We start from the raw sequence: 112511 nt of genomic DNA, 5'->3' as shown, positions 1-112511 counted from the left end.
GGCAGGCAGGCGGCGATGGATTCGAGATGCAGATGCTGCTCCAGCATATCGGCCAGTCGCTCGATATCCTGCTCACGCAGCGCCGGGTAGTCGAAGAAAGCCGGTGCCGACAGGCCGGCCCAGGCCAGCAACGCGCGGCAGGCCTCCGGATGATCGAACAGACCGTGCAAATAACTGCCGAGGATCTGACCATCCTCCGACAGCGCGCCGTCATGCCCGTCGACGAGTGCGACGGCCGGGCGCGCGAGGGCGGGGCCGCGCGACACGCCCATATGGATCTCGTAGCCGCTGACTTCGGCCGCGTCCAGTGCCAGCCGTCCCGTCACGCGGGTCAGCCGCTTGGCGGGGGTCAATTCGGTTTCCATGTCGAGCAGCCCCAGTCCGGCGCTGCTGCCGGAGGCGCTCTCCAGACCGAGCGGATCGTGCAACTGTCGTCCCAGCATCTGGAAACCGCCGCAGATGCCGATGACTTTCCCGCCGTAGCGCAAATGGCGGGCAAGGACCGCCTCCCAGCCGTTCGCACGCAAGAAGTCGAGGTCGCGACGCACATTTTTACTGCCCGGCAGCACAATCAGATCGGACGCGGGAATCGGCTGCCCGGGTCCGACCAGGGTCAGCTCGACTTGCGGATGCAAGCGCAGCGCATCGAAATCGGTATGATTGCTGATGCGCGGAAACACCGGCGCCACCACCCGCAATCGCGCCGCGTCCGCGAGCCGCTGCTCGCGGTTGAGGCTGTCTTCGGCTTCGATATGCAAGCCCTGCAGATAGGGCAGCACGCCCAACACCGGCTTTCCGGTTTCCCGCTCCAGCCAGTCCAGTCCCGATTGCAGCAGGCCGATGTCGCCGCGAAAGCGATTGATGACGAAGCCGACGACCCGCCGCCGCTCCGACTCGCTGAGCAAGGCCAATGTGCCGACCAGATGCGCAAACACCCCGCCGCGGTCGATATCGGCCACCAGGATCACCGGACAGTCGACCGCTTCGGCGAAGCCCATATTGGCGATGTCGCCGGCGCGCAGATTGATTTCCGCCGGACTTCCGGCGCCCTCCACGACCACGCAGTCGTACCGTTCGGCCAGCCGGCCGTGCGAGGCGAGCACCGCACGCATCGCCTCCGGCTTGTAATCGTGATAGACACCGGCATCCATATTGCCGATGGCCCGCCCCTGGATGATGACTTGTGCGCCGATATCGCTATTTGGCTTGAGCAGAACGGGGTTCATATCGCTGTGCGCCTCCAGGCCGCAGGCCAGCGCCTGCACGGCCTGCGAACGCCCGATCTCGCCGCCGTCGACAGTGACGGCGCTGTTGAGCGCCATATTCTGCGGCTTGAACGGGGCGACGTGCACGCCGCGGCGGGCCAGCAGGCGGCATAGCCCGGTCGCCAGCGTGCTCTTGCCGGCATCCGAAGTCGTGCCCTGGATCATGATGGTTTTGGCTGTCATGCTTACGCTCCAAACTTGCGATCGGCGGCTTTATAATGCCGTTCCGGCCGAACGGCGCGCCCGGACCCGCTCCGTCGCGCTTGGCCGCCATTATATGAGGAGCATGCGGTGAGCCCCACCCTTTTTCGTTTCAGCCGCGCAGGCGCGCACGCGGTACGGCACCATGCTTGACCACGGCGGAGGCGTCCTGGCGGCGGCACGCCGGTACGGCATCGCCGTCGAAGACTGGCTCGATCTGTCGACCGGGCTCAATCCGCAAGGGTGGCCGGTCGCGGGCCCCGGCCCCGCCGACTGGCAGCGCCTGCCGCAAGAAGACGATGGCCTGGAGAGCGCCGCCGCCGGCTATTACGGAAGCGATATCCTGCTGCCGGTCGCGGGATCGCAGGCGGCGATCCAGGCCCTGCCCGGACTGCGTCCGCCCGGCGTCGTCGGCATGCTGGCCACCAGCTACGCCGAGCATGCGCGAGCCTGGCAACGTCATGGCCACCGGGTCGAAACGCTGGAGCCCGATGCACTGGAAGCGGCATTGCCGCGGCTGGACGCGCTGGTCCTGTGCACGCCGAACAACCCGACCGGCTGGCGGCCGGATGCGGCACGGCTCGCCCTCTGGCGCGAGCAGCTGACCGTGCACGGGGGCTGGCTGCTCCTCGACGAGGCCTTCATGGACGGTTTGCCGCAGCACAGCCAGATCGCGCACACCGGTCGTCCCGGCCTGATCGTACTGCGTTCGATCGGCAAATTTTTCGGACTGGCCGGCGCCCGCGTCGGTTTCGTTTTTGCCTGGCGCGAGTTATTGGACGCCCTGCGCGAAGAACTCGGGCCGTGGACCCTGTCCGGCCCGGCACGCGCGGTCGCCCGTGCCGCCCTGCTCGACACCGCCTGGCAGGACGCCACCCGCACGCGCCTGCAACGGGACAGCGCGCGACTGGGCGCCCTGCTCGCCGGACACGGCCTTGCCCCGCGCGGCGGCACCGATCTGTTTCAGTGGCTGCCTCATCCGCAGTCGCTCGCCCTGCACGATTTCTTCGCGCGTCGCGGCATTCTGTGCCGGCATTTCCCGCAATCGGGCAGCCTGCGCTTCGGCCACCCGCCCGACGAGAACGGCTGGCAGCGGCTAGCACACGCACTGGCCGAATGGCGGCCAGATGAGCGGGATTCCCATTACGCCCACGTTCACGTATGATCGGATGCTGAAAACGATGGTGCCCTTCACAGGGTGAAACGGGAACGCGGTGCGATGCCGCGGCTGCCCCCGCAACTGTAAGTGACGAGTCGGCGCGACAACACCACTGGGAATACCCGGGAAGGTAGCGCCAGGCCTTGACGCACGAGCCAGGAGACCGGCCATCGTTCTTTGTCGACGTGAGTTGAAAACCGGACGGGGTGCGCCGGGGGACAACGAAGGCTCCCTCACGGGCGTGCCCTTCCTCGCTCGCGGCGATGTTTCCAGCAAGGGACACTCATGTCGCTGCCGCCTTCAGCCGTTTCCGTCTTTCGCGCCCCGGCGCTACTGTTGCTCGCGCTCGGCGCCGCCAATCTGACGATCTGGAGCGTTGCGCTCGCCGCCTTCGCCGGTCAGCCCGCCCTGCAGGCCACCGCCCTGCTCGCCTATCTGTTCGGGCTGCGCCACGCCGTCGATGCCGACCATATCGCCGCCATCGACAACACCGTGCGCAAACTGATGCAGGAAGGCCGGCGTCCGTTCGCGACCGGTTTTTTCTTCTCGGCCGGGCACTCGACCATCGTACTCCTCGCGGTCGGCGTCATCGTATCGGCCACCAGCGCCTTGCAGAGCCGCTTCGCTTCGTTTCGCGATATCGGCGGCGCGATAGGCACCGGGGTGTCGGCACTGTTTCTGCTTACCATCGCCTTCATCAATCTGGGGGTGCTCAAATCGGTGTGGCAGCAGTTTCGCCGCGTCCGGCGCGGCGAAACGATCAGCGACGAACAGCTCGATTTGCTGCTTGGCAACCGCGGCCTGCTCGCGCGCCTGCTGCGCCCGCTTTTCAGACTGGTGAGCAAGAGCTGGCATATGTTCCCGATCGGTTTTCTCTTCGGCCTCGGCTTCGATACCGCCACCGAAATCGGGCTGTTTTCGCTGGCGGCCTCGCATAGCGCCGACGTCTCGCTGTGGCACATCCTGCTGTTTCCGCTGTTGTTTGCCGCCGGCATGTCGCTGATCGATACGCTCGACAGCATGCTGATGGTCGGAGCCTACGGCTGGGCCTTCGTCCATCCGCTGCGCAAACTCTGGTACAACCTGACCATCACCCTGGTGTCGGTGCTGGCCGCACTGGCCATCGGCTCGCTCGAAGCGCTCGGCCTGATCGTCGACCACTTGCACTTGAGCGGCGGCGGATGGGATGCCGTCATCGCGCTCAACGAGTCGCTCGCCCATTTCGGCTACGCCGTCATCGCACTATTCGCACTAAGCTGGCTGCTGTCCGCCGCCATCTACAAACTGAAGCGATTCGACACTCGCGGCGGCACTCCGCACGCCTGAACGATGCCGTCCGCCGCCCCCACACGAGCCACGATGAGACTTCACGACAAACATGTACTGATGTGCACCGGCCCGCGTTGCACAGCCGACGGCCAGCAAGCCGAGACGGTGTTCCTGGCATTGGGACAGGCGATAGACGCCTGTCCCGGCCTGCGCGTAAAACGCACGCGCAGCCGCTGCTTCGCCGTGTGCAAGCAGGGCCCGGTCATGGTGGTCTACCCTGAAGGCGTGTGGTACCGCCAGGTGGACATCGATGCCGCTCGCCGCATCGTCGACGAGCACCTGCTGCAGGGCCGCCCGGTCGAGGCGCTGATCTTCCATCGCCTGGGCCAGGGCGATGTCGACGGGGAGACGAAGGCGTGAGTCGACCCTTGCCGGGCATCGCCCTGTTCAGCCATGCCGCCACCGATCTGAGTACGCTGGCGCGCGCGCGCGCCGCCTTGCCGCCCGACTTCGGCCCGGTCATCGGCATCAATTTGCAGACGATAGCCGATGCGGATGCCATGGAGCGCCTATGCGCGGACGATCTGACCGGCGTCGGCGTACTCGTGGTCCGCCTGCTGGGCCGGCACAGTTCGGTTCCCGGTTTCGACGCACTGCTGAGGGATGCCGCCCGTCGGCAGCGCGCGCTGATCGTCGTCAGCGGTACAGGCGAACCCGACCCCGAACTGGCGGCGCTCTCCAGCGTTCCGCCCCAGTTGCAGCATGACGTCACCGCCTATCTGCAGGCTGGCGGCGGCGCGAACTTGGCCGCCTTGCTGCGTTGCCTGGCCGACCGGCTGCTGATGACGGGCTTCGGTTACCCGCCGCCGCAGGCTTTGCCCGAGCACGGCATCTACCACCCCGAGCTGCCGACGCCGTGCACCCTGGCCGATTGGTCGCTCCATGCCAACCCGGACTGGCCGACGGTCGGCATCGCCTTCTATCGTGCACACTGGCTCAGCGGCAACACCCACTTCATCGACCAGTTGATCGACAGCCTGGCCCGACGCCAACTCAATGCGCTGCCGGTATTCACCGCCTCGCTGCGCCGTCCGGGCGAAGACGGGCATGCCGCCGCCCTGGACCTGTTCGCCGATGCCATCGACGTACTGATCAACACCACCGCGTTTGCGATGGGAGACATCAAGCCCGATGGCCCGACGCAGGCTGCCTGGTCGGTGAGCGAGCTCGAACGATGCGGCTGGCCGGTGATACAGGCGATGACCAGCAGCATGACCTCCGCGCAATGGCGGCAATCGGAAAGGGGGCTCAACCCGCTCGATACCGCGATGAATGTCGCCTTGCCGGAATTCGACGGCCGCATCATCAGCGTGCCGATCTCGTTTCGCCACGCCGACGACGCCAGTCTCTACGCCCCGCTGCCCGACCGCGTGGAACGCGTGGCCGGTCTTGCCGCGCGCCTGGTCAGGCTGCGTCGCACGCCGCGCGCCGACAAGCGCATCGCGTTCATTTTCACCAATTCCAGCAGCAAGGCCTCGCAGATCGGCAATGCGGTCGGGCTCGACTCGCCCGCCTCGCTGCTCGCCGTGTTACACGCGATGCAGGCCCAGGGCTATGCCATCGACGGTCTGCCGGAGAGTAGCGATGCACTGATCCACGCGTTGATAGACCGCGGGGCCTACGATCAAGCTTATTTGCGCGCCGACCAGCTCGAGCGCGCGATCGCCACCGTACCGGCCGCGCGCTATGCCGAATGGTTTTCCCAATTACCGCACGCCACGCGCGCAAAAATGCAGGAGCGCTGGGGCGAAGCCCCCGGCAACGCCTATGTCCACGACGGCAAGCTGGTATTCGCCGGCCTGAGCTACGGCAATGCCTTTGTCGCGTTGCAGCCGCCGCGCGGTTATGGCATGGATCCGGATGCGATCTACCACACCCCGGACCTGGCGCCGACGCACCACTACTACGCGCTCTATCGCTGGCTGCGCGACGAATGGCAGGCCGACGCCATCGTCCATGTCGGCAAGCACGGAACGCTGGAATGGCTGCCCGGCAAGGGCGTGGGACTATCCGACACCTGCTTTCCCGACGCCCTGCTCGGCGATATGCCGCTTTTTTATCCCTTTATCCTCAATGATCCCGGTGAGGGCGCACAGGCCAAGCGCAGGGCGCATGCCGTAGTCATCGACCACTTGACGCCGCCGATGACGACCGCCGACACCTACGGCCCGCTCGCACAGCTCACGCAGTTGGTCGACGAGTATTACCAGGTAGAAATGCTGGACCCGGCCAAGCTGCCGCTGCTTCAGCAGCAGATATGGGATCTGATCAAGGAGGCGCGGCTCGACACCGATCTGGCTGCCATGCGCGGGCACGACCATCACGATCCCGCCCGTGCGCCCGCCAGGGGCGGCTATCGGGTGCACGCGGCTCGCAATGAGCGTATGCGGCCGGCGGCGGTCGGCTACCGCAAGGCGGAGAGGCTCCACGATCACGCTCACGGTCATGAGCACGCACACGAGTGGGATGCGACACCGGGCGCGGACGGCGTTCCGCTGACGCTCTCAAAGATGGAAGGCGTCGATATCGCCCACCTGGTCGAGGACATCGATGGCTATCTATGCGAGTTGGGGGCGGCACAGATTCGAGACGGCCTGCACATTCTGGGACGCGTGCCGGAGGGCGATGCACAGATCGACATGCTCTGCGCCCTGCTGCGCCTGCCCAACCTCGATGTCCCCTCGCTGCCGGCGGCGGTAAGCGCTGCGCTAGGCGGCTCGCTCGATGCATGGCAGCACGACAAGGGCAAGCGTCTCGATGTCGTGCCGTCGGCGCTCGCCGCGCATTGCCCGCCTCCGCTGGTCACACGCGCCGATGCGCTCGACGCCGTCGCCGCCGTCTGTCGCCGCCTTGTCTGTGCGCTCGCGGACCGCGGCTTCGCCCCGACGGCACCACCCGCGGCACTGGCGGCCGTTCTGCCCGGCATGAACGATGCCGCCATCCTCAGCGCGCTGGACTTCGCATGCACCGGGCTGGTGCCGCGCCTCGCACGCACCCGCGACGAGATCGGCAACCTGCTGCTAGGACTCGACGGCGGCTACGTGCCGGCCGGCCCGAGCGGAGCTCCGACGCGCGGCATGGCGCACATCCTGCCGACCGGGCGCAATTTCTATTCGGTCGACCCGCGCTGCTTGCCGTCGCAAGCGGCCTGGCGTATCGGCAGCGCTCTCGCGCACGAAGTGATCGCCCGCCACCGCCATGAAACCGGCCGCGACCCGGAGTCGGTCAGCATCAGCGTCTGGGGCACCAGTGCGATGCGCACCCACGGCGACGATATCGCGCAGATTCTGGCGCTTATCGGCGCGCGGCCACGCTGGCAGCCCGAAAACCGCGGCGTATGCGGCATCGAGGTCATCCCGCTGGCCGAGCTCGGCCACCCGCGCATCGATGTGACGGTGCGCATCAGCGGCTTTTTCCGCGACGCCTTCCCGCACCTGATCGACTTGCTCGATCAGGCCGTCCATGCCGTTGCGCACCTGGACGAACCGCCGGAACAGAACTATCTGCGCAAGCATTATCTGGCCGACCTCGCACGCTCCGCGGCCGACACCCTGCCAGCAGCCGAGGCCGAGGCACGCGCGCTGTACCGGGTCTTCGGCTCCAAACCCGGCACCTATGGAGCCGGCATCCTGCCGCTGATCAACGAGCAGAACTGGAGCGACGATGCCGACTTCGCGACGGCGTATATCAATTGGGGCGGCTACGCCTACTCGCGTGCGGTCTCCGGCGTCGACGCGCGCGACGATTTCCGCCATCGCCTGTCCGGGGTCGAAGTCGCCTTGCACAACCAGGACAACCGCGAACACGATATCTTCGATAGCGACGACTACCTGCAATACCACGGCGGAATGATCGCCACTATCCGCAGTCTGACCGGGCGTCAGCCGCGCCATTATTTCGGCGACAGCCATGACCCCGAGGCACCGGCCGTACGTGGACTCAAGGAAGAAGTCCTGCGCGTGTTCCGCTCGCGCGTCGCCAACCCGAAATGGCTGGCCGGCATCCGCCAGCACGGCTACAAGGGCTGCCTCGAGCTGACCGCCACCGTCGATTATCTGTTCGGCTACGACGCAACCGCGCATGTGGTGGACGACTGGGTGTACCGGCAACTGGCGGAAACCTATGCGCTGGCGCCCGACATGCAGGCCTTTTTCGCCGCGAGCAACCCCTGGGCGCTCAACGCCATCACCGAACGCCTGCTCGAAGCGGCGCAGCGTCAACTGTGGGCCGAACCCGATGCGGCGATACTGGCCGCGCTTCGCGAGCTGTATCTGAAGAGCGAGAGCTGGCTGGAAGCGCGCGGCGACATGCCGCCGCGTGGAGTACAAACATCATGAGACAGAACTACCCGTTTGCCGCCATCGTCGGTCAGGACGATCTGAAGCGCGCGCTGCTGCTGTGCGCGATCGACCCCAGCCTCGGCGGACTGTTGATCCGCGGCGACAAGGGCTGCGCCAAGAGCACCGCCGCGCGCGGCCTGAGCGATGTCCTGCCCCCGATACGGCGCGTTCCCGGCTGTGCCTTCAACTGCGCGCCGGAAGCGCCGCTGGCCGAATGCCCGATCTGCCGCGGCGGCGATGCGCACGCTGTCAGCGCGCCGGTGCCCTTTGTCAACCTGCCGCTTGGCGCCGGCGAAGACCGCGTGCTCGGCAGCCTCGATATCGGACGCGCGCTGAAGGATGGGCGAACGGCATTTCAGCCGGGCTTGCTGGCCAGCGCCCATCGCGGCTTGCTGTATATCGACGAAGTCAATCTGCTGCCCGACCATCTGGTCGATGCGCTGCTCGACGTCGCAGCCATGGGGCAGAATCGGGTCGAACGCGACGGACTGGCGATCAGCCACCCGGCTCGCCTCACCTTGCTCGGCACCATGAACCCGGAAGAAGGAGAGCTGCGGCCGCAACTGCTTGACCGCTTCGGTATGATGGTCGAGGTCAGCGCCCCGCGCGATCCGCATGAGCGCAGCGAGGTCGTCCGCCGCCGTCTCGCCTTCGAATCCGATCCCTCCGCCTTCTCCGCGCACTGGAGCGAACACACCGCCGCCCTGCGCGAGCGCATCGTCGCCGCGCGCTCGCGGCTGAGCGCGGTCCGCCTGTCCGACGCGCTCTTCCATTTCATCAGCCAGTTGTGCTGCGAATTCGATGTCGCCAGCCTGCGCGCCGACATCGTCATGAACAAGGTCGCGCGCGCCATCGCCGCGCTGGCCGAGCGCGACGCGGTCGAGGCCGGCGACGTGCGCGATGCCGCCTTGCTGGTGCTCCCGCATCGCCGGCGGCGCAAGCCGTTCGAGCAGGGCGGCCTGGACCGCGAACGCCTGGAACACATGACGCGCGAAGCCGCGGCGCCCCCTCCTGCAGGCCGGCCGGAGAGGCAGGATGCCGCCCCGACCGACGGCGGGACGCAGGCGGGAGACGACGGCGAGCCCGCTGACGCCAGCGAAAGCGGGCAGCCGCGCGAACAGGTTTTTGCCGCAGCCGATGCCGCCGACGGAGCACGCCTCGACGTCGCCGCCCTGAGCGCGCACGAGGCGTCCGGCCGCCGGGGGCAGACCGACAAGGCCCGCCGCGGCTACGCGGTGGGGGCGCTTGCTTCGCCCAGCCCCGGGAAGCTCGCACTGGGTGCGACCCTGCGCCATGCCGTGCGGCGCGACCCCTCCGCGTTCGCCGTCACCCGCGCCGATCTGCACGACACCGTGCTCTCCGGTCGCCAGGGCACGCTGCTCCTGCTGCTGGTCGACGCCTCCGGCTCGATGGGAGCGAAACGCAGGATGGAAGCGGTCAAGGCAAGTGTGCTCGGCCTGCTGCAGGATGCCTATATCCGCCGCGACCAGGTTGCAGTGATCTGTTTTCGCGGCGACTCGGCCGAGCTGGTGCTCGCACCGACGCGGCACGCGGAGCAGGCCGAACGCGCACTGAGCGAGCTGCCCACCGGCGGACGCACGCCGCTCGCCCATGCGCTGCAACTCGCAGCCGAAACCCTTGCGCGGCGCGAGAAGGAACTGACCCCGCTCTTGGTCGTCCTCAGCGACGGCCGCGCCAATATCGCACTGACGGAAGACGGGAACCCATGGCGCGAGTCGCTGGAACAGGCCGCGCAGTTGGCCGCTGGCGGCACCCCGGCACTGGTTCTCGACACCGAACAGGATTTTGTCCGCCTCGGACGCGCACGCGAGCTCGCGCACGCGCTCGAAGCCGATTATCTGCCGCTGGACCGTTTCAGCAGCGAACAACTGACGCTGACCTTGCGCGAGCGGCTGAAACGCTGAGTGCTCGCTGCCCACGCCAACCAGACCAAGGACTTTTCATGATCATCTGTATCGGCGCCGGACCCGGCGATGCCGCTTACCTGCCGCAACGGTCGGCGCAACGGCTGCAGGAAGCCGACGTCATTGCCGGCTTCGATGCGGTGCTGGACGTTGTCTCCCCCCTGATTCCCGCCGCCGCCACCGTGATCAGGATGGGCTACCGCGATCAGGTCGCACAACTCGATGAAGTGGCGCGCCTGCACCACAATGGTCTTCGTTGCGTGGTGGTCTTCATGGGCGATATCCATTTCAGCGGCTTCCAGTATCTGGAGCGGGTCGAACGCGCCTGCGGCCACCCGGTGGAAACCATGCCCGGCATCTCGTCGGCCCAGGTTCTGGCCTCGCGCGCCAAAGTCTGCTTCGACGAGACGACCTTTATCACCTTCCATCGCCGCGGCGATCTGAGCCCGTTCAAACGGCATCTGGTGCACGTACTGCAAGACGGACGCAACGCCATCGTGATTCCCTGCCCGTGGGATGCGGCGCGTTCCTTCATGCCCTGCCATATCGCCGCCTATCTGCTGGAGAACGGCATTCCGCCCCAGCATCCGACCGAAGTCTGGGAAAACCTGACCCGGCGCGAGGCGGAATGGCATGGCACGCTGGCCGAATGCGCGGACAAAGTCTTTTCCGACATGAGCATCATGCTGATCCGCACGCTGCAGCCGATGGCGAGCCAGATCGAAGCGGCGGGGACGGTATGAGCGACGGCTACAGCATCGTACTGGCCGGCCACGGCAGTCGCGATCCGGATGGCATCGCCGAATTCATGCGCCTGGTCGAGTTGCTGCGCGAACGGGCGGGCGGCCGCCCCGTGTACCATGCCTTCCTGGAGTTCGCCACGCCGACACTGGATCGCGCCGTCGCCGACGCCATCGCCGACGGCGCGCAACGCATCGTGATCGTACCGGGCGTGCTGCTTGCGGCAACCCACGCCAAGAACGACATGCCGAGCGAGCTCGCAGCGCTGAAGGCGGCCCACCCCGCGATAGACTTTCACTTCGGCGCGGCGCTCGACCTGCACCCGAGCCTGCTCGAGCTATGCCGCCAGCGCCTGATCGAAGCCGAAGCCGCTGCCCCGACCACGCGCGCGCGCGGCGATAGCTGCCTGCTCGTCGTCGGACGCGGCACGTCCGACCCGGACGCCAATTCGGATATCAACAAACTCGCGCGGCTGCTGGAAGAAGGCATGGGCTTCGGGGCCTCATTCGTCGGCTATTCCGGCACCGCGCGCCCGGCCGTTTCCGATGCGCTGGAAGCCGTGGCCCGCCTCGGCTTCCAGCGCATCGTGGTGCTGCCCTACTTCCTGTTCGACGGCGTTCTGGTCAAACGCATCCATGCCGCCGCCGATGCGCTCGCCGCGCGCCACCCCGATATCGAAGTCCTGCATGCCGGCCACCTGGGCGCGCACCCGCTGCTGGCCAGGGTTTTTCTCGAACGTGCGGCGGAGGGCGTGTCCGGACGCGCGAGCATGAATTGCGCGCTATGCAAATACCGCGTGCAGATCATCGGTTTCGAAGAACAGGTCGGCGCACCGCAAGTCGCACACCACGGCCGGGTGCGGGGCCTCGCCGGCCGCGGACCGGTCGCGCCGCCGGTCCAGGACTGGCCTCCCTATGTTCCGCACCCGATCGAAGCCGAAAGCATGCGCATCATCGATGCCGGCCGCGACTGGTCGACGGTACCCTCCGATCAACAGATCGTACTGAAGCGTCTCGTGCACACCAGCGGCGACTTCGACATCATCGACGATATGTTTTTTTCGCCGGGCGCCGTCGAGACCGGCATGCGCGCCTTGCTGCGCTGCCGGCGCGTGGTGACCGACGTCACCATGGTACAGACCGGGCTCAAGCGCGCCGTGCTCGAGCAGCTTGGCGTGGACGTCTGGTGCGGCGTGCACGACGCCGAGACCCATGTCATGGCCGAGGCGCACGGCATCACGCGCTCGGCCGCCGGCATCCGCCGGGCGTGGCAAAAATTCGGCAACGATGTGGTGGTCGCCATCGGCGACGCCCCAACCGCGATCATGGAGTTGGTGAGTCTGGTGCGCGAACACGGCTGGCGCCCGCAATTGGTCGTCGGGCTGCCTGTCGGGTTCGTCGGCACCCGCGAAAGCAAGGAGGCGCTCGCCCGGCTGTTGCAGGTGCCGCGCATCACCAATCGCGGCACGCGCGGCGGTTCGCCGTGGGCGGCTTCGGCAATCAACGCCCTGATGATAGCCGCCATCGCTCACGTACACCGCCAGACGAGCACACCATGAACCCGGACGGCCGCCAGCGCTTCGACCTTGATCTCCCGGCGCCCAACGGCCTGCGCCGCGGACGCACGACGGGCAGCTGCGCGACCGCGGCGGTCAAGGCCGCCCTGCTGTTGCTGCTGCGCGGCGAGACGGTCAGCGAGGTCGACGTCAGCCTGCCCGACCCCGGCCTTTATCTGCGGATTCCGGTCGCACGCGTCGAGCGCCTGGCCGACGGCATGGTACGCGCCGAAGTCATCAAGGATGGCGGCGACGATCCCGACAGCACCCACGCAGCCACCCTGTTCGCCGAGATCGCCCCCAATCACAGCGGCGAAGCGCGCTTTATCGCCGCCGCCGGCGTCGGCGTGGTCACCCGGCCCGGCTTGCGCATCGCGCCGGGCGAGGCCGCCATCAATCCGGTCCCGCGCGCGATGATGCGGCAAGCGGTGGCGGAAGTCCTGGCCGGCGCTCCCGATCCCGGTTTCGACCTGGCGATAGGCTGCGTCGACGGCGCGCGCATTGCCAGGCGGACGTTCAACCCCATGCTAGGCATCATCGGCGGCATCTCCATCCTCGGCACCAGCGGCATCGTCGAGCCGATGTCGCTGGCGGCCTGGATCGCGTCGATCGAGGTCTATATCCGCGTCGCGCTGGGAGAGAATCCCGACGCCATCGCCTTCACCCCGGGCAAGATCGGCCGCGGTTACGCCGCGGAAACCCTTGCGCTGCCGGCCTCGCAAGTAGTGCAGATCGCCAATTTCGTCGGCGCCTCGCTCGACCATCTCGATGCGATATTGCAGGAAAAGCGGGCCCGGCTCGCGACGTTGTGGGTACTCGGCCACCCCGGAAAAATCGCCAAAGTGCTGGATGCGGTATGGGATACCCACTCCAGCAAAAGCGCCATGGCCATGGGCAGCGTTGCCGCCGTGGCCGCCGATTTCGGCCTGCCCGTCGCACTGAGGGCAGAAATAGAGAAAGCCAATACCGTGGAAAATATTGTGGACATCGTGCGCGCCGACCCGCGCGCACGCGCCTTCTGGTGCGAAATCGAAGACCGGGTCGCCGCGCTGATGCAGCGGCGGCTCACCCGCGTCGACCGCGTGGCGGTACGGCTGTTCAGCATGGATGGCACGCCGCTCGGTGCGGCGGCCGGCGCGGCATGAGCGCGCCCGGACGTTTTACCGGCATCGGCGTCGGTCCCGGACCGGCCGGCCTGATCCCGGTCGCCGCGGTCGAGGCACTGAACCGCGCCGACGTGATCTTTCTGCCGCGCGCGCGCTCGAGCGCGGTTTCGGTCGCGCGCTTGTGCCTGGCGGGGATCCCCCTCCGGCCGCAGGCCTTGCGCGAGATCGAATTCGACATGGAGACGGACCGCGACGCGCTGGCCGCGAATTACGGCAGGATGGCGGATGCCGTCGCCGCCGAAGTCGATGCCGGCCGCCACGTCGTCTACCTGACGCTAGGCGATTCGATGACCTACTCGACCTACGGTTATCTGCTGTCGGCCCTGCGCGCGCGCCGACCCGATATCGAGGCATGCACACTGCCCGGCGTCACCAGCTTCGCCGCGACCGCCGCAGCGCTGTCATGGCCGCTGGGCGAAGGCAAGGAGCGCATCCTGATCCTGCCCTGCCCGGACGACACCGCCGCGCTGCGCGCCGACATCGAAAGCCACGATATCGTGGTACTGATGAAAATAGGCCCGCGCTTGCCGGCCGTGCTCGCACTGCTGGCAGAAATGGATATCGCACGGCACTGCGCGTTTGCGCGCCGCATCGGTTTGCCGGGCGAAGTACTATGCGACGATGTGGCGCAACTCGACGCCGACTCGGCCAGCGGTTACCTGGCCACCCTGCTGATTCGCCGCCAGGCACGTGTGGAGCGCCCCTTATGAAAGTCTATTTTATCGGCGCCGGTCCCGGTGCCGCCGATCTGATCACACTGCGCGGCAGCCGCCTGCTGGGCCAGGTCTCCATCGTGTTATACGCGGGTTCGCTGGTGCCGCGCGACATGCTGCAGCATTGCCGCGCCGACGCCGAACTGCTGGACACCGCCGAGATGTCGCTCGACGAGCAGGAGGCCTGCTACCGCCGCGCGCGCGATCAAGATCGCGACGTGGCCCGCCTGCACTCGGGCGATCCTTCCATTTACGGTGCCACCGCCGAGCAGATGCGGCGTCTGGAGAAGTTGGGCATCGCGTATGAAGTCGTGCCCGGCGTATCGTCGTTCACCGCCGCCGCCGCCGCACTGGGCAGCGAACTGACGCGGCCGGAAGTCTCGCAATCTATCGTGCTGACCCGCGTATCGGGGCGGGCCTCGGCCGTGCCCGAGCTCGAGTCGGTCGCGCGCTTCGCCGAGCATCGCGCGACCATGTGCCTCTTTTTATCCGGTCAACACCTGAAACAGACGGTCGCCGACCTGCTCTTGCACTACCCCGCCGACACGCCGGTGGCGCTCGTACGGCGAGCGAGCTGGCCGGATCAGAGTGTGCACCGCAGCACCCTGGGCACTCTGCTGAGCGAAGTCAAAACCCGCGACTGGCTGCTGACGACCTTGCTGCTGGTCGGCGCGGCGCTATCGCAGGCAGAGGGGGTTGAATCCAGCCTGTACGCCGCGGGCTTCACCCATATTTTCCGCGATGGCAACGACCGGAAAACGCCGCGCGCGAGCCGCGGCAAGGCAAAAACATGAAGGACGGTGCGATCTGGATGGTCCGGCCCGAGGCGCAGGCATTGGGCGAACGCCTGGCCGCCGCGCTCGATGCCGACTGTGTCTATCCGTGGCGGGATGCCGGGCTGCCGCCGCGCGAGCAATTCCGCCGCCTGTTTCCGCGGTACCGCCGCTGGGTGCTGCTGATGGCCAGCGGCATCGCCGTGCGCTATCTGGACGGACTTGCGCGCGACAAGCACAGCGACCCGGCCGTCGTTGTCATGGACGAGGCGGCCCGCTTCGCCGTGCCGCTCTTATCCGGGCATGAAGGCGGCGCCAACGCGCTCGCTTATGCGCTCTCCCGCCTGACCGGCGCCGTCCCGGCAATCACCACCGCCAGCGAGGCCTTGCGACCGTTGACCTTGGGCATAGGCTGCCGGCGAGGCAAGTCGGTCGGGGCCATTGAAGCCGCCGTCGCGTACGCGCTCGCCGGTCGGCCGCTGAGCGCGGTGCGCGAAGTCGCCACCCTGGACGTCAAGGCCGACGAGGCCGGCCTGCTCGAGTTCTGCCGTCGGCATGAGCTGCCGCTGCGCGTGTTCGCCCGCGCCGATGTCGCCGCCCGCGCCTGGGTCGGACAGCCCTCGGACTGGGTGCGGCAAAACGTCGGCGTCGATGGCGTGTGCGAGCCGTGCGCGCTGATCGCCAGCCCGCGCGGGCGACTGATCGTCGGCAAGACCACGCTCGACGGCGTCGCCGTCGCCGTCGTTGCCGACACCGAAGCAAACGGTTCACCGCCGGGCGTCGCCGACGCGCGCCCGCAAACAGAAAGCGATATTTGATGAGCGGCAAACTTTACCTGGTCTCGGTCGGGCCCGGCAGCATGGAACTGATCCCTCCGCGCGTGCATGCCGCGCTGGAAGCAAGCGACGTCATCGTCGCCTACGAGCTGTACCTGACCTGGATACGACCCTGGATCGCGGGCAAGGACGTCCGCACGCTGCCGCTGACGCAGGAGCGCGAGCGCGCACAGCTGGCGCTGGAGCAGGCACGGCAGGGACGCAGCGTCGCCCTGGTTTCCAGCGGCGATATCGGCATCTACGCGATGGCCACGCTCGCCTTCGAAGACATGCGCGAGGACGACGTGTTCGAGGTGGAGCTGATTCCCGGCATCACCTCGGCCAACGCCTGCGCCTCGCTGCTGGGGGCGCCGCTGTCGCACGACTTCGCCACGCTATCGCTTTCCGACCTGCTGTGTCCGTGGGAATGGATAGAAACCCGGGCCCGCCACATCGCCGCGGCCGATCTGGCGGCGGTGTTTTACAATGTGCAGAGTCGGCAGCGCCAGGAGGGCGTCTACCGCATTATCGACATCATGCTCGAGCACAAGCGGCCGGGCACCCTGTGCGGCATCGTGCACAACGCCTATCGCGAGGGGCAGACGGTGGAAATCGTCACGCTCGACGCGCTGCGCGCGCGGCGCTTCGACATGCTGACCACGCTGGTGATAGGCAACCGTTTCACCCGCCGCAAACGCGGTTGGATCTATACCCCGCGCGGCTACGGCAACTGGGATGAGACCCCCGACAGCGTCCGCTCCGACACCCTGCCTGCGCAGGCGACCTGGGTGTTTTCCGGCACCGGCGACGGAAACGCGCTCGCGCGCGCGATCGCGGCCGACGGGCCGGTGGTGCTGTCCAGCGCCAGCGACTATGGCGCCGAAGCCGCACGTCGCGCGTGCCCGGGCGCGACGGTGATTGCCGGCCGTCTGGGCGTGGAACGCCGGCGCGAACTGCTGCGCGAGAGCGGCGCGCGTGCCATCGTCGATGCCACCCATCCCTATGCCGCCGACATGTCGCGCCAATTGATCCAGCTGGCGCACGAACTGGCCCTGCCTTATATGCGCTACGAGCGCCCCGACGCCGCGGACGCGCATCCGGCCCTGCACTGCGCCACAGTGCAGCAGGCGGCGGCGCTGGCGATGGCGCATGGACGGCGGATTTTTCTCGCGACCGGATCGCGTGATCTCGAGTCGTTTCTGCACGCGGACGGTGCCGCCGCGCACGAATGGTTTTTGCGGCTGGCGCCCGATCCGCAGCATTTGCAGCGCGCCGTCGACCTCGGATTGCCGCGCGCACATCTGTGCGCAATGCAGGGACCGTTCTCGCAGAACAGCAACGAGACCCTGTGGCGCGACTGGGGCATAGACTGCGTGGTGACCAAGCAATCGGGCGACGCCGGAGGCTATCGTGCCAAGGCCGCCGCCGCGGCCGCGCTCGGGATTCCCCTGATCGTCCTCGACAGGCCACGGCTCGACTATCCGCAACGGGTCAACGACTTCGCCGCCGTGAGCGCCTGGCTCGGCACGATGAAGGGAGAAACGGCATGAGCGGGGCCCGCCTTCCTGTGACCATCGTCACCGGCTTTCTCGGCGCCGGCAAGACCACCTTGCTCGCACGCCTGATCGCCGACAGCCCGCGGCGGCGTCTGGCCCTGCTCGTCAACGAGTTCGGCGAAGTCTCGATCGACGGCGCGCTGCTACGCGAACACGGCGCGGATGGCCGGGTCGAGATCCACGACCTCGCGCACGGACTGATCGCCTACGGCGACGACGAAGCCTTCGAGCCCACGCTGCAAGCCTTGTGGGAGCGGCGCGCGCTGATCGACCATGTCCTGATCGAAACCTCGGGACTCGCGCTGCCGACCGCCGTCATGGAAAGGCTGCAGGGCGAGGCGCTGGCCTCCCGCTTCATCCTTGACGCCACCTTGAGCGTGGTCGATACGCCGCTGCTGCTGGCCGGCAGCTTCGACGCGAACGATAGCAGCGCGGCAGGAGCAATCGCCAGCCTGTTCCGGCAGCAGCTCGCCAACGCCGACATCGTGATTCTCAACAAAATCGACGCCCTCGACGACGAGGCCCTGTTGCGCGCAGAAGCCCGGGTGCGCGCGTTGGCGCCGGCCGTCCGTTTCATAGAACCCGCGCACACGGCGCGTCTCGATCCGAGGTTGACGCTCGGGCTGCACCTGCACGAAGCCTCCGCCGGCGGGCCGCGCCATTTCGCCCCGGCCTCCCTGCGCCCGCTCGCCGACCAGGGCGCCTTCGACGGCCACAGCCACGGCGGAATGAATGCGCACAGCCACGGACTGGCCACGCACAAGCATTTTCACGAACACGATCCGGGCTGGCAGTCCTTCGTCGTCAAAAGCGCCGATGCCCAGGATCTCGACACCCTGCGGCGCGCCGTCGCATCGCTCGCGCAAGAACAGGCGATACTGCGCGTGAAAGGCTTCGCCCGCGGCGAAGCCGGCCGCATCGTGATCCAGGCCGTACGCGGTCGGGTCGACGCGCGCCTGGACGCGGCGCTGCCGCCGCGGCTCGCGCAATTGATCGTCATCGGCTACCACCCGAACCGGCCGCGGCTGGTCGCCGAACTCAGCCGCCTCACCGCAACCCGCTGGCGCTGACGTGCGCGCCCCTTCTCGAGAATCCGATGAAAACCGACCCCGACAGCCATCAGCGCATGAGTGAACGCCGCAAAGCCGGCTTCGACAAGAAAAAAGCCGCCGCCAGCGCCGAAAAAGGCCTGCTCATCGTGCACACCGGCAACGGCAAGGGCAAGAGCAGCGCCGCCTTCGGCATGGGCTTGCGCATCGTCGGCCACGGCTTGCGCCTGGGCGTGGTGCAATTCATCAAGGGCGCACTGCATACCGCCGAGCGCGACCTGTTCGGCGGCTATGCCAACTGCGACTTCCGCACCGTCGGCGACGGCTACACCTGGGACACGCAGAATCGGGCCGCCGACATCGCGGCGGCGCGCAAGGGCTGGGATGAAGCCTGCCGCATGCTGGCCAGCGACGACTACCATATGGTGATTCTGGACGAGCTCAATATCGTGCTCAAATACGACTACCTGCCGCTGGACGAAGTGCTGGCCGCCTTCGCCGCCCGTCCCGCACGCCAGCATGTGGTCTGCACCGGCCGCAACGCGCCCGCCGCCCTGATCGACGTCGCCGACCTCGTCACCGAGATGCGCCTGGTCAAACATCCGTTTCGCGAGCAGGGCATCAAGGCGCAACGCGGGGTCGAATACTGATGCCGGGCCCCGTTCGCCACTGCCCGGCGCTGTTTCTGAGCGCGCCGGCCTCGCATCAGGGCAAGACCACTCTCAGTGCCGGCCTGGCCCGCTACCATCGCACGCTCGGACGGAGCGTACATGCGTTCAAGACCGGCCCCGATTTTCTCGACCCCGCCGTTCTGGAACGCGCAAGCGGTCATCCCGTGCACTCGCTCGACCTGTGGATGACAGGGGAGGACGATTGCCGGCGGCGGCTCTACCAGGCCGCAGCCGATGCCGACCTGATCCTGATAGAAGGCAGCATGGGACTGTTCGACGGCACGCCGTCGAGCGCCGACCTCGCCGCCGCCTGCGGCGTGCCGGTAGTCGCACTGATCGATGCCTCCGGCATGGCGCAGACCTTCGGCGCCATCGCGCACGGACTGGCCAGTTTCCGACCCGGCCTGCCCTTCCACGGCGTCCTCGCCAACCGCGTCGCCAGCCCGCGCCACGCCGCCATGCTCGGCGCGAGCCTGCCGGCCTCGCCACGCTACCTCGGCGCCGTCATGCGTACCGATGCGATGGCACTGCCCGAGCGCCACCTCGGGCTCGTGCAGGCACAAGAAATCGACGATCTGGAAGCCCGGATAGAACTCGCCGCCGCCGCCATCGCCGCCACCGGGCTGAGCGAGCTGCCGCCGGCCGTCGCCTTTGCTCCACCGCCCGCCGCCGAGCCGTGCGCCCCTCTGCTGGCCGGACGGCGCATTGCCGTCGCGCGCGATCGCGCGTTTTCCTTCCTCTATCCGGCCAATCTCGAATGCCTGGCCGCGCTCGGCGCCGAACTCGCCTTTTTCTCGCCGCTGGCGGACGAAGCGCCGCCGCCCTGCGACGCGCTCTACCTGCCGGGCGGCTACCCCGAACTCCATCTGGAGAGGCTGGCACAGGCGGGACGCACCCGCGCCGCGCTCGGCGCCCATGTCGCCGCCGGCCGGGCGGTGTACGCGGAATGCGGCGGCATGCTGTATCTGCTGGACCATCTGAGCGATGCGAGCGGCCACGGCGCGGCGATGCTCGGACTGTTACCCGGTCATGCGACCCTGCGCCAGCGGCTGGCCGGGCTCGGGCTGCAAGCGCTGACCCTGGATGGCGCCACCCTGCGCGGGCACACTTTCCATTATTCGGAACTGGAAACAACACTCGCGCCTTACGCGCAGACCATGCGCGCGGACGGCTGCGCGGCGGGCGAGGCGGTGTGGCGGCACGGCAGCATCCTGGCCAGCTATCTGCATGCCTATTTTCCATCCAATCCGGCCGCCGCCGCCGCGCTGTTTCTCGCGCGCTAGCCGCTGGCGCGGAGGCGGTCAATCGATGATCTCGGCAAGCAGCAGGATCTGCGCGAGCAAAGCGCCGATGGCGCCCCATACGCTTGAATCCGCCCGGAAGCGTTCTCCCGCTCAGGGATGAAACAGAGCAGACTCTCCGATCAGCCCCTGCAAGCGCTCGAGATCGGATACGGCCGGATGGAGGGCCGCGGCCGCATCCCTGGCCGCACCGGCCGGGGCGGAAGGCGATACGCCGCTCCAGGCATCGGGATCGTAGGCATCCGGATCGCAATAGTAGCTGATCTTCCCGGGCCGGGCCGGCGCTTCGGCATCCGCGCACGCCGAGCCGCCCGCCAGGCACGGCAGGCCTTCGTCTTCCCAGGTAGGCCAGGTGGACGACGCCTCTTCGCGCAACGACCGGACAAGGGAGAACCGGGGCAACAGGCGCGTTTCGTTCATCGTGATCTCCTCTCCCGTAACGACAGCCGCTACGCCCGCACCATGCGGGCGGCGGCGCTTGCATCAGACCCGGGATCGAAAATAAACGTTTCACCCCGCCACGGCCATGGCTTGCGACACAATCAGAAAAATCCGGTACACCTCACCACCGTGCCGGATCCGTCCCCAGCGCCGATGCCGGCCGTTCCCAGTACAGCGGTGAAGCAGAGACGGTGAGCGGGGCGACGAGACGCCGGGCCGGCCCCCATGCCGTCGCCTCGCCCCCCGGGCAGACATCGTCCGGCGTTTCGGGTGCCAGGGCCGGTGCGCCGGGCGCGCCGGCCGGCAGCGTCAGCAGCAACTGCGCCATGCGCGCGAGCGAAGTGCGCCACATACTGCCGGTCCCCGCACGGCGACGCAGGTCGAGCCCGCGCAGCACCGCCGCCGCCAGTACATAGCCGCAGGCGTGGTCGAGCGCCTGCACCGGCAAGGGCGTCGGACGCTCGCGCCCGAACGCCCGCATACCGGTCTCGGCGATGCCCGAACTCATCTGCACCAGGCTGTCGAAGCCGCGCCGCTCGCGCCACGGTCCGCTCCAGCCATAGGCGTCGAGCGAAACATCGATCAACCCGGGCCGCAGCCTCCGCCGGCGCTCGGCCCCGAGGCCGAGCGCCTCGAGCGCATCGCTGCGGTAGCCATGCACCAGCACGTCGGCCCGGCTCAGCAGGCGTTCGAACGTTTCGCGTCCGGCGCGGGATTTCAGATCGAGACGTGCGCAGCGCTTGCCGAGCGTCATCTCCTGCTCGGTGCCCGGTTCGTCCCATAGCAGAGGATCGATGCGCAGGACATCGGCTCCATAACCGGCCAGAAAGCGCGTCGCAACCGGCCCGGCGATGATGCGAGTCAGATCGAGTACCCGGATAGCGCGCAGTGGGCGCGCCCGCGCGATCTCGCATGGCGCGGCGGCTCCCTCCTCCCCCACCGCATAGTGCAGCAAAGGCTCGGCAGCAACGGCACGGCCTTGCGCATGGGCCAGCCACGCCTCGGACGAACGCATGCGCGCGGCACAAGCGCCGTGGGCGACAAGCGCGGCCTCCAGTTCCTCCGCGTCCTGGCGCGCGACCGCGCGCGCCACGTCTTCGCGTCCGGCACGATCGCCAAGACCGAGCACGGCCAAGACGGCGGCACGATGATGCGGGGCATTGGTATGCAAGCGGATCCAGCCATCGGCGCTTTCATAGTCGCCGGCGAGAGGGTCCCATGCCGGCGCCATCGACCAGCCCTGCGGACGAAGCGAGGAAGCGAACCAGAGCGAAGCCAGCCGCCGGTCGACGACAACCCTCGCCGCTGCGGCGCCACCGGCTGCCGCATACTCGGACAAGGCCAGCCCGGCGGCGGCGATGGAGGAACAGGCCAGGTCGGTGGTCGCCAATGCGGACGGCAAGGCACCCCGGCCGCTCTGCATGCAGAGCCCCAGCCGTGCGGGGGCACCTTGCAAGGCGCTCCATATTTCGTTCAGCCCATACGGCAGGCCGGACGCGCCTTGCGTTATCGATTCGATCATGGGAGCTCTCCTGTGGCGGGGTTCAGGCTTGAGCATAAGTGCATTGATTTAACAGTCAATATTGATTAACTTGATCAACATACGCCGGGAACACTGCCATGCCGTCCTTCCTCGATTCAGCACAAGCCGCCGAGCGGCTCGGTATCTCGCTCCAGACCCTGTACGCCTATGTCAGCCGCGGCCTGATCCGCCCCCATAGTGTCGATGCCGGCACGCGTAAAAGCCGCTATCTGGAAGACGACGTCGAGCGTCTGTCCAGGCGGAACCGCCGCAGCCGCAAACCGAAAGAGGCCGCGCGCGCCGCACTGGATTGGGGGATGCCGGTGCTGGAGTCGGCGATCACCCTGATAGAAAGCGGTCGACTCTATTACCGCGGCATCGATGCCTGCCAGCTCGCACGCCAGCACAGCGTCGAGCAGGTCGCCGCCCTACTGTGGCAATTCCCGGAAGCGACGGCCTTTACAGACCGCGATCCGGCACTGCCGACCGCGATGGTGCCGGATCGGGCCGCAAGGCATTGCGAGCACCGCTTGCTGCCCCTGTTCGCGCTTGCCAGCGACGACGCCGCGACCGCCATCTGGCAGACGGCACCGCAGCGCACGGCCGAAGGCTGCGCGAGCTTGCTGCGCGTGTTGGCCGCCTGCCTGCTCGGCGCGACGCCGCGCACGACGCCGATTCATCGCCAGTGCGCGCAAGCCTGGCAGTTGGACGAGACGGGGGCCGACCTGGTGCGCATGGCCCTGGTGCTGTGCGCCGACCACGAGCTCAACGCGTCCAGTTTTACCGCGCGTTGCGTGGCGTCGACCGGTGCCAGCGTGCGCTCGGCGGTCATCGCCGGGCTGGCCGCGCTCAGCGGAGGACGCCACGGCGGCACGACCGCACGGGTCGAAGCGCTCTGGGACGAGACGGGCGCCGATCCCGCGCGGCGACTCCGGGCACGTCTCGCGCGCGGCGAGGATCTGCCCGGTTTCGGCCATCCGCTCTACCCGGGCGGCGATGTACGCGCCAGCATGCTGCTCGAACGCATCCTGCCCGCGCACGACAGCTGGCGCAGCCTCGCCGCCGCCGCCGGGGAGCTGACCGGGCAGCCGCCGTCCCTGGACTTCGCACTCGTCGCACTGCGCCGCCACCTGGGCCTGCCGCCCGGTTCGGCCTTCGGGCTGTTCGCGCTCGGACGCGCGAGCGGCTGGATCGCGCATGCGCTGGAACAACGTGGCAGCGCCACGCCGATACGGCCACGCGCGGCGTATACCGGCGCAAGACCGGTCTGAGCCTGCAGAAAGGCGGGATGGATAGACAAAAAAAACCGACATTGCCGATGTTCGGGTGTAAGAAATCGTAACGTGCTACGACTAATGGATGGGAACGCCGATTCTGTTTGACAGTCGAAGCGATGATGCCCCCCCACAGAGCCGTGCGGCCCGTCCGCCGGAGCAACGATTTCGCCCCCTACCCCGAATGCGGAGCCTGGCCATGCTGATCAAGAAACCCGACGCCATCCGTCCCTCCGAGCTCACCCCGGAACCGGTCTATCTGAACCGGCGCCAGTTCATGCTAGGCTCGGCCGGCGTGCTGCTGTCCGCCGAAGCGCTGGCCGCCAGCCCCTTTTCCACCCGGGAGAAGGAAAACAGCTGGCAGGAGATCACCCACTACAACAACTACTATGAATTCGGCACCGACAAGAGCGACCCCGGCGAAAACGCCGGTTCATTGAAAGTCCGCCCCTGGCAGATCGCGGTGGACGGCGAGGTGGCCCATCCGCGCCACTACGGTATCGAGGAGTTGCTGCGCTTCGCGCAAGAGGAGCGCATCTATCGACTGCGCTGCGTGGAGGGATGGAGCATGGTGATCCCGTGGACCGGCTTTCCGCTCGCCAGTCTGCTCAAACAGGTACAGCCGACTGCCCGCGCACGCTATGTCGCCTTCGAAACCTTGCTGCGCCCGTCCGAAATGCCGGGGCAACGCGAACATACGCTGGCCTGGCCCTATCGCGAAGGGCTGCGCATCGATGAGGCGATGAACCCGCTCACGCTGCTGGCCACCGGCCTGTACGGCAAGCCGCTACCCAATCAGAACGGCGCCCCCATCCGTCTGGTGGTCCCGTGGAAGTACGGCTTCAAGAGCATCAAGTCCATCGTACGCATCCACCTGATGGAGACCCTGCCCGCCACCAGCTGGAACCTGGCCAATCCGGCCGAGTACGGCTTCTACTCCAATGTCAATCCGGCGGTGGACCATCCGCGCTGGAGCCAGGCGACGGAGCGCCGCATCGGCGAATTCTTCAAACGCCCGACGCTGCCGTTCAATGGCTACGCCGAGCAGGTGGCTGCGCTGTATCGCGGCATGGATCTGCGCAAGAATTACTGAGAACTCCATGACCCCCTCGATCCGACCGGGGCTGACGCCCTCTTCCCACATTACCGGGTTCAAGCGCGCCGTCTTCGCATTGTGCCTGCTTCCGCTCGCGCGTGCGCTGTGGCTGGCCGCCAGCGGCGACGCCATCAACCCGATCGAATTTCTGACCCGCTCCACCGGAACCTGGACCCTCAGCTGGCTGCTGCTCACCCTTGCCATCACGCCGCTGCGCACGCTGACCGGCCTGAGCATTCTGATCCGGCTGCGTCGCATGCTGGGCTTGTTCGCCTTTTTCTACGGCGTTCTGCACCTGACCTTGTACCTGTGGCTGGACAAATTCTTCGACTGGCCCGCCATCGGCCACGACATCGTCAAACGACCGTTCATCACCATGGGCATGGCGGCCTGGCTGCTGATGCTGCCGCTGGCCGTCACCTCGACCCAAGGCTGGATCAAGCGGCTCAAGCGGCGCTGGGGTCTGTTGCACCGCCTGATCTATCCGCTGACCGTCATGGCCGTCGTCCACTATTTCTGGCTGGTGAAGAAAGACCTGACCCAGCCGCTGATCTACGGCACGGTCCTGGCCGTGCTGCTGCTGTGGCGGGTCGCGCGCCGCGTTGCAACGCGGGCGCGGCCGGCGCCGCTTACGGCTTCAGATGGCGGTCGAGGAACGCGATGATGGTCTGCATCACCGGCGGCTGGATCCAGTACTCTCCGCCGTGCGCGGCGCCCTTGACGACGTAGCGGGTCGCATCCACCCCCAGGCCGCGCAGGGCGACAAACAGCCGCTCCGTCTGGCGCGGCGAAACCAGCGTATCGTGATCGCCGTGCATGAGCAGGAAAGGCGCTGCGGTCTTGCTGACATAAGCGACAGGATTAGCCGCCTCGGCACGCGCCGGATCGCTCGATATCGCACCGCCGGTGCCAAGCACGGCCGGACCGTTCACCCACATCGCTTCCGGGGCGGAGGGCGAGCGATGCTGCGCCTGAACCGCTTCGGAAAAGCCTTCGCCGACCCGGTTCAGATCGGACAAGCCGTACAGATCGACGGCGGCTTGCACGGCGCTGCTCTGGTCCAGGTGCTCGCCTTGATCGAAGCGCCTATCGCCATTGCTGACCCCCGCGAAAGCGGACAAATAGCCGCCGGCGGATTCGCCAAGCACGCCGATATGGCCGGCATCGATGCCAAACCGGGCCGCATTGGCGCGCAGAAAGCGTATCGCCGACTTCACATCGATCAGCGGCGCCGGAAACATGGCGGTCGGCGCAACCCGATACTCGATGCTCGCGACGACATACCCGGCCTGGGCCAGATCCAGACGCTGCTGGATATAACTGTCCTTGTTGGCATTGACGAAACCGCCGCCAGTGATGAACACCACCGCCGGCAGCGGTTTCGCCGCCGTCGGCTTCAGCACATCCATGCGCAGCGCGACATTGTCGTAGCCGCGCATGGACGGCTGCGCAAACACGACATTCGAGATCAGCTTGACCGGCGTGCGGGTCAACGTCACCGTCAGCTCGCGGCTGTCCGGAGCCGCCGCCTGCGCCGCACCGCCGAGGGCCGCGCCGATGGCGACGAGGGAGGCGAGGTATCCGAGTTTCATCATTTTCATCGCCTCCTCAGGATGCCATCCGGTCGGGAAAACCCGCCGGCAAGCGATCCGGCGCGCAGGCGATGACATCGTCACGATCGGGGCCGCAGTCCTCGATAAAGGTGATGGTGGCGAATTCGTCTATCACCTCCTTCGGATAGGTCGGGCCCGCATCGCGGTACTCGCGCATCAGGTCGAGGTGCTCGTTCTGATAGCACACGGTTTTTTTCGGGTCGGCAAACACCCAGCGCGGGAAAAAAATCACGCCATGCAATTCCTTGCGCAGCAGATTGACGGTCAAACTGACCGTCGTTCCGGTCGGCTCATCCCAGGAAATCTTGAATACCTGCTCGCCGACCGCACGGATGTGGGCCTGCTGGTCGGTCACCCAGCGACCGCCAACGATGCCGCTATGGATGCGGTAGTCGAAGCGCTCGCCATTCTTGACATAGATCTCGTACTGCCAACCATTATCGTAGGTGTAAACCAGATGTTTGCCGATGAAGGACTTCAACTCGGCGCTGTGATCCTGCTGTGACATACCGTTCTCCATACTGGGTGGGCTTGCCGCTCGGCGGCACATGCCAGTAAGATACGACGAAGCAATTACAATTGATAAGCGCAAAAAAATGCGCAAACCGATCGGAAAATCGAATCGATGTCCCCCCTGCCACGCACCTCGCTCGAGCAATGGCTGGTGTTGCAAACCATCGTCGACACCGGCGGCTTTCATCAGGCGGCCGAGACGCTGCATCGCAGCCAGTCGTCCGTCAGCTATGCCGTCGCGCGCTTGCAGGAAAGGCTGGACCTCCAGCTATTACAGGTCGACGGGCGCAAAGCCGCGCTCACGCCGATCGGACGGGCGTTGCTGGAGGACGCCAGGCCTCTGATCAATGAACTGGCAACCCTGGAGCTGCGGGCGCAGGCCTTGAAGCAGGGCGCAGAAGCCCAGATACGGCTGGCCGTGGACAGCCTCTACCCCAAGGCAGCCCTGTTTGCGGCGCTCGCCCGCTTTGCGCAGGCGTTTCCGCATACCCGCGTGGGGCTGACCGAAGTCGTGCGCCTGACACCGCAGCGCAGCGCCGCCGACCTCTATATCGCGATGCAGGGCCTGGCCGGCGGCGAGCGGCTGATGGAGGCCGAGTTGCTGGCTGTCGCGCAACGCGATCATCCGCTGCATCGCAGCCGCAAGGCGACGCTTGGCGCGAGCGATCTCGCCCACCACCTGCAAGTGAGATTGGAAAGTCATGCCCAGCCGGCGCGCGACAGCGCCCCGGCCGCGCAGCAGACCTGGACCGTGAATTCGGTCGAAGCCGCGGTCGAAGCGATTCGCAGCGGCCTGTGCTTCGGTTGGCTGCCGCGCCAGGCGATCGCAGCGGCTCTGGCGACTGGCGAGTTGCTCGCCCTGCCGCTCGGCAGCGGCCGGGTGCGGATGATCCCGCTCAACCTGATCTACGCCGATTACGAGCGCGCGGGCCCCGCCACCCATGCCCTTGCGCGCATTCTGCGCGAGCGGGACAATACCTGATACGGCGACGCGCCGATTCCGCCCGGACGGGCGGACTGCTATGCTGCAAACATCACCGCAATGCTTCCGCATGGCGGTCCGCGAAAGGAAGAAAGGGTATGAGCCAGGCGCCAGCCTTGTTGGCAATTGCCGTGGGGGCGACCTTGGGGGCATGGTTGCGCTGGGGACTGAGCCTGCTGCTCAATCCGGTTTTTCCTACCGTTCCGCTCGGGACGCTGGCCTCCAACCTGCTCGGCGGCTACCTGGTCGGCATGGCCGTCGTGTTCTTCAACCAGAGCTCCGGGCTGCCGCCCGAGCTGCGTCTGCTCGCGATCACCGGTTTTCTCGGCGGGCTGACCACCTTTTCCACGTTTTCCGCGGAAGTGGTGGGTTTGCTCGCGCGACAACAGTATTTATGGGCGCTGGGCACGGCGAGCGTGCACCTGTTCGGATCCCTGACAATGACGGCGCTCGGCATGGCAACGGTCTCCTGGCTGACGACATCGCGCTTTTAGCCACGACCGCACGCGCCGTACACGGGAGGAACTGAGAAATGAACGAAGCACAAGGTCCGGCCGCGGCACATGGCGTCTTTCTGCGCTTTTTCGTGCAGGAAAAACAGCGCGTTCACGGTGTGCTGGTTTACGACTGGCTGCTGGATACCGCCAGGCAGATGGACATTCGCGGCGGCTCGGCACTGCGCGTGATCGCCGGCTATGGTCGCCACCGCATCCTGCATGAGAGCCATTTCATCGAATTGCAGGGCGAATTGCCGATCGAAGTCGACTTCATCGCCAGCGAAGAGGAAGCGCAACACCTGCTGACACGGGTGAAAGCGGAACAGCTATCGCTGTTCTACGTCAAGATTCCGGCCGAATTCGGCATCGCCTGAAGCCGATAAAACCGGCTCAGGCCGTGCTCGCGCGCGCCGGGCGATGGATGCGCAGGACACTGACGGCCGCGATCAGACACAAGGCGCCGGACAGCATCGTCGCAAGCGTATAGCTGCCGAGACTGTTGCGCAGCAAGCCGGCGCCGAGTGCGGCAGCAGCGGCCCCCAACTGATGGCCGGCGACCACCCAGCCGAACACGACCGGCGCGTCCTGGCGGCCGTAGCAATCGGTCGTCAGCCGCACCGTCGGCGGCACCGTCGCCACCCAGTCCATTCCGTAGAACACGGTAAACAGCGGCAGCCCGAAGAATTCAAAACCGAAAGCATAGGGCAGATAGATCAAGGACAAACCGCGCAAGCCGTAATACCAGAACAGCAGACGCCGCGCATCATAGCGATCCGACAGCCAGCCCGACGCCGTCGTTCCGAGCAGATCGAACAAGCCCATCGCCGCCAGAATGCCGGCCCCGCGCACCGGCGTCAGCCCGTAGTCGCCGCACATGGCGATGAAGTGGGTCCCGATATAGCCATTGGTGCTTGCGCCGCACACAAAAAAGCTGAAAAACAATAGCCAGAAGTCACGCGTGCGCGCCGCACGGCGCAAGGCGCCGAACGCGATCGCGATCGGGCTGTGGCGGGAAGGCGTGACGACCTCGATCGCCGCAGGGTCGCCGTAGGCAGCCAGACCGACCGCTGCCGGCCTCTCGGGCAACAAGCACCAGACCAGCGGCACCACCAGAGCCAGCGCGAACGCAACCGTCCCCGCCACGGGGCGCCAGCCATAATGCTCGGTGATCGCAGCCAGCAGCGGCAGAAACACCAGTTGGCCGGTCGCGGAGCTGGCGGTCAACACGCCCATGGCCAAGCCGCGGTGCGCGATAAACCAGCGATTGACCACGGTCGCCCCCAGCGTCATTGCCGTGGCGCCGGTTGCACAGCCGACCACGCCCCCCCACAGCAGCTGCAGCTGCCACTGCGAGCGCATCGCGGCGGAGGCGCCGACAGCGAGAGCCAGCACCGACAACGAAACCAGCACCGTCCGCCGTAGGCCGAAGCGCTGCATCGCGGCGGCGGCAAACGGCCCCATCAGCCCGAACAAGGCCAGATTGATCGCCAGCGCCAGTGAAATCGCACCGCGGCTCCAGCCGAATTCGCGCTCCAACGGCACCATCATGACGCTGGGAGCCCCCCGCGTGCCGGCGGTGACGAGCATCACCACAAAGGTGACGCCCAGTACGATCCAGCCGTAATGAAAACGGCCCCGGGCCCAACGCGCCATGACAGACACCATGCGTGTGCTCCTGCGAAGCGGAATCAAAACAAATACTTCGCAACAGTATTTACCTTCGCACCCGGAATTTGTCCAGCCGCCTCCCATCTGCCGGCAAGAGATCACGACCCGGCAAATAGAAAACAGACATGATCGAATGCAAAAAACGCATTAAATTTTCGCTTGTTTGATGCAACGCACAAACTGCAGACGCCGCTCGCGTTAGTCTGATAGCAATCGGCTGCACGCCTACGCCCGTGACCGCCGTCATTTCTCGATCTTGGAAGGAGTTTTGCAATGAGTCAGTGGGCCGTTTATCTGCTTAGGGACGGACGCTACGCCAGCGTCGGTGACAAATTCGTCGAACAGGGCGCCGACAACGCCGTATTCGAACTACGTTTCGCTTCGGAAGGGATCGCCATGGAGGTCGCCAAGGCCCACATCGGCCACGATGCCGCTTTTGTGCGCCGTGCCGACGGCAGCCTGTACTCGACCAGGGACACGCCCTGGAAAGAAGCCGTCGTCCAGCAACTGGCCTGAGCCTGAGCGACGACTCGCGCGCCGCCCTCCCGGGCGGCGCATTTTTTTGGCGCAAGTCTAGCAATCGGCGCTGAACACCACCCGATTGCGCCCCTGCTGCTTGGCCTGATACAAGGCACTGTCGGCCCGCTTCAACAGCGAAGTCGGGGTGTCGCAGGCGCTGGCCACTGCGCCGCCGATACTGATCGTGACCGACACATCGCCCTCCCCGGTAGCGACCACCTTCGCTTCGACCTCGCTGCGCACTCTTTCCGCCACCGCTTGCGCCTGATGGATACCGGCATCGGGCAGCAAAATCGCGAACTCCTCCCCGCCTATGCGCGCCAGGTCGTCGCCAGGCCTCAGTCCGCCGCGCATCACTCCAGCCAGCACTTGCAAAGTGACATCCCCGGCGACATGGCCGTAGTTGTCGTTGACATGCTTGAAGTAATCGATGTCGAGATAGAGCAGGGTCAGCGGCTGCCCTTCGCGCTGGGCGACGGCCAGGGTTCTTTCGACCATGTCGATGAAATGGCGCCGGTTATACAGGCCGGTCAGGGGATCGGTGATGGACAGCCTCTCCAGTGATTCGCGGGTGGCTTCCAGATCGATCGTACGCTGACTCAACAACGCCATGCTCGCCGTTTTCTCGCGCACCACGTCGGCCAGTCTCGACTCGCGCCGGTGCAGGCGCTGCAGCAAGCGCCAGACGGCTGCCAGCGCCAGCAGTTCGAACACGATGAAAGCGGCGACCCCGCCACGAATCAGCAGCGCCGTACGTTCTGTCGCCGCCAGTATCTCGGCCAGCGGGGTGCTGACCGTAACGACAACCGAGTAGCGTTCTAAAGTAGCATAGCTAACCAGCTTGCGACGTCCATCCATCGGCGAGATCATCTGGATGAAAACGCCGTGACGGACAGAATTGAGCCGCTCGCCTGACGGCGCCAGGTCGGAGCGATGGCCGATGGCCGCGCCGGAGCCGGAGTCGGGCCAGCGGCCGAGCACGGTTCCGTCCACGCGTGTCAGCGTCACGACATCGCCGTGCCCCGGTTCGACCTGGCCGACGAAGCGCGACAGGGATTCCATATCCAGCACCGCGCAGGCCAGCGCAATGCCCTCATGCCGGTTCTCCAGCCGACGGATCAGCGGCAGTCCCCACCTGCCGGTGAGACGACTTCTGATCGGCACGCCGAAGAATAGCGTCCCGGGAGCGGACGCCAGCCCCAGCCTGAAATACTCGCGATCGCGGACATTCACCCGGGGCGGATGCTCCGGGTAAGGGTAGAAGTAGACACCGCCGTCGACATCGATCAGCCGCAGCGCAATCATGCCGTCGCTGACCAGACGCAGGCGCGAACTGATGCCGGCAATCATCGCATCCTGCAGCGGCGACTCGCTCCCGCTGCGTCCGATCGATTGATCGATGCTGCCAAGCGCCAGTTCGATGCTGCGGCCGACGCCATCGACCTTCGACTCAACCGAGCTGAGCAGCCGCGACTGGTCCGCCGCCGCACTCACCATCGCCTGCGAACGGCTCTGGGCAATCCAGGTTTCGCCGGCAAACAGGGCGGCGCAGGCCAGAGTCAAGGCCAGGACCGGGACCAGCCAGCCCGGATCGCGCAACTTTTCCCTCCAGAAAAGCATGCTCCGCCACCTTATCTGCCTTCTTTCTTACAGCCTAGCATTCCGGATGCACGCGCGCCTGCGGCCTTGCGTCGTACGAACTGCGCTGGATCAATGCACGCCGGATTGCTCCGAATAATAGCTGCGCTTGTTTTCGTACATCAGCAGGTCGGCACGCTGGAGGGCGGCCTCCAGACGTTCGCCGACATGGCAGGTGGCGACGCCGAGCGACAGGCTCAACACCTGCCCCGAATAAAACTGATTATTGATCTCCACCAGCTTATGGATGCGCTCGACCATCAAGGCTCCATCGCGTTCGTCGCCGCCCGGCAGCAAGACGGCAAATTCATCGCCGCCGATGCGCGCCGCGCGCGCGGTCGGATCGATCGCTTCGGTCAGGACTTCGCCCGCACGGCGCAGCAGGCTGTCGCCGGCCGCATGGCCGAGCTGGTCGTTGGCATCCTTGAGCCCGTTGAGATCGAGCACAATCACAGTGACCGGAAACGGTCCTTTGCGCTCAAGCCGGTTGAGCTCATCGACATAATAAGATCGGTTATACAACTTGGTCAGCACATCGTGCTTGCCAAGAAATTCGAGGTAGGCCTCGGCCTTCTTGCGTGCCGTGATATCGACCAGCGCGACGAGCACCAGCTCCCAGCTGTGCTCGAAGCCCGGCAGCACGGAGAACTGCAGATGCACATGCAGCTTGTCTCCATCGAGCGAATAGTTCGTGATTTCGCGCTGGTAAAACAGCTTGCCCTGCCACAGATCGATCAATTCTTCCTTGAACGACTGCCGCATGTCGTCGCGGAAAATACCGGGCAAACAACGCAGCAAGGTCGCCTTGTCCGGCGCGCAATACATTTCGAGCGTCAGCCGGTTGACGTCGACGACGCGGACCTCCTGCAGGCAGCGCTCGACGAATTCGGGGTGGACGTCCAGGAACACGCGCAAATCTTCGATGCCGCGGGCGCGGATGTCATCCAGCAGGCGCTTGACCGAGCTGAAATCTTCCACCCACAGCGAAACCGGAGAAAACTCGAACAGCCCGCGCGCCGACGCTTCGCTGATGGCGAGACGCCGCCGCGCGGCCTCGCGCTCGGTCACATCCTCGATAGACACCAGCACCCGCTCCCAACTGTCTTCGTAGCCGGGCAGGATGGTGCCCGCCAACTGGATGTCGAGCCGACGTCCGGACAGGGTGTAATTGACGGTATTGCTGGCAAAACGGGTACCGCCGTTCCACAACTCGACCAATTCATCGACATGGGCCGCCAGCATGTCGTCGCGGAAAATGCGCGTCAACCCCTGTTCCAATGCGGCCTGATCGGCCGCTTCGTATAACTCCAGCGTCTTGCGGTTGACCTTGACCAGACGCAGGGTTTGCGAGCACTGCGCAATCCGTTCCGGCATCTCGCGCAAGCTGGCGCGCAAGTCGGTCACGCCTTCGGCGCGCCAGGCGTCGAACAAGCGCTTCAAACCGCTGTAATCCTCCAGCCACAGCGACACCGGGGCCAGTTCGAACATGGAGGCATCAATGTTCTGTTCGGAAGATAAAGGGGTGGCACTCGCTTGAATTGAAGTCATGGGCTGGCGATTTCTGGTTGGCACTCGCGCTAGTGTATGATTTTTTACCCAGTTGCGTCATGCGCATCCATTCATCACCCCGAGCTAAGCCATGTCCACAGCCTCTCCCAGCAACGCGACGCCTGCGCGTTCCATGACCTGCCGCCAATGCGGCGCCCCCTTCCGTTGCGGCGAAGGCGGCAAGAACGGCGCCTGCTGGTGCGCCGACCTTCCTGCGGTGGCAATGCCGCTGCCCGGTGGCGACTGCGTGTGCCCGGCCTGTCTCGCGGCGCAACTCGCAAAATCCGTACCCTGCGGCAAATAAAGCTGGGCGGCCATTTGCATCTGTAAGGGGTGACAGCTACAAAAAGATAAGACTAACAACAATATCAGTTAAAAGAAGGGGGTATTGCATGACGGGGACATCTCAGCACCCGTGGAGCCGTGGCCGCCTGGCGCTAGCCCTGGTGGTCGATGTTCTCCTCGCGGCTGGCGCCTACGCCTACGACAGCCTGCAATGGCCGGCGCTCGCGCTCGCCATCCTGCTGCTCGCCTCGGCCCCATGGTGGCTGGCGGCGCGGCTCGAACCCCAAAACGACGCCGGCGTGCCCGCAGCCGAGCCTGTCGCCGACCTCTGGCGGCCCTATGCCGATCTGACGGCCCAAGTGCTGCCCCTATGGCGTGGGCACACCTCTCTCGGCAACGAACAGATCACCGAGGCGATAGGCGAACTGGCGACCCGCTTCAGCGCGATGGGCGGCTCGCTGCAGCATGCGCTGGGCAAGCAGGACCTGAATGTCGCAGACCGCGAGGGACTGACGCGGACCGAGGACAGCCTGCGCGATATTCTGGAGCAGCTCAAGCAGGCCATCTCCCAACGCGACGCGCTGCAGAAAAACATCAGCGAGCTCAAGCAATACAGCAACGAACTGCAGGGCATGGCCGACGCCGTCTCGTATATCGCAGGCCAGACGAATCTGCTGGCGCTCAACGCCGCCATCGAAGCCGCCCGCGCCGGCGAGGCAGGCCGCGGCTTCGCCGTGGTCGCCGACGAAGTGCGCAAGCTGTCGCAGCAGTCGGATAGCACGGGCAAACAGATAGGCGGCAAGATCAATGCCATGGTCGGCGCGCTGGAGCGAACCATTTCACAGTCGCAGCATGTGACCGGCGAAGAGAAAGAACTGACCGAGCGCATCTCCCTTGCGGTCAATCAGGTCATCGATACCTACCGCCAGTTCACCGCCACGCTGGACCAGAATCACACCGAGGTCAGTGCCGCAAGCCAGCAGATACTGCAGGAAATCCAGCAGATTCTGGTCAGCCTCCAGTTTCAGGACCGCGTCAGCCAGATCCTCGGCCATGTGCTCGCCGATATGCAGAAACTGGAATCCTCGCTCGAGCGGGCACTGGGCGGAGAGCCCCCCCCGCCACCCGACGTCGGCGCCTGGCTTGCCGCCCTCAAGAAGACCTATACCACGCAGGAGCAACATTCCGTACACCACGGGACCGGGGGCAAGATCGAGCCCGCGGCCGACGATGTCACATTTTTCTGAACGGGCGAGTCATCATGGCCAAAACCATACTCATCATCGACGACTCAATCAGCTTGCGGCAGGTCGTCAAAATGGCACTCAGCGGCGCCGGCTACGATGTCATCGAAGCCGGCAACGGACAGGAAGCGCTGAAGCTGCTGGACGGTCGTAAAATCCACCTCATCGTATCCGACGTCAATATGCCGGTCATGGATGGCATCAGCTTTGTGAAGGAAGCCAAGCTGTTGCCGAATTACAAGTTCACCCCGGTGATCATGCTGACCACCGAGGCCGGCGACGAGATGAAAAAGCAGGGCCAGGCCGCCGGCGCCAAAGCCTGGGTGGTCAAGCCCTTCCAGCCGCCGGCGCTGTTGACGGCCGTTTCCAAGCTGATCTTACCGTAGGCGGGAGAAACGCCATGAGCCACCTCGTCACCGTGTCGGGCGAAGCCACCATCTTCCAGGCCGCCGACTTGCACCGCACCCTTCTCGATGCCCTGGCGCAGGAAGAGGCGCTGCGGGTCGACTTGTCGCAGATCACCGAATTCGACTGTTCCGCGGCACAGATACTGATCTGGCTGACGCGCGAGGGCGCGCGTCTCGGTCGTCCGGTCAGCCTGCTCTCCCCCGGCGAGCCCGTGCGCGAGCTGCTCGCCCTGATCGGACTCGATGCCGAGCTTACCTTCGAGGAGACCGCGCAATGACACTGGATATGGAACTGGCGCTGCAAACCTTTTTCGAAGAGTCGAACGAGCTGCTGAGCGATATGGAGCGCATTCTGCTCGATGTGGAAATGGACGCCACCACGCCGGAGCAGCTCAATGCCCTGTTCCGCGCCATGCACACGATCAAGGGCTCGGCCGGACTGTTCGCGCTCGACGATGTCGTCCGTTTCACTCACCAGGTGGAAAACGCGCTCGACCATCTGCGCGACGGCAGCCTGCAACTGGACGAAGAACTGGCCGGACTGTTGCTGCGCTGCCACGACCACGTCAAGACGCTGCTCGACGCCCTGGCGGCCAAGGAGGCCCTGCCGGTGGATGCCGGCCTGCCGCTGCTGGAAGAACTGTCGGCCCGTCTCAATCACGGCGCCGCGCCTCAGCCCTCGGCCGAACCGGCCCCGGCCGAGGCGGCCGCCCCCTCCCCGGCCGAAGCCCGCGCCTCGGCCTGGCTGATTTCCCTGCGCCTGGGACCGGACGTCTTGCGCAACGGCATGGACCCGGCGTCGTTCATCCGCTATCTGCACACGATGGGACGCATCGAACGGATCGAAGCGATCAGCGTCAAGCTGCCGGCCGGTGCCGCATTCGACCCGGAAAGCAACTATCTGCGCCTGGAGCTGATCTTTGCCGGCGAGGTCGAAATCGGCGCCCTGTGGGATGCGTTCGAATTCGCACGCGAAGACAGCCGCATTCATATCTGGCCGCTGGACGAAGCGCCGGCGCACCTGGCCGAGCTGTCGGGCGAGGTGGACGCCGCCGAAGCGGCTGCGCTGCAAGCGGTATGGCAGCGTTTCGGGCTGCCTGATGCGACGGCGCCTGCCATCGAGGCCGTGGCGGCCCCCGCCGCCGTCGAAACCGCAGCGGCGGTCACGCCGCGCGCCGAGAGCGGCAAGGCCGTGCACGCCGAGGCACGCCAGCCGAAACCGCCGGAGAGCAAGTTCATCAAAGTCGAGGCCGGCAAGCTCGACAGTCTGATCAATCTGATCGGCGAGCTGGTCATCGCCGGCGCCGCCGCCAACCTGATGGCGCGCCGCGCCGATCAGACCCCGCTGGTCGAAGCCACGCTGGCCATTTCCAGCCTGATCGAACAGATCCGCGCCGGCACCCTGTCGATGCGCATGATACAGATCGGCGAGATTTTCAACCGCTTCCCGCGCGTGGTGCGCGATGTCTCGCGCGAACTGGGCAAGGACATCCAGCTCACCATTTCCGGCGCCGACACCGAGCTGGACAAATCCATGGTCGACAAGCTCGGCGACCCGTTGATGCACATCGTGCGCAACGCCATCGACCATGGCATCGAGGACACCGCGCAGCGGCGGGCGGCAGGCAAACCGGACACGGGAACGATCTGGCTGAATGCCTACCACGAGTCGGGCAGCGTGGTCATCGAGGTGGCCGACGACGGCGGCGGCCTGCGCCGCGACCGCATCCTGGCCAAGGCGGTGGAACGCAATCTGGTGCCGGCCGACGCCACGCTCAGCGATCAGGAGATTTTCAAACTGATCTTCGAACCCGGTTTCTCCACCGCCGAGCAGGTGACCAATCTGTCCGGTCGCGGCGTCGGCATGGATGTCGTGCGCAAGAGCATCGAACAACTGCGCGGCTCGGTCGACATCGACTCCGAACCGCAGCTGGGTTCCACCTTCCGCATCCGGCTGCCGTTGACGCTGGCCATCATCGACGGTTTTCTGGTGCAGAACGGCGACGCCACCTTCGTGGTGCCGCTGGAAGCGGTGATCGAATGTATCGAACTGCCGCCCGCCCAGCAGCAGGAGGGCACCCACGACTGCCTCAACTTGCGCGGCGAGATTCTGCCGCTGCTGCACCTGTCCACCTTCTTCGAGCTGGGCGCCGCCCCGGGCAAGCGCCAGAACGTGGTCGTGGTCCGTTTCGGCGACAGCAAGGCCGGCCTGGTGGTCGACGAACTGCTCGGCGAATACCAGACCGTGATCAAGCCGCTGGGCAGCCTGTTCCGCCACCTGAAAGCCATCAGCGGCTCGACCATTCTCGGCACCGGCGAAGTGGCGCTGATACTGGATATTCCGTCGTTGATCCATTACGCGACGCGCAAGGAAAGCGAACGCTATTCGCCGGACGGCGAGGCGGGCAGACGCAGCCGCACGGGCAGCCCAAGCTGAGTCCCCGGATCGGAACCAAGGAGAAGCGAGATGGGCGCACTCAATTTGCGCAAGCACGATCAGGAACCGGTAGCCGAAGCCGTGGCCGAGATCGGTCAATACCTGACCTTCCAGCTGGCCGGCGAGACCTTCGCCATCGGCATCCTGGCGATCAAGGAAATACTGGAATACGTCCCGCTGACCCAGGTGCCGCTGATGCCGGACTTCATCCGCGGCGTGATGAACCTGCGCGGCGCGGTGGTACCGGTCATCGACCTGGCCCTGCGCTTCGGCCACGCGCCGACCGAGGCCGGGCGCCGCACCTGCATCGTCATCATCGAAATCGAACTCGAAGGACAGCAGCGCCATATCGGCATCCTGGTGGATGCCGTGCACGAGGTGCTGGCCATCGCGGATAGCGACATCGAGCCGCCGCCGCAGTTGGGCGGCGGCATCCGCGTCGACTTCATCGCCGGCATGGCCCGTGTCGACGACCGCTTCGTCGTGCTACTGCATGTGGACAAGGTATTGTCGGCGACGGAAATCAGTCTGCTGGCAGAGCAGGGGGAAATCGCGCTGGAAGCATCGACAGACGCACCGCAGGACCAAAACAAGTTAGCCGATACGATATCAGGGAGAACACAATGAGCACCAACGACAAAGGCATGAGCGTCGCCATGCGGCTGGGCCTGGCCTTCGCCAGCCTGATCGCCTTCCTCGCCATCACCGTGGGGGTCGCGCTGAACGGTTTCAGTAGCATCAACAACGAGCTGCACGACATCACCAAGATCAATAATGTCGAGTCGCGCATGGCGGCCGATCTGCAAGACGCCGTGCAGCAGGTCCGCGTCGCCTACCGCACCGTGATCATCGTGACCACGCCGAACGAGATCGCCGACGCGATGGCCAAGTACAGCGATGCCAAGCGCATTTATCTCGACCGCGAAAAAGCACTGAACGACATGCTGCAGTCGCAGCCGGGGACATCGACCGCGGAAAAGGACTTGATCGCGCAGACCATGAGCCAACGCCCGACCGCCTTCGCCTATGCCGACCAGGCGACCTCGCTTGGCGCTCAGAACAAGAACGACGAAGCCAAGGATGTGATGAACAAGCAGGCCAACCCGGCGATGGGCAAGCTGCTCGAGACCATCCACTCCTTGTCGCTGCTGGAAAACAAGCTCAGCGAGCAGGCCGCCGCGGATGCGCAACAGACCTATGCCTCGGCGCGTAATATGATGATCGCGCTGGCTGTTGGCGCCATCGTCGTCGCCACACTGATCGCGGTGCTGATCACGCGCAACCTGACCCGCACGCTGGGCGGCGAGCCCCACTATGTAGCGGCGGTGATGCGCGAGCTGGCCGGCGGCAATCTGATGGTCAACGTCGCCTTGCGCAACGGCGACACCAGCAGCGTCGTCGCCGCCATCGCGGCCACGGTCGACAAGCTGCGCGCCATCATCGGCGAGGTCAAGAGCGGCGCCGACAATCTGTCGTCGGCCTCGCAGGAACTGAGCGCCACCTCGCAATCGCTGGCGCAGGGGGCCAGCGAGTCGGCCGCCGGCATCGAGGAAACCTCGTCCTCGATCGAGGAAATCTCGTCCTCGATCAACCAGACCAACGATAATGCCAAGGTCACCGAGACCATCGCCAGCAAAGCCTCGCGCGAAGCTGCCGACGGCGGCGAGTCGGTGCGCCAGACGGTTGCCGCGATGCGTCAGATCGCCAACAAGATCGGCATCGTCGACGATATCGCCTACCAGACCAATCTGCTGGCGCTCAACGCCGCCATCGAAGCCGCCCGCGCCGGCGAGCACGGCAAGGGCTTTGCCGTGGTCGCCGCCGAAGTGCGCAAGCTGGCCGAGCGCAGCCAGATCGCGGCCCAGGAGATCGGCGAAGTCGCCACCAGCAGCGTGTCGCTGGCCGAACGCGCCGGACAGTTGCTCGAAGAGATCGTGCGCTCCAGTTCGCGCACCTCGGACCTGGTGCAGGAAATCGCCGCCGCCTCCAATGAACAGGCGGTCGGTGTCGGCCAGGTCAATTCCGCGGTGCAACAGCTGAACACGACCACCCAGCAGAATGCGTCGGCCAGCGAGGAACTCGCATCCACCGCCGAAGAGATGAGCAGCCAGGCTGAAAACCTGCAGGATCTGATGAACTTCTTCCGCCTGGAAGAAGGGGCAGGACGGCGCCGGCCGATGGCCCCGCCGCTCGCGCGCAGCACGCGCGGCAAGCGCCCCGCGCCAGGCGATGCCGCGGCGGACGAGTCCGATTTCGTTCGCTTCTGAACAGGAGAAGGCCATGAGCGCGCCCAACCGCGACACTGCGCCCGCCGCCGAGGCGGCGGGCGATACCGGCCAGTATCTGACCTTTCAGCTGGCCGGCGACACGTTCGCCATCGGCATCCTGGCGATCAAGGAGATTCTCGAGTACGTGCCGCTGACCCAGGTGCCGCTGATGCCGAACTTCATCCGCGGCGTGATGAACCTGCGCGGCGCGGTCGTGCCGGTCATCGACCTCGCGCGCCGCTTCGGCCGCGCCGCCACCCCGATCGGTCGCCGCACCGGCATCGTCATCATCGAAGTCACGTACGAAGAGCAACAGTTGTATATCGGCGTACTGGTCGATGCGGTACATGAAGTCCTGGCCATCCCCAGCAGCGACATCGAACCGCCGCCGCAGTTCGGCGGCAAGATCCGCGCCGACTTCATCGCCGGCATGGCCAAGGTCGACACGCGTTTCGTCATGCTGCTGCATGTCGAACGCGCGCTGTCGGTGGATGAAATGACGCAGTTGACCGACCTTCAAGCCGACAGCACACTCGATATGCGGCTGGAAATCGACTAGGAGCGCGGCATGCTCAGCGATGCGACTTTCCAGCGCTACAGCGCCTGGATGAAAGAACGCACGGGCGTCACGCTGCCCCCGTGCAAAAAGCCGCTCGTGCAGCAACGCCTGCACAAGCGGCTGATAGCACGGGGCGTCACGACGCTGGAGGGCTATTTCCGCCTGTTGCAGGCGGCGGAAGAGGACGAAGAGCGAACCATCGCCATCGATCTGCTGACCACGCACGAGACCTATTTTTTTCGCGAAGCCAAGCATTTCGACTGGCTCAAGCAGCGGCTGCGCGAGTGGCCGCGCGAGCAGCCGTTCCGCTTGTGGAGCGCGGCGTCCTCGACCGGCGAAGAGGTGTGGAGCCTGGCCATGCAGCTGGCGGATGCACGCGGCGTCGATGGCGACTGGCAGCTGCTCGGCAGCGACGTCAGCAGCCATGCGCTGGACAAGGCAAAAAACGCGCATTACAGCATGCAGCGCAGCGAGGGGATTCCGCCGGAGTTTCTGCGCCGCTACTGCCTGAAAGGCACCGGTCACCATCAGGGCACCTTGCTGGTCGACCGTTCGCTGCGCGCGCGCGTGCAATTCGCCCAGATCAACCTCGACCAGACGCTGCCTGCCATCGGCCCCTTCGATGTCGTCTTCTTGCGCAATGTACTGATCTATTTCAACAACGACACCAAGTCGGCCGTGGTGCAACGGGTCATGACGCGCATCGCGAAAGGCGGCTGGCTGGTGGTCAGCCATTCGGAAAGCCTGCACGGTCTGTCTTTGCCGCTGACCCTGGAGGCGCCGGGCATTTACCGGAAGCCGGGATGACACTACTCGTGCGAGAAGACGTGTTCCTGCGTCCGGGGGAATGGCACTTCGGTGACGCACCGGAACGGATACGGACCCTGCTCGGTTCCTGCGTCTCCATCACCTTGTGGCATCCACGGCTCAAGGTCGGCGGCATGTGCCACTACCTGCTGGCGACGCGCAGCGAGACCGACGGCGCCCTGTCGGGACGTTATGCGGATGAAGCGATGCTATTGCTGTTGCGCGCCATGCTGGCCACAGGAAGGCCGATCAAGGAGTTTCACGCCAAACTGATAGGCGGTGCCGCGGTGCTGCCAACCATCGAACGCAATCTGCCGGTGCACGACGTGCCGGGCCGCAATATCGATGCGGCACGCACGCTTGCGCGCCAGCTGGGACTGAATGTACAAGCCGAAGACGTGGGCGGGACCAGCGCACGGCTGGTCATGTTCGATATCGATAGCGGCGACGTGTGGGTCAGACAGACACAGGTCAGCGACATCAGCACCGAACCGGAAATCAGGAGAGAAAAGCGATGAGCATCAAACTGATGATAGTCGATGATTCGGCCGTCGTGCGGCAGGTTCTGGCGCAGGTGTTCGCCACGGTGCCCGATGTCAAGGTCATGGACACGGCGACCGACCCCATCATGGCCATGGACAAGATGAAGAAACAATGGCCCGATGTTCTGGTGCTCGATGTGGAGATGCCGCGCATGGACGGCATCACCTTTCTCAAGCAATTGATGCAGACGCACCCCACTCCGGTCGTGATCTGCTCATCGTTGACGCAGAAAGGCGCCGATATCAGCATGCAGGCGATGGCGGCGGGCGCCGTCGAGGTCATTGCCAAACCGCAGTCCGGCGTCAAGCAGTTTCTCGAGGAAAACGGCAATATGCTGGTCAGCGCGGTGCGTGCCGCCGCATGCGCACGCATGAGCCGCGTGCGCACGATGGCGCCGACGCCGCTGGAAGCGCGTCCGAAACTGTCCGCCGACGCCATCCTGACCGCACCGACCGGCGGCGGCATGTTCCAGACCACCGAGCGCATCGTCGCCATCGGCACCTCGACCGGCGGGACGCAGGCGCTGGAAGTGGTGCTGACCGCCCTGCCGCGCACCAGCCCCGGGCTCGCCATCGTGCAGCATATGCCGGAAAAATTCACGGCCTCTTTCGCCGAGCGCCTGAATCGCCTCAGCGAGATCGAAGTCAAGGAAGCCAGCAATGGCGACCGGATTCTTCCGGGACGTGCCTTGATCGCGCCTGGCGGTAAACATATGATGATAAAGAGAAGCGGTGCGTTTTATCATGTCGAAGTCGTGGACGGTCCGCTGGTCAGCCGCCACAAGCCATCGGTCGACGTGTTGTTCCGTTCCGCGGCGAAGTTCGCCGGTCGCAACTGTCTGGGCATCATCATGACCGGCATGGGCGACGACGGCGCCAAGGGCTTGCTTGAAATGCACGACGCCGGGGCACGCACCATCGCCCAGGACGAGGATAGCTGCGTCGTATTCGGCATGCCCAAGGAAGCCATCAAGCTGGGCGCCGCCGATGAGGTGCTACCGCTGGATAATCTGTCGCGGGCCATTTGCCGCTGAGCCGGGAACCGACATGCCCCCGTTTGCGATCGCAGACATTCTGATCGTCGAAGACAGCCTGCTGCACAGCCAGCTGGCCGCCTCGCTGTGCCTCGAACTCGGCGCGAGCGAGGTCCGCGAGGCGCGCGATGGGCAAGCCGGACTGGAGCGCATGCGCGAACGACTGCCCGAGCTGCTGCTGCTCGATCTGGAAATGCCGCGCCTCGACGGCGTGCAAGTCCTGCAGCATATGGCGCGGGACAATCTGCGCGTACCCGTGATCGTCACCTCGGGCAAGGACTATATGCTGATTTCGGCGGTCGAGCAGATGGGGCGCGAACTGGGCCTCCCCATTCTCGGCGGCCTGAAAAAACCGCTGCGCAAGCAGGACCTGGTCGATCTGCTGCGCCGGCGTTGGGGACACGATGCACTGAGCGCTCAAGCGGAAGACCTGTGCTCGGACACCGAGATCCGCCTGGCGCTGGACAGCGGTCAGATCATTCCCTACTACCAGCCCAAGGTGACCCTGGACAACGGCCGGCTCAAGGGAGCGGAGATGCTGGCGCGCTGGAACCATCCCGACAAGGGCATCATCCCGCCGTCCCGCTTCATTCCGGTCATGGAGGCCTGCGGCTGGGTGACCGAGCTGACGCTGCTGATGCTGGAACAGGGCCTGAAGCAATGGCAGGAATGGGCACGGCACGGCATCCGGATTCCGCTGTCGGTCAATCTGTCGGCGCTGTCGCTCAAGGGCGACACCCTGGTGCCCGAGATCGAAGCACGGCTGCGCGCGAGCCGTGTCCCCGCGCGTTACACCATCTTCGAAATCACGGAAACGGCAGTGGCCGACAATCTGGCCGAAGCGATAGGCATCGCCGCCCGCCTGCGGCTGTCCGGTTTCGGCCTATCCATCGATGATTTCGGCACCGGCTTCGCCACCTTGCAGCAGCTCACGCGATTCCCGTTCACCGAATTGAAAATCGACCAATCGCTGGTCACCTCGGTCTGCGAGAAGCCCCACCTCGAAGTCATTCTCAACAGCATCATCGAGCTCGCACAGCGCATGCAACTGTCGACGGTGGCCGAAGGAATAGAAACGGTTGCCGACCTCGAATTCATGGGAATGCGCGGCTGCAGCATGGGCCAGGGCTACCATATTGCACGACCGATGGACGCCCCCCGCTTCGGCGACTGGGTCAAGCAGCACCTTGCCGCCATACAGCCCGCCCAACCGCGCTGACCCTGCCTTTTTCCACACTACGCGCACCCGCCAGGCAAAGCATGCCACCGACAGTCAAGGCTGACCTCGCCGAGCGCGCTACAGTCCTGTCGATACTGCTGACGCCTGTTCGATCCAGCAGCGATAGCATTAAGACATGACACATCACAAGACATATAAAAGGAGTTGCGCATGCACTACGCTCGTTTATCCCTGCTCACCCTCGCATTGCTCTCAATCGGCTTCGGCAGCGCTCACGCGGCGCCGTTCGCGACCGACGCCGCAGCCGATGCGCAAGCCGCGACCTGGGTCAGGCAGATGACGCTGGACGAAAAAATCCAGCTCGTGCACGGTGCCGGCATGGGGGTTTCCCCGGTCGGAGGCGCCAGTTATATCCCGGGCATCCCCCGCCTCGGCATTCCGGCCCTGGCCAGCGCCGACTCCGCCGGTGGCGTGGGCGGCCTGAACGTACCGGACAGCAAGGCAACGCAGTTCCCGGCCCCGCTGGCGCTGGCCGCGAGCTGGAACCCCGAACTCGCGCACGCCTACGGCAGACAGATTGCTCTGGAACTGCGCGCTCTCGGCTTCGGCGAAGGGTTGGGCGGCGGCATCGATCTGGCGCGCGAGCCGCGCAATGGCCGCACCTTCGAGTATATGGGCGAGGATCCGGTGCTGGCCGGCCTGCTGTCGGCCGCACGCACGCGCGGCACGCAGGAACAGAATGTGATCGCCACGGTCAAGCACTTCGCCGCCAACGATCAGGAGACCAAACGCTTCACGTCCAACTCCATCATCGATGAACGCACCCTGCGCGAACTGTCGCTTCTACCGTTCGAAATCGCGGTCAAGGACGGCGGCGTCGGCAATGTGATGTGTTCCTACAATCTGCTGAACGGCATCAAGGCCTGCCAGAATCCCTATCTGCTGACCGATACGCTGAAAAACGAGTGGGGCTTCAAGGGGACCGTCCAGTCCGACTGGATCGCCGCGGTCAATGACACGGTGCCGGCGGTGATGGCCGGACTCGACGAGGAAGAACCGGGCTCGTCCGACGATAATGCCGTCATCTACGGTGTACACAGCCATTTCAACCAATGGTTGAAAGCGGCGGTACAAAGCGGCCAGGTACCGATGAGCCGTCTCGACGATATGGTGGCGCGCAAGCTGCGCACCCTGGTCAAATTCGGCATCGTGGCCAACCCGCCCAAGGCCGGCGGCACGATCGACGTCAGCGCCGCCCGCGCGCTCGCGCAGAAGGTCGCCGAACAATCGATGGTTCTGCTGAAGAACCATCAGGCCGCGTTGCCGCTCGACCCGGGCGCGGCCCAGACTATCGTCTTGATCGGCGGGCATGCCGACGTGGGCGTAATGGCTGGCGGCGGCTCCGGCGGCTCCGGCGTCCAGTCGAGTGGAGCCGCACCGTCAGCGAACAACCCGGTCGCCTGCCTCGAGCCCAAGTCCAGCATCGGCGACATGCATATGATGACCGGCTGCGCCACCTACTTCACTTCGTCGCCGCTGGCCGCGTTCAAAGCCCGTGCCCCCAAGGCGAACATCAGCTACGTTGACGGCCACGATGCCGCCGCCGCCGCGAACGCCGCCGCCAAAGCCGATGTCGCCATCGTATTCGCGACGCAATGGACGAGCGAAGACATGGACCTGCCCTCGCTCGCGCTGCCGAACGCCAAAACCGACCCCGCCAATCAGTCCTATGACCAGGAAGCCCTGATCCGGGCGGTCGCCGCCAAGAGCAAACGCACGATCGTGGTATTGGAAAACGGTAGTGCTGTCACCATGCCGTGGCTGACTCAGGTATCCGCCGTCCTCGATGCCTGGTACCCGGGCATGGAAGGCGGACCGGCGCTGGCCCGGGTGCTGTTCGGCGACGTCAATCCCTCGGGCAAGTTGCCGCTGACCTTCCCCAAGGCCGAGACCGACCTGCCGCAGAAGCAGATTTCGACCACCTCGCTCGACGTGGTATACAAGGAAGGCCTGCAAATGGGCTATCGCTGGTACGACGCCCGGAAAATCGAACCGCTGTTCGCCTTTGGCTACGGTCTGTCCTACACCCGCTTCGCCTACTCCGGCATCAAGAGCCATACCGACGCCCAGGGCAGGGTGACGGTGTCGTTCACGCTCAAGAACACGGGTGATCGTGCCGGCGCCGAAGTCGCTCAGGTTTATGCCGCCCTGCCCGCCTCCGCCGGCGAACCGCCCAAGCGGCTGGTGGGCTGGAAGAAAGTGGAACTGGCGGCCGGCCTGGCGCAACGCATCGATATCGATATCGCGCCGCAGCGGCTGGCGATCTGGAATGTCCACACGCATCAGTGGCAATTGCCGGCCGGTCGCTACGGTTTCGAAGTCGGCGGCTCCTCGCGCGCGGTGGAACCGCTGCTGACCGAAACCCGCCTCACGGGTTCGATGCTGTAAGCCTTGCGCGGGCGGCGGCTGGCCGCCCGCACCTCTCCCGCCTCCCCCGGCAACACCGATCCTGCAGCCTTTTCTGAATCTCCGGCAGGGACTCTCTGCTTCTACTGCTGCCCCATGGCGACCCGGTTCCGATTCCCGTATCAATGAAAGCCCCCCTCTTTCGATAACAGAGAAAGGATATCCCCGTGGACCGAACCGACCCGCAGTTCGCCTGTTGGCACCCCGCACAAGGACTCTCCCGCTTGCGCGACACTTTCGAGCAACGGGGTCTCGTCCTGCTCCAGGGCATCGCAAGCCCCGCCGAATTCATCGGACAACTTGGCCAGATGGGGAGCGTGTACCATCGGCAGGACGAGGACCGACCCGGCCTGTCGCATATACGCCCCGACCGGAGCATCATGGCCCGCTATCACTTCGACCCCGAGCAGACCGCGCTGGAGCCGCACACCGACCGTTGCGCGCTCGCCCACCCTCCGCGCATGCTGGCCATCTGGGTAGAGCGTCAGTCCCGGATAGGCGGCACGTCGCTCTTTGTCGATGGAGAGGCGCTGTATGCCGACGTGGCGGTCCATTGCCCCGATATCATGTCCACGCTCTGCCGACCCGGGGCCATCGTCTATAAATCCGACGACGGGGACTTTGTCGAGAGCAGCATTTTCAGCTTGGCCGGCGGCCGGTTTTCCATCCGCTTCAAGCTGGACAAGATGGTATACCTGGCCCCCGATCTGGCTGCCGTCCTGCCCCGCTTTCAGGAAACCATACGCACCAGCGCCCTGAACCTGCGGATCGCGTCGCACGAAGGGTATCTGATCGACAATCTCCGCTGGTTGCACGGCAGGACGGCATTCATGGGCGAGCGCTCGGCCTGGCGGCTGCTGATAGAAGAGCTTGCGGGTTAGCGACCACAGCGCAGCTCAGCGACCGTGCAGAGCCCGGAAGCGCTGGGGCGACTCGCCCCACTGCGCGCGGAAAAACCGCGACAGCGAGCTTTGCGACAGAAAACCGAGCCGGTCGCTGATATCGACGATCGCATAGTCGGTTTCCAGCAGCAGACGCTTGGCCTCCGCTGCCCGCACCCGTGTCCACAGCGACACGAAGGTGCAATCTTCCTCTTTCAGCCGCCGCAGCAGGGTCCAGCGCGACATGGCGAAATGCTCGCATACATCCGCCAGCGCGCGCGCACAGTCGCCGCCGTTCGGCGTGGCGCGCATGCGCGTCTCCAGCACCGCCTCCACCTGCTGCATGAAGCTGCGCCGCGCGGCCAACTGCCCCCGCGCTTCGGACAGACATTCGCGAAAATAGCGTTCGGCCAGCGGATTGTGTCTGCGGTAAGGCGCATCCAGCGCATCGGATACACAGAGCAGTCGGTTATGCGGCTGCCCGAAGCGGATGCCGACGCCGAAACGCTCCTCCAGCTCCGATACCGCGATGCCGAGCCCGCCCTGGAGATCCAGCTGAATATCGGCGGCGGCGCCATCGAGCAGATGGCGCAGAATCAGACGCACGATGTTGAAATTACCGAACGCACTGGCGGACGAGCGCCCGAGTCCGGCTTCGTTGACATAGTCGAGCACGATCCGGCCCGGCCCCTGCGTCAGGCGCACGAAATCGACTTCGCCAAGCAGGCAGCGGTTTTCCACATAGGCGTTCACGCCCTGCCGCGGCGTGGCGCAGTTCGACCATAGCGCGGTCAGCGCGGGAAAATTGGCATACAGCGCATCGAGGGCGAGGGGAAAATCGTCGATATCCAGCGGCAGACGTTCGCACAAATTCAGGATGCGCAGGTGTTTGTCGCCCGACAGGCGACCGTCGCCGTTGTACAGGTCGGCGGCGGTGATGCCGGTCAGGCTGAGAAAATCGGCTTCGCTCATCCCTGCGCCAAGAGCCCGGCGCATGAACAAGGGCAGCAACTCGACCGAAACGGTCTTGTAACGGATTCCGTCCGGCATGGGCAGGGTCAGCACGCGGCACCTCATGATGACAAGCTCCGCGCCCGGTCGGGCGCGATCAAGAGCTGCATTATAAATGCCGGGCGCGGCAAGAGGGCTGCCGGATATCAAACGGCGGCGCTGCGCCGATCAGCTCACCGGACAGGCATTGCGGCTGCGATAGTCGACGACCTTGAGCCGACCCGCGACGATCCCGTCGCGCGCGGCATTGATACGCGCCTCCATCTCCGGGGTGATCAGCGCGCGGTTATGCGCGTCGAGAGCCCAGTCGACGCCGCCTTCTTTCAAACCGAATGAAGTCGCCCCCGCCTTCCACCCTTTCTCTTTACCCGATTTCATCGCCGCATAGACCGCGTTGTCCACCCGCTTGACCATCGAGGTCAGCACGGTTCCCGGATACAAGCCGTTCTGATTGCTGTCGACGCCAATGGCTAACTTGCCCGAATCCCTCGCCTGCTGCAGGACCCCGAGCGTAGTGAGGTTGGCCGCCGAAAAAATAACATCGGCACCGCGGTCAAACTGACTGCGCGCCAGCTCGGCACCTCGGGCAGGGTCGCTGAACCCGATCTGGGTGTCCCACGCCATGTTCTGTATTACTCTGATTTTTCCGTCTACAAAGCGAGCACCCTGGACATAACCGCAAGCGAAGGAGCGGATCAGCGGCAATCCCATGCCGCCGATAAACCCAACGCTACCGCTACGGCTCTTCATGGCGGCGGCCATGCCGACCAGAAATGCCCCTTCCTGCTCGCGGAACAGGACACTTGCTACATTAGCCCCGCGTGCCGCCGCATCGATCATGACAAAGCGAGTGCGCGGAAACTCGCGCGCCACGATTTCCACCGCCGGGGTGAAAGAGACCCCGACGGCGATTACCATGTCGGCCCGTCGCGCCATCGCCCGTAGACTCTGCTCCTTCTGCGTGTCATTGGTGGTCTGGACTTCCAGATAGCGTGCCGCGAAGTCTTTCTTGAAGCGCTCCGCCCCGACAAACGCCATCTCGTTGAAGCCCTTGTCGTATTTATTTCCCCCGTACACCAAAGCCGGCAGAAACTCTCGTGCACTGACGGGTGCCGCCAGCAGTATCGCCAACAGGACGCCTGCGGCGCCGCTCGGTTTGTTCATCATCGTCGATCCGACCCTATGCGAATGCGTTGGACACAGCACCGAACGGGGCGCCCCATGCGCTATCCCTGTCTTCGGCCAAGAAAGGCTAGGGCAGCGCAAGCGCCGCCGCCAGCTTACGCGGATCGGGTGGGGTCAGCCGTTCCACTCTGCCTTGACGGCCTGGCCGCTGTTTCTTAGCTTGATCAAAGTCTCCAATTTTAGATAACCAAACGATGACAACTGTTATGGGTACGACCGAAAGCCGCGCGAATCGTTATGCCGTCGTTATTGGCGATGCGAATCTGGACATCACGGGCACACCTGACGTAGCGATGCGTTCACGCATGCCCCACCCCGGCTCGATACGCACCAAGCCCGGCGGCTGCGCCCGTAATGTGGCGGAGAATCTGGCCCGCCTCGGCTGCGACACCCGCCTTGTCAGCGTCTTCGGCGATGATGCCGACGGTCGCGAATTGATGGCAGTCACCCTTCTGACGGGGGTCGACCTTTCCCCATCGCGGATCATCACCGCGACCCCCACCGCGAACTGCCTGCTCGTTTATGACGGTGATGGCGAAATTTTCTGCACCGTCGGCGACGTATCCATCGTCAGCCAGATCACCCCCGAGCGCCTACAGGAGCACAGCGCACTGTTGCAAGATGCCGCCCTGATCGTAGTCAATACCGTGCTCCCCGCAGCGACGCTAGCCTACCTGTGCGAGCACTACGGCGATCGCCCGCTCTTTGTCGATACCATTGATGCCCTTCTGGCCGACCGCATCCGCCCGTGGCTGGCGCGCGTACACACGCTCAAGCCCAACCGTGCGGAAGCGAGCCAGCTGTCGGGGCTGCCGTTCGGCTCGCGCGAGGACGCCGCTCCCGTCGCCGCGTGGTTCCACCGCGCCGGCGTCGCGCACGTGGTATTGAGCCTGGGCGAATACGGCCTCTACTACAGCAACGGCGCGGATGCCGGCTGGATGACACCGCCGCAGGTCACGATCGCCAACACCACCGGGGCCGGCGACGCGCTGATGGCCGGACTCGCCTACGGCTGGCTGCAAGGGCTGCCTTTCGTCGAGACCACGCGTTTCGCCCTCGGCTGCGCGGCGCTGACCTTGACCTGCGACGACAACACGCACCCCGCCCTGTCGGCGCAGGCCGTCGGCAGACTGCTGCAAGAAGGCGCTCCGCCGTCGGCGCGGACGGACGTCCGCCTCGACGCCGCACGCCCCTAGCCGGCGATGTCGCGCTCCAGCACCGGCCAGCGCCCCTGGTTGGCGACGATGAGGTCATCGAGGATAGCGCGGGCGACATCGGCCGATGGCACGGTCCGGTTCAGCGTCAGCGCCTGCAAGGCCTTGGAGTAAGAGTTTTCCAGCGCGGCTTCGACTGTCAGTTGCTCGTAAGCGTTCTGCTGGACCATCAGTGCGCGCTGAAAGTGCGGCACCTCGCCGACGGCAAACGCTTCGACGCCGTGCGTGGAGACCAGGCCGTGGACTTCGACGATAGCCTCATCGGGCACGCCCTTGACCGCGCCGCGATTGGGGACATTGACCGTCGTGCGCAACGGCGCGCCGCCCAGCAGCGCCCGGACATGGTCGACGATGAAATCGCCATGCACGCCGCGGGCGAGATCGCTGTCGGCGACCGAGCCGGCCGCGACACAGCGGTCGCACTCGGCAAATACCGTTTTCTCGCGCGTATCCATGACCCGGTTCGCGCGGGTGTAGTCCGGGCGGCTCTCCGCCACCATCTCTTCGCCGAAGAAGTAATACTGCAGATACGTGTTGGGAATGAATTCTGGAAAATATCCCAGTGTCTTGCTCAAACGCTCGAAGGTTGGAATCCAGTCGGCATTGACATGCTCGTCCTCGAACAGCTTGAGCTTTTCGCCGCCGAGCAGGCGCGCGCGCAGCCCCGGCAACACATCGCGGCCGTCGCGCGCCCAGATATGGCGCCACCACCCGAAGTGATTGAGTCCGACATAGTCGAAAGCGAGATCGGCATGTTCCACGCCCAGCGTCATCGCCAGCAGGCGCTCGATCACGATGGGCATATCGCAGATGAACAGACACTTCAGATCCGGAAATTCGCGCCGCCACAGCTCGGCCAGGATGGCTGCCGGATTCGAGTAGTTGAGCACCCAGGCATCAGGCGCGTAGCGGCGCAGATCGCGTCCGATCTCGATCATGTCGGGAATCGAGCGCAGGGCGAAGGCAAAACCGCCGGGGCCGCAGGTCTCCTGTCCGACGACGCCGTGACGCAATGGAATCTGCTCGTCCAGCGCCCGCATCGGCAGACCGCCGGAGCGGATCTGGGCGAACAGAAAGTCCATGCCGCTGAACGCCTGCTCGCGATCCGTGGTCACGACCACTTCCACCTCGGGGGCATGAGCGGCCAGCAGCAGCCGGACGAAACCGCCCATGCGAGCGACGCGCTCGGCGTCGCAGTCGAGCAGCACCAGCTTGCGCAGAGGCAGGACGTCATGCGCGTCGAGTATCGATTTGACGATGCCGGGGGTATAGGTCGAGCCGCCGCCGATGATGGTCAGGTGGTAGGTTTTCATTATCGCTCCTGGTTTATGACTGAGTTTTGTTCACGTAAACAGCCTAGTCCTGACGATAGGCATTGAACAAACGCACAGAGCAGGGCTATGGTTGAGTAAATTTCATCCATAGCCCACACCATGGCATTCTCCGATTTCACCAGCCTGTATTTTTTCGAGCGTGTCGCACGCTGCCTGAGTTTCAAGCTGGCCGCCGAGGAGATGCACCTCACGCAAAGCGCGCTCTCGCACCGCGTGCGTACGCTGGAAACGCGCCTCGGCTTCGTGCTGTTTACCCGCCAGACGCGGCGCATCGAATTGACGGCGGAAGGCGAACGCCTGTTTCTGCTATTGAACCGGAACCTCGCCGCCATCGGCGACGAGATCGAGGATATCCGTTTCAATGCCCTGCGCGGCACCCTAGGCGTGGGCTGCACCCCGACCTTTGCCCAGCACTGGCTCGCGCCTCGCCTGCCGTCGTTCAACCGGCGCTATCCGGATCTGAGCCTGCAGTTGCGCTCCAAGGGCAGCCGCGTCGATTTCAACCTGTACCCGAGCGATGTCTGGATCGATTATGGCGACGGCCATTATCCGGGCCTGTCCGTCACGCCTCTGCTCGATGAGGTATTGCTGCCGGTGTGCAGCCCCGACTATGCACGGCATATGGGGCTGTGCGATGCGCCGGAGGCCTTGTTCGACTGTCTGCTGCTGCATGATGTGGAATCGATAGAACAGAACGATTACCGGTGGGAATGGCGCAGTTGGTGCGCGGCGGCGGGCCTGGGCAGCCCTGAACACTGCCGCGAGTATAGTTTCACGCATTACGACGCGGCGATCATCGCCGCCCGCGCGGGACTCGGGGTCGCAATGGGGCGCTATCAACTGGCGCGGCCGCTGCTGGACAGCGGCGAGCTGACGGCGCCGTTCGACGCCGTCTACGACCCCGGACTCGCCTACTATCTGGTCGCGCGCAAAGACAGGATAGAGCAGCCGCGCGCCCGCGCGTTCCTATCCTGGCTCATGGACGAGATTGCAGGCTGAGCATCAGATCATCTCCAGCGCGCGCTTGCGCGCGGGAGGCGCGAACTGGCTATCGAGCTGCGCCAGTTCCTCGTCGGACAGGACAAGGCTCCCGGCCTCGTAATTCAAGCGCAGATGCGCGATCTTCGATGTCTGCGGGATGGCGATGGCGTCCGGCCGGCGCAGGACCCAGGCCAGTGCCACCTGCCAGTGGCTGACACCGCGTTGCGCGGCGATCGCGGCGATCGCGCCGCCGTTTGCGACCCGCCCCTGTTCGATCGGGCTATAGGCCATCAGCGGAACATCGTGCGCACGCATCCACGGCAGCAGGTCGAACTCGGGGCCGCGCCGGGTCAGGTTGTACAGCACCTGATTGACCGCGCAGCGGTCTCCACCCGGCAAGGCAAACAATTCTTCCATATCGTCGGTATCGAAGTTGCTGACGCCCCAGTAGCGGATCTTGCCGGCAGCGCGCAAGTCTTCGAAGCCGGCGATGGTTTCGGCCAGCGGTTCACGCCCGCGCCAATGCAGCAGGTAGAGGTCGAGCCGGTCGGTGCGAAGGCGACGCAGGCTCTGCTCGCATGCATGCTGCACGCCGCGGCGGCTCGCATTGTGCGGGTAGACCTTGCTGACCAGGAACACCCGCTCGCGCAGGCCGGACAGGGCCTCGCCCAAAAACTGTTCAGTCAGACCCTCGCCATACATCTCGGCAGTATCGATCAGCGTCGTGCCCAGTTCGACGCCAAGCCGTACGGTCGCGATTTCATCGCGTCGATGTGCGGGGATTTCCCCCATCGACCAGCTCCCCATGCCCAGTGCGGGAACCCGCTCGCCCCCCGGCAACGTCACGGTACGCATGCTCGCCCTCCTCTATCGATCTCCACTAGAGTATACGGCATGCATCACGGCGCCGGTCGCCAGGCTGACGATCAGAGCGCAGCCAGGCCATGGTGCCCGGCAAATGTCACCCCGCCCGGAATGAGGCCGGGGCGAGCGCGCCGAGCAGAGCGCAACAATGCGGGACGAGGCCATGCGCGGGCCCGGATCACGTCTTTCGCGACCTGACGACACGAACCGGCGCGGGAGCAAGCCCACCCCGCCCGCGCATCATGGCGCGATCGGGGTGGTATCCAGTTCGACCCGGCCATCCACGACCCGGACCGGGAAGCGTCCGACGCAGCCTTCGTCCGGCTCGAGCGCCCTCCCCTCTTCCAACCCTAATTGCATGCCGTGCAGCGGACAGCTCACCTTGTGCCCGCTCACGATGCCCTGTGACAGCGGCCCGCCCTTGTGCGGACAGCGATCGGCAAGAGCGAATACCCTGTCATCCGCACAGCGGAACACGGCGATATCGACTTCGCCCTCGCGTTTGACCACGCGTGAGCCGCGCAGGGGAATTTCATCCAGACGGCAAATCGCTTGCCAGTGCATCATAACGTCTCCTGTGTACGGTGCCGGCCGACGGGCAGCGGCGTGAACTCCTGGCGCAGAGCCGCATCGTCGACCCGGGCGCGCCACGGGTCCGGCACGCCATCGAGCGCAAAATGCAGGCGCCGCGCCAGCGCGTCGCGCTGTTCGGCGTCGTCGACGACCTGCGCCTTGATATAGTCGAGTCCGACACGCTCGATGAAGTGGACGGTACGTTCGAGATAGAATGCCTCTTCGCGGTACAGCTGCAGGAAAGCGGCGCTATACAGCAGAACCTCGTCCCCGGTCTTCACCTTGACCAGAAACTGGGCGACCTCGGTTTTGATGCCGCCATTCCCGCCGACATAGATCTCCCACCCCGAGTCGACCGCGACGACGCCGACATCCTTGATCCCGGCCTCGGCGCAATTGCGCGGGCACCCCGAAACCGCCAGTTTGACCTTGTGCGGACTCCACATCGTAGCCAGCATCGTCTCCAGCGCGATGCCCATGCCGGTACTGTCCTGCGTGCCGAAGCGGCAGAAGCGCGAGCCGACGCAGGTCTTGACCGTGCGCAGGGACTTTCCGTAGCCGTGCCCGGAGTTCATCCCCAGCTCGCTCCATATCGCGGGCAAGTCTTCCTTGTTCACGCCCAAGAGGTCGATGCGCTGCCCGCCTGTGACCTTGACCTGTTCCACCCGGTATTTGTCGGCCACATCGGCGATACGGCGCAGCTCGGCCGGCGTCGTGACGCCCCCCTTCATCTGGGGGATGACCGAGAAGCGGCCATCTTTCTGAATATTGGCGTGCGCGCGCTCGTTGATAAAGCGCGATTGCGGGTCGTCCCTGGCCTCATGCGGCCAGGTGGAAATCAGATAGTAGTTGAGTGCGGGCCGACAGCTCGAACACCCGTCGCCACTGCGCCACTGCAACTCGCGCATCGTGGCCGGAATATCGAGCAGATGGCGGTCGCGAATCGCCGCCCGCACTTCGGCATGCGACAGATCGGTACAGCCGCACATTGCCTTGCGCTTGGGGGCCTGCTGGAAATCGCTGCCCAGGGTCGCGCTCAGGATCTGCTCGACCAGCCCGGTGCATGAGCCACAGGAACTCGCGGCCTTGGTGTGTTTTTTGACGTCATCGACGCAGAACAGCCCTTTTTCCTTGATCGCTTTGACGATGGTGCCCTTGCACACGCCGTTGCAACCGCAGACTTCGTCGCTGTCGGCCATCGCCGCACCCCGGTTCTGGCCCTGATGTCCGCCATCGCCGAGGCTGGTCTCACCGAAGATCAGCCGTTCGCGCAGGTCACTGAGCGTCCTCTCCTCGCGCATCAGTTTGAAGTACCAGGCGCCGTCGCCGGTATCGCCGTACAGACACACGCCGACGAGTTTGTCGGCACGCAGCACCAGCTTCTTGTAAACGCCGGCGCCGGCATCGGACAGGATCACTTCTTCGCAGTCGTCGCCCCCCTGGTAGTCGCCGGCCGAAAACAGATCGATGCCGCTGACCTTGAGCCGGGTCGCCAACTGCGAACCCGGGTAGCTCGCGCCGCCGATGCCGGCCAGGTGCTTGGCGGCAACCTTCGCCATCTCGAACAAGGGCGCAACCAGGCCATAGCCGACGCCGCGGTGGTTCACGCACTCGCCGACAGCGTAGATGCGCGCATCGAACGTCTGCAGGCTGTCGCTGACCACGATACCGTTATTGCACTGCAAGCCGGCCGCCTCGGCCAGTTCGACCTCGGGACGGATGCCGACCGCCATCACGACCAGTTCGGCGGGCACGCTATCGCCATCGCGCAAACGCACCGCTCCGACGCGGCCACGGCCGTCGTCGACCAGTTCCTGGGTCTGGCGCCCGATATGGAAGCGGATGCCGCGCGCCTCGAGCGAGGTCTGCAACAGCTGCGCCGCTTGCCGGTCGAGTTGGCGTTCCAGCAGCCACGGGCCGAGATGGATCACGTCCACCTCCATTCCACGCTGCTTGAGTCCGTAAGCCGCTTCCAGCCCGAGCAGACCGCCGCCGATGACGATGGCGCGACGACAGCAGGCCGCCGCCGCGATCATCTGTTCGGTATCGGCGATATCCCGGTACGCGAGAACGCCGGCCAGATCCTTGCCAGGCAAGGGCAACATCACCGGACGCGAGCCGGTGGCAATCAGCAGGCGATCGTAGGAGACCATGCTGCCATCGTCGGCCGTGACCGTGCACCGCTCGCGATCGATGGCGACGATACGGCGGCCGATGTGCAGGTCGATGCCATGCCGCTGGTACCAGCTCAGATCATTGAGAACGATGCTGTCGAAGGCCAGCTCACCGGCGAGCACGGGCGACAGCATGATGCGGTTGTAGTTGGGATGGGGCTCGGCGCCGAAGACGGTGATCTCATAGTGGTCGGGGGCCAGGGCCAGCAACTCTTCCAGCGTCCGGATGCCGGCCATGCCATTGCCGATCAGCACCAGTTTGGGCTTGTTCACGGGGGGTCCTCAGAAAAGAAATGGGCGCTTCGATCCGGCGTGCGGAGCAAGGGCACCAGCTTAGGCACTGCCGGTGGCATGCTCAATAGTCCAATCGGCGTAGTCACATTGGCGGCTCCCGTCGCAACAGGGACGCGACGGGGTTTATAATGCGGCTTCACCCTTGCGAATGCGCCTGCGATGCTTCTTTTTTTCACCCTGCTGGGCGCCGTGCTGCTGGACCGGGTATGCGGCGAGCCCCGGCGTTGGCATCCGCTGGTCGGTTTCGGTCGTCTCGCCACCCGGGTCGAAGCGCGTTTGCGCCGCCGCCCGCGCTCGCCGCGATCGACGCGCGCGGCCGGCCTGCTCGGCTGGCTTGTCCTGTTGCTGCCTCCGACCGTGCTCGCCGGCGTGCTCGCGCGCCAGCCGCTCATCGCCCCGGTCGTCAACGTGCTGCTGCTCTATCTGTGCATAGCGCCACGCAGCCTGAATCAACACGCGCTCGCGGTCGGCGACGCACTCGTCGGCAAGGACCTGCTCCGGGCACGCGACCGTGTCGCCATGATCGTCAGCCGCGACACCCGGCGCATGCATCACAGCGACGTTGCACGCGCAACCATAGAGTCGGTGCTGGAGAACGGCAGCGACGCCGTCTTCGCCGCGCTGTTCTGGTATATCGTTGCCGGCGCGCCCGGCGTCGTGCTCTACCGGCTGGCCAACACGCTGGATGCGATGTGGGGTTATCGCAACGAACGCTTCCTTCATTTCGGCTGGGCGGCGGCCCGGCTCGACGATGTGCTCAACTATGTGCCGGCACGGCTGACGGCCATCAGCTACTGCCTGCTCGGTGATTTCCGCCGCGGCTGGCGCTGCTGGCGCACACAGGCGCCGACCTGGTACAGCCCGAATGCAGGGCCGGTCATGGCTGCCGGTGCCGGCGCGCTCGCGCTGGAGCTCGGCGGGCCCGCCTATTATCACGGCAAGTGGAAAGCCCGCCCGCTGCTGGGTCAGGGACGCGCGCCGGACGGGCACGATATCCGCCGCGCACTGGGGCTGGTCAATGGCACGATCGTCCTGTGGCTGGCGGCCGCTTGCGTCGGGGGCTGCCTTTCCCTCTGGCTGTGAGCATGCAAAAGCGGCGCCGGGCATCATGCCGGCGCCGCTGTTCGACGCATGTGCACGCAAAGCCCCGGAAGGGCTCAGGCGACGTGCTTGAGGAAGTCCTGCAAACGCGGGGTCGGCGGGTTATCGATCAACTCCGCCGGCTTGCCGTCTTCGGCGATCACGCCCTGATCCATGAACACCAGGCGTGTGCCGACATGGCGGGCAAAACCGATCTCGTGGGTAACGACGATCATCGTCATGCCCTCCTGCGCCAGGTCCTGCATCACTTTGAGCACTTCGTGCCGCAGCTCCGGGTCCAGCGCCGACGTCGGCTCATCGAACAACATCAGCTTCGGGCGGATCGCCAGTGCGCGTGCGATGGCGACGCGCTGCTGCTGGCCGCCCGACAGCTCGGACGGGTAGTGGTTGGCGCGGTCGGCCAGTCCAACTTTGTCCAGCAGCTCCAGCGCGAGCGTGCGCGCTTCGGCCACGCTCGCATCGCGGACTTCGCGCGGACCGAACATGACGTTTTCGAGCGCCGTCATCTGCGGAAACAGATTGAACTGCTGAAACACCATGCCGGCTTCCAGTCGAATGCGATGAATGTCGGCCGGCTTGCCCTTCACGCTCAGGCCATCGACCACCAACTCGCCCGAGGTGATTTTTTCCAGCGCATTGATACAGCGCAGCATCGTCGACTTGCCGGAGCCGGAAGGCCCCACCACAACCACGACTTCTCCGCTGTCTATTTTCAGATTGATGCCCTTGAGCACAGGCAAGGCGCCAAAACTTTTTGTCACATCGCGAAACTCGACCATGCTCATAGGATACGCATCCTCTTCTCAATCAAACGCAATACCACCGTCATGCACCCGGTCATCACCAGGTAGAAAATCGCAACTGCCGACCAGATCTCCACGGCACGGAAATTACCCGCGATGATCTCCTGGCCCTTGCGTGTCAGTTCGCCGACACCGATCACGATGAACAGCGAAGTATCTTTCAGACTGACGATGCACTGATTGCCGAGGGGCGGGATCAGACGGCGGAAAGCCAGCGGGCCGATGATCTTCAGCAGCACGCGCGGCATGGGCAGCCCCATGGCCAGCCCCGCTTCGGTCAGCCCCTTTGGAATGGACAGGAAAGCGCCGCGCACCACCTCGGCCAGATACGCTCCCGAGTTGATCGTGATCGCGAAGACCGCCGCAGTCAGCCCGTCGATACGCACATTGGCGAGCATGGGCAAGGCAAAATAGACGAACATGACCTGCACCACGATAGGGGTGCCGCGGATCAATTCGATGTAAACCTGAGCCAGAACATTGAGCACCGGGGGACCGTACGCACGGCACACACCGGCGATGAAACCCACGATAAAGCCGCCCAGCAAACCCAGCGCCGCGATGAAAACCGTCAAGCGGGCGCCCTGGAGCAAATCGGGCAAGGCACTGATGACAACCGACCAATCGAAATCCACTCATGACCTCCTGAAACGAATCGCGGCGGCGGCGCGAAGCTGCCGCGCCGCCGTCGGCGACTCCATGTGATTCATGCCACCGAAATGCACGGTGGCCGTTTCCGGCGCAGGATCAATCCTTGGGCGGAACGGTACCGAACCACTTCTTGTAGATCCGGGTATAGCGACCGTCGCTCTTGATCTTCTTCAGATCGGCGTTGACCTTGGCCACCAGCGGGCTGCCCTTGGGGAAGCCGATGCCGTAGCGGTCGTCGCCAGCCATGGTCACCACGGCCTTGACCTTGCCCTTGCCGGCGGTGTTGGCGAAATAGAGCACATTCGGAGCATCGTGAATCGCAGCATCCACGCGACCGGCTTCCAGTTCCATATAAGCCTGATCGACATTGGGGAACTGACGCACTTCCTGCGGCTTCAGGCTTTTCTTGATCCAGTCGATGGCAACGGTGCCGGTCTTGGCGGCGATGACCTTGCCGTTCAGATCCTTGATCGCATGGATGGACTTGTCGTCCTTGCGAACCATGACAGCCAGACCGCTATCGTAGTAGGGATCGGAGAAGTCGATGACTTTCTTGCGCTCGTCCTTGATGCTCATGCCGGAGATGACGACATCCAGATTGCCGGTCTGCAGCGCCGGAATCAGACCGTTGAAATCCATCGGGTGAATCTTGTACGGCAGCTTCAGGTCCTTGGCGATTTCCGCCCACAGATCGATGTCGAACCCGACAAAGGCTTCGCCCTGCTTGAATTCGAACGGCATGAACGAGGTGTCGACGCCGACGGCCAGTTCCTTGCCGGCGGCAAAACTCACGGAAGCGGCCAGCATCAGACTGGTCAACAGCGAACAGCGCAAAAGCTTACCCAGCATAGGTGATCTCCTGTCTTTAGAATTGTAGGAATCGTCCCGGCTGACGCTCGGAACGAAAGACCTATTTTATAAATCAAATGATCCGGTTATTGTACAAAAAGATACAAACGTTGCAGAAAATGAGGAAATATTACAACACAAGGTCGCAGAAAGCAGTCGGGAACAGACATTTCGACGCGCATATGCACCAATACGGTGCATATGCGGCACTGATATCGTACAACTTTTGGATAGACACTCCGGGGAGAGAGCAGGAACGGCAGCCGATGCCGCCCGCTCAATGCGCGGGATCGGGACTGCGCAAGCGGGCCTCGTTACGGGCGATTCGGCGCGCGCCTTCGCCCTGATCCAGGGTCAGTAACTGGGCGAGCAAGGCTTCGGCGACGCCGACGCCGGCCGCGATGGACGGAAAAATGGAAGGACTGCTGCCGGTGAACAGCAAGGTCTGATCGGCGCCCAAACCGATGGAGGAGGCGGAACTGTCGGCGATCGCAATCAAGCGGCAGCCGGCTTGACGCGCTGCGCTCGCAAGTTGGGTCGCCTCGCTGGAGTACGGTGCGAAACTGACGGCCAGCACGGCGTCGTCAGGATCGAGCGCGCGCAACTCGACTTCCAGCGTCCCCCCGGTCGCCGACACCAGGCTGACGCTCGAACGGAACTGGCGATACAGGTAGTGCAACATGAAGGCCACGGGAAAACTGCCGCGAAAACCCGCGATATGGACATGGCGAGCGTCGTGCAGCAACCGGGCCGCATTGGCCAGCCCCGCTACGCTGAGCGCCTCGGTGGCTTGCAGGTTCTGGCGCTGCGCGCGAAACATCTCGTGCATCAAGGTCTCGGTATCGGCACGGTCGATCAGCGTCTCGGCCTTGGCGGCGTAGATTTCGGGGACCGTGCGCATACGCGCGACAAACAGGCTGCGCAGCTCGTTCCAGCCGGGAAAACCGAAAACCTGAGACAGCCGGACCAGAGAAGCCGGCTGCACCGTCGCGCGCTCGGCGACCTTGCGCATCGAATAAATCGCCACTTCGTCCGGAAAATCGAGCAGATAGGCTGCGCCCGCCTGCAGCTGCGGGCTGAGCTCGGTAAAGCGTTCGCGCACTTGCGCGATAAAGGCCTCGACGGAGGCGGGTGGAGCTTTGGCGGGATCGACCATCTGTGCCACAATCCAGAACGGAATCGGTAAAATGCTACAGCTTTGCAGCGGGTGCCGCAACGTGGCATAAGCTACCCGATAATACGCTGTAGGCAGCAGAAAATGCGTAGAGCACGGCGTGAAATTCCTTTGTAAGACTAGAGATGCATTTAAAATATCTAACCGGTTACCCCGAGCAGTTACAGGAGCAGGCGCAGCAATGGATCGCGTCCGGGCGTCTGAACGCGCTGTTGCAGCGCCGCTACGACGAATACCACGAGGTCGGCGATGATCGCGCCCTGTACGCTTACGCGCTGCAGCTGAAAAACCGCTACCTGAGAAAAGCGCCGCCCTTGTCGCTCGTCGTCTTCGATAGCCGCATCAATCAGGTTCAGCACGCGCTGGGGCTGAACAGCAGCATCAGCCGGCCGCACGGTTCGCGCTTGAAGAGCCGCAACGAAATCCGCATCGCCTCGCTCTTCAAGAAAGCCCCCGCAGCCTTCCTGCGCATGATCGTCGTCCACGAACTCGCCCACCTGAAGGAAAAGGAACACGATCGCGCCTTCTATCTGCTGTGCCGGCACATGGAACCCGACTACTTCCAGCTCGAGTTCGATCTCAGGCTCTACCTGACCTTGCTGGAAATGAAAACGGGTCAGGATGCATCCGACGACTGATCGCGGGTCGTCCACCATGGCAGCCGCCGCTGCAGCTCTTCCCCGCTCTGCGGCCGATAGTAGAGAAAACCCTGCATGATGTCGTAGCCGAGCCCGCGCAGGAAACCGGCTTGCTGCTCGGTTTCCACCCCTTCGGCGATCATGGTGTGGCCGAGGCTGTGCCCCATCGTCAGCACCGCGCGCGCGATCGCGACCGCATCGGGCGACATCAGCGCCTGGACAAAGGCCTGGTCGAGCTTGATCGACGAAATGGGCAGCGCCATCAGGTACTTCAACGATGAATAGCCGGTGCCAAAATCGTCGATCGCGATTTTATGCCCGTCTTCGACCAGCCGCGCCAACTGCCCGCTCATATCTTCGATGAGGTCGGTGTTTGCCGTCTCGGTCACCTCGAATTCGATCAGCGCCGGCGGCACGGAAAAACGCGCGACACGCTCGCGCACGGTTTCAACGAAACCGGGCTGCAGAATCTGCACCACCGAAATATTGACCGCGATGCGCGGCGCCTGCAGCCCGGCCTCTAGCCAGTCCCGCAGCTGCCGGCAGACTTTCTCCAGCACCACCAGCCCCAGCGGCACCACCAAGCCGGTCTGTTCCGCCACAGGGATGAATTCGCCAGGCGACACGACCTCCCCGCCTTCGCGCCGCCATCGAACCAGCGCTTCGGCCGCAACGATATCGCGACTGTCGGCCGCCACTTGCGGCTGATAGACGACGAAAAACTCGTCCTGGCTCAAACCGCGACGCATCGCATGTTCGAGAGAAAACTCGCGTCGATGGGTCTTGTGACGCTCGGCATCGAACTGCAGGCAGGGGCCGCCGCCCTGGTCCTTGGCCGCGAACAGGGCTAGTTCGGCGTGCAACAGCAGAATATCGGGGGTCGCGGCGTCGGAAGGATAGTGCGCGCAGGCGATGGCGGCATCGATGTTGACCGTATGCGTCGCGATGATGAACGGCGCGCGGCAAGCCGCCGCCAGCCGATCGAGGAAGCGCTGGCGGCTCCTGCCTTCGCCATGCCGCAGCAACATGGCGAAGGTATTGCCGTGCAGCCGGGCAATGTCTGCGCGCCCGCCCGCCAGGCGGCACAGGCGTTGCCCGAGCGAAGCCAGCAACATATCGGCTCCGGAATGGCCGTAGACATCGTTGATCGCCTTGAAGCGCAGGATGTCGATCAGAATCAGCGTTGCCTCCTGCTCGAGCTCGTCCAGGCGCAGGGTGAAGCCCTTGCGGTTGGACAGGCCGGTGAGCGGGTCCCGCAGCAGGCTTTTCTCGGCACGCTCTTCGACTCGCAGCCGCTCGGTTTCGTTGTCCAGCACCCATTGCGAGGCGCGCGTTCCCCCCCATGAAATCGAGGTGGCCAGCGCCCGCACCGGCACGCGCAGGTTATCGGTGCCGTTCAGGAATCCGCTCCAGCTTGAGCCATCCTTGCCCGGGCGCATCCAGTCGATGGGCGCGGCGCTGTCCGACAATGCCGCCAGACCGCCGTTCGCATGAAAATGCGCGAGGTCCTCAAAGCCGAACATCTGTAGAAAGGCGCGGTTCGCATACAGGACATGCATTTCGCGATGGATCAGCACGCCTTGCAAGGAGTGGGCGAACATCGCTTCGATCTGCCGGCTGGCCATCAACAGGCGCAAGGACAAGGCGGCTATCGTCGACCCGATCAGGATGGACAAGAGTCCGATCTGCAGCGGCAGGTCCAGCAGATACAGCAGATCAAGCCTGGACACGTCACCGGTGCCGCAGCCGAAAGCGCACAGCAACACGCCGCGCAGGGCGAACACCGCTCCCGCGGCACGGCTGTCGCGTCGATGGCGCCAAAGCAAGCCTCCTGCCAGCAAAAAGCCCAGGCCCAGCATCAGCAGGATCGCACGCGTGACGGCGGCCTCGCCACCAAGCAGGTTCACGATGGGTATGGGCAGCAGGGCCGCCACCGCCCACGCCGGCCAGATGGCGGCGCGCACCGTGCGTCCGAGCAGTGCGGGGCAAGCCAGCCAGAGTGCTGCCAGGCTGCTGCCGACGAGAAAAGTGGCGGCGACCCGGCGTGCGAGTTCGAGCCAGTGTGGCGCCACCGGCATGCTCAAACCGCCGAGCACGGCCAATAGTAACGAGCCCGTGCCGAGCAGCAGCGCATGCCGCTCGGCACGGCGCACCCTCCATAAGACCAGCCAGGCGCAGCCGACCAGACCATCCAGCACCGCAGACACGCTGGGAGCGGTAAAAATGAAAGACAACATAAAGAGAATCTTTTCCGACGAAGCGGCGACAAGCGCGTGGGATTCCGGACAAGAAATTTAACTTGATGTTTAAAATAAATTAAGTATTTTAAATAAAAATTCCAAGCCATGCGATTATGTCATATCTTATTCACGCTGACGATACCAATTGCACACCAATACAACACTGACGACGCGGCGTCGCCGAAACGGCATGCGGGGGCGGGAGTATGGCCAAGCACAGAAAATGGCCGTCATCAGGGATGGAGCGCAAACAGCCGGATGGCCGAAAGCCGGGATGGAACGCGGGCTTGGCTCTATTTCGGGCCGCTCTTCGGGGCGGCGGCGTTGTGAACCAGGAGCCGCACAAGAGCGTCGTGGTAGAAAGCAGGGGCGCGCGGCGGCGGCAACGCGCATGCCGGCCGGGAACGGGATATAGACCTTCTCGTCATCATCGAAAGCTTGCTGGGTGGATTGCTGCCCGCTACGGCATAGCGGAAGCGGCTCTTCCGCTAGCTACCGGTGCGGCCGCCGGAGCCGCATCGATCTCCGGCGGCGGCTTCACAGGGCCACCAGCCAACCGGGCTTGAGCGCTCTGACGCCATGGCGCTGGACGATGGCCGGCAGGATGCCGGCCATGCCGAATTCGACGGCATAGCAGACCGGACAGGTCCAGTGCGATGAAAAACAAGTGGCCGGGCGCCCTTCATGGCCGCGCCTCGGTCTGTCGATCGGGCATCGCCGGGCATGAAGCAGCCGGAAAGCCATGCCGCCTGGCCGCCCACACCACCGCCAGCGTTGCCGCCAGCAGCCCCAGCATGGCCGGTGCGAATGCGCCGACGCCCAGCCGTTCGAGCAGCAGCCCCCCGACGCTGCCGCCGCCGGCAATCGCCGCGTTCCAGGCGGTGACCAGCATGGACTGTGCGACATCCGCAGCGTCTCCTGCCGTTTTGGCCAGTGCCGTCTGGAACAGTGTCGCCGAGCCGCCAAAGGCCAGGCCCCAGGCAGCCGCCGCCGCATACACCACGACAGGCGCATTGCCCGCCACACCGAGCGCCAGCACGGCCAGGCCGAACAGGGCCGCGCTGGCAAGCGTCAACGCACGCAGATGCCGGTCTATCAGGGCACCGACAATCCAGATGCCCAGCAGGGACGAGACGCCGAACGCCAGCAGCACCAGGTCCGTCCGTCCAGCCATGCCCGACGCCGCGAGAAAAGGCGCGATGTAGGTATAAAGAATGTTGTGCGCCAGTACGAAGGCCAGCACCGCGAACAGCACCGGCCGGATGCCCGCCAGGGTGAACACATGCCTCAGCGGCATGCGTTTTCCCGCCGCCAGCCCAGCGAAGTCCGGAAGTTTGATGCGCACCCACACCATGAGCAGCAGCGCCAGTCCGCTCATGATGCCGAAGCACATCCGCCAGCCCGCCAGATTGCCAAGGAAAGTGCCGGCCGGCACGCCGAGCGACAGCGCCAATGGCGTGCCGACCATCGCAATGGCGATGGCCCGGCCCTTCTGAGGCCCGGGCACCATGCGTGCGGCATAACCCGCCAGCAGCGCCCACAGCAGCCCGGCTGACACACCCGCCAGGAAGCGCGCCACCATGGTCAGGGCATAACTGCCGGAGAACGTCGTCACGGTATTGGCGACGGCGAAGCCCGCAATGGCCGCCAGCAGCAATGGCCGCCGTCTCAGGCCTTGCGTGGCGGCGGTCAGCGGGACTGCCGCCACCAGCGAACCGATGGCATAGATCGTGACGGCCTGGCCGACCCAGGCCTCGGACCGCGCCAGGCCCCGCGCCATCTGCGGCAGCAGACCGGCCGGCAGGGCTTCGGTCAGGATGGTGATGAAGGCCGCCATGGCCAGCGCCAGCAGCGAGGCCAGCGGCAGGCGGTGATGAGCAGCAGCATTCATCGTCCGGCCTCCCGCGCAGGTCGCGCCATGTCGTCCATGGAACGGGCCACGACCACCTTGCCGACGCCGCCGCCTGCTTCCACCAGGCGATGGGCTTCGATCAGGCGGGCCGCGTCCAGCGGTTGCAGCACGCGGCCGACGGTCGAGCGCAACACGCCCGCATCCACCAGCGCCGCCACTTCGTCGAGGATGCGATGCTGCGCGATCATGTCCGGCGTGCGGTACAGCGGGCGGGTGAACACCATCTCCCAATGCAGCGATACGCTCTTGGCCTTGAACGGCGCCGCGTCCAGCGTGTCGTGGTCGTCGATGACAGCCAGCCGGCCTTGCGGTGCGATCAGGCCGGCCAGTTCGTGCAGGTGCTCGGCGGTATGCGACAACGCCGCGATATGGGTGACCGGCGCCAGCTGCAACGCGCCGACCTGCGCCGGCAGCGGCCGCCGGTGGTCGATGACGTGATGAGCGCCCAGGGCGAGGCACCAGTCGCGGCTTCCCTCGCGCGAAGCGGTAGCAATCACCGTCAGGCCGGTCAGCCGCCGGGCGAGCTGGATCAGCATGGAGCCGACCCCACCGGCGGCGCCCAGCACCAACAGGCAGCCGGCATCGGCCGACTTGCCGGGCGGGACACCGAGGCGGTCGAACAGCAGTTGCCAGGCCGTCAGCGAAGTCAGCGGCAGCGCCGCCGCTTCGGCAAAACCCAGGGTGCGGGGCATGTGGCCAGCGATGCGCTCGTCCACCAGGTGGAACTGCGCGTTGCTGCCGCTGCGGTCGAAAGAGCCGGCGTAGTAGACCTTCTGGCCCGGTTGGAACAACGTGACCGCTTCGCCGACGGCTTCGACGATCCCCGCGGCGTCCCAGCCCAGGGAACGGACAGCATCGGGCGCAGCCAGCAAACCCGCCCGGATCTTGGTATCCACCGGATTGACCGAGACGGCGCGGACCGCCACAAGCAGGTCGTGCGGCCCCGGCTCCGGACGCTCTGTATCGATGTCGGTCAGGCAGTCCCGATCGGCCAGCGTGGAACCGCGGCGAAACGCGATGGCAGCCATGCGTGCAGGTCTCGTCGTCATCGCCATGCCTCCAACGCGCCATAGACGGCATCGCGCAGGTCGGTGACGAAGCGGCCGGACATGCCTTCGTACAGGGTATTGGTGAAAGCGGTCACGCTCAGGCCCTCCGCCCGGTCCACGAACCACGAGTGGCCGTAGGCGCCGCCCCAGCGCCAGGTGCCGGCCCGTTCAGGCGAAGCGGCAAGCCGGGGGTCACGCAGGACCGAGAAGCCCAGACCAAAACCGAAGCCCGGTGCAGCGGCCAGATCAAGGCCCCCGGTCTGGTCGCGTCCCATCTCCTCGACCAGTTCGCCGGGCAGCAGAGTGCCGCCGCCCTGGCGCAGGATTTCCAGCAGGCGCAGGAAGTCCCCTGCCGTGCCGGTCATGCCGGCGCCTCCCGACGGGAAGGCCTGCGCGTCGAAGATGCGGGCCGGGCTGTAGGCGATGCCGATGGCGCCGTCGAAAGCCGAAACGGTCTCGCCCTCTGCCAGCGGGTGCGGCTGCGGCGCATCGTTGACATAAGCAGCGGCGACATGGTGCGCATCGCGGGCGACGAAGCCGGTATCGGTCATGCCCAACGGGCCCGTCACCAACTGCCGCACCGCCTCGTCCAGCGGCGTGCCGTGGATGCGCTCGATCAGTGCGCCCAACACGTCGGTTGCCAGCGAATAGCCCCAGGAGGTGCCCGGCTCGTACAGCAGCGGCACGCTGGCGAGGCGCCGCAGGTTCTCGGCCAGAGTGATGCCGGAGGCGTCCATGCCATCCGAAATGCCGGCCCGCGCATAGGGACCGTCCGCGTCGGCTTCGAAGAAGCGGTAGCCGAGACCTGCCGTGTGGCTGAGCAGCTGCCGCACCGTGATGCGCGCCGGGCTGCCATTGGCCAGCGAAGGACGGAACCCGGGCAACCAGCGCTCGATGCCCGCATCCAGGGCGAGCCGCCCCTGCGCCACCAGGACCAGCGCTGCCGTGGAAACGATGGGCTTGCTCACCGAAGCCAGCCGGAAACCCATCTGCAGGGCCATCGGCCGTGCGCTTTCGCGGTCGGCGAAACCGGCGGCCTGCCGATGGATCAGCTCGCCATCGCGGGCGACCAGGACGACGGCGCCGACCAGGCGACGGTCGTCCAGCGCCTGCTGAACGACCGCCTGGATGCGTGCGGATAGCTGCGCGGGAGGGACACCCTGGCGCAGGGGAAATAGGGCGCTCTTCATGGCAAGTACCTCGATTCAATGGACAATGCCACGACGATAGAAGCTTCTCGATTAAAGAAAAAGTAGGCTACAGTTCCATGATGTACGGAAATAAGTGTCCGTAATTGCAAGGAGAGTCGATCATGGACAGCCTGAATGGCTTCGTGGTGTTCGTGCAGGTCGCCGAGACGCGCAGCTTCGTCGCCGCCGGCCGGCTGCTGGGCGTGTCGGCCTCGGCCGTCGGCAAGAGCGTGGCGCGGCTGGAAGAGAAGCTGGGGGTGCGCCTGTTCCACCGCAGCACGCGCAGTGTCACGTTGACGGCCGAAGGCGCGCTGTTCCTGGAACGCAGTCGTCGTATCCTGGCCGAAATCGAGGCGGCGGAACTGGAGCTGTCGCAAGCCAGCGCCGCACCGCGCGGGCGCCTGCGGGTGAGCCTGCCGCTGGTCAGCTCGCTGGTACTGCCGGTGCTCGGCGAGTTCATGCGCGAGTACCCCGAGATCGAACTGGATCTGGACTTCACCGACCGGATGGTCGATGTGGTAGAGGAAGGCTTCGATGCCGTGGTGCGCACGGGCGAACCGGCCGACTCGCGCCTGTCGGCCCGCCGTCTGGGCACGTTCCAGATGCAGCTGGTGGCCTCGCCCGATTATCTGGCGCGCCGAGGCACCCCCGTGGCGCCAGCCGATCTGCGGCGGCACGCCTGCCTGCACTACCGCTTTCCCAACAGCGGCAAGCTGGAGACCTGGGCGCTTCGGCAAACGCCCGGCGAGCCCGAGTTGCAACTGCCCACCTCAATGATCTGCAACAACATCGAGACGCGCGTGTGCTTTGCGCTGCAAGGACTGGGAATCGCCTGCCTGCCGGACTTCGCCATCCGCGAGCCACTGGCCGATGGCCGGCTGGTGCTGATACTGGCCGATCATGTGGAACGCTCCGGCGTTTTCCACGTGCTGTGGCCGGCGAGCAAACACCCTTCGCCAAAAGTTCGGGCTTTGGTCGATTTTCTGTGCGCGCAGGTGTTTCCGGCCGCGAAGAGCAAGATCCCCGGTCCCGGCGGCCGGTGCAGTCGATAAGGAGGCGTGGCCCATGTGCTCTCGAACAGCGTTCGAAAGCACCGAGCCGGCGCCCGTCTCTCTTTCATCCAGCCAGCCACTCCACACCGCCGGTGGCGACCATGATCGCGCCGCGCACGCCGCAAACGGCAGGCATGGGATGCGTCCGCCCGGGGCTTGGGGGCGCTCGGCCCCTTCAGCCGAGTGGTGCAACAACGCCACACTGGAGTCCTCGTGAAACAAAAAGAACCCTTCCATATCTGCGGAAGGGCCGGGGAAACCGTCGACGGGAGCCTTCCCGCCACAGCAGCTCATTCAGTGCAGGATCTGACGCCGGCGCCGACGCAGCAGCAGGCCGAGCAGCCCAGCTCCCAGCAAGGCATAGCCCTCGGGCTCGGGCACGGGGGTGACCACCTGAATATCGTCGAAAACGATGCCGTTGAGGCTGTCATGACTCAGAAATGAAACGCTGTCGATACCGTAGAAATTGAACGCGACCCGCTCCGGCACGGTGGTGCTCAGAGAAACGATCTGATCGTAGAGCACGATGCCCGCGTGCTTTGCCTGGACTTCGACCGTGAGATTGGGAAAATTGGTCGCCGTCATCCAGGCGCCGAGCAAGTCGAAAGTGCCGTTGGTGGCAGCAAAACTGCCGCTGCCGCCATTGCCCAGGATCGCGACGTTGTCGCCGGAAATCCGTCCCGCCAGCGGGGGCGAGCCCGGCATATAGCCGGTGGGATTGAGCACAGAAAAGCCGGCGGACCAGTTGAACCCGGCATAATCCGATGCCAACGATTGGCCCCAGGTCGGCTGGAGTACGACATCGTCGAAGTTGAGGGTACGGGTCGCCGCCCCGGCGAGCAGGGGAAGCGCCAGTAGCAGGGTGAGCAAAATCCGCGATGCGTGGAAGGAAATGCTGTTCAGCCTCATCTCAAGTCTCCTTGTGCGTTACCATGGGCCGGGGTGTCGAGGCACCCGATGGCAGTTGCCACCGTGCAGCGGAAAGCTCCGTACTGCATGCTCCATTCACGGGAAAGAGAGGGTGGCGCCGGATATCGCGTCCCGCTCCCTGTATCGCAATCTAGCCGCAAGAAGACGACGCCTGCCACGGCTGCACGCACAAGACGGGAAAAATACGCGCTACCGGTTAGGCATATCGCTTGAAACTTATGCCGGATTTACCCGACGGGACCGTCCCGCAGGCAAAAAAAAACGCCGCCCAACGAACATGGCGGCGTGGAACGGAAAAATGAAACCGAAAGATCAGTCCTGATCCTTCACCCCGCCACCCAGTACTTTGTACAGAGTGACCAGGTTGCTTGCCCGCGACAGCTGGACCGTGATCAGGTTCTGCTGCGCGCTATACAAGGAGCGCTGCGAAATCAGCACCGGCAGATAGCCATCGACGCCGTTGCGGTAGCGCGCTTGCGCGAGCACATAGCTGCGGCTGCTCGCATCGACCAGCGCGCGCTCCGCGTTCTCCTTGTCGCCTAGCGTCGCATGTTCCGCCAGCGCGTCCGCCACTTCCCGGAATGCCGTCTGGATGCCTTTCTCGTAATTGGCGACCGCGATATCGGTCTCGATCTTGGCCACATCGAGGTCGGCGCTCAGACGTCCCGCCTCGAAGATCGGAATGCTGATCGACGGCGAGAAACTCCAGGTCCGCGACCCCGACTTGAACAGGCCGGACAGCTGGCTGCTGCCGCTGCCGACGCTGGCGGTCAAGGTAATGCTAGGGAAAAAGGCCGCACGCGCCGCACCGATGTTGGCATTGGCCGCCTTGAGCTTATGCTCGAGCTGGCGAATGTCGGGACGGCGCTGCAACACGTCCGAGTTGACACCGGCCGGGACATCGGCCACGGCATCGCCCAGCGACTGCAACGGCATCAGCCCGGCCGGCAAGGGCGTGCCCATCACCAGCTCCAGCGCGTTCTGATCCTGCGCGACCTGGCTGGTATACGTCGCGACCGAGGCCCGCGCCGATTCGACCGACGTCTGCGCATCGCTCAGATCGAGCGCCGTCGCCACCCCGAGGTCGAGCCGGCGTTGAGTCAACTGCAACGAATCGGACTGGCTCTTGAGCGTGTCCTGCGCGAGCTTCAACTGCTCCTGATCGGACGCCAGAGTCAGGTAATCGGTCGCGACTTCGGCGATCAGGCTGATGCGGCTGCTGTCCCGGGCTTCGGCCGTCGCCAGATAACTCTCCAGCGCCTGGTCTTTCAGGCTGCGCAAGCGGCCGAAGAAATCCAGCTCATACGAACTGAAACCGAGGCCGACGCTATAGTCGCGCGACACATACGGCTGGCCGGTGCTGGACAGGGTTTTCGGCGTCAGGCTCGCGCTCTGTCCGCCCGTGGCCTTGACGGTCGGGAACAGGTCGGCGCGCGTGATGCGGTACTCGGCACGCGCCTCCTCGATGTTCAGGGCGGCCACGCGCAGATCGCGGTTATTGTCGAGGGCAAGCTGGATCACCTGGCGCAGGCGTTCGTCCTTGAACAGCGTTTTCCAGCCGATATCCGCCGCCTCGCGATCGCTCGCGCCGGCCGGCGCGCCCTGCCAGCCGGCCGCGACCGGAGACGCGGGACGCTTGTAGTCCGGGGCCAGCGTACCGCATGCCGTCAACAGCGACAGCAGCAGTGCGGCCGGGATTAGGGTTCGTGTCATATCAATGTTGCTCCGAGTCGACATGCTCTATCGTGCCTTCCGCGGCCGCCGGCGCTTTCCTGTCGGCAAAGAAACCACGCACCATGACGAAGAACAGCGGAATAAAGAAGATGCCGAGGAAGGTGGCGGAAAGAACCCCGCCCAGCACCCCGGTACCGATCGCGTTCTGGCTGCCCGAGCCGGCACCGTGACTGATCGCCAGCGGCAGCACGCCCAGACCGAAAGCGATCGACGTCATCAGGATCGGGCGCAGCCGCAGCCGCACCGCCTCCAGCGCCGCCTCGACCACCGACAGACCGTGCTCCTGCTGCGCCTTGGCGAATTCGACGATCAGAATCGCATTCTTGGCCGACAAGCCGATCGTGGTCAGCAAGCCGACCTGGAAGTAAACGTCGTCAGACAGACCGCGCACGGATGCCGCCAGCAGCGCGCCGACGATGCCGAGCGGCACCACCAGCATGACAGAGAACGGAATCGACCAGCTCTCGTACAGCGCAGCCAGGCACAGGAACACCACCAGCATCGAAATGGTATACAAGGACCCCGTCTGCGAGCCGGCCATGCGTTCCTGATAGGATTGACCGGTCCATTCGAAGCCGATGCCGGGCGGCAGCTTGGCCGCGATTTCTTCGACCGCATCCATCGCCTGCCCCGAGCTCAGACCCGGCCGCGGCTGGCCGAGAATCTCGACCGACGACACGCCGTTATAGCGTTCCAGCCGCGACGAACCGAAGTCCCAGTGCGATGTCGAGAACGAGGAGAACGGCACCATATCGCCCGTGCTGTTACGCACGTACATACGATCGATATCGGACGGCAGCATGCGGAACGGGGCGTCGGCTTCCAGATACACCTTCTTCACCCGCCCCTTGTCGATAAAGTCATTGACGTAATCACCGCCCCAGGCAATCGACAGCGTGTTGCTGATATCGGAGACCGAAATGCCCATCGCCTTGGCGCGCGCATGGTCGATATCGAGCCGGAACTGCGGCGTATCGTCCTGCCCGTTCGGCCGCACCGCCACCAGACGCGGGTCCTTGGCCGCCATGCCCAGGAACATATTGCGTGCTTCAACCAGTTTGTCGTGGCCGACGCCGCCGCGGTCCTGCAACTCCAGGTCGAAACCGCTGGAGTTGCCCAGCTCGATCACCGCAGGCGGCGCAAAAGCGAACACGGACGCATCGCGGATCTGCGACAGCGCAGCCATCGCACGTCCGGCCACCGCCTGTACGCTGAGGCCCGGAGCGGTTCGTTCCGACCAGTCCTTCATCCTGACGAATGCCATTGCCGTATTCTGACCGTTACCGCTGAAACTGAACCCGGCCACACTGAATACCGACGCCACCGCATCCTTTTCTTTGTTCAGGAAGTAGTTCTCGACCTGATCCACCACCTTCAGCGTACGCTCCTGCGTCGCGCCAGCCGGCAGCTGGATCTGGGTGAACATGATGCCCTGGTCTTCTTCCGGCAGGAAGGAGGTCGGAATGCGCATGAACAGCACCAGCATCGCGACAACCAGCACGCCGTAAACGATAGCCCACCGCACCGTCTTCTTCAGAATGCCGCCGACCATGCGCTGATAGCGCGCGCTGCCGCTGTCGAACTGGCGGTTGAACCAGCCGAAGAAGCCGGTATGGTGCTTTTCGTGATCCTTCTCGACCGGCTTGAGCAAAGTCGCGCACAAGGCCGGGGTCAGGATCAGGGCCACGATGACCGACAAGGCCATGGCCGATACGATGGTGATCGAGAACTGACGGTAGATCACCCCGGTCGCGCCGCCGAAGAAGGCCATCGGCACCAGCACAGCCGACAGCACGAGCGCGATGCCGATCAGGGCGCCGGTAATCTGCTGCATCGACTTCTTGGTCGCCTCGTATGGCGACAGCCCCTCCTCGCTCATGATGCGCTCGACGTTCTCCACCACCACGATGGCATCATCGACCAGCAGGCCGATCGCCAGCACCATGCCGAACATGGTCAGGGTGTTGATCGAGAAGCCGCAGGCCGACAGGATGCCGAAGGTACCAAGCAGCACCACCGGCACCGCAATGGTCGGAATCAGCGTCGCCCGGAAGTTCTGCAGGAACAGATACATCACCAGGAACACCAGCACGATGGCTTCGCCCAGCGTCTTGACCACTTCTTCGATCGAGATCTTGACGAAAGGCGTGGTGTCATAGGCCACAACGTCTTTCATGCCGTGCGGATAGAACTTTTCCAACTCGGCCAGCTTCTTCTTGACCAGCGTCGCGGTGCTGAGCGCGTTGGCGCCGGTGGCCAGCTTGATGGCCAGACCCGCCGCCGGTTTGCCGTTGAAACGCGAAACGACGTCATAGCTTTCGCCGCCCAGGCCGATGCGCGCGACATCGCCCAGATGCACGGTCGAGCCGTCCGTCTTGCTGACCAGCAGAATCTTGCGGAACTCCTCCGCCGTCTTCAACCGGGATTGCGCGGTGATGGTCGCGTTAAGCTGCTGCCCCGGCACCGCCGGCGTTCCGCCCAACTGGCCGGCCGACACCTGCGTGTTCTGAGCGGAAATGGCGCTCTCCACGTCGCTCGGCGTCAAGTTGTACTGGTGCAGCTTGTCGAGATCGAGCCAGATCCGCATCGCGTACTGCGAACCGAACAGCGTGATGTCGCCGACGCCGGGCACGCGGCTGATCGGGTCCTCGATATTGGTGGCGATATAGTCGGACAGGTCGATACGACTCATGCTGCCGTCTTCGGAGACGAAGCCGGCGACCATCAGGAAGCTCGACGTCGACTTGGTCACCGTCAGGCCCTGATTCTGCACCGCCTGCGGCAACAGCGACATGGCCAGCTGCACCTTGTTCTGCACCTGAACCTGGGCGATGTCCGGATTGGTGCCGGCGTCGAAAGTCAGCGTGATCGTGGCCGAGCCGCTGGAGCTGCTCGACGCGGACATATAGCGCAGACCATCGATACCCTTCATTTTTTGTTCGATCACCTGGGTGACCGAATCTTCCAGCGTTTTGGCCGAGGCCCCCGGATAGCTGGCGCTGATCGACACCGCGGGCGGCGCGATCTGCGGATATTGCGAAATCGGCAAGGTGCTGATCGACAAGGCGCCGGCCAGCATGATGACGATCGCGATCACCCAGGCAAAAATCGGACGATCAATAAAAAAACGCGACATTATTTAGCCCCCGAAGCCTCTGAACCGGCTTGAACATTACTGGCCGGAACAGGATTGACCACCGCACCGGGACGCACGCGCTGCAGGCCTTCGACGATCAGCTTGTCGCCGGCGACGAGCCCGCTGCTGACCAGCCACTTGTCGCCGATGGCGCGGTCGGTCTTGACCGAACGCGAGACGACCTTGCCGTCGGCGCCGACGAGCATGGCCACCGCATTACCGGCGTTATCGCGCGTAATGCCCTGCTGAGGCACCAGAATGCCCTTGCTGCTCTGCGCTTGTTCCAGGACCGCATGCACATACATGCCGGGCAGCAGATCATGCTTGGGATTGGGGAATACTGCGCGCAGGGTGACGGCTCCGCTGGTCTGGTCGACGGTGACATCGGAGAATTCGAGCTTGCCTTCCAGCGGATAGGGCGAGCCATCTTCCAGCGTCAGCTTGACCCGCGCCTGCGTATCGCCGGCCTTTTGCACGAGCCCGCTGGCGATCGCCTGCTTCAGCCGCAGCAATTCGGCACTGGACTGGGTCACGTCGACATACATCGGATCGAGCTGCTGCACCGTAGCCAGTGCCGTGCTCTGGCTCGCGGTGACCAGAGCGCCCGGCGTCACGCTGGACTTGCCGATGCGGCCGGAGACCGGCGCCGTGACGCGGGTATAATTGAGGTTGATGCGTGCGGTTTCCACCGCGGCCTTGTCGGCGGCGACATCGGCCTCATCCTGCTTGAGTGCGGCAAACGCGTCGTCATAGTCCTGCTTGCCGACGGCATTGATGGCGACCAGTTCCTTATAACGCCCTTCTTTCAGCTTCGCCGATTGCAAGGTCGCCTCGGCCTTGGCCAGGGCGGCGACGGCGCTGTCATAGCTGGCCTTGTAGCTGGCCGGATCGATCTGATACAGCGTTTGTCCGGCCTTCACATCGCTGCCTTCCTGGAACAGACGCTTCTGGATGATGCCGCCGACCTGAGGCCGGACATCCGAGACCAGGAAAGCCGACGTGCGCCCGGCCAGTTCGCTGGTCAGTGCAACCTGTTGCGGCTGCACCACAACGATGCCGACCTGTACCGGTCCCGTTTGCTGCGGCATGCCTTGTTGCTTGCCGCAAGCGGCGAGAGCCGCGGCGACCGCCAGGGCGATCGTGGATACGAAGACGCGTCTTGTTATTTGCATACTGCACCTCTAGAAATTGAATCGGCAGGTCCACACCCGGCTGCTCGTCGAGCCGGGACCGAATCGGGCCCGGGCTGTCACCCGGCGAAATAGAATGAATGTTCGATCTAGTTCGAGCGTTCATTCTATGGTAGCCTTTGTCCCAAATCAAGAAATTAAATTGCATTTGTAACTAAAGAAACGTAAATTGCCGCCGCCTCCCCGGTCGATGCTTCGCCGCTGCGAACATGCCTTGCCGAAGAAAGAAGATAGAATGATAGACAGAGAAAGCAGGCAGGACATGCCTGACCGCAGCGCCAATCGACGGCACCAGGTCCTCGACGCCGCGTCCGTCTGTTTCCGCCAGAAAGGCTTCCACGGTGCCAGCATGGCGGAGATCGCCCGCGTCGCCGGAATGAGCGTCGGGCACATTTATCATTATTTCGAAAACAAAGAAGCGATCATCACGGCCATCGTCGAGAACGACGTCAATCGCATACAGGGGCTGATCGCCAACCACCAGAATGCGACCGATACCGTCGAATCGATGGTGAACGACATCGATTTCGAGGCCGAGTGCCTTAACCACGACAATACCGCACTGCAGGTGGAAATCCTGGCCGAAGCCGGGCGCAGTCCCAAAGTCGCCGCCATCGCCCGCCAGGCGGACAAAGTGCTGTGCGAAGAGTTCCGCAAGCTGGTGCAGCGCTGCGGCAGCGACGAACGGGTGGAGGCGCGCACCGAACTCATCTCCGCCCTGTTCGAAGGCATCACGTTCCGCTCGCTGCGCAGGCAGGACCTGGACTTCACGACCATCCTGCCACTGATGAAAGGGGTGATTCGGCTGCTGCTGACGGATAAGGTGCAAGCCGAACCGCAAGTGAAGAAAGCCTGACACATGAATGTGACACTAAAAACCGCGGCCGATCTGGAAAAAATGCGCGTCGCCTGTCGGCTCGCCTCCGAAGTGCTCGACGGCATCGCGGCCATGATACGCCCCGGCATCAGTACCGAAGCGCTCGACGACTGGTGTCGCCATCATATCGAAAGCGTACAGCACGCGGTGGCCGCCAATATCGGCTACCACGGTTTCCCGAAAACCCTGTGCACCTCGCTCAATCACGTGGTTTGCCACGGCATTCCCTCGCCGCGCGACATTCTGCGCGAGGGCGATATCGTGAATATCGACGTGACCGTGATCAAGGACGGCTGGCATGGCGACACCAGCCGCATGTACCGCGTCGGACAGATATCCGCCGCCGCCGAGCGCCTGGTCGAAACCAGCTACCGCGCCATGCTGGCCGGCATCCGCCAGGTCCGTCCCGGCGCCACGCTGGGCGACATAGGCCATGCGATCCAGAGTCTGAGCGAAGAGGCAGGGTTCTCCGTGGTCCGCAACTATTGCGGACACGGCATCGGGCAACGCTATCACGAAGATCCGCAGGTGCTGCATTACGGCAAGGCGGGCACCGGCCTGGTATTGAAACCCGGGATGGTGTTCACCATAGAACCCATGATCAATGCGGGCCGGGCCGGCACCGAAGTCCTGACCGACGGCTGGACCGTGGTCACCCGCGACCGCTCCTTGTCGGCACAATGGGAACATACGGTCGCCGTGACCGGGGACGGAGTCGAAATTCTGACGCTGGCCGCGGGCGAGCATATCGACGGCTTGCCTCGCGCCAGCCGGTAGCGCACGAGGCGGCTAGCCGATCTTGTGCGCGAGCAGCGCCAGCACCAGCAGACACGCGACGGAGGCGGCGACCCCCGGCAACAGCAAGCGGCCGAGCCGGGGATCGCTGCGGCGGCGTGCGACAGCATAGCAACTGGCGGCCAGTGGCCAGGTCAACACAATGGCCAGCACCCAGCCCCACTCCCGCTTGCCGATGGCGGTAATCAGGGCAAACAGCAGACCGATGAAGGCCGCGCTCAATCCCAGGCCGAAGACGACTACCAGCACGACCACCATCCCTTGCGCCAAATCCATTTTATATTCCAATCGCATCGATATCGGCATTATCGCAGCCTCCCGGCGGTATTGCACCCACCCGCCCCGTTTCTGTAGTTTACACTGACGCCTTACCCGGCACGCCCGCGTGGACGACGCGCCCGCAACAAGGAAATGAATATGGAATCACGCCTCGACGAACTGGAAGTCCGCATCGCCTTTCAGGACGATCTGCTCGACGCACTCAATCGTACCGTCACCCGGCAGCAGCAGGAGATCGACTTGCTGCAGCAGCAGCTACGCCTGCTGTACCAGCAAATCCGGCAGGAACCGGGTGAAGGCGGCGCTCCGGGTGCGCACGAAGTCCCTCCTCACTACTGATGCCGAGCGCAGCGCGACCCGTTGCGTTTCGACAGGAGATAGCGTGCCACTGACACATGGCTGGAACGCCGGCGACGTCGAAGACGTGCGTCGCGACATGGTGCGCTTTGCCCTGCTGCAATTGCGCGACGAGGCGATGGCCGAAGACGCGGTTCAGGAGGCCTTGCTGGCCGCCATGACGGCCGAGCGCTCTTTTGCCGGTCGCGCCGCGTTGAAAACCTGGATCTTCGGCATTCTCAAGCACAAGATCGCCGATCTGCTGCGCCAGCAGCGCCGCACGGTCAGCGTCGCGCCGCATGATGAAGACGAGAGCCTGGACGACGCTTTCGATGCCTTGTTCAAGGCGAATGCGCATTGGTCGCCCGAGAGCCGGCCGCGCGATTGGGGCGACCCGGAAGGTTCGCTGCAGCAAAGCCAGTTCTGGCGGATTTTCGATATCTGTCTGACGGGGCTGCCGGAAAATACCGCACGCGTATTCATGATGCGAGAATTTCTGGAGCTGGGAACAAAGGAGATCTGCGCAAGTCAGGGACTGAGCAGCAGCCACTGCCACGTGATTCTCTACCGCGCGCGCATGGCTCTACGCCTGTGTCTGGAAAACCGCTGGTTCGATGGAGAGCGGCAATGAATTGCAGGCAAGCAAGCCGACTGCTGTCGGAAGCCCTTGATCATCGACTGCGGCCGGCCGACCGCCTGCGGCTGCGGCTGCACCTGCTGATGTGCACGGGCTGCACCCGCTTCGGGCGGCAAGTGCGGTTTATGCAACGCGCGAGCCGACAGTACATCCCGGGCGGCGCGAAGCCGGGCAAGCCGGATTGACGCTTTTATGCGCAACGCACGCAAAAAAACGGCAGGCCACAAGGCCTGCCCGAATCAATCACAAGGGACACTCTCGTAGAGAGCATCGAGGGTAAAGTCGTCAAGGGTGAACAAGACGAACTAGATGCGTGCACTGTAGCCGCTCGCTTCGCCACTGGCCAGTACCGATTAGCAATGCATCAATGCATAACTTGCATAGTTACCCTTCCTCTGTTTCTTCCAAAATTTTTCAATGACAATCTTGTATTCTCTCTTGGGATAATTGACAATAAACAGCATCAACTGTTTAAACGAAATAATCGATCAGCGCTGAGCGCCAGGGAGAAGCAAATGACGGATCCGGTAGCAAGCAGCGAGAAACAGGCCGAAGCCAGGAGCGAGACCGCAAGTGCCGCCCCCTCCCCCCGTCCGCCGGCCTTCCCCCCTCCTCCCGAGAAGCCGACCCAGCAAGGACCGCTGGGACTGCTCTACGACTTCAATGACGGATGCAGACTGTTTCTTCCGTCCGGTAGCTGGCATGTGCAACTGACCGACATCGACACCGGCAACATCCTGTTCGATACCGACAGCGATGGCGGCTATGTCATGAGCAGTAAGAAATATTACGTTCGCTTCGGGATCGAGGTTTGGAAACGCGGGGAGACAAGCAGTCTGTTCCAGCACAAGTACGACGCCCGAGGCAAGAACGTCCGCATCCAGTTCCCGGTCGGGACGCTGGGCGACATGATGGCGTGGTTTCCCTACGCCGAAGTGTTCCAGGAACAGCATCAGTGCCGGCTGACCTGTGCGCTGTCCGAAACGCTGATAGAGCTGTTTCGAGAAGGCTACCCGCAGCTCGATCTCGTGGGGCACAAGAAAGAATACGAGACGGATTGCTACGCGACCTACAATATCGGCCTGTTTTTCGACGATACGGAATGCGTGCGCCAGCCCTGCGACTTTCGCCTGGTCGGCCTGCACAAGACATCGGCCTACATACTGGGAGTCGACCCGCAAGCGCGCAAACCGCGCATCGCCATTGCCGCGGGAAGGCAAATCGAGGAACCCTATGTCTGCATCGCGGTGCAAAGCACGACTCAGAGCAAATACTGGAACAATCCGAACGGATGGCTGGAGACGGTGCGCTTTCTCAAGCGCCGTGGCTACCGCGTACTCTGCATCGATCAGAAAAAGACGCATGGACAAGGGCTGACCTGGACGCATCTTCCGCACGGCGCAGAAGACTTCACCGGCGATCATCCGCTGGCAGAGCGCGCGGCACTGCTCAAACATGCGGACTTTTTCATCGGACTGTCGAGCGGGCTATCCTGGCTGGCCTGGGCGGCAGGAACACCGGTGGTCATGATCAGCGGCTTCACCCACCCCAGCAACGAATTCCACACCCCCTACCGCGTCATCAACTATCACACCTGCAACAGTTGCTGGAACGATCAGCACCACCGCTTCGTGCACGACGATTTCTTCTGGTGCCCGCGGCACAAGGACACCCCGCGCCACTACGAATGCACGCGCCTGATCACCGCCGAGCAGGTGTTCGCCGTATTGCGCACGATTCCTGGCCTGCGCGCGGAAGCAGCGGCCTAAACCGCCGGATAAATGCCGGCCAGCGCTTCCCACACCGCATCGAGCGCCGGTCGGCGGCGTTTCATGTCGCGATAGAGACGGATTTCCATCCCCACGCTCCAGCGCGCATCGCCGGCCGCGGCCAAGCGCCCGGCCGCGACTTCGCGCGCGGCGGTGCTATCGGGCAGAAAAGCCACGCCATGCCCTTCCAGCACCATATTTTTCAGCCCTTCGGCCATATCGGTCTCGTAGCGGAGGTCGAGATGCGGCGGCTCGGGCGCCGCCTCCAGGATCAGTTCGGTCATCAGGCGAAAATAGGCATCGGCGGCATAGCCGAGAAACGGAAGTTCGGCCCCCTGTGCGCCGGGAAAGCGCAGCATCGGCTCGCCCCGCTCATCCGATTGGGCGTAGGGTCGCAGCCACTCCTCTCCCAGGCGCAGGCCGGCATAGCGCTCGCCGGCCAGCTCGACCGGCTGCTTGGGATGGTGGTAGCACATGAGAAGATCGCAGCCTCCTTCGACGAAGGCCAGCAGCACGTCGTGCACATTGCTCGCACGCAGGCGGCAGGGCAAGCCGCCAAAGCGCCGCTCGATCTCGGACAACCATTTCGGGAAAAACGAAAACGATAGGGTATGCGGCACGGCGAAGCCGACGGTATCGTCGGGCAGGGGCTTCATGCCCTGCAACAGGGCCCGCGTGGCGTGAATCTGGTTGAGCATTGTCGCCGCCTGCTCCAGAAAGACCTCGCCGGCCGGCGTCAGCCGGGTCGGATAGCTGCTGCGGTCGATCAGATCGCAACCTGCCCAGATTTCCAGCGCCTTGATACGGCGGGAAAAGGCGGGCTGGGTCAGGTGGCGCGCCTGGGCCGAACGCGTGAAACTGCCGGTTTCCGCCAGCACCAGAAAATCTTCCAACCATCGGGTTTCCATCGCGACTCCGTCTCGACCGCGGGTTCAGACACTCAAAGCCGCGAGCATACCGGCCGGGGCCGGGCAACGCAATGTCGGGTACCCGCTCACCGTCAGCGCAAAACCGTCTTCACGCATGGCGAGCCGCGCCATGGCGCCGATAGGAAGCGGAACGATATCGGGCACATGCCCGATCGGTAGCCCGGTTGCGATCGGCAACTTCAGACGCGCACGGAGATTGTCGAGCACCGTCTCCAGAGTGAACCCCTCCGGGTCATAGCCATCTTCCTTCATATTACTGAAATGGCCGAGCACGATTGCGCTCTGGCGGGCGAGAATGCCGGCATCGAGCAGTTGGAACAGCAGGCGCTCGATCCGGTAGACGTCTTCGCCCACATCCTCCAGAAACAGAATGCCGCCGTCGACGGCCGGCATCCACGGCGTCCCGGCCAGCCCGGCGACCACCGACAGATTGCCGCCCCACAGAACCCCTTCGACCTGTGCACTTTCCGACTGCACGGTATTCACGTCGACAGTGAATTCGGGGGTGGTCAACACTCGCTGCCACCACTGCATGGTGAACGCGCTCGTTGTCTCGCGCGCGAAATCGCCGTACAGCATGGGACCGGAAAAGGACACCACCCCGCCCTTCGCAAACAGTGCCAGTTGAACCGCCGTGATGTCGCTATACCCGGTCAGCACGGTGCCCGCCTCGATCAGACGCGGGCAGAGCCGGTCGTAATCGATCTCGTCGAGCAGGCGCACGGCCCCGTACCCGCCCCGGGTCGCGAGCATGACGTCGGGCGGTGCGACCGAGGCGGCCAAAGCATTGAGATCGGCCAGACGTTCCGCGTCGCTGCCGGCGAAACGCTGGAAACGGCGCTGGATGCAGGCCCGATTGCCGATGCGAAACCCGGCCCGCTCGAGGCGGGCAATGCCGCGTTCGGCGCGGCCCCTGTCGCCAAGCGGGCCGGCCAGCGCCATCAGGCGCAGGGTCGGACCGGTCGCCGCGGCAGGCGCCGCAGCAGGAAAAGAGGTCGGGGCGGCGCAGCCGCCTATCAATGTACTCATGCCGATAACCGTGCCTAACTGAAGAAGGTGGCGGCGCGCAAGATCGGTCCCGCCGTCTGCGCCGCCGCCGTCGGAGTTAATTAACACCGATCGCGGCGGCTTTGACAAATCATTCTTCATCGTGTTCGTCCGTCCCGTCGGGGTCATGGTCGTAGGGCAGATCCATGACTGCCCGCAGCAGGCGTGCCACCGGATCGAACAGCTCGGGAGAGATGAAATCGCCCGGCGCCACGCCAGAGATCAAGCGACGCGCCAGCGCAATATCCTCGACCACCGGAATGCCCGCGCGTTCGGCAAGGCGCACCATATGCCGCGCCATGGCGTCGCGGCCTGTTTCGACGACTTGCGGCAAGGGCGTCTCCCCGATCCGATAATAAAGGCATACCGCAATGCGAGTGGGATTTTTTACTAGAACAGTGCTGCGTGCCACATTGGCAGCCAGGCTACCGCTTTGCACTTCGCGATGCAATTCGCGGCGCTTGTGCCGGATATCGGGGCTGCCTTCCGCATCCTTGTACTCCTGCTTGAGCTCTTGCTTGCTCATCCGCAGCTGCTTCATCACGCTGAAACGCTGAAACGCATAATCGCCGATGCCGAACAGAACGTAGAACGCCACCAACACCGCCCACATCCAGAATACCAGGCGCACCGTGACCTCGAGACCGCATGACAGCGTACACGCAGGCAAATAGCGAAACGATGCGGCGTAGCGTTTCAACAAATAGCTGAAGATCACGCCAAGCAGCACCACTTTGGCCAGGGATTTCCCGAATTCGAATACGCTCTTGAGCGAGAATAGCTGCTTGGCGTGCGACAGGGGGCTAATGCGCGACAGCTGCGGCTTGAGTGCCTCCCCCGCCAGCAGCGGGCCGACCTGTGCCGCACCGGCGACGATGCTGCCGGCGATGATGAGCAGCGCGAGTGTGCCGAGGAAATCCATGCACAGCGCAATGACGGCATCCAGGATACGGGCCGCCGCCACTTCCACCGGCTCGGCGACGACATCGATCGTCAGCACGATCAACCCACGCAAGGCATCGAACAGTGCCCCGCCCTTGAACATGAAAAAACCGAGTGCGAGCGCGACTTGCACGCCAGTGACGATCTCGGCGCTGCGCACCACCTGCCCCTTGGCGCGCGACTCGCGCAAGCGCTTGGCCGAGGGTTTCTCGGTTTTCTCGCTCACCCCGCCCCCGACCACAAGGGGACAAACAAGGAGGCAAAATCGCGCATCCGCGCGAGCAGGGGAGCGAACGCATAATTCAGCACCAGCAACAGCATTAACAGGCCGAGCACACTCTTGATCGGCATGGATAGAAAGAAAACGTTCAACTGCGGCGCCGAGCGATTGACGAAGCCGAGCGCCAGATCGACCAGCAGCATGATGATCATGGCCGGCATGGCAAAACCCAGTCCCAACTCGAACAGCAGTTGCCACTGTCCGATGATGAAGGCGGGAACATCGATCCGCATGAAGGCGCTACCGCCTGGCGGCAGAAAACGATACGAGCGATAGAGCGCCGTTAAAAATTGATGGAACCCGCCACCGATGAGAAACAACACGCCCAGCGCCTGCGAAAACAGGATGCCGACCAGGGCAGACGGACTGCCTAGCGCCGGATTGAGGGCGCTTGCCATCGATGCGCCGCGCATCGTGTCTATGATATAGCCGGCGCAGTCGACCGCCCAGAAGGGTATCGCCGCGCAGAAACTGATCACGAGCCCGATGGCGAACTCGCAGGCGAGCGCACAGATCAGGGCGAAACCGCTCGGCACGGGCAGTGCCGCCCCCGCCGCCAGCACCGGCGCGGCCAGCGCCAGCGCCAGACCGTTGCGCAGCAGACTGCCGCCCAGCGCAGCGCTGCCGAACATGGGCAGCAGCAGCAAGGCCCCCAGCGGGCGCATCAGGCTCAACGCCAGCAGCGGCAGCCATCCGGTCGCGCCCTCCATCTCAGCTCCCCATCCGGCTGATCAGCCCGAAGCTGCGACTGGCGTAATTGAGCAGGCTGCCGCCCATCCAGTGATAAGAGAGAAACAGCGTGAGACAAACCGCCATCAGCTTGATCAGAAACTGCACGGTCTGATCCTGCACCTGGGTCAGGGCCTGCAGCAGGCTGACCAGGATGCCGACCACCGAGGCGACCAGCACCACGGGCAGCGACAGCAGCACGACCAGCCATAGCAGTTCGGAGGTCAGCTGGATCAGCGTGGCTTCGCTCATGGGCTCAGACGTAGGACAGCAGCAATTGACCGATCAGCTTCTCCCATCCGTTCATCAGGACGAAGATCAGCAGCTTGAACGGCAAGGCGACGGTCATCGGCGACACCATCATCATCCCCATCGCCAGCAAAATATTGGACACGATCAAATCGATCGCGATGAACGGCAGATAAAGCAGAAGACCGATTTTGAATGCCTCGGTCAATTGGCTGACGGTAAACGCAGGCAGCATCACCAGCAGCGAATCCTCGCTCAAACGCGCCTGGTCGTGCGCAGGCCATAGTTCCCGCCCCGCGCTGGCAAAGAACCGGACCTGGGCAGGGGCGGCATGCTTGCGCAAAAACGCGCGATAGGGCTCCAGCACACCATGATCAAGCCGCTCGAAGAAGTCCGGTGCTTCGAGCGCGACAGGCTCGACCGCCACCCGCTCGCGGATCTCGAAGCCGACCGGCGCCATGATGAACAGGGTGAGAATGAGGGCCAGGCCATAGATGGCGATGTTGGGCGGAATCTGCTGTACGCCGAGGGCATTGCGCAACAGGGAAAGCACGACCGCCAGCTTGAGAAACGAGGTCCCCATCACGACCAGCAACGGCAGGATGGACAGCAGAAACAGCAGAATGATCAGCTGCAGGGGGTGGTCGGCAAAGCCCAAGGCAGACTCCGGCAATCGCGAATGGATCATTGTCGCCCCCTGCCGACATGCCCCCCATAGGGTCAAGACCTGATTCGCACCGCCAGCCGTTCTCCGATGCGGATCAGATCGCCCGCGGCGAGTCGCCGCCCGCCGACCGTGAGCGTAAGCTGCGGCAAGGGCTGCGTCTCCAGTTCCAGCTCGGCTCCGGCTTGCAATAGCGCAGGATCGGTCAGCGTCGCCCGCCCCACCTCGGCCAGCACGCAGACCTCAAGCCCCTCCAGCGCGCCCGGGCCCAGCCCTCCTGCCGAGGCGCTCCATTGATCGACCCCGTCCCGCCCACTCAGCTGCACGACCCGGCAGTGTCCGCGTATGTCGAAAAGCAGGCGCGCCAGAGGTTGGCACTGAAACAGCCACAGCTCGCCCCCGGCGACGTCGGCGGCCATCGACAGCAACACGGCATCGCCGACGGCGAGTCGACTCAGTTCGGCATAGGCGAGCCGGCACCAGCCGGCGACCAGCGGCAGGGACAGGACAAGCGGGGCCGGCGGCGGCGCAGACAGGCATGTTGCGACCGCCGCAATCCAGCCGGGGGGCCAGCCGGGCAGCAGCAAGGACAACTCGCCGCCGGCGCGCGCGCAGCTCAGCGTCCAGTACAGGTCGCGCGGCACGCTCCCGGGGCGAAGCTTGCGAGCAAGCGGTTGTGCCACCCCCTGCCGCGCGAGCCATTCGCACAGCGGCGCCAGCGTCCAGACCGCCAGCGAGGGCAACAGATCGGGCGGCGCCTCTGCCAGCGAAGGAAGCGGCAGGAGCTCCTCGCTCCAGCTCAGCCATGCGCTCTCGTCCATCCACGCCGTCAAGGTCGCGCCTTCCAGTTCCAGCGTGAGTTCCACGCCCTGCCCGCCCCCGGGCAGCAGGGCAAGGCGCAGACCGAGCCCGTCGTCGTCGCCGCTTCGGCCGGCGGCAAAGGACAGCAGGCCGCCCTTCGCGGCATCCCGTTCAATCCGTTTCATCGTCAAACTCCAGCACGACGGCACAGGACAACAACTCTCCCATGCTCGCGCACAGGCGCTCGCGGCAACGCGCGACGTGTGCACGCTGCGCGGCGTCGCGTCCGACGATGTGCAGATGCACGCCGTCCGCGCCGACGCGGGCCCGCAAGGCCGCCCCCGCCAGCGGCCCATTGGACAAGGCCAGGCTCCACTCGGCGGCGACGGCCTGTCCGCCGCGACACTCGCCGCGGTCTGTCGTCGCCGCGGCTCGCAGCGCCTCGGCGAAACGGCGGGCATCGCGCTCCCGCCCGCCGTCGCCGCCGCTTGTCCGTTCGCGGTGGTGCGGCGTCGCAACAATCTTCATCGTCTTCTCCTTTTTCGCGCCTCCAAGCCATCCTGCGCGATCACTATCCTCAGCTTCTCTTGAGCGCGAAGACTGCGCCGCAACGCCTCTTCGCACTCCCCCAGCCGCGCCTCGAGCGCACTCAACGCGCACTCGAGCTCCTCGCGCCGCTGTCGCAGCGCCAGTGCCTGCCGAAAGCATCGTGCGAGCGCCTGCTGGTGCAAATGCAGCACGGACACGGAACGCTGCCCCTGCTCGCCCGCCAGCTCGCGCCAGCGCTGCAGGACCGCGTAGCGCTCGAGCGCGGTCTGTCGCAGCGCGGCCTGCTGCTCCGCGCACTCGTTCTGCAAGCGCCCGAGCGCGCGACGCAGGCCTTCCTCGCGCAAGCGGCGCACGCGCAACAAGGCGTCCAGCATCATCCCTCGACACAAGAGATCAGCAAGGGCACGATATCCGCGAATTCGCTTTGCTCGCCCATCTTCTGACGCAGCAGAGCGGAAATGCCGTCGCGGCGCGCGAGCGCCTCGTCAGCGGCGGGGTCCTCTCCCGGACGATACTCCCCGACCCGGACCAACAACTCGATCTCGCGCCACGTCGCCATCAGCGAACGCACGCGTCCGGCCAGCTGCGCGTGCTCGCGACTGACAATGCGGTTCATCACGCGGCTCACGCTGGCCGCCACGTCTATCGCCGGGTAATGGTTCGCTTCGGCCAGGCGCCGCGACAGCACGATATGGCCGTCGAGAATCGACCTCACCTCGTCCGCCACGGGTTCATTCATGTCATCACCTTCGACCAGCACGGTATAGATCCCGGTAATGCTGCCGCGCGCGGCCGGGCCCGCACGTTCCAGAAGACGCGGCAACTGCGCGAACAGACTGGGAGGATAGCCGCCGGCGGCAGGGGGTTCACCCGCCGCCAGCCCGATCTCGCGCAACGCGCGCGCGAAGCGGGTCAAGGAATCGACCAGCAGCAGCACGTCGCGCCCCTGATCGCGGAAATACTCGGCGATGGTGGTCGCGGTCAGGGCGGCATTCAGCCGCTCCAGAGCAGGCCGATCCGAAGTGGCCACCACCACCACGGTGCGCGCACGCGCAGCCGGCGTCAGCGTATGCTCGAGAAACTCGCGCACCTCGCGCCCGCGCTCGCCAACCAGGGCCAGGACGATGACATCGGCCAGACTGCCGTCGCAGACCATGCCCAACAAGCTGCTCTTGCCGCCCCCGGCCGCCGCAAAGATCCCGACGCGCTGGCCGCGTCCGCAGGTCAGCATCGCATCGATGGCACGCACGCCGAGCGGCAGCGGGGTATCGATGGGACGGCGTGACAGGGCGGCGGGCGCCGCCGCATCGGGCTCGCGCCACTCGTCCACCGCGATGGGGGCGCCACCGTCCAGCGCCGTACCCAGTCCGTCGAGGACGCGCCCGAGCAGCCCCGGGCCGAGTCCGATGCGCCGGCGCCGCCCTTGCGCTTCGATCAGGGCTCCAGCGGCCAGACCGACCGGAATCGCGTACGGGGACAGCACCGCCACTTCGCCATCGAGCGCGACCACTTCCGCCAGCAGATCGAGCGCCGGAATATGGCAGGCCTCGCCCAGGCTGACACCGGGCAGGGCGGCTCGCAGCAAGGTCGGCCCGACCGCGAGGACGCGGCCGTAGCGACGCGACTCGGGGACAAGCGGTACGCTCAAGCGGGATTCGAGCGCCTCGGCGATGCGCGCGGGATCGGGTAGCCTCATCTCAGTACGACTCGATCAGATCGATATGTCCGAGCATATTGATCTCGGCCTCGTCGCCCAGTTCCTGGAAGGACAGAACGGCGATGGACGGGAACTCGCGCTCGACGATTTTGCGCATGAAGCGACGGACGTCGATCGCGGTCAGCAGCACCGCCCCGCGGCCAGCCGTGCCATCCACCGCAGCGACGGCGGCCCGGACCCGCTCCAGAATCGCCTCGTTGTCCTCCGGCCCCAGCGTCGAGTACGATCCGGCCGCCGTCTGGCGTATCGATTCGCGCACCGTATTTTCCAGCGCCCCGCCGATAGACCACGCGCTGATCCACTGCCGCGCACCGCGATGACGCCCGATGATGTGCCGACGCAAGCCGATACGGACGTACTCGGTCAGCATCACGGCGTCTTTCTCCTTGGCCGACCACTCGACCAGCGCTTCGAACACGGCACGCAGATCGCGGATGGACACGCCTTCGTCAACCAGGCGTTGCAATACGTCCGCCACCTTGCCCACCGGCAGCTGGCGTTGCAGCTCCTTGACCAGCTCGCCATAACGCACCTCCATCGCATCCATCAGGAAGCGGGTTTCCTGCACGCCGATGAACTCGGCCGCATACAGCATGATGGCGCGCTCCAGGCAGGCTGGAGCGCGGGCGGCCCCACGGTGGACATTCGCGCCGAGCGCGGCCGCGGCATCCCCCGTTGCGGAGTCGAACCATTCCAGAACCAGCCGACCGCTGCGGTCGACCTGCAGCGGCGGCGGCAGCACGGCCGGGCCGATATCGATCAGAACCCCGTCTTCGGGCAGGGACAGGGTGGCGATTGTTTCCTGGTAGAGCTGAATCTGCAGGCCGGCGGGCGCGAGGCTCGCATCCTGCTGCAGCAGAATCTCGGGCAGCGGCACGCCCAGCCGTTCGAACAGGCGGCTGCGCACCGCGTCGAGATCGCCCAGGATGGAACGCGCGGACACGATGCCGGGGGCATGGCGCAAGATCAGCGGCAGCGCCCCCGGCGCCAGCCCTCCACTGCGCCCCCCCGACGCATCGGCCGCGGCCGGCATGGGCGCGGCCCCCGCCGCCGCCCCCTCGCCCACCGCTCTGCTCGAGCGCAAGCGCCAGGCGATGCCGGCGGCAAGAGCCGCCAGCAGCATGAAAATCACGCCCGGGAAACCGGGGATCAGCGCGAACACCAGCAGTACGGCAGCCGCCACCCACAAGGCCTGCGGCTGGCGGCCGATCTGTTCGCCCAGATCCCGCGCCAGATTCTGCCGGACCTCGCCCGGCACGCGGGTGACGATAATGCCGGCCGTGACCGAAATCAGCAGTGCCGGAATCTGGGCGATCAGTCCATCACCGACCGACAGTACGACATAGGTGGCGCCCGCCTCCGCCGCACTCATGCCGTGCATGAATACGCCGACCGCGATACCCCCGAGGATGTTGACGAGGATGACGATGATGCCCGCGATGGCATCGCCTTTGACGAACTTCATCGCGCCATCCATCGCGCCGTACAGCTGGCTCTCCTTCTGGACCAGCGCCCGCAGCCGGCGCGCTTCGGCCGCGTCTATGGTGCCGGCGCGCATATCGCCATCGATGCTCATCTGCTTGCCAGGCATCCCGTCGAGAGAGAAGCGCGCCCCCACCTCGGCCACGCGCTCCGAGCCCTTGGTAATGACGATGAACTGGACGATGGTGATGATGGTAAACACGATCAGTCCCACCACGAGATTGCCGCCGACAGCAAAGCGGCCGAAGGTGGTCACGATCTCGCCCGCATCGTGTTGCAGCAGAATCAGCCGACTGGTGCTGATCGTCAGTGCGAGCCGGTAAAGCGTGGTAATCAGCAGAACGGCGGGAAACACGGAGAACTCGAGCGGGTCGCGCAGATAGATCGCGATCATCAGCAACACGACCGACAGGGCGAGGTTGATCGCGATGAGCAGATCGACCAGCAGCGTCGGCAGCGGGATGATCATCATGAATACGGCCACCAGCAGCATGATAGCCAGCACCAGATCCTGGCGCCCGCTGGCCAGCTCCGCCAGCCGCCCGGAGACGCGCTTCATCCACCCCCCCTCGCCGCCCGCTCCAGCAAGCGCTGCTGCTGGCGAAAAACGCCGACCCAGAGTGCGATGTCGCCGGGGGGCGGCCAGGTGCAGCGCAGCGCGAGGCGCGGGCCGAGCAGAAAGCCGAGCAGCGGCGCGCCCTGTGTGGCTTCGGGACGGCACAGGGCGAGCAGGGCCAGCAGCGCCTGCTGTCGCCCGGAATCCGGCACCGGGCGCGCCAGCGTGCTCGCCAGTTGGCCGCCGCAGACTTCGAAGTAGATGCTGACGGGGGGCAACTCGAGCTCGCAGCGGGAAGACGGCCGCCATCCCGGCCAGCCCTGCACGGCAAAAAACTGCTCGAGCTGACGCTCGATCTGCAATTCACTTATCGACACGGCGTCATTCCTGTTCCGCCAGCGCGTCGCGGTACTCGCTCAAGGCGTCGACCAGATTGGCGCGCTGCTCTTCGTCGCGCAGACAGGCGTCGGGGAGCAGCCTGGCAAGCCCCAGCAGATTGGCGATATAGCCGTAGCGCGCGCAGGGCGCCAGGTGCAGGGCGTCGCAACGCGCGGCGAACCAGTCGCGATGCAGCCAGCTCTGATCGACCATGGCGATCACCTCCTCCAGCACACGCTCGCCGTCGGGCGCCGGCTCGGACAGCGAGCCCGCGATGCGCCGGCAGTGTTCTTCCATTCCCAGCAACAGCAGAACGCGCTGCAAATCTCCAATCACGCCCGCCAGCCGGGCGCCTTCCGGCGCCGAGCTCACGCCGGACAGCTCGTAAGACAGGGTGCGGATCAGCGCGCGCAGGGCCCGACCGCGCGGTCTCAGATCCCGCAGCTCGCGCAGCCACGCCGCCAGCGATGCACTCTGCTCATGCGCCCGTCGATGCAATTGCCCGAGCGCGGACAGACTCGCCCCCGCCGCGATGCCTTCCAGCCGCGCGAACAGGGCCAGTTCCCAGCCTCCCTGCTCGCACAAGCGCTCCCATGCCTTGCGCCAGCGTTCTCGCGTGCGCGGCCCCAAGCCCTCGCGGCCAAGCATGGCCGTCACCAGCCATGCCATCTGCCCCGCATCCAGCCCCGCCTCCTTCATCTCGGCGAGCGGGTCGTCGGCATCGGCAAAGCGCTGCATCAGCGTCGCCAGCTCCCCCTCGGCGGCGAGGGCCTGCACGGCCAGCAAAGGCTGCAAGCGCGCGAGCTCGCGCGTCGCCTTGTCCTTGCCATCGCCACGCGCATCGCGGACGCGTCCGCCGAGGGCGAAGCTCATGTCTTCAAGCGTTTCCGCCAGCGCACCGTCGCCATGGCCCAACTCGGCGGCCGCCAGTTCCAGCGCAGAGGCGGCCGGGTAGACCAGGCTGGCAGGGGCGGCGGCCGGGGCAAGGTCGCCATGAATACGGGGCGCGGCGGTCGTATCAAGAATGGGGATCATGAAGCAAGCTCCTGTCGCAAGGCCCTGAGCACCTCTTGCCATTGCCGCTCAAGGTCGAAGCACAGCCGTAGCTGCGGCGTATCGAGCCAGGCCTCGGTCAGACCGAGGCTGGCATCGGATTTCAATTCGACGCGCTCATCCGCCGCGAACGCGGCGCGCATCGCACCCAGTTGCTCGGGCGCCACCGTCAGCGTCAACGCGCCACGGCCCAGCAGCCCGGGCATGTGCCGGGCCAGCCGTTCGGCGAGGGCGGAGCCCGCTTCGTCCGCGCACCCGGCCGCAGCCAGCCAGTCGGCGGCGGCACGGCGCAGCCGGTCGGCCATGGCGCGTGCCACGCTCCGTTCGATGTCCTGCTCGGCCACCAGCCAGTTCACGGCCTGCGCCACCGCCGCATCGGCCGCGCGCTGCGCGATCGCGGCGGCCTCTTCCTCTGCACGCCCGATAATGGCCGCCGCCTCGTTTTCGGCCTCGGCGATGCGGGCGCGCGCCGAGGCCTGCACTTCGGCGGCCTCGCGCCGGGCGGCGGCGACGACGTCGGCGGCGGCCAGCAGCCGTTCGAGCTCGGCCGCCGGAATCCGCGGCCCGGGGTGGGGCGAGGCGGGCAAGCCGGCGATGGGGATGGCAAACGGGTTCACAGCCAACGCGCGAGACGCCGGAACGTTGCCCAGGCGTCTCCGGGACGCGCCACGGGGGCGGCGGACGGCGGCAGCAGGCTGGACAGCAGCGGCCACAGAAGCTGGCCGCCCCCCTCCCCCAGCCAGGCGATGCCGCAGGCCAGTGCATGCGCCGGCAGCGCGGACGCTTCGACCTCCGCCGCAGCCGCCCCCCAGCGCGACTGCAGAATCAGCAACTGCCCGCAGCCGTGCGGCCCCAGCACGGACGACACGGCACGGCGGTAGTCTCCGAGCAGCAGGTAATCGCGGCAATCGAGCCCGATCAGGCCGAGGGCGGTCAACAGGGCGGGCAGGCGCGGCTCGAGTGCCAGCAAGGCCTGCTGCGACGCGTCGAGCGCGGATGGCAAGGGGGCACGCGGAAAACCGCGTCGGGCGATGATCAGCCTGTCGATCTCGGCGCGGCAAGCGGGATGGCGCGAGTAGACGTCGCGCCATCCCGCCAGCTTCAGCCACGGCCACCACTCGACGTGCATCCAGCGCCCGGGCCGCCATGCGAGTTGGTAGGCACGAAGAAGGGCGGCGGCCGTCATTTCGACTTCCGCCACGAGCGCCACCCCCATCCCGCGGTGACGAGCAGCGCCAGCATCAGCGCCGCCGCCAGCGCCAGCAGGGCCTCCGGCAGCCACGCCAGCCAGCGGTGCCCGCCGCGCGCGGCGGCCGGGGCGGGCGGCTGATAACGGTAGGCGGCAGGCTGCAGCAGCACGCTGATGTTCTCCGGCGCCACCCGCGGCACCGCATCGTGCAGTAGTGCGCGGATATCCTCCTCCCTGCGCTGCAAATTGATCTGCGGGGTATATTTGATGAATACCGAGACCGACGACGGCTCCGGCTTGCGGCCGTCCTGCACCGGGTCCTGCGCGATCGACACCTGGGCCGAAATGACCCCGTCCATGCCCGCGAGCATCTTTTCCAGTTGCTGCTCCTTCAGATAGGCCATCTTCGCCTGCTCCTGCACCGGCGACGTCACCAGCTGCCCGGCAGGAAACAGCTCGCTCATGCCATCGCGGCGCGGGCTGGGCAGGCCGTGCTGGCGCAGAACCTCGACCGCATCGACGAACTGCGATTTTTCCACCTGCAGCAGCACCAGCCCGTCCTTGGCGCTCTGTTTGCGCGCATCGATATGGCGCAGCATCAGCAAGGCCAGCATCTGGTTCGCCTCCTGCTCGGACAGTCCGCTGTACAGGTCGACCTTGCAAGCGCATAGCATCAGCAAACAGCACAGACACAGGCCGCGCTTCATTGCAGGCTGACCAGTTTGTTGATGGCCTGCCCGATCGCCCCGGCCACGCGCGCCGTCACTTCGACGTCGAGCAGGGTACGGTGCAGTGCGCTCTGGGCAGACAGCATCCGTTCGGGCGAGTCGAGCAAGGCCCCGGCTCCGACCGGAGAGCGGGTCGAAACGGCGAGATCGTGCACGACGCCGGCCAGCGCCCGCTCGGGTACGACGGCACCGGAACCGAATAGAGTCTGCTCGAAGGCCGCGACAGCGGTCGGAGAGGGTGCGGCCGCCACCGTCGGGGCGGACGTCGACGATGCGCTGGCGAGCGCCGCGACAGGTACAATCGGCATCGCCCGTTACCCCCGTCCCGTACCGGCGTTCGCGGCCGAAGCCAGCAGACGCCGCAAATCCCGTGCGGCGATATCATCTGTCGAATCGAGCAGCGCAAATGCCTCGTCGCGCCGCCCGAGCCCGAACAGCAGCAATGCCCGGCTCTGGGCGCGAGGCAGTGGCAAAGGCACGAGCCAGGGCAAGGCCTCGAGCACCTGCGTCGCGCAGGCCGACAAGCCATGATTGACGGCGGCAAAACCCGCCTCTACCACCAGGCGCCGGGTGTCGTCATCGATAGCATTCATATTTTGGCGATAATCCCGCTGACCATATCCTTGAGCGCTTTCATCAAGGCGCTCTCGAAGCCGACAAAAGTCGAATACTGCTGCAAGGCGAATTGCGTCTTCAGCATCGTTTCGGGGTCGGTCAAGTCCTGCGCGTTCATGCGCGACAGCACGTCTTGCGTCGACGAGCGCACCAGCCCGTTCAACTGGCTGGCCACGTTTTCAATATCCATGATCTTCCTTACCCGCAGAGTGAACGATCGCCGACCGGGCGTCCGCTCTGGCGCCACGAACTCGGACTCAGACCGAAACGTCGTTTGAAACTGTCGGCAAAATGGGCGTGATTGCTGAAGCCGCACTCCAGTGCGATATCCACCACGCGCTGCCGCGTCATGACCAGCAGTCCGCGCGCATGCTGCAAGCGGTGTTCGAGCAGCCAGTGCTTGGCCGACACGCCGTACTTTTCCACAAACAATTCATTGAATTTGCGCAGCGGGATTCCCAGCTCTTCCGCATAGCGCGTCACCGACCACGGGTTGAGGCTATTGTTCGCAATGAACTCGAAAAAATGAGGGTCTCCTATCGCGCGCTGGCGGAGTAAAGCCGAAAAATAGCGGCGATCGTGCCCCAGACAGAACACGAAAACGAAACGCAGCATGGCATTGCGGTTGGCGTCCGCCAGCACGGCGACCACGCGCAATACCTCGGCCTCGGCAGCGATCCGGCGCAAGGGCTCGGGCTTGAATGCCATCACCGGCGTGGCTGGATCGACCAGGTCGGCCAGCTCCGGGTAGATGACCTTGAAATCGGCATCGAACACCGTCAGGCACAGGCAAGTGTCGTCGACCGCTTCGACCTGCCCCCGCCCGCCGCTGACAAGCAACTGCCCCGGCCCGGCTTCGCATAGCGCCCCGTCGACCCGAAGCCGGGTGGCCTGCTCGCAGACAAAGATTTTCACGGCATCCATATCACTCACCTGCCCGGATATTTCTGATACGAACATCATCGCGTGCCGGCGAACGAACAACCATCCGGTAATCACCTGAACCCGCACCGAGGGCAAAACGCAAAAAAAACCGCCCGCGAGACTAGTGTCCGCGAGCGGCCGTTGCGGCGACCGATCAGCGTCCCCGCCCGTCCGGCGGGGGCGCAAGCGCAGGCTGCGCTACCGGGCCGGGCCTTCCCGGCTGAAGCGCAACCAGGGAGCGCCGTCGACTTCGACCCAGCGCGCCCCGCGCGACTCGAGCACCTCGGCCAGCCGGCGATGCGCGCGGTCCAGCTCGGGATCGGACAGACTCGGCAGGATCATGCCGCGCACCGCCGTCAACCCGGGCACGCCGGCGAGTATCCGCTCCAGCAGCGAGACCAGCCGCCCCACCGCCGAGTCGAGTCCGTGCGTCTGGGTCCGCGCGGCGAAATGACAGACGACCAGTTCGCCGGCTTCGACGCGGAACACCAGTTCGATCTCGTCGAGCAGGGCCTCGCTGCCGACGACGAAATCGCTCTCCCCGAAAAAGGCCACTCGGGTTCCGATTCCGCAGGCATAGAGGAAGCGGTCGACGCTAGCCGTATCCGGTGCGCCCACCGGACTCAGCCGAACTTGACGGCGGAGGTCAGACGGGCGTGCAAGTCGACCAGTTGCTGCGTGGTCTCACGCATCAAGCGCGAACACTCGATGGCCGCATCCATCACCTTCTGCATGCCGGAACGGTAGCTGTCGGCGCTCGCACTCATGAACTCGCCCTGCACTTGCATCATCTGCGCTTCGCGCGACTGGCCTGCCGAGACGAGCTGGCCGATGCTGTCGCTGGCCTTGCCCGCCATGCTGCCCAGCTGCGTCAGCGCCTCCACCCCTTTCGCACCACCGACGGCACCGCCGAACAAGCCCAGCGCGCCGCCGACGATGCCGGCAATGGCGGCACCGCTCGCGGCCTCATACGCTTTGCCGATGGAAGCCCGTTTTTCCGTCACGGCGGCAACGTGCTGCGTGAAATTCTGCTCCTGCTGCCGGGCGCTGTAGTCCTGCTGCAAATCGCGCATCTCTTTCATCAGTTGCGCCATCTTGAGCATCAGCTCGTCGAGCGTGGCGATTCCCTCCATATCGCCGCCTGCCGCCACGGCGGCCAACGTACCGGTTGCATCGATTTCGCTCGCGGGCATTGCACCCGTGCTTGCGCTTGCGGACATCACATTCATACTCATGGTCGTCTCCCTTGTATTCAAGCGATGGCGGCGACGATTTGCGCCTGCGTCGCCCCTGCCTGGTTCAGAGCCTGGCTGGCTCCCTGCATCACGGTGGCCTGATCCGAGATCAGTTCCTTCATCGATTTGAGATCGGCCTTCTTGGCTTCTTCGAAGAACTCGGCGCACGTGTCCAGCCACGCCTGGTCGAGCATCAGGTCCTGGATCACCTTCTGCAAATCGGCGCGTTCCTTGGCGATGGAGGACGAGGTAATCTGGCGCGCCGCCGGCAGCACGGCGGTGCGCACCCCGGAGATGGCGGTCATGCCCGACTTGAGCGCCGTCTTGATCACCGCCATCCTGACCTGGCGTTCTACGGTCTGGGCCAGCTTCTCGCCGGTAAGGGTCACCCCCTTCTTGATCGCCTGGTGCGCCACCTGCTCCACGCTCTTGCTGACCAGGCTCTCGATCCCGGTCTTGGAAAAATTCTGCGCGAGCTTGGTCAAGCCCATCTTGGCCGCCGCTTTTTCAGCCGCGGTCTTGCCGACCTGGACAACCGACTCCTTGAAGATCTTGCTCATGTTCTGCGACACCTGCTGCGCGACGTTGTCGGCGACTTCCTTGCCGATCGAGTGCGCCACGCTGCTGGCCGCCTGCTTGTTGCCTTCCTTGATCGCCACGCCCAGCGCCTGCCCCGATGCGCCCTTCATCGCCGAAGCCGAACCGGAGACCACACTGCGCGCCGCCATGATGCCGCGCCCGGTTTGCACCAGACTCACCGCTGCACCGGCGATTTCGAAACCGAGCTGCACCTTGCCGGCGATATCGGCCACTTCCCTGAATTTTTCCGCCTGGTCCGGCATCAGTAGCGCCAGCGTGCCCGCCGTCGCCTTGACCAGACCCGCGAGCCCGGCGCCGAGGTCCATCAGGCCGCCGGCGTAGTCGCCTACGATCAGCTTGCCGATGCCGGTGGCGATCTCAACCACGGCGACGATCCAGTCGAAGATCACGCTGAAGATGCCCGCCTTCTGCGCCTTCGCCTGATCGGCTATCGCCTTGTCCATCTGTTCCTGGTAGGCGCGCAGCTCTTCGGTGCGAGCCGCCTCCTGCGCCTGCCCCATGATCTCGATGGCACGACTCTTGGCGGAAACGGTATCCGACAGCACGCGGCTGCCCAGCAGCGAAGCCGCCAGCATCAACGTGTCCATCGAAGCGCTGGCAACATCGTGCAGGCCCAAGCCCTTCTTGCCCTCGACCCCGGTGCTGGCGCCGAGGGTCGGGTCCAGCTTCTCAAGGATCCGCATCATCGCAGCGGCAGCCTGATCCGCGAAGGCCGCGCGCGCCGGACGCGGCGGGCGGTACAAGGCATCGGCCGGCGCCGCCGTATCGACGGCAGGCAAAATCGCCGACACGCCGCCCAGCACCCCGGGGCTGAGCAGGTTGCCCTGGGAAACGCCGAGTTTGGCCAGCCGGTCCGTCAAACTGAGCGGAGCGACGCCGAGGTCGGCCAGACGCTCCGGCAGGCTGCGCTGGCGGACGCCGAGATCGGCCATGCGCTCTTGCAGGTTGCCCTGCGGGATGCCGAGGTCGGCCAGATGCTCTTTCAGACTGCCCGGGGGACTATCGACCAGACCGAAGCCGCCCCCCCCTGCGATACGGTCTGCAGAAAACCGGTTCATCGTATCCATCGTCATTTCATGCTCCCGCCGCGCAATGAGCGAGCGACTGCGCCGCCAGGCGCCGAATCGGCTCATGTGCGCTGTGTTGACCGCACCATTTGAGCGCCGCATTGAACGCCTTGCGCGCGAAATCGCGGCGCCCTTGCAACTGGTAGCTGACGTCGGCGAAATACGAAGAGCGCGGATCGCTGACCCGGATCATTCCCGAGCGGCTGAAACAAAAAACCGCTTCCTCGTGCTCGCCCAACTTCTGGCAGCACAGACCCAGTGCCAGCCAGTAGTCGAAATGCCAGTGATCGACCCGGGCCAGCATGAAATAGAAGCGTTTCGCCGCTCCGATTTCTCCGGCATCGAACAATTGGCAGGCATAGGCATACACCGCGTCGAGATCGCTGGCAGAGACATCGGCCAGCATCCTGAGCGAGCCGCCACGGGCGAAAAATTGCTGCAATACCTGATGATCGTCGTTTGCTTCCATCTCCCCCCCAGACTGAACGGATCGCAGCGCCGTTCCTGATGCGGATTTGAAATGGCCGCCGGCATAATCCCGCGGCCGCCTTTTTCATTCGAAAAAAAATCAGGACCGGATGGCCGAGATGATGGTCCCCATCATGTCTTTCATCAGTGTCTGCATATTGCTGATCATGTTGGAAATCTGAGAATAAATCTGCATGACTTTCTGAATCAGCAGTTGAGACTGCGTGACAAAATCGGAAGCGCGATTACTGGTCGATTCGAGTGCTGACTGGATCGCTTTTAATTCCCCCTTATTCAAACTGCTCATTTTCTTGCCAGTTAAATAACCGTCAATCGTTTTTCCGCTGACCAGAACGTTATTATCCTTCATGTATTTGTAAACCGTATCCGGCAGCGCACCCGTGGCATCGTCCTTTATCATATTGGCCATCACGGCATCGACTTCGTTGGCCATGGCCTGGGCATCGCGCGTCACATTGGCCTTGACCCCCATCTTGGCGAACTGCTCGTTCCCGCTTTGCGACATCACGTCCATGAACAGGAACAATACGTCCAGCGCAGATGTGAACAGTTGCCCGCTGTCCAGGCTGATGACGGCGCGCGGCACCGCCACGGCGGTGGCCGGCAGTGCGACGGACTGCAGCGCAGAGCCGATGATGGGGTTCCCGCCGGGGCGGTACATTCCCGAGTCCATTTGTGCAGCCATATTCCACTCCTTGTCTGAATGTTTATACGAACCTGCGACGAGGCTTGCGCGGCGCGACCACTGGGCCAGCGGCAGCTCCGCCCGGGTTCGCGACCGCTTTGAGACTTGAATCCAGAGCACGGACCATGCCCCCCAGAACGGCAATCCGGCTCATGACGTCAGTTTTTTTTTGCTCGAAATCGCCGGACAATGCCTGCTCGATTTTCTCCCTGCACTGCAAGGCGTTTTGATCGCGCGCCGCCATAATCCGCTCAATTTCTTGCTGCAGACGTTTGAATTCGGCGAACTGCCGTTTAAGAGCATCGCTACGACTGCCAATATCCGCCATGACAAAATCCAATTGCTGTTTCGGGTCCATGCTCACTCTCCTTTGATGCCAGTCCATCTTATTTGAGGCGCACGCGGGCAGCTTCCCGAATAACCGCGCTTTCTGTCGTTTTCTTCGATTCGGTGCACAGCGGCCGCAGGGATGCATCGGGGTGATAGCGATGCCAGAGGCATTCCACCACCTCGGCCGCGGCACGGCAGGCGGCGAGCTGCGCTTGCAAAGCGCGATGGACGTCCGGAGCCAGCGGCTGGCGCAGCTGCATGTTCAAGTGCGACTCGGCCGCAGCGAGTTGCGCCAGATAATCCCCGCAGCAGCGGCCTTCGCCATCCTGCCGCAGGCGGTCTTCAAGCCGGGTCAGCCGCGCCATGTCTTCGCTCGACCGCTCATAGCTCATGCGGCAGATAGAACAGACCGTCCTCGCCCAGCAATGACAGTCCGCGCGCGCCCAGCGCCAGAACGCGATACCCGCCGGGCAGATGCGCGCCGGGCACCAGGCGCATGCCATTGGCGAGCTCCAGATAGGGCTGCGCGGGATCGCCGCCGACGGCCACCACGGCGGCCGGCAACATGGCGGCAAGGTCGCGCGACGGCGGAATCGCCTGAACCAGAAAGTCGATGCTTCCATCTTGACCGCGCACGAAACGCTGCAAGGACTCGACCAGTGCCTGCTGCCGTGCGGGTGGCAGCCGCGCTCCGACAAACAGCCGATTGCCGTGCAAGGCGGCGCTGACCCCATCGAGCCGTTTCTCGCGCCCGAGCGTCGCGGCCAGCCTGGACAGCAAGCCGGCTTCTTCGTTGCCGACCGTCCAGCCGGCCAACCCGGGCAGAACGAGCAGCCGCTGCGCCACCTTGTCCCAACGGGCATCGAAGCGGATGTCGCCGCGAATCGCGACGGTGCCCGCCTCCGGCCCCGGGACGACCTTCGCCTCGCGATAGCCGTGAACATTCAGCAAGCGTGCAACCCGGGCGACGAGCTCGTCGCGGCACTGCACCTCATCGCGCAGCGGTACCCCCTGTCGCGACAGCTCGTCGCGCATATGCGCGAGGCGAGCGCTGTCCAGGCAGTGGCCGGACAGCGTCACGCTGCCGTCAGGCCCCCAGACGGCGCGGACTCCGGCCAGTGCCGGATCGCGCAAGCCGGCTGCGATCAGCCCCTGCGCGTCGAAAGCGGGAACCACGACCCGCATCCGGCTGAACGCCCACCCGGTCAGAGCCAGAGCCACCGCCGCCAGCAGCAGCCAGAGAACAAGCACCCGCCCGCGCGCACGCCGTGCGCTTTGCCGCGGCACGGGCCGGAGCGGGGGGATGGACTCCCCGGCGGCGGCGAGGACCACGACCAGACCCGCCAGATCGAGCACCCGCCCCAGCGGCAGGCAATCGCCGTCGAACCCCGGAATGCCATCGATCCAGCACGGCAATGGATCGAGCAGGCGCACCCCCGCGGCGTCGATGTCCAGCCGGCACACCGCCGCATCATCCAGCAGAACGTCCAGGTCGGGGTCGTCGCCGCCAATGGTAAAAACACCGGCGCGCAGCTCCAGCTCGCGCCCGCACAACGGCCCGGATAGCAAGCGGATTCGGAAAAGGTAGTCCGTCACGATTCGATCACCGGTTCCGCCTTGATCAGGAACAGTCGCACCACGCTACGCCGGTGGACCGTATTCGATCTGAACAGTGCACCGAGCAGTGGAATATCGCCCAGCAGCGGGATCCCGCGCTCGGAATTCGTCTCCTCATCCTGGACGAAACCGCCCAGCAGCAGGCTCTGGCCGGTCTTCAGTGCCGCCTCGGTCGCGATCTCGGAGTTCTGCACCTGCGGCAGTGACTCGACCGAACTGAGGGGAGGCGCCTGGCGGCCATCCTGAATGTTCAGCGTCAGCATCACCTTGCCGCCCTGGTCTATCAGGCGCGGGGTCACGCGCAACAGCGAGCCGGTGGCGACCGACTCCAGCGAAGCGACTTTCTCTCCGCTCAACTTGGTATAGAAAGTGATGTTGCGATCGAGAACGGCCTGGACATTGTTCAAGGTCACCACCGACGGGCGGGACAGAATGCGTGCGCGCGAATTCTGTTGCAGTGCGTTGAGCTGCAGCATGAAATTGCCGGTATCGCTGACCACGGAGGAAAAAGCCCCGCCGCTCCCCGCCTGCACCGGATTGAACGCGAGCGTTCCGCCTGCGATACGCGCCGACGCAGACAGATCGATGCCGAGCGCCTTGAGATCGCCGGCATCGACATCGATGATCGCCAGGCTGATCTCAACCAGCGACGGCTTGATATCGAGCTGGCGGATCAATTCGGCGTAGACGCCGATGCGCGACGGCCGGTCACGGACAACGACGGCGTTGTTGCGCGTATCGGCGCTGAACACCGGCCCCCCGCCGGGGCTTTCCGCCGCCGGGGCGCTTGCGCCCGCGAGCATGGGACGCGCGGCGGTCGCCATCTCGCGCAGCATGGACACCACGCCGGGCACACGCACACTTTCGTTACGGTAGCGATAGGCGCCGTCGGCGGCGCTCGCATAGAGCAGGGGGAACACCTTGATGGCCTCCTGCCGCAGATCGGCGGCGGCACGGCTGTCGTCGAAATGCCGCACCAGACTCGCAATGCGCTCGCGGCATATCGGCACGCCCGTCACCTCCAGCGCACCCGCGGCCGCAATCTCGCGCACGCGGCAGAAACGACCGTCGCTTGCCCCTTGCGTCATCAGTTCGCCCAGCACCTCGGCCGTCTGCGCGACGCGGACCGGCACCATGCTGCGCTCGACCTCCTGCGCCGAATACACGTATACGGCCTGGCCGTCGTAATACCAGGCCAGGCGGAACTGCCGGGCCAGCCGGTCCAGCGTGCGCGCCGGAGCATCCGGCAGCAGCCCGCCACTGAAAAAACCGTCGACTCTGGCGCCGATCACCACCGGGCGCCGATAATGAGCCCCCATATCCTGCAACAGGGTCGACACCGGCATGCCGCGGGCCGACATGAAAAACGGCTTTCCACGCCAGTCGAGTTCGGTGCCGCTGGCCAGCAGCGGCAGAAGCAGCAGCAGGCAGGCCCGCTTCATGCCAGTCGCGCCGCCTGTCGCAAGGACAAGGACTCGCGCCGCGGCGCGACGTCGGCCAGCCAGCGTGCGAGCGCCAGCTGATTTTCGAGTTCTGGCCCGACCTCGTCGGCAGCGGAACCCGACGGGTAGCGGCGCCACAACCAGTAACGCCCCCCTTCGCGCCACAGCGCATAGGGCAAGGCGTCGGCCGATGCGGCCAGCAGCAGGCTCGCACGGACAAGCCAGGCCGGCCCCGCATGGGCGGGTTCGACGGCACAGGCCAGCACCAGCCCGTCCGGCGCCCGCCAAAACCAGCCGGGGGTACCGTCGAGATCGAGCCTGTCACCATCGGGACGTACCCAGGCAAGATCGGAGAGAGGGCAAGGCAGAGGCTGCGACATGAGTGGGACACGGGTTAAGATGCAGCGGGCATTATCGGAAATGGCCCGCCTTCATCAAATCAGGTCTTGACCTGATTTCGCAAAAGCACACCATCTCGCATACTGACGCTAACGTTCCCCCACCCTGCACCCGGACCTTGTCCGCATAGGGATATACCAGTCACATGAAGCAGCCGTTACGAAAGCAGACATCCATCCTGATCGTGGAAGACCATATCATCGTGACGGAAGGTTTGAAGATGATGCTGGAGGGCAACCCCCTGTTCACGGTCGTCGGCGAAGTGGACGATGGCCTGCGAGTGATGCAGGCCTGCCACCGCTACGAGCCCGAACTGGTGTTGCTGGATCTGGGCCTGCCCGGCATGGACGGCATGGACGTGATCGTGCAGCTCAAGCAACGCTGGCCGGAGCTGATGATCGTGGTGATGACGGGCAACAACCAGGAATACAAGGCCAGCCATGCCTTCATGGCGGGGGCCCAGGGCTATGTGCTCAAGCACAGTTCGCAGAGCATACTGCTGCACGCGCTACGGCGCGTGGCCGCCGGCAAGCGTTTTCTCGACCCCGCGCTGAATCAGGAACAGGTCATGACCACGCTGAACGAAGGCACAAGCGGACGCAGCCTGACCAGCCGCGAGCGCCAGGTGCTGAAACTGATCACCGAGGGCTACCGTAACCGCGAAATCGGCGAACGCCTGGCCATCAGCCAGAAAACGGTCGAGACCCACCGCCTGAACCTGATGCGCAAACTCGACGCGCATAATGCCGCCGAACTCGTCAACACCGCGCAGCGCCTCGGACTGTTCTGATGCCACAACAAGGCCGCCGGCCTTCAGGCCGGGGTTCATGACCGTGCAAGGAAGATGAAGCGGCTCCCCCCGGGAAGCCGCTCCGGCAGGCAAAAAATCAGGCGAGCAGATTTTTCACCAGATCGATATAGCGCTGCTGTGCTTCACTCGCCGACGTCCCTTTCAACGCATCCCAGGCGTCGTACTTGGCGCGGTTGACAAAATCCATCATCCCCGGCCGCTCGCCGCTGACATCGCCGTCGCTCGCCTGTTTGTACAACGCGTACAGCTGCAGCAAGGTCTGGTTGTCCGGCCTTTCGGCCAGCGTCTTGACGTCGGCTTGCGCCTGGACGAATGCCTCGTGCAAATCAGTCATGGTATCTCCTCGTCTTGTTATGACTTTCTACTTCCCGACCGACATTACTTTGCGTCGAGGTTGGCCTCGATCTCTTCTTTCGGAATCGCCCCGGCGACGATGCGCCCGTTGGCGAAAACAAGTCCGGGCGTGCCGTTGATGCCCAGGCGTTCGCCCAGTTCCTTGATGCGGGCCAACGCGGAGGTATCGCAATCGGTCGCACTCGGCAGCGCCTTGCCATCATGCATGAAAGCCGTCCAGGTCGCACCGCGGTCGGACGCGCACCAGATCTGCTGCGACTTGTGCAGGGCATCCGGATGCAGTTCCACCAGCGGGTAAAGATAGGTGTAGATAGTGACATTGGTCACCCCTTCCAGCCCCTCGCGCTCCAGGCGCTTGCAGAACGGGCAGTCCGGATCGGTAAACACCGCCATCTTGCGCTCGCCGTTGCCACGGACTTCCTTGATCGCATACTGCAGGGGCAGCGACTTCCAGTCGACGCGCGACAGCGAGGCCTGACGCGCTTCGGTCAGGCTTTCGCGCTTGGCCACGTCGATCAGGTCGCCGACGAACAGGTAATCGACTTTCTGGTCCACATAGACGATGCGGTTGCCTTTGAGCACCACCTCGTAAATACCCTTGACCGGGGTCTTGCCGACGCTGAGCACCTGACGATCGGCGAAGCGGGTCTGAAACAACTTGCGCACGTTCTGAGTGTCGGCGCTGTCGTTGGCGTTGGCAGTGCAGGCCATCAAGCCGAGCAAGACGCTGCTCGCCGCCAGTTTGATCATGTTCTTGTTCATGCAAAATCCTTATCAGTAGCCGATGGCATGGCGCGCGAACTGGCGCTTCAAACCGGGAAGACGGTCGGTCAGGCTCAGGCCGGCATTGCGCAGCCAGGCAAGACCGGGGAGATCCTGTCGATTGAACAGGGTGTACAGTCCATCGCAGGCCGTCTGCATCGTGACGATGGCCTCGCGCCGCGAGCGTTCGTAGCGGCGCAAGCGCATCCAGTCGCCGGCATCGCCCCCCGCGGCCAGCAGCGCGGTCAGCGTGGCCGCGTCCTGAAAACCGAGGTTGACGCCCTGACCGGCCAGCGGATGCACCGTATGCCCGGCGTCCCCGGCCAGGGCCAACCGACCGGAGACCAGCGCGTCGGGACGCAGCAGGCGCAGGGGAAAGGCCGACGCAGGAGCCAGCAGATGCAGGCGTCCGAGCGCCGCGCCTCCGGCGGCGGCGACGCGCTCGCACAAGGCCTCGCCGTCCAGCGCCAGCAAATCCCCGGGGCTCGGGCTAGACCAGACAATCGAGATACAGTTCCCCGGCATGGGCAGCCAGGCCAGGATGCCATCGCCGAGAAACCACTGCCGCGCCGTATTGTCATGCCCGCGTTCGCAGGAAAAATTGGCCACCACGGCCGACTGGGCATACGGTTTGACGTTGACCCCGATCGCCGCCTGGGTGCGAACCCACGACGACGCGCCATCGGCGCCGACCAGCAGCTGCGAGTGCAACTCGGTACCGTCCTCCAGACTTAACCTGGCCTCGCGCGCATCGCGCCGCAATGCCAGCGCCGGGGTTTCGAACACGGCCAGCGGCTGCTCGCGCAAGCGTCGCCACAGCGCGGCCAGCAGCCAGCGGTTTTCGACAATATAGGCCAGGGCCGGGGCGCCGACATCGCTCGCCGCGAAACCGAGCCGGCCGCCGCGGTCGCCGTGGACATCCATGCATTCGACCACGCCGATGCGGCTGTCGTCCGGCCAGGCGCCCAGCGACTCCAGAAAGCGACGATTGCCCGGGCTGATCGCGTAGATGCGCGCATCCCACCCCTGCTCCAAGGCGGCAAAATCCGGCAGCCCAGGGTCGACCAGGGCAACGCGACGCCCCTGCTGCTGCAAGCCCAGCGCGGTGCACGCTCCAACCAGGCCGCCGCCGACGACGACGACGTCGTAGAAGTCCTGTCTCATCGCCGCACTCCGCTCGCCACGCCAAAGACCAGGTGGCGAGCGAAACGCCGCCGCCACGGCCCGACAACGTCGAGCGCGGCCATGCCGAGTCCGTAAGCGCGGTCGACCAGGGGATGGCGCGGGCCATCGAACAACGCGACCAGACCGTGAGTGAAACCGACCACCGCCAGACTGTCGCGCTTGCGCGCACGCGCATACGCGGCCAGCGCGGCCGCGTCGCCCGGGTCGGTGGAGTCGGCGAGCGCCGCGGCCAGCGCGACTGCATCGCGGATGCCGAGATTGAGGCCTTGCGCCGCCACCGGATGCATGGTCTGGGCGGCATTTCCGATCAATGCCGTACGCGCGGCGACGATGCGGCTCGCCTCGCTGAGCTTGAGCGGAAAGGCGGTACGTGGCGAGATGCCGACAATGCGCCCGATGCGCGAGCCGATCGCCTGTTGCAACTCGGCGATCACCTCGCCGTCATCCGCCGTCAGCAAGCGCTCGGCATCGTCCGGGGCCCGGGTCCACACCAGCATGAAACCGTCGTCGTGCGGCAGCAGGGCCAGCGGCCCACGGGCGGCGAAGCGTTCGTAGGCCACGCCGGCCGGCGGCGTCTCGGCAAGGAGATGGGCCAGGACGGCGCTCTGATGGTAGTCGTGCTGCAAACGACGCATGCCGGGCAACGCCGCCGCCAGGGCGCCGCCTTCTGCCAGCACGGCCAGGCGGCAGGTCAACACGCGTTCGCCGCCGCCATCCTCCAGCGTCAGGACCGAGTAGCCGCTCAAAGGACGGACGCCCGTCGCGCGCGTCTGCCACAGCACCGTCACGCCGGCCTCGGACAGGCGACGCTCCAGTCCGAGGACCAGTTGCGGATAATCGACGACCAGACCCAGATGCGGCAGTTGCACATCGGCGCGGTCGATCACCGTACGTCCCCACCCGCCTTGCCGCGAAACATGCACGCGGTCGATCGGGGTCGATGGCAGATCGTCGCTCCAGGCACCGACAGCCGCCAGCGCGTCGCGGCTGCCCCAGGACAAGGCCAGCGCGCGCGCATCGCGCGGCGGCGTTGCGCGCGCGCGCGCCTCGATCAGAACCACATTTCGACCGGCCGCGGCAAAATGCAGCGCCGCCAGCGCCCCGCTCGGCCCGCCGCCGACGACAGCGATATCGCAGTGTTCGGGAATGAAAGCCATTGCTGCCTCCGCCGCGCTCATCGCGCCGCCATCAAGGCCTCGATGTCCTCGATGCGCTTGGGGGCGGCCGAGGTATACACATCGCAGCCGTCCTCGGTCACCAGCACGTCATCCTCGACGCGGATGCCGATATTATGGAACGCCGCCGGCACCGTGTCGTCCGGACGGATATACAGGCCGGGCTCGACCGTGGTCACCATGCCGGGGCGCAGCGCACGCCATTGCCCGTCGACCTTGCGTCGACCGACATCATGCACGTCCAGGCCGAGCATGTGGCCGATGCCATGCATATAGAAGCGCCGGTAATCCTGCGACTCGATCACCCCGTCCTCGCTTCCGCTCAACAGCTTGAGGTCGAGCATGCCGCGCACAAGCACGCGCAGCGCGGCATCGCCGGCCGCATTCCAGAGCGCGCCGGGGCGAATCGCGTCGATGGCGGCCAGTTCCGCCGCCAGGACCACTTCGTAAACATCGCGCTGGGGCCCGCTGAAGCGACCGTTCACGGGAAAAGTACGGGTGATATCGCCGGCATAGCCGCCCAGTTCGCAACCGGCATCGATCAGCAGCAGATCGCCATCGGCCAGCCGTGCGGAATTGCCGACGTAATGCAGGACGCAGGCATTCGCGCCGCCGGCGACAATGCTCTCGTAGGAAGGGAAGCGCGCGCCGTTATGAATGAAGTGGCGCAAAATTTCGGCCTCGACCTGGTACTCGTAGCCGCCGGGACGCGTCGCCTGCATCGCCAGCACATGCGCTTCGGCGGAAATGCGTCCGGCACGGCGCATGATCTCGATCTCGCCTTCGTCCTTGACCATGCGCATCTCGTCCATGGGCGCCAGCAGATCGGCGAAGCGGTCGGGCGCATCGATGCCGAGGCGGAATCGCGCGCGCACGGCATCCAGCCAGCCGGCCACGCGCGCGTCGAAAGCGGCGTCGCGGCCAAGCGGCCACGCGAGCTGGCTGCGGCCCGAGAGGATGTCCGGCATGCGGCTATCGAGTTCGGCGAGCGGGTAGGCCTCGTCGAAGCCGAAGGCCTCGCGTGCGCCGTCAGGACCGTGACGGAAACCGTCCCAGATCTCCCGTTCGAGGTTTTTCTCGCGGCAGAACAGGATCGAGCGCCCCTGGTCCGCATCGAGCACCAGTACGGCGTCCGGTTCGGTGAATCCGGTCAAATACAGAAAATGGCTGTCCCCGCGATAGGGGTAGTGGGTATCGGCGTTACGCCGGACCTCGGGGGCGGTCGGCAGAACCGCCACCCCGGCGCCCAGCGTCCGCATCAGCCGGGCGCGCCGCTCGGCATGAGACTGGTACATGGTTTTCCTGTTCGCGTCGTTATCGGCTGGCGACGGCACGCGGATAGTCGGCGGCCGTGCCCTTCTCTTTGCGGACATTCTACACCGGCAAGCCTGTCACCGGCGTACGGCTCAGACCGTCGGGACCGCCACGCGACGCAGCTCGCCCGGATAGACAATGCGCTCGCGCCGCAAATGGTACATTTCCAGCTCGGGCTGGATAAAAAAGGCGATTTCCCAGGGATTCTTGTCGATGAAAGCCTGCTGCACCTGCAGAAACAGCGGCGAAGTGCGCGGGATGTGCGCGGCTTCGGCTTCGATGATGGTGTAATTCCACTGGATAGAGCGCTCGAAGGTGAAGGTCGCGCGCTCGTCGATGACGAAGAAGCAATGGCCGTCGCGTTTGAGCAACTGCGATTTGAACGCACCGGGCATCGTGATCAGGAAAATATCGTCATCCTGGCTGGACAGGAAGGCCAGCACCGTCGTGTGCGGCTGCTCCGGCGCCAGCGTCACCAGCACGCCGATCTTGTTGGGATGGTCCTTGTGCTCGACGGCCGGCAGCGCCTCGAGCGTCGATAGCGGCAGCGGACGCGGCGGGCGCGTGTCGGCAGGAAAGGCATAGCCGGGGGCGCGCAGATCGAGAATGCAGCGCGTGCCGTGCATCACCTGGCACTCGCGCGGCACCAGCGTCACCCAGTCCTCGTCGGCCTGCACGACCTCGCCCTTGTACGACATGCGATACACCTTGAGATCGGCGTCCAGTTCATCGACCCCGGTCCGGTTATCGAGATGTATCGTCGCCAGATCGCCGGCTTTCAGCGCATGACCGCGCGGAATGAACAAACGCAGGGTGTTGTCCCACTGAGCATAGACCCCGCAGATATGCAGCACGGCATCCTGGCCCCGATACGCGGCCAGCACTCCGAGCGCCTGTTCTCCGATATAACTTCTGATATACATGTATTGCTCCCGCACCAAGGCAAATCGGGTCACCCGATCCACCGGATAGATGCAACAAGAATACAGACATCATAATTCAAAGAAAAGCGCGTTGCAGGTAGGGGAATCGCGGCGCAGGAAAGCGCCGCGCGAGCCGCGGCCCCGCCCTCCGGCGGGCCCGGGCGGGGAGGCTTACTCTTCGATAACCGCCGAAGTGTAGACCTCTTGCACATCGTCCAGGTCTTCCAGCGCATCGAGCAGCTTCTGCATGCGTTGCGCATCTTCGCCGGTCAGCACCGTCTCGTTCTGCGGACGCATGGTGACATCGCCCATCTCGGACTTGAAGCCGGCGCTTTCCAGCGCGGCTTTCACATTGCTGAACTCGTAGGGGGCGGTAATCACTTCCATCGAGCCATCGTCGTTGGTGACCACGTCATCGGCGCCGGCTTCCAGCGCCGCCTCCATCAAGGCATCTTCGTTCACCCCCGGCGCAAACACCAGGTAGCCGCAGTGGGTGAACTGGAAGGCGACGCAGCCGTCGGTGCCCATATTGCCGCCGTATTTGGAGAACGCATGTCGCACATCGGCCACGGTACGCGTCTTGTTGTCGGTCAGGCAGTCGACGATCACCGCCGCGCCGGCGATGCCGTAGCCTTCATAGCGGATTTCCAGGTAATCGACGCCCTCAAGGCTGCCGCTGCCCCGATCGGATGCGCGCTGGATATTATCCTTGGGCATATTGGCGTCGAGCGCCTTGTCGATGGCCAGACGCAGACGCGGATTGATGTCGGGGTCGCCGCCGCCGATGCGCGCGGCTACGGTGATTTCCTTGATCAGACGGGTGAAGATCTTGCCGCGCTTCGCGTCCGTCCGTTCCTTTTTGTGCTTGATGTTAGCCCATTTACTATGACCAGCCATAATCGCCTCGGTGCGTGGTGGGGCCGGCCTGCGGCCCGATGATCCGGAAAACAGCGCATTTTATCAGAAAGCCATGCGGGCAACAGCATGCGGATATCCGGATGAGCTTCCCGGGGCGAATCCCGGCCCTAGCTCACGGTCTTCAGCATGCCGAGCATGAAGCTGAAACCCAGCTGGTAGAGCTGCTCGATCTGCGGCGCCATCAAGGGCAGCGCGAGGTAGAGCGCGACGAAACCGATCGACAGGGTCAGCGGAAAACCGAAGGAGAACACATTGAACTGCGGCGCGGCGCGAGTCATCACACCGATGGCCAGGTTGGTCACCAGCAAAGCAGCCATGACCGGCAAGGACAACCACAAGCCCCACCCTATCACCTGCCCCCCCCACTCGGCCATGTGGCGCCAGGTCACCCACGGCACCGACTTGCCTATGGGCAGGACAGT

113 protein-coding genes and 1 riboswitch (2 of these 114 running past the window's edge) are annotated in these 112511 nt (G+C 64.9%); of the genes, 48 read left to right on the top strand and 65 right to left on the bottom strand.

Annotation, left to right across the window (positions count from 1 at the left end; all coding sequences use genetic code 11):
* A protein-coding gene (locus tag G520_RS0101400) for a cobyric acid synthase (RefSeq protein WP_028534113.1) crosses the window boundary here: on the bottom strand, positions 1-1448 show its 5' portion. 4 nt of this gene lie to the left of the window's left edge; only the first 1448 of its 1452 coding nucleotides appear in the window; it begins with the start codon at positions 1446-1448; its stop codon lies beyond the left edge, outside the window.
* A 163-nt stretch (positions 1449-1611) separates the two neighbouring features.
* On the opposite strand from G520_RS0101400, the gene cobD reads away from it, so the two are divergent.
* The 15 genes from cobD to G520_RS0101325 all read left to right on the top strand — a co-directional run bounded on the left by cobD (position 1612) and on the right by G520_RS0101325 (position 20541).
* Positions 1612-2631, top strand: coding sequence for a threonine-phosphate decarboxylase CobD (gene cobD, locus G520_RS0101395; protein WP_028534112.1), 1020 nt, complete (start codon positions 1612-1614; stop codon positions 2629-2631).
* Positions 2632-2811, top strand: a riboswitch (cobalamin riboswitch).
* A gap of 99 nt (positions 2812-2910) precedes the next feature.
* A complete protein-coding gene (locus tag G520_RS0101390) occupies positions 2911-3951 on the top strand; it encodes a HoxN/HupN/NixA family nickel/cobalt transporter (RefSeq protein WP_028534111.1) in 1041 nt (346 codons plus the stop codon).
* Between the two features lie 33 nt (positions 3952-3984).
* Complete coding sequence (locus G520_RS0101385) at positions 3985-4314, top strand: (2Fe-2S) ferredoxin domain-containing protein (RefSeq protein ID WP_028534110.1); 330 nt, start codon at positions 3985-3987, stop codon at positions 4312-4314.
* Entirely contained in the window at positions 4311-8291 is a 3981-nt protein-coding gene (locus tag G520_RS0101380; RefSeq protein WP_028534109.1) for a cobaltochelatase subunit CobN, read from the top strand. The genes G520_RS0101385 and G520_RS0101380 overlap by 4 nt, the downstream gene beginning before the upstream one ends.
* The gene (locus G520_RS0101375; protein ID WP_028534108.1) at positions 8288-10219 is read left to right on the top strand and encodes a putative cobaltochelatase; all 1932 of its coding nucleotides are present in this window, start codon (positions 8288-8290) and stop codon (positions 10217-10219) included. Before G520_RS0101380 ends, G520_RS0101375 begins: the two co-directional genes overlap by 4 nt.
* A gap of 38 nt (positions 10220-10257) precedes the next feature.
* The gene (locus tag G520_RS0101370) at positions 10258-10962 is read left to right on the top strand and encodes a cobalt-precorrin-7 (C(5))-methyltransferase (protein WP_028534107.1); all 705 of its coding nucleotides are present in this window, start codon (positions 10258-10260) and stop codon (positions 10960-10962) included.
* Positions 10959-12518 carry a precorrin-8X methylmutase gene (locus tag G520_RS0101365; protein ID WP_028534106.1) on the top strand — a complete coding sequence of 520 codons (1560 nt, stop codon included), beginning with the start codon at positions 10959-10961 and terminating at the stop codon, positions 12516-12518. The genes G520_RS0101370 and G520_RS0101365 overlap by 4 nt, the downstream gene beginning before the upstream one ends.
* Entirely contained in the window at positions 12515-13660 is a 1146-nt protein-coding gene (cbiD, locus tag G520_RS0101360) for a cobalt-precorrin-5B (C(1))-methyltransferase CbiD (RefSeq protein WP_028534105.1), read from the top strand. The genes G520_RS0101365 and cbiD overlap by 4 nt, the downstream gene beginning before the upstream one ends.
* Positions 13657-14391, top strand: a complete 735-nt coding sequence (gene cobI, locus G520_RS0101355) for a precorrin-2 C(20)-methyltransferase (protein ID WP_028534104.1) — start codon at positions 13657-13659, stop codon at positions 14389-14391. Before cbiD ends, cobI begins: the two co-directional genes overlap by 4 nt.
* On the top strand, positions 14388-15188 hold the full coding sequence (gene cobM, locus G520_RS0101350; RefSeq protein WP_028534103.1) for a precorrin-4 C(11)-methyltransferase: 801 nt from the start codon (positions 14388-14390) through the stop codon (positions 15186-15188). The genes cobI and cobM overlap by 4 nt, the downstream gene beginning before the upstream one ends.
* On the top strand, positions 15185-15985 hold the full coding sequence (locus tag G520_RS21060) for a cobalamin biosynthesis protein (protein ID WP_051228804.1): 801 nt from the start codon (positions 15185-15187) through the stop codon (positions 15983-15985). The genes cobM and G520_RS21060 overlap by 4 nt, the downstream gene beginning before the upstream one ends.
* Positions 15985-17532, top strand: a complete 1548-nt coding sequence (cobJ, locus tag G520_RS0101340) for a precorrin-3B C(17)-methyltransferase (protein ID WP_028534102.1) — start codon at positions 15985-15987, stop codon at positions 17530-17532. The genes G520_RS21060 and cobJ overlap by 1 nt, the downstream gene beginning before the upstream one ends.
* The gene (locus G520_RS0101335) at positions 17529-18608 is read left to right on the top strand and encodes a CobW family GTP-binding protein (RefSeq protein WP_028534101.1); all 1080 of its coding nucleotides are present in this window, start codon (positions 17529-17531) and stop codon (positions 18606-18608) included. Before cobJ ends, G520_RS0101335 begins: the two co-directional genes overlap by 4 nt.
* 26 nt (positions 18609-18634) lie before the next feature.
* Positions 18635-19237, top strand: coding sequence for a cob(I)yrinic acid a,c-diamide adenosyltransferase (gene cobO / locus G520_RS0101330; protein ID WP_028534100.1), 603 nt, complete (start codon positions 18635-18637; stop codon positions 19235-19237).
* A complete protein-coding gene (locus G520_RS0101325; protein ID WP_028534099.1) occupies positions 19237-20541 on the top strand; it encodes a cobyrinic acid a,c-diamide synthase CobB in 1305 nt (434 codons plus the stop codon). Before cobO ends, G520_RS0101325 begins: the two co-directional genes overlap by 1 nt.
* Positions 20542-20652: 111 nt before the next feature.
* On the opposite strand, the gene G520_RS0101320 is transcribed toward G520_RS0101325, so the two are convergent.
* Positions 20653-20979 carry a hypothetical protein gene (locus tag G520_RS0101320; RefSeq protein WP_028534098.1) on the bottom strand — a complete coding sequence of 109 codons (327 nt, stop codon included), beginning with the start codon at positions 20977-20979 and terminating at the stop codon, positions 20653-20655.
* Positions 20980-21121: 142 nt separating this feature from the next.
* A complete protein-coding gene (locus G520_RS0101315) occupies positions 21122-22522 on the bottom strand; it encodes a CoA transferase (RefSeq protein ID WP_051228802.1) in 1401 nt (466 codons plus the stop codon).
* Positions 22523-22620: 98 nt separating this feature from the next.
* Between G520_RS0101315 and G520_RS0101310 the strand changes: the two genes are divergently transcribed.
* The 3 genes from G520_RS0101310 to G520_RS21055 all read left to right on the top strand — a co-directional run bounded on the left by G520_RS0101310 (position 22621) and on the right by G520_RS21055 (position 25556).
* On the top strand, positions 22621-23793 hold the full coding sequence (locus G520_RS0101310; protein ID WP_028534096.1) for a citrate synthase family protein: 1173 nt from the start codon (positions 22621-22623) through the stop codon (positions 23791-23793).
* A 202-nt stretch (positions 23794-23995) separates the two neighbouring features.
* Positions 23996-24889: a protein-methionine-sulfoxide reductase catalytic subunit MsrP gene (msrP, locus tag G520_RS0101305; RefSeq protein WP_028534095.1), complete on the top strand. Its 894-nt coding sequence runs from the start codon at positions 23996-23998 to the stop codon at positions 24887-24889.
* Positions 24890-24896: 7 nt separating this feature from the next.
* Positions 24897-25556, top strand: coding sequence for a protein-methionine-sulfoxide reductase heme-binding subunit MsrQ (locus G520_RS21055; protein ID WP_084637400.1), 660 nt, complete (start codon positions 24897-24899; stop codon positions 25554-25556).
* Here G520_RS21055 and G520_RS0101295 read toward each other — a convergent pair.
* Together G520_RS0101295 and G520_RS0101290 are read right to left on the bottom strand one after the other, a co-directional pair.
* Positions 25522-26487 (bottom strand): alpha/beta hydrolase, encoded by a 966-nt coding sequence (locus G520_RS0101295; RefSeq protein ID WP_211222729.1) that lies wholly within the window; start codon positions 26485-26487, stop codon positions 25522-25524. The genes G520_RS21055 and G520_RS0101295 overlap by 35 nt on opposite strands.
* Positions 26488-26500: 13 nt before the next feature.
* Positions 26501-27013: a phenolic acid decarboxylase gene (locus G520_RS0101290; protein WP_028534093.1), complete on the bottom strand. Its 513-nt coding sequence runs from the start codon at positions 27011-27013 to the stop codon at positions 26501-26503.
* Between the two features lie 117 nt (positions 27014-27130).
* Between G520_RS0101290 and G520_RS21050 the strand changes: the two genes are divergently transcribed.
* The 3 genes from G520_RS21050 (at position 27131) to G520_RS0101275 (ending at position 28871) form a co-directional block, all read left to right on the top strand.
* Positions 27131-28000 carry a LysR family transcriptional regulator gene (locus G520_RS21050; RefSeq protein WP_036664945.1) on the top strand — a complete coding sequence of 290 codons (870 nt, stop codon included), beginning with the start codon at positions 27131-27133 and terminating at the stop codon, positions 27998-28000.
* A 98-nt stretch (positions 28001-28098) separates the two neighbouring features.
* Positions 28099-28494 carry a fluoride efflux transporter CrcB gene (gene crcB, locus G520_RS0101280; protein WP_028534092.1) on the top strand — a complete coding sequence of 132 codons (396 nt, stop codon included), beginning with the start codon at positions 28099-28101 and terminating at the stop codon, positions 28492-28494.
* A 38-nt stretch (positions 28495-28532) separates the two neighbouring features.
* The gene (locus G520_RS0101275; RefSeq protein WP_051228800.1) at positions 28533-28871 is read left to right on the top strand and encodes a DUF190 domain-containing protein; all 339 of its coding nucleotides are present in this window, start codon (positions 28533-28535) and stop codon (positions 28869-28871) included.
* A 16-nt stretch (positions 28872-28887) separates the two neighbouring features.
* On the opposite strand, the gene G520_RS0101270 is transcribed toward G520_RS0101275, so the two are convergent.
* Positions 28888-30162: an MFS transporter gene (locus G520_RS0101270; RefSeq protein WP_211222728.1), complete on the bottom strand. Its 1275-nt coding sequence runs from the start codon at positions 30160-30162 to the stop codon at positions 28888-28890.
* Between the two features lie 276 nt (positions 30163-30438).
* On the opposite strand from G520_RS0101270, the gene G520_RS0101265 reads away from it, so the two are divergent.
* Positions 30439-30681, top strand: coding sequence for a hypothetical protein (locus G520_RS0101265; RefSeq protein ID WP_028534089.1), 243 nt, complete (start codon positions 30439-30441; stop codon positions 30679-30681).
* Positions 30682-30738: 57 nt separating this feature from the next.
* On the opposite strand, the gene G520_RS0101260 is transcribed toward G520_RS0101265, so the two are convergent.
* Together G520_RS0101260 and G520_RS0101255 are read right to left on the bottom strand one after the other, a co-directional pair.
* A complete protein-coding gene (locus tag G520_RS0101260) occupies positions 30739-32304 on the bottom strand; it encodes a sensor domain-containing diguanylate cyclase (RefSeq protein WP_028534088.1) in 1566 nt (521 codons plus the stop codon).
* Positions 32305-32394: 90 nt separating this feature from the next.
* Positions 32395-33870: a sensor domain-containing diguanylate cyclase gene (locus tag G520_RS0101255; RefSeq protein ID WP_028534087.1), complete on the bottom strand. Its 1476-nt coding sequence runs from the start codon at positions 33868-33870 to the stop codon at positions 32395-32397.
* Between the two features lie 91 nt (positions 33871-33961).
* Between G520_RS0101255 and G520_RS24195 the strand changes: the two genes are divergently transcribed.
* The 14 genes from G520_RS24195 (at position 33962) to G520_RS0101185 (ending at position 47979) form a co-directional block, all read left to right on the top strand.
* Complete coding sequence (locus G520_RS24195; RefSeq protein ID WP_084637399.1) at positions 33962-34174, top strand: cysteine-rich CWC family protein; 213 nt, start codon at positions 33962-33964, stop codon at positions 34172-34174.
* Positions 34175-34262: 88 nt separating this feature from the next.
* Positions 34263-35402, top strand: coding sequence for a methyl-accepting chemotaxis protein (locus tag G520_RS25620; protein ID WP_084637398.1), 1140 nt, complete (start codon positions 34263-34265; stop codon positions 35400-35402).
* 14 nt (positions 35403-35416) lie between these two features.
* Entirely contained in the window at positions 35417-35785 is a 369-nt protein-coding gene (locus G520_RS0101240) for a response regulator (protein ID WP_028534085.1), read from the top strand.
* A 14-nt stretch (positions 35786-35799) separates the two neighbouring features.
* Positions 35800-36084, top strand: a complete 285-nt coding sequence (locus G520_RS0101235; RefSeq protein ID WP_028534084.1) for an STAS domain-containing protein — start codon at positions 35800-35802, stop codon at positions 36082-36084.
* Positions 36081-38243 carry a chemotaxis protein CheA gene (locus tag G520_RS0101230; protein ID WP_246542744.1) on the top strand — a complete coding sequence of 721 codons (2163 nt, stop codon included), beginning with the start codon at positions 36081-36083 and terminating at the stop codon, positions 38241-38243. The genes G520_RS0101235 and G520_RS0101230 overlap by 4 nt, the downstream gene beginning before the upstream one ends.
* Before the next feature lie 30 nt (positions 38244-38273).
* Positions 38274-38870 carry a chemotaxis protein CheW gene (locus tag G520_RS21040; RefSeq protein WP_051228796.1) on the top strand — a complete coding sequence of 199 codons (597 nt, stop codon included), beginning with the start codon at positions 38274-38276 and terminating at the stop codon, positions 38868-38870.
* Positions 38867-40510: a methyl-accepting chemotaxis protein gene (locus G520_RS0101220; RefSeq protein ID WP_028534082.1), complete on the top strand. Its 1644-nt coding sequence runs from the start codon at positions 38867-38869 to the stop codon at positions 40508-40510. Before G520_RS21040 ends, G520_RS0101220 begins: the two co-directional genes overlap by 4 nt.
* Before the next feature lie 13 nt (positions 40511-40523).
* Positions 40524-41069 (top strand): chemotaxis protein CheW, encoded by a 546-nt coding sequence (locus G520_RS0101215; RefSeq protein WP_028534081.1) that lies wholly within the window; start codon positions 40524-40526, stop codon positions 41067-41069.
* Positions 41070-41078: 9 nt separating this feature from the next.
* Complete coding sequence (locus G520_RS0101210) at positions 41079-41876, top strand: CheR family methyltransferase (protein WP_028534080.1); 798 nt, start codon at positions 41079-41081, stop codon at positions 41874-41876.
* The gene (locus tag G520_RS0101205; protein ID WP_028534079.1) at positions 41873-42394 is read left to right on the top strand and encodes a chemotaxis protein CheD; all 522 of its coding nucleotides are present in this window, start codon (positions 41873-41875) and stop codon (positions 42392-42394) included. Before G520_RS0101210 ends, G520_RS0101205 begins: the two co-directional genes overlap by 4 nt.
* The gene (locus G520_RS0101200; RefSeq protein ID WP_028534078.1) at positions 42391-43452 is read left to right on the top strand and encodes a protein-glutamate methylesterase/protein-glutamine glutaminase; all 1062 of its coding nucleotides are present in this window, start codon (positions 42391-42393) and stop codon (positions 43450-43452) included. The genes G520_RS0101205 and G520_RS0101200 overlap by 4 nt, the downstream gene beginning before the upstream one ends.
* 13 nt (positions 43453-43465) lie before the next feature.
* Positions 43466-44671, top strand: coding sequence for an EAL domain-containing response regulator (locus G520_RS0101195; protein WP_028534077.1), 1206 nt, complete (start codon positions 43466-43468; stop codon positions 44669-44671).
* A 171-nt stretch (positions 44672-44842) separates the two neighbouring features.
* The gene (locus G520_RS0101190; RefSeq protein ID WP_028534076.1) at positions 44843-47080 is read left to right on the top strand and encodes a beta-glucosidase family protein; all 2238 of its coding nucleotides are present in this window, start codon (positions 44843-44845) and stop codon (positions 47078-47080) included.
* A 185-nt stretch (positions 47081-47265) separates the two neighbouring features.
* The gene (locus tag G520_RS0101185) at positions 47266-47979 is read left to right on the top strand and encodes a TauD/TfdA family dioxygenase (RefSeq protein WP_028534075.1); all 714 of its coding nucleotides are present in this window, start codon (positions 47266-47268) and stop codon (positions 47977-47979) included.
* 15 nt (positions 47980-47994) lie between these two features.
* Here G520_RS0101185 and G520_RS21035 read toward each other — a convergent pair whose 3' ends face one another.
* Together G520_RS21035 and G520_RS0101175 are read right to left on the bottom strand one after the other, a co-directional pair.
* Positions 47995-49056, bottom strand: a complete 1062-nt coding sequence (locus G520_RS21035) for a helix-turn-helix transcriptional regulator (protein ID WP_084637396.1) — start codon at positions 49054-49056, stop codon at positions 47995-47997.
* A gap of 102 nt (positions 49057-49158) precedes the next feature.
* On the bottom strand, positions 49159-50157 hold the full coding sequence (locus tag G520_RS0101175) for a BMP family lipoprotein (RefSeq protein WP_246542743.1): 999 nt from the start codon (positions 50155-50157) through the stop codon (positions 49159-49161).
* Positions 50158-50381: 224 nt separating this feature from the next.
* Between G520_RS0101175 and G520_RS21030 the strand changes: the two genes are divergently transcribed.
* Positions 50382-51371, top strand: coding sequence for a PfkB family carbohydrate kinase (locus G520_RS21030; protein WP_051228792.1), 990 nt, complete (start codon positions 50382-50384; stop codon positions 51369-51371).
* On the opposite strand, the gene G520_RS0101165 is transcribed toward G520_RS21030, so the two are convergent.
* On the bottom strand, positions 51368-52702 hold the full coding sequence (locus tag G520_RS0101165; RefSeq protein WP_028534073.1) for a family 4 glycosyl hydrolase: 1335 nt from the start codon (positions 52700-52702) through the stop codon (positions 51368-51370). The genes G520_RS21030 and G520_RS0101165 overlap by 4 nt on opposite strands.
* Before the next feature lie 120 nt (positions 52703-52822).
* On the opposite strand from G520_RS0101165, the gene G520_RS0101160 reads away from it, so the two are divergent.
* Positions 52823-53722 carry a LysR substrate-binding domain-containing protein gene (locus tag G520_RS0101160; RefSeq protein WP_028534072.1) on the top strand — a complete coding sequence of 300 codons (900 nt, stop codon included), beginning with the start codon at positions 52823-52825 and terminating at the stop codon, positions 53720-53722.
* Positions 53723-53725: 3 nt separating this feature from the next.
* On the opposite strand, the gene G520_RS0101155 is transcribed toward G520_RS0101160, so the two are convergent.
* The 3 genes from G520_RS0101155 to nirB all read right to left on the bottom strand — a co-directional run bounded on the left by G520_RS0101155 (position 53726) and on the right by nirB (position 57588).
* Positions 53726-54559: an aldo/keto reductase gene (locus G520_RS0101155; protein WP_028534071.1), complete on the bottom strand. Its 834-nt coding sequence runs from the start codon at positions 54557-54559 to the stop codon at positions 53726-53728.
* Positions 54560-54808: 249 nt separating this feature from the next.
* Positions 54809-55135 carry a nitrite reductase small subunit NirD gene (gene nirD / locus G520_RS0101150; protein WP_028534070.1) on the bottom strand — a complete coding sequence of 109 codons (327 nt, stop codon included), beginning with the start codon at positions 55133-55135 and terminating at the stop codon, positions 54809-54811.
* Positions 55132-57588: a nitrite reductase large subunit NirB gene (gene nirB / locus G520_RS0101145; RefSeq protein WP_028534069.1), complete on the bottom strand. Its 2457-nt coding sequence runs from the start codon at positions 57586-57588 to the stop codon at positions 55132-55134. Before nirB ends, nirD begins: the two co-directional genes overlap by 4 nt.
* A 180-nt stretch (positions 57589-57768) precedes the next feature.
* Between nirB and cbiB the strand changes: the two genes are divergently transcribed.
* Complete coding sequence (gene cbiB, locus G520_RS0101140) at positions 57769-58692, top strand: adenosylcobinamide-phosphate synthase CbiB (protein WP_028534068.1); 924 nt, start codon at positions 57769-57771, stop codon at positions 58690-58692.
* 74 nt (positions 58693-58766) lie between these two features.
* On the opposite strand, the gene glnQ is transcribed toward cbiB, so the two are convergent.
* The 4 genes from glnQ to G520_RS0101120 all read right to left on the bottom strand — a co-directional run bounded on the left by glnQ (position 58767) and on the right by G520_RS0101120 (position 62169).
* Positions 58767-59489 carry a glutamine ABC transporter ATP-binding protein GlnQ gene (gene glnQ, locus G520_RS0101135; protein ID WP_156876839.1) on the bottom strand — a complete coding sequence of 241 codons (723 nt, stop codon included), beginning with the start codon at positions 59487-59489 and terminating at the stop codon, positions 58767-58769.
* Positions 59490-59491: 2 nt separating this feature from the next.
* The gene (gene glnP, locus G520_RS0101130; protein ID WP_028534066.1) at positions 59492-60148 is read right to left on the bottom strand and encodes a glutamine ABC transporter permease GlnP; all 657 of its coding nucleotides are present in this window, start codon (positions 60146-60148) and stop codon (positions 59492-59494) included.
* A 112-nt stretch (positions 60149-60260) separates the two neighbouring features.
* Positions 60261-61013, bottom strand: coding sequence for a glutamine ABC transporter substrate-binding protein GlnH (glnH, locus tag G520_RS0101125; protein WP_036664942.1), 753 nt, complete (start codon positions 61011-61013; stop codon positions 60261-60263).
* 277 nt (positions 61014-61290) lie between these two features.
* Positions 61291-62169, bottom strand: coding sequence for a MurR/RpiR family transcriptional regulator (locus G520_RS0101120; protein ID WP_051228790.1), 879 nt, complete (start codon positions 62167-62169; stop codon positions 61291-61293).
* A gap of 143 nt (positions 62170-62312) precedes the next feature.
* On the opposite strand from G520_RS0101120, the gene G520_RS0101115 reads away from it, so the two are divergent.
* Positions 62313-62825 (top strand): M48 family metallopeptidase, encoded by a 513-nt coding sequence (locus G520_RS0101115; RefSeq protein ID WP_028534063.1) that lies wholly within the window; start codon positions 62313-62315, stop codon positions 62823-62825.
* Here the strand turns inward: G520_RS0101115 and G520_RS23765 are convergent.
* The 4 genes from G520_RS23765 to G520_RS0101095 all read right to left on the bottom strand — a co-directional run bounded on the left by G520_RS23765 (position 62804) and on the right by G520_RS0101095 (position 69216).
* Positions 62804-65062, bottom strand: coding sequence for a putative bifunctional diguanylate cyclase/phosphodiesterase (locus G520_RS23765; protein WP_051228788.1), 2259 nt, complete (start codon positions 65060-65062; stop codon positions 62804-62806). The genes G520_RS0101115 and G520_RS23765 overlap by 22 nt on opposite strands.
* Positions 65063-65747: 685 nt before the next feature.
* On the bottom strand, positions 65748-66956 hold the full coding sequence (locus G520_RS0101105) for an MFS transporter (protein WP_028534062.1): 1209 nt from the start codon (positions 66954-66956) through the stop codon (positions 65748-65750).
* Positions 66953-68026, bottom strand: coding sequence for a zinc-binding alcohol dehydrogenase family protein (locus G520_RS0101100; protein ID WP_028534061.1), 1074 nt, complete (start codon positions 68024-68026; stop codon positions 66953-66955). Before G520_RS0101100 ends, G520_RS0101105 begins: the two co-directional genes overlap by 4 nt.
* The gene (locus G520_RS0101095; RefSeq protein ID WP_028534060.1) at positions 68023-69216 is read right to left on the bottom strand and encodes a serine hydrolase domain-containing protein; all 1194 of its coding nucleotides are present in this window, start codon (positions 69214-69216) and stop codon (positions 68023-68025) included. Before G520_RS0101095 ends, G520_RS0101100 begins: the two co-directional genes overlap by 4 nt.
* Before the next feature lie 122 nt (positions 69217-69338).
* On the opposite strand from G520_RS0101095, the gene G520_RS0101090 reads away from it, so the two are divergent.
* On the top strand, positions 69339-70268 hold the full coding sequence (locus tag G520_RS0101090) for a LysR family transcriptional regulator (RefSeq protein WP_028534059.1): 930 nt from the start codon (positions 69339-69341) through the stop codon (positions 70266-70268).
* Positions 70269-70562: 294 nt separating this feature from the next.
* Here the strand turns inward: G520_RS0101090 and G520_RS0101085 are convergent, their stop codons facing one another.
* The 4 genes from G520_RS0101085 to G520_RS0101070 form a co-directional block, all read right to left on the bottom strand.
* Positions 70563-71177, bottom strand: coding sequence for a PEP-CTERM sorting domain-containing protein (locus G520_RS0101085; protein ID WP_028534058.1), 615 nt, complete (start codon positions 71175-71177; stop codon positions 70563-70565).
* Positions 71178-71510: 333 nt separating this feature from the next.
* Positions 71511-72911 carry an AdeC/AdeK/OprM family multidrug efflux complex outer membrane factor gene (gene adeC / locus G520_RS0101080; protein ID WP_028534057.1) on the bottom strand — a complete coding sequence of 467 codons (1401 nt, stop codon included), beginning with the start codon at positions 72909-72911 and terminating at the stop codon, positions 71511-71513.
* A 1-nt stretch (position 72912) separates the two neighbouring features.
* Positions 72913-76068, bottom strand: coding sequence for an efflux RND transporter permease subunit (locus G520_RS0101075; protein WP_028534056.1), 3156 nt, complete (start codon positions 76066-76068; stop codon positions 72913-72915).
* A complete protein-coding gene (locus G520_RS0101070) occupies positions 76068-77240 on the bottom strand; it encodes an efflux RND transporter periplasmic adaptor subunit (protein WP_028534055.1) in 1173 nt (390 codons plus the stop codon). Before G520_RS0101070 ends, G520_RS0101075 begins: the two co-directional genes overlap by 1 nt.
* 253 nt (positions 77241-77493) lie before the next feature.
* Here G520_RS0101070 and G520_RS24705 point away from each other — a divergent pair, with 253 nt between their 5' ends.
* Together G520_RS24705 and map are read left to right on the top strand one after the other, a co-directional pair.
* Positions 77494-78114 (top strand): TetR/AcrR family transcriptional regulator, encoded by a 621-nt coding sequence (locus G520_RS24705; protein ID WP_028534054.1) that lies wholly within the window; start codon positions 77494-77496, stop codon positions 78112-78114.
* 3 nt (positions 78115-78117) lie between these two features.
* Entirely contained in the window at positions 78118-78912 is a 795-nt protein-coding gene (map, locus tag G520_RS24700; protein WP_028534053.1) for a type I methionyl aminopeptidase, read from the top strand.
* Between the two features lie 12 nt (positions 78913-78924).
* Here the strand turns inward: map and G520_RS0101055 are convergent, their stop codons facing one another.
* Positions 78925-79206 (bottom strand): hypothetical protein, encoded by a 282-nt coding sequence (locus G520_RS0101055; protein ID WP_028534052.1) that lies wholly within the window; start codon positions 79204-79206, stop codon positions 78925-78927.
* A 141-nt stretch (positions 79207-79347) separates the two neighbouring features.
* On the opposite strand from G520_RS0101055, the gene G520_RS0101050 reads away from it, so the two are divergent.
* The 4 genes from G520_RS0101050 to G520_RS21020 all read left to right on the top strand — a co-directional run bounded on the left by G520_RS0101050 (position 79348) and on the right by G520_RS21020 (position 81951).
* Positions 79348-79548, top strand: a complete 201-nt coding sequence (locus G520_RS0101050; protein WP_028534051.1) for a SlyX family protein — start codon at positions 79348-79350, stop codon at positions 79546-79548.
* 43 nt (positions 79549-79591) lie between these two features.
* Positions 79592-80176 carry a sigma-70 family RNA polymerase sigma factor gene (locus G520_RS0101045; protein ID WP_051228784.1) on the top strand — a complete coding sequence of 195 codons (585 nt, stop codon included), beginning with the start codon at positions 79592-79594 and terminating at the stop codon, positions 80174-80176.
* Complete coding sequence (locus G520_RS0101040; RefSeq protein ID WP_028534049.1) at positions 80173-80367, top strand: anti-sigma factor family protein; 195 nt, start codon at positions 80173-80175, stop codon at positions 80365-80367. Before G520_RS0101045 ends, G520_RS0101040 begins: the two co-directional genes overlap by 4 nt.
* A gap of 330 nt (positions 80368-80697) precedes the next feature.
* Positions 80698-81951 (top strand): autotransporter strand-loop-strand O-heptosyltransferase, encoded by a 1254-nt coding sequence (locus G520_RS21020; RefSeq protein ID WP_036664939.1) that lies wholly within the window; start codon positions 80698-80700, stop codon positions 81949-81951.
* Here the strand turns inward: G520_RS21020 and G520_RS0101030 are convergent.
* The 30 genes from G520_RS0101030 to G520_RS0100885 form a co-directional block, all read right to left on the bottom strand.
* Positions 81948-82859, bottom strand: a complete 912-nt coding sequence (locus tag G520_RS0101030; protein ID WP_028534048.1) for a LysR family transcriptional regulator — start codon at positions 82857-82859, stop codon at positions 81948-81950. The genes G520_RS21020 and G520_RS0101030 overlap by 4 nt on opposite strands.
* A 24-nt stretch (positions 82860-82883) precedes the next feature.
* Positions 82884-83909 (bottom strand): LD-carboxypeptidase, encoded by a 1026-nt coding sequence (locus G520_RS21015; protein ID WP_084637394.1) that lies wholly within the window; start codon positions 83907-83909, stop codon positions 82884-82886.
* Between the two features lie 109 nt (positions 83910-84018).
* Positions 84019-85095: an EscU/YscU/HrcU family type III secretion system export apparatus switch protein gene (locus G520_RS0101020; protein ID WP_028534047.1), complete on the bottom strand. Its 1077-nt coding sequence runs from the start codon at positions 85093-85095 to the stop codon at positions 84019-84021.
* Entirely contained in the window at positions 85092-85859 is a 768-nt protein-coding gene (sctT, locus tag G520_RS21010; protein ID WP_036664937.1) for a type III secretion system export apparatus subunit SctT, read from the bottom strand. Before sctT ends, G520_RS0101020 begins: the two co-directional genes overlap by 4 nt.
* Position 85860: 1 nt before the next feature.
* Entirely contained in the window at positions 85861-86130 is a 270-nt protein-coding gene (locus G520_RS0101010; RefSeq protein ID WP_028534046.1) for an EscS/YscS/HrcS family type III secretion system export apparatus protein, read from the bottom strand.
* Positions 86131-86134: 4 nt separating this feature from the next.
* Positions 86135-86815 carry a type III secretion system export apparatus subunit SctR gene (sctR, locus tag G520_RS0101005; protein WP_051228782.1) on the bottom strand — a complete coding sequence of 227 codons (681 nt, stop codon included), beginning with the start codon at positions 86813-86815 and terminating at the stop codon, positions 86135-86137.
* A 32-nt stretch (positions 86816-86847) separates the two neighbouring features.
* Positions 86848-87777 (bottom strand): FliM/FliN family flagellar motor switch protein, encoded by a 930-nt coding sequence (locus tag G520_RS0101000; protein WP_028534044.1) that lies wholly within the window; start codon positions 87775-87777, stop codon positions 86848-86850.
* The gene (locus G520_RS25160) at positions 87764-88120 is read right to left on the bottom strand and encodes a hypothetical protein (protein WP_028534043.1); all 357 of its coding nucleotides are present in this window, start codon (positions 88118-88120) and stop codon (positions 87764-87766) included. The genes G520_RS0101000 and G520_RS25160 overlap by 14 nt, the downstream gene beginning before the upstream one ends.
* Positions 88117-88518, bottom strand: a complete 402-nt coding sequence (locus G520_RS0100990) for a hypothetical protein (RefSeq protein ID WP_156876822.1) — start codon at positions 88516-88518, stop codon at positions 88117-88119. Before G520_RS0100990 ends, G520_RS25160 begins: the two co-directional genes overlap by 4 nt.
* The gene (locus tag G520_RS0100985; RefSeq protein ID WP_028534041.1) at positions 88515-89837 is read right to left on the bottom strand and encodes a FliI/YscN family ATPase; all 1323 of its coding nucleotides are present in this window, start codon (positions 89835-89837) and stop codon (positions 88515-88517) included. The genes G520_RS0100990 and G520_RS0100985 overlap by 4 nt, the downstream gene beginning before the upstream one ends.
* A gap of 1 nt (position 89838) precedes the next feature.
* Positions 89839-91899 (bottom strand): EscV/YscV/HrcV family type III secretion system export apparatus protein, encoded by a 2061-nt coding sequence (locus tag G520_RS0100980; protein WP_036664932.1) that lies wholly within the window; start codon positions 91897-91899, stop codon positions 89839-89841.
* Positions 91896-92273 carry a hypothetical protein gene (locus G520_RS0100975; protein WP_028534039.1) on the bottom strand — a complete coding sequence of 126 codons (378 nt, stop codon included), beginning with the start codon at positions 92271-92273 and terminating at the stop codon, positions 91896-91898. The genes G520_RS0100980 and G520_RS0100975 overlap by 4 nt, the downstream gene beginning before the upstream one ends.
* A gap of 4 nt (positions 92274-92277) precedes the next feature.
* Complete coding sequence (locus tag G520_RS0100970) at positions 92278-93309, bottom strand: TyeA family type III secretion system gatekeeper subunit (RefSeq protein WP_028534038.1); 1032 nt, start codon at positions 93307-93309, stop codon at positions 92278-92280.
* Positions 93306-93944: a FliH/SctL family protein gene (locus tag G520_RS21005; protein ID WP_156876821.1), complete on the bottom strand. Its 639-nt coding sequence runs from the start codon at positions 93942-93944 to the stop codon at positions 93306-93308. Before G520_RS21005 ends, G520_RS0100970 begins: the two co-directional genes overlap by 4 nt.
* Complete coding sequence (locus G520_RS0100960; RefSeq protein ID WP_036665040.1) at positions 93941-94513, bottom strand: type III secretion system domain-containing protein; 573 nt, start codon at positions 94511-94513, stop codon at positions 93941-93943. Before G520_RS0100960 ends, G520_RS21005 begins: the two co-directional genes overlap by 4 nt.
* Positions 94510-95223, bottom strand: a complete 714-nt coding sequence (gene sctJ, locus G520_RS0100955; protein WP_028534036.1) for a type III secretion system inner membrane ring lipoprotein SctJ — start codon at positions 95221-95223, stop codon at positions 94510-94512. Before sctJ ends, G520_RS0100960 begins: the two co-directional genes overlap by 4 nt.
* Positions 95220-95552 (bottom strand): type III secretion system inner rod subunit SctI, encoded by a 333-nt coding sequence (sctI, locus tag G520_RS0100950; RefSeq protein WP_051228778.1) that lies wholly within the window; start codon positions 95550-95552, stop codon positions 95220-95222. Before sctI ends, sctJ begins: the two co-directional genes overlap by 4 nt.
* Positions 95553-95558: 6 nt before the next feature.
* On the bottom strand, positions 95559-95837 hold the full coding sequence (locus G520_RS0100945; RefSeq protein WP_028534034.1) for an EscG/YscG/SsaH family type III secretion system needle protein co-chaperone: 279 nt from the start codon (positions 95835-95837) through the stop codon (positions 95559-95561).
* Positions 95834-96049 carry a type III secretion system needle filament subunit SctF gene (gene sctF / locus G520_RS0100940; RefSeq protein ID WP_028534033.1) on the bottom strand — a complete coding sequence of 72 codons (216 nt, stop codon included), beginning with the start codon at positions 96047-96049 and terminating at the stop codon, positions 95834-95836. Before sctF ends, G520_RS0100945 begins: the two co-directional genes overlap by 4 nt.
* Positions 96050-96057: 8 nt before the next feature.
* Positions 96058-96783 carry a helix-turn-helix transcriptional regulator gene (locus tag G520_RS21000; protein ID WP_169449798.1) on the bottom strand — a complete coding sequence of 242 codons (726 nt, stop codon included), beginning with the start codon at positions 96781-96783 and terminating at the stop codon, positions 96058-96060.
* Between the two features lie 198 nt (positions 96784-96981).
* Complete coding sequence (gene sseE, locus G520_RS20995; RefSeq protein ID WP_169449797.1) at positions 96982-97401, bottom strand: type III secretion system effector protein SseE; 420 nt, start codon at positions 97399-97401, stop codon at positions 96982-96984.
* A gap of 5 nt (positions 97402-97406) precedes the next feature.
* Positions 97407-98018, bottom strand: coding sequence for a hypothetical protein (locus G520_RS0100925; RefSeq protein ID WP_156876819.1), 612 nt, complete (start codon positions 98016-98018; stop codon positions 97407-97409).
* A 17-nt stretch (positions 98019-98035) separates the two neighbouring features.
* Positions 98036-99691: a type III secretion system translocon subunit SseC family protein gene (sctE, locus tag G520_RS20990; protein ID WP_051228772.1), complete on the bottom strand. Its 1656-nt coding sequence runs from the start codon at positions 99689-99691 to the stop codon at positions 98036-98038.
* Position 99692: 1 nt separating this feature from the next.
* Positions 99693-100154, bottom strand: coding sequence for a SycD/LcrH family type III secretion system chaperone (locus G520_RS20985; RefSeq protein WP_036664928.1), 462 nt, complete (start codon positions 100152-100154; stop codon positions 99693-99695).
* A 99-nt stretch (positions 100155-100253) separates the two neighbouring features.
* A complete protein-coding gene (locus tag G520_RS20980) occupies positions 100254-100859 on the bottom strand; it encodes a hypothetical protein (protein ID WP_084637390.1) in 606 nt (201 codons plus the stop codon).
* 22 nt (positions 100860-100881) lie between these two features.
* The gene (locus G520_RS0100905; RefSeq protein ID WP_028534031.1) at positions 100882-101217 is read right to left on the bottom strand and encodes a hypothetical protein; all 336 of its coding nucleotides are present in this window, start codon (positions 101215-101217) and stop codon (positions 100882-100884) included.
* 28 nt (positions 101218-101245) lie between these two features.
* A complete protein-coding gene (locus tag G520_RS20975; protein ID WP_169449796.1) occupies positions 101246-101581 on the bottom strand; it encodes an EscE/YscE/SsaE family type III secretion system needle protein co-chaperone in 336 nt (111 codons plus the stop codon).
* Positions 101571-102785, bottom strand: coding sequence for a type III secretion system inner membrane ring subunit SctD (gene sctD / locus G520_RS0100895; RefSeq protein WP_028534030.1), 1215 nt, complete (start codon positions 102783-102785; stop codon positions 101571-101573). The genes G520_RS20975 and sctD overlap by 11 nt, the downstream gene beginning before the upstream one ends.
* The gene (locus tag G520_RS0100890) at positions 102782-104248 is read right to left on the bottom strand and encodes an EscC/YscC/HrcC family type III secretion system outer membrane ring protein (protein ID WP_028534029.1); all 1467 of its coding nucleotides are present in this window, start codon (positions 104246-104248) and stop codon (positions 102782-102784) included. Before G520_RS0100890 ends, sctD begins: the two co-directional genes overlap by 4 nt.
* On the bottom strand, positions 104245-104628 hold the full coding sequence (locus G520_RS0100885; RefSeq protein ID WP_028534028.1) for a hypothetical protein: 384 nt from the start codon (positions 104626-104628) through the stop codon (positions 104245-104247). The genes G520_RS0100890 and G520_RS0100885 overlap by 4 nt, the downstream gene beginning before the upstream one ends.
* Positions 104629-104792: 164 nt before the next feature.
* Here G520_RS0100885 and G520_RS0100880 point away from each other — a divergent pair, with 164 nt between their 5' ends.
* The gene (locus tag G520_RS0100880; protein ID WP_028534027.1) at positions 104793-105437 is read left to right on the top strand and encodes a two component system response regulator; all 645 of its coding nucleotides are present in this window, start codon (positions 104793-104795) and stop codon (positions 105435-105437) included.
* Between the two features lie 97 nt (positions 105438-105534).
* Here the strand turns inward: G520_RS0100880 and G520_RS0100875 are convergent, their stop codons facing one another.
* The 8 genes from G520_RS0100875 to fliR form a co-directional block, all read right to left on the bottom strand.
* Positions 105535-105792: an acyl-CoA-binding protein gene (locus G520_RS0100875; RefSeq protein ID WP_028534026.1), complete on the bottom strand. Its 258-nt coding sequence runs from the start codon at positions 105790-105792 to the stop codon at positions 105535-105537.
* Positions 105793-105836: 44 nt separating this feature from the next.
* On the bottom strand, positions 105837-106574 hold the full coding sequence (locus G520_RS0100870) for a DsbC family protein (RefSeq protein WP_028534025.1): 738 nt from the start codon (positions 106572-106574) through the stop codon (positions 105837-105839).
* Between the two features lie 12 nt (positions 106575-106586).
* Entirely contained in the window at positions 106587-107738 is a 1152-nt protein-coding gene (locus tag G520_RS0100865; protein ID WP_028534024.1) for a UbiH/UbiF family hydroxylase, read from the bottom strand.
* A complete protein-coding gene (locus G520_RS0100860; protein ID WP_028534023.1) occupies positions 107735-108916 on the bottom strand; it encodes an FAD-dependent oxidoreductase in 1182 nt (393 codons plus the stop codon). The genes G520_RS0100865 and G520_RS0100860 overlap by 4 nt, the downstream gene beginning before the upstream one ends.
* A gap of 17 nt (positions 108917-108933) precedes the next feature.
* Entirely contained in the window at positions 108934-110229 is a 1296-nt protein-coding gene (locus tag G520_RS0100855; RefSeq protein WP_028534022.1) for an aminopeptidase P N-terminal domain-containing protein, read from the bottom strand.
* 111 nt (positions 110230-110340) lie between these two features.
* On the bottom strand, positions 110341-111171 hold the full coding sequence (locus tag G520_RS0100850; protein ID WP_028534021.1) for a hypothetical protein: 831 nt from the start codon (positions 111169-111171) through the stop codon (positions 110341-110343).
* 171 nt (positions 111172-111342) lie between these two features.
* Positions 111343-112068 (bottom strand): YebC/PmpR family DNA-binding transcriptional regulator, encoded by a 726-nt coding sequence (locus G520_RS0100845; protein WP_028534020.1) that lies wholly within the window; start codon positions 112066-112068, stop codon positions 111343-111345.
* A 128-nt stretch (positions 112069-112196) separates the two neighbouring features.
* Positions 112197-112511: the final stretch of a flagellar biosynthetic protein FliR gene (gene fliR / locus G520_RS0100840; RefSeq protein ID WP_028534019.1), read on the bottom strand. The gene runs 465 nt beyond the window's last position; the window shows 315 of its 780 coding nt (coding positions 466-780); the start codon falls outside the window, past its right edge; its stop codon occupies positions 112197-112199.

Source organism: Paludibacterium yongneupense DSM 18731 (assembly GCF_000422925.1).
GTDB lineage: Bacteria > Pseudomonadota > Gammaproteobacteria > Burkholderiales > Chromobacteriaceae > Paludibacterium > Paludibacterium yongneupense.
Note: the sequence above shows the minus strand (reverse complement) of the source record. Positions and strands in the feature narration are given on the sequence as shown.

Excerpts from the sequence above, each read along its gene's own strand:
- G520_RS0101220 (WP_028534082.1), top strand. The coding sequence starts at position 38,867 with ATGAGCACCAACGACAAAGGCATGAGCGTCGCCATGCGGCTGGGCCTG.
- cobI (WP_028534104.1), top strand. The coding sequence starts at position 13,657 with ATGAGCGCGCCCGGACGTTTTACCGGCATCGGCGTCGGTCCCGGACCG.
- G520_RS0100960 (WP_036665040.1), bottom strand. The coding sequence starts at position 94,513 with ATGACGGCCGCCGCCCTTCTTCGTGCCTACCAACTCGCATGGCGGCCC.
- adeC (WP_028534057.1), bottom strand. The coding sequence starts at position 72,911 with ATGACACGAACCCTAATCCCGGCCGCACTGCTGCTGTCGCTGTTGACG.
- sctJ (WP_028534036.1), bottom strand. The coding sequence starts at position 95,223 with ATGAAGCGCGGCCTGTGTCTGTGCTGTTTGCTGATGCTATGCGCTTGC.
- G520_RS24195 (WP_084637399.1), top strand. The coding sequence starts at position 33,962 with ATGTCCACAGCCTCTCCCAGCAACGCGACGCCTGCGCGTTCCATGACC.
- G520_RS0101010 (WP_028534046.1), bottom strand. The coding sequence starts at position 86,130 with ATGAGCGAAGCCACGCTGATCCAGCTGACCTCCGAACTGCTATGGCTG.
- G520_RS0101050 (WP_028534051.1), top strand. The coding sequence starts at position 79,348 with ATGGAATCACGCCTCGACGAACTGGAAGTCCGCATCGCCTTTCAGGAC.
- G520_RS0101335 (WP_028534101.1), top strand. The coding sequence starts at position 17,529 with ATGAGCGGGGCCCGCCTTCCTGTGACCATCGTCACCGGCTTTCTCGGC.
- sctF (WP_028534033.1), bottom strand. The coding sequence starts at position 96,049 with ATGGATATTGAAAACGTGGCCAGCCAGTTGAACGGGCTGGTGCGCTCG.
- G520_RS0101095 (WP_028534060.1), bottom strand. The coding sequence starts at position 69,216 with ATGAAGAGCGCCCTATTTCCCCTGCGCCAGGGTGTCCCTCCCGCGCAG.
- map (WP_028534053.1), top strand. The coding sequence starts at position 78,118 with ATGAATGTGACACTAAAAACCGCGGCCGATCTGGAAAAAATGCGCGTC.
- cbiB (WP_028534068.1), top strand. The coding sequence starts at position 57,769 with ATGCTTCTTTTTTTCACCCTGCTGGGCGCCGTGCTGCTGGACCGGGTA.
- G520_RS0101115 (WP_028534063.1), top strand. The coding sequence starts at position 62,313 with ATGCATTTAAAATATCTAACCGGTTACCCCGAGCAGTTACAGGAGCAG.
- G520_RS0100865 (WP_028534024.1), bottom strand. The coding sequence starts at position 107,738 with ATGAGACAGGACTTCTACGACGTCGTCGTCGTCGGCGGCGGCCTGGTT.
- G520_RS0101385 (WP_028534110.1), top strand. The coding sequence starts at position 3,985 with ATGAGACTTCACGACAAACATGTACTGATGTGCACCGGCCCGCGTTGC.
- G520_RS21015 (WP_084637394.1), bottom strand. The coding sequence starts at position 83,909 with ATGAGTACATTGATAGGCGGCTGCGCCGCCCCGACCTCTTTTCCTGCT.
- G520_RS0101100 (WP_028534061.1), bottom strand. The coding sequence starts at position 68,026 with ATGACGACGAGACCTGCACGCATGGCTGCCATCGCGTTTCGCCGCGGT.
- G520_RS20980 (WP_084637390.1), bottom strand. The coding sequence starts at position 100,859 with ATGGCTGCACAAATGGACTCGGGAATGTACCGCCCCGGCGGGAACCCC.
- G520_RS0100860 (WP_028534023.1), bottom strand. The coding sequence starts at position 108,916 with ATGGCTTTCATTCCCGAACACTGCGATATCGCTGTCGTCGGCGGCGGG.
- G520_RS0101215 (WP_028534081.1), top strand. The coding sequence starts at position 40,524 with ATGAGCGCGCCCAACCGCGACACTGCGCCCGCCGCCGAGGCGGCGGGC.
- G520_RS0101105 (WP_028534062.1), bottom strand. The coding sequence starts at position 66,956 with ATGAATGCTGCTGCTCATCACCGCCTGCCGCTGGCCTCGCTGCTGGCG.
- G520_RS0100890 (WP_028534029.1), bottom strand. The coding sequence starts at position 104,248 with ATGAAGCGGGCCTGCCTGCTGCTGCTTCTGCCGCTGCTGGCCAGCGGC.
- cobD (WP_028534112.1), top strand. The coding sequence starts at position 1,612 with ATGCTTGACCACGGCGGAGGCGTCCTGGCGGCGGCACGCCGGTACGGC.
- G520_RS0100970 (WP_028534038.1), bottom strand. The coding sequence starts at position 93,309 with ATGATCCCCATTCTTGATACGACCGCCGCGCCCCGTATTCATGGCGAC.
- G520_RS20985 (WP_036664928.1), bottom strand. The coding sequence starts at position 100,154 with ATGGAAGCAAACGACGATCATCAGGTATTGCAGCAATTTTTCGCCCGT.
- G520_RS0101030 (WP_028534048.1), bottom strand. The coding sequence starts at position 82,859 with ATGGAAACCCGATGGTTGGAAGATTTTCTGGTGCTGGCGGAAACCGGC.
- G520_RS0101375 (WP_028534108.1), top strand. The coding sequence starts at position 8,288 with ATGAGACAGAACTACCCGTTTGCCGCCATCGTCGGTCAGGACGATCTG.
- G520_RS25620 (WP_084637398.1), top strand. The coding sequence starts at position 34,263 with ATGACGGGGACATCTCAGCACCCGTGGAGCCGTGGCCGCCTGGCGCTA.
- G520_RS0101315 (WP_051228802.1), bottom strand. The coding sequence starts at position 22,522 with ATGATCGAATCGATAACGCAAGGCGCGTCCGGCCTGCCGTATGGGCTG.
- G520_RS20975 (WP_169449796.1), bottom strand. The coding sequence starts at position 101,581 with ATGAGCTATGAGCGGTCGAGCGAAGACATGGCGCGGCTGACCCGGCTT.
- G520_RS0101040 (WP_028534049.1), top strand. The coding sequence starts at position 80,173 with ATGAATTGCAGGCAAGCAAGCCGACTGCTGTCGGAAGCCCTTGATCAT.
- G520_RS0101235 (WP_028534084.1), top strand. The coding sequence starts at position 35,800 with ATGAGCCACCTCGTCACCGTGTCGGGCGAAGCCACCATCTTCCAGGCC.
- G520_RS0101255 (WP_028534087.1), bottom strand. The coding sequence starts at position 33,870 with ATGACTTCAATTCAAGCGAGTGCCACCCCTTTATCTTCCGAACAGAAC.
- G520_RS0101120 (WP_051228790.1), bottom strand. The coding sequence starts at position 62,169 with ATGGTCGATCCCGCCAAAGCTCCACCCGCCTCCGTCGAGGCCTTTATC.
- sctR (WP_051228782.1), bottom strand. The coding sequence starts at position 86,815 with ATGATCCATTCGCGATTGCCGGAGTCTGCCTTGGGCTTTGCCGACCAC.
- G520_RS0101190 (WP_028534076.1), top strand. The coding sequence starts at position 44,843 with ATGCACTACGCTCGTTTATCCCTGCTCACCCTCGCATTGCTCTCAATC.
- G520_RS25160 (WP_028534043.1), bottom strand. The coding sequence starts at position 88,120 with ATGAAGATTGTTGCGACGCCGCACCACCGCGAACGGACAAGCGGCGGC.
- G520_RS0101390 (WP_028534111.1), top strand. The coding sequence starts at position 2,911 with ATGTCGCTGCCGCCTTCAGCCGTTTCCGTCTTTCGCGCCCCGGCGCTA.
- G520_RS0101325 (WP_028534099.1), top strand. The coding sequence starts at position 19,237 with ATGCCGGGCCCCGTTCGCCACTGCCCGGCGCTGTTTCTGAGCGCGCCG.
- G520_RS0101265 (WP_028534089.1), top strand. The coding sequence starts at position 30,439 with ATGAGTCAGTGGGCCGTTTATCTGCTTAGGGACGGACGCTACGCCAGC.
- G520_RS21050 (WP_036664945.1), top strand. The coding sequence starts at position 27,131 with ATGTCCCCCCTGCCACGCACCTCGCTCGAGCAATGGCTGGTGTTGCAA.
- crcB (WP_028534092.1), top strand. The coding sequence starts at position 28,099 with ATGAGCCAGGCGCCAGCCTTGTTGGCAATTGCCGTGGGGGCGACCTTG.
- sctI (WP_051228778.1), bottom strand. The coding sequence starts at position 95,552 with ATGCCGATTGTACCTGTCGCGGCGCTCGCCAGCGCATCGTCGACGTCC.
- G520_RS0101085 (WP_028534058.1), bottom strand. The coding sequence starts at position 71,177 with ATGAGGCTGAACAGCATTTCCTTCCACGCATCGCGGATTTTGCTCACC.
- G520_RS0101270 (WP_211222728.1), bottom strand. The coding sequence starts at position 30,162 with ATGGTGTCTGTCATGGCGCGTTGGGCCCGGGGCCGTTTTCATTACGGC.
- G520_RS0100905 (WP_028534031.1), bottom strand. The coding sequence starts at position 101,217 with ATGGACCCGAAACAGCAATTGGATTTTGTCATGGCGGATATTGGCAGT.
- G520_RS0100885 (WP_028534028.1), bottom strand. The coding sequence starts at position 104,628 with ATGTCGCAGCCTCTGCCTTGCCCTCTCTCCGATCTTGCCTGGGTACGT.
- G520_RS0100980 (WP_036664932.1), bottom strand. The coding sequence starts at position 91,899 with ATGAAGCGCGTCTCCGGGCGGCTGGCGGAGCTGGCCAGCGGGCGCCAG.
- G520_RS21000 (WP_169449798.1), bottom strand. The coding sequence starts at position 96,783 with ATGGATGCCGTGAAAATCTTTGTCTGCGAGCAGGCCACCCGGCTTCGG.
- msrP (WP_028534095.1), top strand. The coding sequence starts at position 23,996 with ATGCTGATCAAGAAACCCGACGCCATCCGTCCCTCCGAGCTCACCCCG.
- G520_RS0101205 (WP_028534079.1), top strand. The coding sequence starts at position 41,873 with ATGACACTACTCGTGCGAGAAGACGTGTTCCTGCGTCCGGGGGAATGG.
- G520_RS21060 (WP_051228804.1), top strand. The coding sequence starts at position 15,185 with ATGAAGGACGGTGCGATCTGGATGGTCCGGCCCGAGGCGCAGGCATTG.
- cobM (WP_028534103.1), top strand. The coding sequence starts at position 14,388 with ATGAAAGTCTATTTTATCGGCGCCGGTCCCGGTGCCGCCGATCTGATC.
- sctE (WP_051228772.1), bottom strand. The coding sequence starts at position 99,691 with ATGACGATGGATACGATGAACCGGTTTTCTGCAGACCGTATCGCAGGG.
- cobJ (WP_028534102.1), top strand. The coding sequence starts at position 15,985 with ATGAGCGGCAAACTTTACCTGGTCTCGGTCGGGCCCGGCAGCATGGAA.
- G520_RS21035 (WP_084637396.1), bottom strand. The coding sequence starts at position 49,056 with ATGAGGTGCCGCGTGCTGACCCTGCCCATGCCGGACGGAATCCGTTAC.
- G520_RS0101240 (WP_028534085.1), top strand. The coding sequence starts at position 35,417 with ATGGCCAAAACCATACTCATCATCGACGACTCAATCAGCTTGCGGCAG.
- G520_RS0101175 (WP_246542743.1), bottom strand. The coding sequence starts at position 50,157 with ATGATGAACAAACCGAGCGGCGCCGCAGGCGTCCTGTTGGCGATACTG.
- G520_RS0100870 (WP_028534025.1), bottom strand. The coding sequence starts at position 106,574 with ATGAACAAGAACATGATCAAACTGGCGGCGAGCAGCGTCTTGCTCGGC.
- G520_RS23765 (WP_051228788.1), bottom strand. The coding sequence starts at position 65,062 with ATGTTGTCTTTCATTTTTACCGCTCCCAGCGTGTCTGCGGTGCTGGAT.
- glnQ (WP_156876839.1), bottom strand. The coding sequence starts at position 59,489 with ATGGTCGAGTTTCGCGATGTGACAAAAAGTTTTGGCGCCTTGCCTGTG.
- sctT (WP_036664937.1), bottom strand. The coding sequence starts at position 85,859 with ATGGAGGGCGCGACCGGATGGCTGCCGCTGCTGGCGTTGAGCCTGATG.
- cobO (WP_028534100.1), top strand. The coding sequence starts at position 18,635 with ATGAAAACCGACCCCGACAGCCATCAGCGCATGAGTGAACGCCGCAAA.
- G520_RS0100845 (WP_028534020.1), bottom strand. The coding sequence starts at position 112,068 with ATGGCTGGTCATAGTAAATGGGCTAACATCAAGCACAAAAAGGAACGG.
- G520_RS0101275 (WP_051228800.1), top strand. The coding sequence starts at position 28,533 with ATGAACGAAGCACAAGGTCCGGCCGCGGCACATGGCGTCTTTCTGCGC.
- G520_RS0100990 (WP_156876822.1), bottom strand. The coding sequence starts at position 88,518 with ATGATGCTGGACGCCTTGTTGCGCGTGCGCCGCTTGCGCGAGGAAGGC.
- G520_RS0101165 (WP_028534073.1), bottom strand. The coding sequence starts at position 52,702 with ATGAAAACCTACCACCTGACCATCATCGGCGGCGGCTCGACCTATACC.
- G520_RS0101295 (WP_211222729.1), bottom strand. The coding sequence starts at position 26,487 with ATGATGAAACTCGGATACCTCGCCTCCCTCGTCGCCATCGGCGCGGCC.
- G520_RS0100945 (WP_028534034.1), bottom strand. The coding sequence starts at position 95,837 with ATGAATGCTATCGATGACGACACCCGGCGCCTGGTGGTAGAGGCGGGT.
- G520_RS21020 (WP_036664939.1), top strand. The coding sequence starts at position 80,698 with ATGACGGATCCGGTAGCAAGCAGCGAGAAACAGGCCGAAGCCAGGAGC.
- G520_RS21030 (WP_051228792.1), top strand. The coding sequence starts at position 50,382 with ATGGGTACGACCGAAAGCCGCGCGAATCGTTATGCCGTCGTTATTGGC.
- G520_RS0101365 (WP_028534106.1), top strand. The coding sequence starts at position 10,959 with ATGAGCGACGGCTACAGCATCGTACTGGCCGGCCACGGCAGTCGCGAT.
- glnH (WP_036664942.1), bottom strand. The coding sequence starts at position 61,013 with ATGCTGGGTAAGCTTTTGCGCTGTTCGCTGTTGACCAGTCTGATGCTG.
- G520_RS0101290 (WP_028534093.1), bottom strand. The coding sequence starts at position 27,013 with ATGTCACAGCAGGATCACAGCGCCGAGTTGAAGTCCTTCATCGGCAAA.
- G520_RS0101320 (WP_028534098.1), bottom strand. The coding sequence starts at position 20,979 with ATGAACGAAACGCGCCTGTTGCCCCGGTTCTCCCTTGTCCGGTCGTTG.
- G520_RS0101160 (WP_028534072.1), top strand. The coding sequence starts at position 52,823 with ATGGCATTCTCCGATTTCACCAGCCTGTATTTTTTCGAGCGTGTCGCA.
- G520_RS0101000 (WP_028534044.1), bottom strand. The coding sequence starts at position 87,777 with ATGAAACGGATTGAACGGGATGCCGCGAAGGGCGGCCTGCTGTCCTTT.
- G520_RS0101195 (WP_028534077.1), top strand. The coding sequence starts at position 43,466 with ATGCCCCCGTTTGCGATCGCAGACATTCTGATCGTCGAAGACAGCCTG.
- G520_RS0100880 (WP_028534027.1), top strand. The coding sequence starts at position 104,793 with ATGAAGCAGCCGTTACGAAAGCAGACATCCATCCTGATCGTGGAAGAC.
- G520_RS0101070 (WP_028534055.1), bottom strand. The coding sequence starts at position 77,240 with ATGCAAATAACAAGACGCGTCTTCGTATCCACGATCGCCCTGGCGGTC.
- G520_RS0101055 (WP_028534052.1), bottom strand. The coding sequence starts at position 79,206 with ATGGATTTGGCGCAAGGGATGGTGGTCGTGCTGGTAGTCGTCTTCGGC.
- G520_RS0101260 (WP_028534088.1), bottom strand. The coding sequence starts at position 32,304 with ATGCTTTTCTGGAGGGAAAAGTTGCGCGATCCGGGCTGGCTGGTCCCG.
- G520_RS0101155 (WP_028534071.1), bottom strand. The coding sequence starts at position 54,559 with ATGCGTACCGTGACGTTGCCGGGGGGCGAGCGGGTTCCCGCACTGGGC.
- G520_RS0101210 (WP_028534080.1), top strand. The coding sequence starts at position 41,079 with ATGCTCAGCGATGCGACTTTCCAGCGCTACAGCGCCTGGATGAAAGAA.
- G520_RS0101090 (WP_028534059.1), top strand. The coding sequence starts at position 69,339 with ATGGACAGCCTGAATGGCTTCGTGGTGTTCGTGCAGGTCGCCGAGACG.
- G520_RS0100875 (WP_028534026.1), bottom strand. The coding sequence starts at position 105,792 with ATGACTGATTTGCACGAGGCATTCGTCCAGGCGCAAGCCGACGTCAAG.
- G520_RS21055 (WP_084637400.1), top strand. The coding sequence starts at position 24,897 with ATGACCCCCTCGATCCGACCGGGGCTGACGCCCTCTTCCCACATTACC.
- G520_RS21040 (WP_051228796.1), top strand. The coding sequence starts at position 38,274 with ATGGGCGCACTCAATTTGCGCAAGCACGATCAGGAACCGGTAGCCGAA.
- G520_RS0101200 (WP_028534078.1), top strand. The coding sequence starts at position 42,391 with ATGAGCATCAAACTGATGATAGTCGATGATTCGGCCGTCGTGCGGCAG.
- G520_RS0101310 (WP_028534096.1), top strand. The coding sequence starts at position 22,621 with ATGCCGTCCTTCCTCGATTCAGCACAAGCCGCCGAGCGGCTCGGTATC.
- G520_RS0100925 (WP_156876819.1), bottom strand. The coding sequence starts at position 98,018 with ATGAGTATGAATGTGATGTCCGCAAGCGCAAGCACGGGTGCAATGCCC.
- G520_RS0100850 (WP_028534021.1), bottom strand. The coding sequence starts at position 111,171 with ATGTATATCAGAAGTTATATCGGAGAACAGGCGCTCGGAGTGCTGGCC.
- G520_RS24705 (WP_028534054.1), top strand. The coding sequence starts at position 77,494 with ATGATAGACAGAGAAAGCAGGCAGGACATGCCTGACCGCAGCGCCAAT.
- G520_RS0101370 (WP_028534107.1), top strand. The coding sequence starts at position 10,258 with ATGATCATCTGTATCGGCGCCGGACCCGGCGATGCCGCTTACCTGCCG.
- G520_RS0100985 (WP_028534041.1), bottom strand. The coding sequence starts at position 89,837 with ATGAGGCTACCCGATCCCGCGCGCATCGCCGAGGCGCTCGAATCCCGC.
- G520_RS0101230 (WP_246542744.1), top strand. The coding sequence starts at position 36,081 with ATGACACTGGATATGGAACTGGCGCTGCAAACCTTTTTCGAAGAGTCG.
- cbiD (WP_028534105.1), top strand. The coding sequence starts at position 12,515 with ATGAACCCGGACGGCCGCCAGCGCTTCGACCTTGATCTCCCGGCGCCC.
- G520_RS0100855 (WP_028534022.1), bottom strand. The coding sequence starts at position 110,229 with ATGTACCAGTCTCATGCCGAGCGGCGCGCCCGGCTGATGCGGACGCTG.
- G520_RS0101075 (WP_028534056.1), bottom strand. The coding sequence starts at position 76,068 with ATGTCGCGTTTTTTTATTGATCGTCCGATTTTTGCCTGGGTGATCGCG.
- nirD (WP_028534070.1), bottom strand. The coding sequence starts at position 55,135 with ATGATGCACTGGCAAGCGATTTGCCGTCTGGATGAAATTCCCCTGCGC.